General features: G+C 44.4%; 107 protein-coding genes and 4 pseudogenes (1 of these 111 running past the window's edge). 27 read left to right on the forward strand and 84 right to left on the reverse strand.

Annotated features, from left to right (window positions below):
- Positions 1 to 694, reverse strand: a 694-nt coding sequence (locus ACE1TF_RS05330; protein WP_375014931.1) for a transposase, incomplete at its 3' end; no start/stop codon positions are given.
- 388 nt (positions 695 to 1,082) lie between these two features.
- Between ACE1TF_RS05330 and ACE1TF_RS05335 the strand changes: the two are divergent.
- Positions 1,083 to 2,271: pseudogene (locus tag ACE1TF_RS05335) on the forward strand (IS256 family transposase).
- A gap of 235 nt (positions 2,272 to 2,506) precedes the next feature.
- On the opposite strand, the pseudogene ACE1TF_RS05340 reads toward ACE1TF_RS05335, so the two are convergent.
- The 6 genes and pseudogenes from ACE1TF_RS05340 to ACE1TF_RS05365 form a co-directional block, all read right to left on the reverse strand.
- A pseudogene (locus tag ACE1TF_RS05340) lies at positions 2,507 to 3,220 on the reverse strand (transposase); the annotation flags it as partial.
- Positions 3,210 to 3,491, reverse strand: a pseudogene (locus ACE1TF_RS05345) (group II intron reverse transcriptase/maturase); the annotation flags it as partial. The pseudogenes ACE1TF_RS05340 and ACE1TF_RS05345, both read right to left, overlap by 11 nt.
- A 595-nt stretch (positions 3,492 to 4,086) precedes the next feature.
- Positions 4,087 to 6,312 (reverse strand): RNA polymerase recycling motor HelD, encoded by a 2,226-nt coding sequence (gene helD, locus ACE1TF_RS05350; RefSeq protein WP_375014933.1) that lies wholly within the window; start codon positions 6,310 to 6,312, stop codon positions 4,087 to 4,089.
- 167 nt (positions 6,313 to 6,479) lie between these two features.
- Entirely contained in the window at positions 6,480 to 7,469 is a 990-nt protein-coding gene (locus tag ACE1TF_RS05355) for a class I SAM-dependent methyltransferase (protein ID WP_375014935.1), read from the reverse strand.
- 12 nt (positions 7,470 to 7,481) lie between these two features.
- Complete coding sequence (locus tag ACE1TF_RS05360; protein ID WP_375014937.1) at positions 7,482 to 8,801, reverse strand: FAD-dependent oxidoreductase; 1,320 nt, start codon at positions 8,799 to 8,801, stop codon at positions 7,482 to 7,484.
- Between the two features lie 75 nt (positions 8,802 to 8,876).
- Positions 8,877 to 9,053, reverse strand: a complete 177-nt coding sequence (locus ACE1TF_RS05365; RefSeq protein ID WP_375014939.1) for a hypothetical protein — start codon at positions 9,051 to 9,053, stop codon at positions 8,877 to 8,879.
- A gap of 154 nt (positions 9,054 to 9,207) precedes the next feature.
- Between ACE1TF_RS05365 and ACE1TF_RS05370 the strand changes: the two genes are divergently transcribed.
- Entirely contained in the window at positions 9,208 to 9,414 is a 207-nt protein-coding gene (locus tag ACE1TF_RS05370; protein ID WP_042404274.1) for a hypothetical protein, read from the forward strand.
- Positions 9,415 to 9,469: 55 nt separating this feature from the next.
- On the opposite strand, the gene ACE1TF_RS05375 is transcribed toward ACE1TF_RS05370, so the two are convergent.
- The 6 genes and pseudogenes from ACE1TF_RS05375 to sppA form a co-directional block, all read right to left on the reverse strand.
- Complete coding sequence (locus ACE1TF_RS05375) at positions 9,470 to 10,093, reverse strand: hypothetical protein (RefSeq protein WP_375014941.1); 624 nt, start codon at positions 10,091 to 10,093, stop codon at positions 9,470 to 9,472.
- 992 nt (positions 10,094 to 11,085) lie between these two features.
- Positions 11,086 to 12,399, reverse strand: a pseudogene (locus ACE1TF_RS05380) (transposase).
- Between the two features lie 925 nt (positions 12,400 to 13,324).
- A complete protein-coding gene (locus ACE1TF_RS05385; RefSeq protein ID WP_375014943.1) occupies positions 13,325 to 13,702 on the reverse strand; it encodes a hypothetical protein in 378 nt (125 codons plus the stop codon).
- Positions 13,703 to 13,861: 159 nt separating this feature from the next.
- Positions 13,862 to 15,082, reverse strand: coding sequence for an MFS transporter (locus tag ACE1TF_RS05390; RefSeq protein ID WP_375014945.1), 1,221 nt, complete (start codon positions 15,080 to 15,082; stop codon positions 13,862 to 13,864).
- 1,090 nt (positions 15,083 to 16,172) lie between these two features.
- Positions 16,173 to 16,634, reverse strand: a complete 462-nt coding sequence (locus ACE1TF_RS05395; protein ID WP_375014947.1) for an RDD family protein — start codon at positions 16,632 to 16,634, stop codon at positions 16,173 to 16,175.
- A gap of 11 nt (positions 16,635 to 16,645) precedes the next feature.
- On the reverse strand, positions 16,646 to 17,617 hold the full coding sequence (gene sppA / locus ACE1TF_RS05400) for a signal peptide peptidase SppA (RefSeq protein ID WP_375014949.1): 972 nt from the start codon (positions 17,615 to 17,617) through the stop codon (positions 16,646 to 16,648).
- A gap of 166 nt (positions 17,618 to 17,783) precedes the next feature.
- On the opposite strand from sppA, the gene ACE1TF_RS05405 reads away from it, so the two are divergent.
- Together ACE1TF_RS05405 and ACE1TF_RS05410 are read left to right on the forward strand one after the other, a co-directional pair.
- Positions 17,784 to 18,488 carry a response regulator transcription factor gene (locus ACE1TF_RS05405; protein ID WP_375014951.1) on the forward strand — a complete coding sequence of 235 codons (705 nt, stop codon included), beginning with the start codon at positions 17,784 to 17,786 and terminating at the stop codon, positions 18,486 to 18,488.
- Complete coding sequence (locus ACE1TF_RS05410; protein WP_375014953.1) at positions 18,485 to 20,188, forward strand: sensor histidine kinase; 1,704 nt, start codon at positions 18,485 to 18,487, stop codon at positions 20,186 to 20,188. Before ACE1TF_RS05405 ends, ACE1TF_RS05410 begins: the two co-directional genes overlap by 4 nt.
- Positions 20,189 to 20,267: 79 nt before the next feature.
- Here ACE1TF_RS05410 and ACE1TF_RS05415 read toward each other — a convergent pair whose 3' ends face one another.
- The 6 genes from ACE1TF_RS05415 to ACE1TF_RS05440 all read right to left on the reverse strand — a co-directional run bounded on the left by ACE1TF_RS05415 (position 20,268) and on the right by ACE1TF_RS05440 (position 24,982).
- Positions 20,268 to 20,471: a hypothetical protein gene (locus tag ACE1TF_RS05415; RefSeq protein WP_042404373.1), complete on the reverse strand. Its 204-nt coding sequence runs from the start codon at positions 20,469 to 20,471 to the stop codon at positions 20,268 to 20,270.
- Positions 20,464 to 21,696: an MFS transporter gene (locus ACE1TF_RS05420; RefSeq protein WP_375014955.1), complete on the reverse strand. Its 1,233-nt coding sequence runs from the start codon at positions 21,694 to 21,696 to the stop codon at positions 20,464 to 20,466. Before ACE1TF_RS05420 ends, ACE1TF_RS05415 begins: the two co-directional genes overlap by 8 nt.
- Before the next feature lie 320 nt (positions 21,697 to 22,016).
- Positions 22,017 to 23,102 carry a BclA C-terminal domain-containing protein gene (locus tag ACE1TF_RS05425; RefSeq protein WP_375014957.1) on the reverse strand — a complete coding sequence of 362 codons (1,086 nt, stop codon included), beginning with the start codon at positions 23,100 to 23,102 and terminating at the stop codon, positions 22,017 to 22,019.
- Between the two features lie 145 nt (positions 23,103 to 23,247).
- Positions 23,248 to 23,697, reverse strand: coding sequence for an NUDIX domain-containing protein (locus ACE1TF_RS05430; protein ID WP_375014959.1), 450 nt, complete (start codon positions 23,695 to 23,697; stop codon positions 23,248 to 23,250).
- On the reverse strand, positions 23,690 to 24,280 hold the full coding sequence (locus ACE1TF_RS05435; RefSeq protein ID WP_375014961.1) for a histidine phosphatase family protein: 591 nt from the start codon (positions 24,278 to 24,280) through the stop codon (positions 23,690 to 23,692). The genes ACE1TF_RS05430 and ACE1TF_RS05435 overlap by 8 nt, the downstream gene beginning before the upstream one ends.
- A 21-nt stretch (positions 24,281 to 24,301) precedes the next feature.
- Positions 24,302 to 24,982 (reverse strand): copper homeostasis protein CutC, encoded by a 681-nt coding sequence (locus ACE1TF_RS05440; RefSeq protein WP_375014963.1) that lies wholly within the window; start codon positions 24,980 to 24,982, stop codon positions 24,302 to 24,304.
- 131 nt (positions 24,983 to 25,113) lie between these two features.
- Between ACE1TF_RS05440 and ACE1TF_RS05445 the strand changes: the two genes are divergently transcribed.
- Complete coding sequence (locus ACE1TF_RS05445) at positions 25,114 to 26,544, forward strand: amidohydrolase family protein (RefSeq protein WP_375014965.1); 1,431 nt, start codon at positions 25,114 to 25,116, stop codon at positions 26,542 to 26,544.
- A gap of 316 nt (positions 26,545 to 26,860) precedes the next feature.
- On the opposite strand, the gene ACE1TF_RS05450 is transcribed toward ACE1TF_RS05445, so the two are convergent.
- The 5 genes from ACE1TF_RS05450 to ACE1TF_RS05470 are packed head-to-tail and all read right to left on the reverse strand — an operon-like array spanning position 26,861 to position 30,817.
- Positions 26,861 to 27,502 (reverse strand): uridine kinase family protein, encoded by a 642-nt coding sequence (locus ACE1TF_RS05450; protein ID WP_375014967.1) that lies wholly within the window; start codon positions 27,500 to 27,502, stop codon positions 26,861 to 26,863.
- A 22-nt stretch (positions 27,503 to 27,524) separates the two neighbouring features.
- Entirely contained in the window at positions 27,525 to 27,821 is a 297-nt protein-coding gene (locus tag ACE1TF_RS05455; protein ID WP_375014969.1) for a MazG nucleotide pyrophosphohydrolase domain-containing protein, read from the reverse strand.
- Positions 27,818 to 28,309 carry a VanZ family protein gene (locus ACE1TF_RS05460; protein WP_375014971.1) on the reverse strand — a complete coding sequence of 164 codons (492 nt, stop codon included), beginning with the start codon at positions 28,307 to 28,309 and terminating at the stop codon, positions 27,818 to 27,820. The genes ACE1TF_RS05455 and ACE1TF_RS05460 overlap by 4 nt, the downstream gene beginning before the upstream one ends.
- A gap of 12 nt (positions 28,310 to 28,321) precedes the next feature.
- Entirely contained in the window at positions 28,322 to 29,404 is a 1,083-nt protein-coding gene (locus tag ACE1TF_RS05465) for an SDR family oxidoreductase (RefSeq protein ID WP_375014973.1), read from the reverse strand.
- Between the two features lie 12 nt (positions 29,405 to 29,416).
- Positions 29,417 to 30,817 carry an aldehyde dehydrogenase gene (locus ACE1TF_RS05470; RefSeq protein WP_375014975.1) on the reverse strand — a complete coding sequence of 467 codons (1,401 nt, stop codon included), beginning with the start codon at positions 30,815 to 30,817 and terminating at the stop codon, positions 29,417 to 29,419.
- Between the two features lie 190 nt (positions 30,818 to 31,007).
- Between ACE1TF_RS05470 and ACE1TF_RS05475 the strand changes: the two genes are divergently transcribed.
- Positions 31,008 to 32,480: an SLC13 family permease gene (locus ACE1TF_RS05475; protein ID WP_375014977.1), complete on the forward strand. Its 1,473-nt coding sequence runs from the start codon at positions 31,008 to 31,010 to the stop codon at positions 32,478 to 32,480.
- A 241-nt stretch (positions 32,481 to 32,721) separates the two neighbouring features.
- On the opposite strand, the gene ACE1TF_RS05480 is transcribed toward ACE1TF_RS05475, so the two are convergent.
- The 9 genes from ACE1TF_RS05480 to ACE1TF_RS05520 all read right to left on the reverse strand — a co-directional run bounded on the left by ACE1TF_RS05480 (position 32,722) and on the right by ACE1TF_RS05520 (position 40,189).
- Complete coding sequence (locus ACE1TF_RS05480; protein WP_042404360.1) at positions 32,722 to 33,345, reverse strand: response regulator transcription factor; 624 nt, start codon at positions 33,343 to 33,345, stop codon at positions 32,722 to 32,724.
- Positions 33,342 to 34,397: a sensor histidine kinase gene (locus ACE1TF_RS05485; protein ID WP_052364165.1), complete on the reverse strand. Its 1,056-nt coding sequence runs from the start codon at positions 34,395 to 34,397 to the stop codon at positions 33,342 to 33,344. The genes ACE1TF_RS05480 and ACE1TF_RS05485 overlap by 4 nt, the downstream gene beginning before the upstream one ends.
- Before the next feature lie 68 nt (positions 34,398 to 34,465).
- Positions 34,466 to 35,152: an ABC transporter permease gene (locus ACE1TF_RS05490; RefSeq protein ID WP_375014980.1), complete on the reverse strand. Its 687-nt coding sequence runs from the start codon at positions 35,150 to 35,152 to the stop codon at positions 34,466 to 34,468.
- Complete coding sequence (locus ACE1TF_RS05495) at positions 35,149 to 35,877, reverse strand: ABC transporter permease (protein WP_375014982.1); 729 nt, start codon at positions 35,875 to 35,877, stop codon at positions 35,149 to 35,151. The genes ACE1TF_RS05490 and ACE1TF_RS05495 overlap by 4 nt, the downstream gene beginning before the upstream one ends.
- Positions 35,874 to 36,824 carry an ABC transporter ATP-binding protein gene (locus tag ACE1TF_RS05500; protein ID WP_375014984.1) on the reverse strand — a complete coding sequence of 317 codons (951 nt, stop codon included), beginning with the start codon at positions 36,822 to 36,824 and terminating at the stop codon, positions 35,874 to 35,876. Before ACE1TF_RS05500 ends, ACE1TF_RS05495 begins: the two co-directional genes overlap by 4 nt.
- 514 nt (positions 36,825 to 37,338) lie before the next feature.
- Positions 37,339 to 38,085 (reverse strand): ABC transporter permease, encoded by a 747-nt coding sequence (locus ACE1TF_RS05505; protein WP_375014986.1) that lies wholly within the window; start codon positions 38,083 to 38,085, stop codon positions 37,339 to 37,341.
- Positions 38,082 to 38,840: an ABC transporter ATP-binding protein gene (locus ACE1TF_RS05510; RefSeq protein WP_375014988.1), complete on the reverse strand. Its 759-nt coding sequence runs from the start codon at positions 38,838 to 38,840 to the stop codon at positions 38,082 to 38,084. Before ACE1TF_RS05510 ends, ACE1TF_RS05505 begins: the two co-directional genes overlap by 4 nt.
- A gap of 136 nt (positions 38,841 to 38,976) precedes the next feature.
- Positions 38,977 to 39,501, reverse strand: a complete 525-nt coding sequence (locus tag ACE1TF_RS05515) for a BclA C-terminal domain-containing protein (RefSeq protein WP_052364019.1) — start codon at positions 39,499 to 39,501, stop codon at positions 38,977 to 38,979.
- A 136-nt stretch (positions 39,502 to 39,637) separates the two neighbouring features.
- Entirely contained in the window at positions 39,638 to 40,189 is a 552-nt protein-coding gene (locus tag ACE1TF_RS05520; protein WP_375014990.1) for a BclA C-terminal domain-containing protein, read from the reverse strand.
- Between the two features lie 166 nt (positions 40,190 to 40,355).
- Here ACE1TF_RS05520 and ACE1TF_RS05525 point away from each other — a divergent pair, with 166 nt between their 5' ends.
- The 9 genes from ACE1TF_RS05525 (at position 40,356) to ACE1TF_RS05565 (ending at position 48,716) form a co-directional block, all read left to right on the forward strand.
- Positions 40,356 to 40,721: a VOC family protein gene (locus ACE1TF_RS05525; protein WP_042403393.1), complete on the forward strand. Its 366-nt coding sequence runs from the start codon at positions 40,356 to 40,358 to the stop codon at positions 40,719 to 40,721.
- Positions 40,718 to 41,284 carry a winged helix-turn-helix transcriptional regulator gene (locus ACE1TF_RS05530; RefSeq protein WP_042403390.1) on the forward strand — a complete coding sequence of 189 codons (567 nt, stop codon included), beginning with the start codon at positions 40,718 to 40,720 and terminating at the stop codon, positions 41,282 to 41,284. The genes ACE1TF_RS05525 and ACE1TF_RS05530 overlap by 4 nt, the downstream gene beginning before the upstream one ends.
- A gap of 75 nt (positions 41,285 to 41,359) precedes the next feature.
- On the forward strand, positions 41,360 to 42,052 hold the full coding sequence (locus ACE1TF_RS05535) for a response regulator transcription factor (RefSeq protein ID WP_042403389.1): 693 nt from the start codon (positions 41,360 to 41,362) through the stop codon (positions 42,050 to 42,052).
- Positions 42,053 to 42,064: 12 nt separating this feature from the next.
- Positions 42,065 to 43,117 carry a sensor histidine kinase gene (locus tag ACE1TF_RS05540; RefSeq protein ID WP_375014993.1) on the forward strand — a complete coding sequence of 351 codons (1,053 nt, stop codon included), beginning with the start codon at positions 42,065 to 42,067 and terminating at the stop codon, positions 43,115 to 43,117.
- Between the two features lie 95 nt (positions 43,118 to 43,212).
- The gene (locus ACE1TF_RS05545) at positions 43,213 to 43,992 is read left to right on the forward strand and encodes an ABC transporter ATP-binding protein (protein ID WP_042403388.1); all 780 of its coding nucleotides are present in this window, start codon (positions 43,213 to 43,215) and stop codon (positions 43,990 to 43,992) included.
- Positions 43,967 to 45,886, forward strand: a complete 1,920-nt coding sequence (locus tag ACE1TF_RS05550) for an FtsX-like permease family protein (RefSeq protein WP_375014997.1) — start codon at positions 43,967 to 43,969, stop codon at positions 45,884 to 45,886. The genes ACE1TF_RS05545 and ACE1TF_RS05550 overlap by 26 nt, the downstream gene beginning before the upstream one ends.
- Before the next feature lie 97 nt (positions 45,887 to 45,983).
- Positions 45,984 to 46,769 carry a DUF1206 domain-containing protein gene (locus tag ACE1TF_RS05555; RefSeq protein ID WP_375014999.1) on the forward strand — a complete coding sequence of 262 codons (786 nt, stop codon included), beginning with the start codon at positions 45,984 to 45,986 and terminating at the stop codon, positions 46,767 to 46,769.
- A gap of 649 nt (positions 46,770 to 47,418) precedes the next feature.
- Positions 47,419 to 48,063, forward strand: coding sequence for an adenine nucleotide alpha hydrolase family protein (locus ACE1TF_RS05560; protein WP_375015001.1), 645 nt, complete (start codon positions 47,419 to 47,421; stop codon positions 48,061 to 48,063).
- A 17-nt stretch (positions 48,064 to 48,080) separates the two neighbouring features.
- Entirely contained in the window at positions 48,081 to 48,716 is a 636-nt protein-coding gene (locus ACE1TF_RS05565; RefSeq protein ID WP_375015003.1) for a universal stress protein, read from the forward strand.
- On the opposite strand, the gene ACE1TF_RS05570 is transcribed toward ACE1TF_RS05565, so the two are convergent.
- The 4 genes from ACE1TF_RS05570 to ACE1TF_RS05585 are packed head-to-tail and all read right to left on the reverse strand — an operon-like array spanning position 48,709 to position 51,836.
- Positions 48,709 to 49,461, reverse strand: coding sequence for an ABC transporter permease subunit (locus ACE1TF_RS05570; protein WP_375015005.1), 753 nt, complete (start codon positions 49,459 to 49,461; stop codon positions 48,709 to 48,711). The two genes, ACE1TF_RS05565 and ACE1TF_RS05570, sit on opposite strands and share 8 nt — an antisense overlap.
- A complete protein-coding gene (locus ACE1TF_RS05575; RefSeq protein WP_375015007.1) occupies positions 49,458 to 50,372 on the reverse strand; it encodes an ABC transporter ATP-binding protein in 915 nt (304 codons plus the stop codon). Before ACE1TF_RS05575 ends, ACE1TF_RS05570 begins: the two co-directional genes overlap by 4 nt.
- A gap of 25 nt (positions 50,373 to 50,397) precedes the next feature.
- Positions 50,398 to 50,649 (reverse strand): hypothetical protein, encoded by a 252-nt coding sequence (locus tag ACE1TF_RS05580; protein ID WP_052364016.1) that lies wholly within the window; start codon positions 50,647 to 50,649, stop codon positions 50,398 to 50,400.
- A complete protein-coding gene (locus ACE1TF_RS05585; RefSeq protein ID WP_375015010.1) occupies positions 50,646 to 51,836 on the reverse strand; it encodes an MFS transporter in 1,191 nt (396 codons plus the stop codon). The genes ACE1TF_RS05580 and ACE1TF_RS05585 overlap by 4 nt, the downstream gene beginning before the upstream one ends.
- A gap of 124 nt (positions 51,837 to 51,960) precedes the next feature.
- Between ACE1TF_RS05585 and ACE1TF_RS05590 the strand changes: the two genes are divergently transcribed.
- The gene (locus ACE1TF_RS05590; RefSeq protein WP_375015658.1) at positions 51,961 to 52,356 is read left to right on the forward strand and encodes a DoxX family protein; all 396 of its coding nucleotides are present in this window, start codon (positions 51,961 to 51,963) and stop codon (positions 52,354 to 52,356) included.
- Positions 52,357 to 52,858: 502 nt separating this feature from the next.
- Here ACE1TF_RS05590 and ACE1TF_RS05595 read toward each other — a convergent pair.
- From ACE1TF_RS05595 to ACE1TF_RS05605, 3 genes are all read right to left on the reverse strand, one after another.
- Positions 52,859 to 53,641 (reverse strand): sugar ABC transporter permease, encoded by a 783-nt coding sequence (locus ACE1TF_RS05595; protein WP_193744268.1) that lies wholly within the window; start codon positions 53,639 to 53,641, stop codon positions 52,859 to 52,861.
- Between the two features lie 53 nt (positions 53,642 to 53,694).
- On the reverse strand, positions 53,695 to 54,990 hold the full coding sequence (locus ACE1TF_RS05600) for a carbohydrate ABC transporter permease (protein ID WP_375015661.1): 1,296 nt from the start codon (positions 54,988 to 54,990) through the stop codon (positions 53,695 to 53,697).
- A 65-nt stretch (positions 54,991 to 55,055) separates the two neighbouring features.
- The gene (locus tag ACE1TF_RS05605) at positions 55,056 to 56,327 is read right to left on the reverse strand and encodes a sugar ABC transporter substrate-binding protein (protein ID WP_042403375.1); all 1,272 of its coding nucleotides are present in this window, start codon (positions 56,325 to 56,327) and stop codon (positions 55,056 to 55,058) included.
- A gap of 264 nt (positions 56,328 to 56,591) precedes the next feature.
- Here ACE1TF_RS05605 and ACE1TF_RS05610 point away from each other — a divergent pair, with 264 nt between their 5' ends.
- The 4 genes from ACE1TF_RS05610 to ACE1TF_RS05625 are packed head-to-tail and all read left to right on the forward strand — an operon-like array spanning position 56,592 to position 61,323.
- A complete protein-coding gene (locus tag ACE1TF_RS05610; RefSeq protein ID WP_375015012.1) occupies positions 56,592 to 58,256 on the forward strand; it encodes a glycoside hydrolase family 13 protein in 1,665 nt (554 codons plus the stop codon).
- 12 nt (positions 58,257 to 58,268) lie between these two features.
- A complete protein-coding gene (locus ACE1TF_RS05615) occupies positions 58,269 to 59,300 on the forward strand; it encodes a Gfo/Idh/MocA family protein (RefSeq protein WP_375015014.1) in 1,032 nt (343 codons plus the stop codon).
- Between the two features lie 6 nt (positions 59,301 to 59,306).
- The gene (locus ACE1TF_RS05620) at positions 59,307 to 60,275 is read left to right on the forward strand and encodes a sugar phosphate isomerase/epimerase family protein (RefSeq protein ID WP_375015016.1); all 969 of its coding nucleotides are present in this window, start codon (positions 59,307 to 59,309) and stop codon (positions 60,273 to 60,275) included.
- A gap of 22 nt (positions 60,276 to 60,297) precedes the next feature.
- Entirely contained in the window at positions 60,298 to 61,323 is a 1,026-nt protein-coding gene (locus ACE1TF_RS05625) for a LacI family DNA-binding transcriptional regulator (RefSeq protein WP_375015018.1), read from the forward strand.
- A 29-nt stretch (positions 61,324 to 61,352) separates the two neighbouring features.
- On the opposite strand, the gene ACE1TF_RS05630 is transcribed toward ACE1TF_RS05625, so the two are convergent.
- The 9 genes from ACE1TF_RS05630 to ACE1TF_RS05670 all read right to left on the reverse strand — a co-directional run bounded on the left by ACE1TF_RS05630 (position 61,353) and on the right by ACE1TF_RS05670 (position 74,793).
- Positions 61,353 to 62,936, reverse strand: coding sequence for a long-chain-fatty-acid--CoA ligase (locus ACE1TF_RS05630; protein ID WP_375015020.1), 1,584 nt, complete (start codon positions 62,934 to 62,936; stop codon positions 61,353 to 61,355).
- A complete protein-coding gene (locus ACE1TF_RS05635; protein WP_375015022.1) occupies positions 62,937 to 64,100 on the reverse strand; it encodes an acyl-CoA dehydrogenase family protein in 1,164 nt (387 codons plus the stop codon).
- 92 nt (positions 64,101 to 64,192) lie between these two features.
- Positions 64,193 to 66,178: a TRAP transporter permease gene (locus ACE1TF_RS05640; RefSeq protein WP_375015024.1), complete on the reverse strand. Its 1,986-nt coding sequence runs from the start codon at positions 66,176 to 66,178 to the stop codon at positions 64,193 to 64,195.
- Positions 66,175 to 67,188 carry a TAXI family TRAP transporter solute-binding subunit gene (locus ACE1TF_RS05645; RefSeq protein WP_375015026.1) on the reverse strand — a complete coding sequence of 338 codons (1,014 nt, stop codon included), beginning with the start codon at positions 67,186 to 67,188 and terminating at the stop codon, positions 66,175 to 66,177. The genes ACE1TF_RS05640 and ACE1TF_RS05645 overlap by 4 nt, the downstream gene beginning before the upstream one ends.
- 472 nt (positions 67,189 to 67,660) lie before the next feature.
- The gene (locus ACE1TF_RS05650) at positions 67,661 to 68,593 is read right to left on the reverse strand and encodes an aldo/keto reductase (RefSeq protein WP_042403364.1); all 933 of its coding nucleotides are present in this window, start codon (positions 68,591 to 68,593) and stop codon (positions 67,661 to 67,663) included.
- Between the two features lie 45 nt (positions 68,594 to 68,638).
- Entirely contained in the window at positions 68,639 to 70,198 is a 1,560-nt protein-coding gene (locus ACE1TF_RS05655) for a long-chain-fatty-acid--CoA ligase (RefSeq protein WP_375015028.1), read from the reverse strand.
- Positions 70,199 to 70,414: 216 nt separating this feature from the next.
- The gene (locus ACE1TF_RS05660) at positions 70,415 to 71,719 is read right to left on the reverse strand and encodes a 6-phospho-beta-glucosidase (RefSeq protein WP_375015030.1); all 1,305 of its coding nucleotides are present in this window, start codon (positions 71,717 to 71,719) and stop codon (positions 70,415 to 70,417) included.
- A 259-nt stretch (positions 71,720 to 71,978) separates the two neighbouring features.
- Positions 71,979 to 73,589: a gamma-glutamyltransferase family protein gene (locus ACE1TF_RS05665; RefSeq protein WP_375015663.1), complete on the reverse strand. Its 1,611-nt coding sequence runs from the start codon at positions 73,587 to 73,589 to the stop codon at positions 71,979 to 71,981.
- A 319-nt stretch (positions 73,590 to 73,908) separates the two neighbouring features.
- Positions 73,909 to 74,793 carry a LysR substrate-binding domain-containing protein gene (locus tag ACE1TF_RS05670; RefSeq protein ID WP_375015032.1) on the reverse strand — a complete coding sequence of 295 codons (885 nt, stop codon included), beginning with the start codon at positions 74,791 to 74,793 and terminating at the stop codon, positions 73,909 to 73,911.
- A gap of 117 nt (positions 74,794 to 74,910) precedes the next feature.
- Here ACE1TF_RS05670 and ACE1TF_RS05675 point away from each other — a divergent pair, with 117 nt between their 5' ends.
- From ACE1TF_RS05675 to ACE1TF_RS05685, 3 genes are read left to right on the forward strand one after another with little or no spacing between them, the layout of a single operon-like run.
- Positions 74,911 to 75,612, forward strand: coding sequence for a CoA transferase subunit A (locus ACE1TF_RS05675; RefSeq protein ID WP_375015034.1), 702 nt, complete (start codon positions 74,911 to 74,913; stop codon positions 75,610 to 75,612).
- Positions 75,613 to 75,630: 18 nt separating this feature from the next.
- Entirely contained in the window at positions 75,631 to 76,290 is a 660-nt protein-coding gene (locus tag ACE1TF_RS05680; protein WP_042429012.1) for a 3-oxoacid CoA-transferase subunit B, read from the forward strand.
- A complete protein-coding gene (locus tag ACE1TF_RS05685; protein ID WP_375015037.1) occupies positions 76,291 to 77,475 on the forward strand; it encodes an acetyl-CoA C-acetyltransferase in 1,185 nt (394 codons plus the stop codon).
- Positions 77,476 to 77,747: 272 nt separating this feature from the next.
- Here the strand turns inward: ACE1TF_RS05685 and ACE1TF_RS05690 are convergent, their stop codons facing one another.
- The 4 genes from ACE1TF_RS05690 to ACE1TF_RS05705 are packed head-to-tail and all read right to left on the reverse strand — an operon-like array spanning position 77,748 to position 82,195.
- Entirely contained in the window at positions 77,748 to 78,776 is a 1,029-nt protein-coding gene (locus ACE1TF_RS05690; protein ID WP_375015039.1) for an ABC transporter ATP-binding protein, read from the reverse strand.
- Between the two features lie 11 nt (positions 78,777 to 78,787).
- A complete protein-coding gene (locus ACE1TF_RS05695; RefSeq protein WP_375015041.1) occupies positions 78,788 to 80,449 on the reverse strand; it encodes an ABC transporter permease in 1,662 nt (553 codons plus the stop codon).
- 17 nt (positions 80,450 to 80,466) lie between these two features.
- A complete protein-coding gene (locus ACE1TF_RS05700) occupies positions 80,467 to 81,438 on the reverse strand; it encodes an ABC transporter substrate-binding protein (RefSeq protein ID WP_238544791.1) in 972 nt (323 codons plus the stop codon).
- Positions 81,428 to 82,195, reverse strand: coding sequence for an HAD family hydrolase (locus tag ACE1TF_RS05705; protein ID WP_375015043.1), 768 nt, complete (start codon positions 82,193 to 82,195; stop codon positions 81,428 to 81,430). The genes ACE1TF_RS05700 and ACE1TF_RS05705 overlap by 11 nt, the downstream gene beginning before the upstream one ends.
- A gap of 1,933 nt (positions 82,196 to 84,128) precedes the next feature.
- On the opposite strand from ACE1TF_RS05705, the gene ACE1TF_RS05710 reads away from it, so the two are divergent.
- From ACE1TF_RS05710 to ACE1TF_RS05720, 3 genes are all read left to right on the forward strand, one after another.
- Positions 84,129 to 85,550 carry an amidohydrolase gene (locus ACE1TF_RS05710; RefSeq protein WP_375015045.1) on the forward strand — a complete coding sequence of 474 codons (1,422 nt, stop codon included), beginning with the start codon at positions 84,129 to 84,131 and terminating at the stop codon, positions 85,548 to 85,550.
- Between the two features lie 19 nt (positions 85,551 to 85,569).
- Positions 85,570 to 87,093 carry an AbgT family transporter gene (locus ACE1TF_RS05715; protein WP_375015047.1) on the forward strand — a complete coding sequence of 508 codons (1,524 nt, stop codon included), beginning with the start codon at positions 85,570 to 85,572 and terminating at the stop codon, positions 87,091 to 87,093.
- Between the two features lie 273 nt (positions 87,094 to 87,366).
- On the forward strand, positions 87,367 to 87,573 hold the full coding sequence (locus tag ACE1TF_RS05720) for a hypothetical protein (RefSeq protein ID WP_375015049.1): 207 nt from the start codon (positions 87,367 to 87,369) through the stop codon (positions 87,571 to 87,573).
- A gap of 40 nt (positions 87,574 to 87,613) precedes the next feature.
- Here ACE1TF_RS05720 and ACE1TF_RS05725 read toward each other — a convergent pair whose 3' ends face one another.
- From ACE1TF_RS05725 to ACE1TF_RS05740, 4 genes are all read right to left on the reverse strand, one after another.
- The gene (locus ACE1TF_RS05725; protein ID WP_375015051.1) at positions 87,614 to 87,838 is read right to left on the reverse strand and encodes a hypothetical protein; all 225 of its coding nucleotides are present in this window, start codon (positions 87,836 to 87,838) and stop codon (positions 87,614 to 87,616) included.
- Between the two features lie 97 nt (positions 87,839 to 87,935).
- Complete coding sequence (locus ACE1TF_RS05730; RefSeq protein ID WP_375015053.1) at positions 87,936 to 88,991, reverse strand: M56 family metallopeptidase; 1,056 nt, start codon at positions 88,989 to 88,991, stop codon at positions 87,936 to 87,938.
- A 9-nt stretch (positions 88,992 to 89,000) separates the two neighbouring features.
- Positions 89,001 to 89,360 carry a BlaI/MecI/CopY family transcriptional regulator gene (locus ACE1TF_RS05735; RefSeq protein ID WP_375015055.1) on the reverse strand — a complete coding sequence of 120 codons (360 nt, stop codon included), beginning with the start codon at positions 89,358 to 89,360 and terminating at the stop codon, positions 89,001 to 89,003.
- A 198-nt stretch (positions 89,361 to 89,558) separates the two neighbouring features.
- Positions 89,559 to 89,798, reverse strand: coding sequence for a hypothetical protein (locus ACE1TF_RS05740; protein WP_375015057.1), 240 nt, complete (start codon positions 89,796 to 89,798; stop codon positions 89,559 to 89,561).
- A gap of 209 nt (positions 89,799 to 90,007) precedes the next feature.
- Between ACE1TF_RS05740 and ACE1TF_RS05745 the strand changes: the two genes are divergently transcribed.
- Positions 90,008 to 90,196 carry a hypothetical protein gene (locus ACE1TF_RS05745; protein ID WP_375015059.1) on the forward strand — a complete coding sequence of 63 codons (189 nt, stop codon included), beginning with the start codon at positions 90,008 to 90,010 and terminating at the stop codon, positions 90,194 to 90,196.
- 1,717 nt (positions 90,197 to 91,913) lie between these two features.
- Here ACE1TF_RS05745 and ACE1TF_RS05750 read toward each other — a convergent pair.
- From ACE1TF_RS05750 to ACE1TF_RS05880, 27 genes are all read right to left on the reverse strand, one after another.
- Entirely contained in the window at positions 91,914 to 92,561 is a 648-nt protein-coding gene (locus ACE1TF_RS05750; protein ID WP_375015061.1) for a hypothetical protein, read from the reverse strand.
- 76 nt (positions 92,562 to 92,637) lie between these two features.
- Positions 92,638 to 93,234, reverse strand: a complete 597-nt coding sequence (locus tag ACE1TF_RS05755; protein ID WP_375015063.1) for a hypothetical protein — start codon at positions 93,232 to 93,234, stop codon at positions 92,638 to 92,640.
- A 539-nt stretch (positions 93,235 to 93,773) separates the two neighbouring features.
- Positions 93,774 to 94,064, reverse strand: a complete 291-nt coding sequence (locus ACE1TF_RS05760) for a hypothetical protein (RefSeq protein ID WP_375015065.1) — start codon at positions 94,062 to 94,064, stop codon at positions 93,774 to 93,776.
- Positions 94,065 to 95,212: 1,148 nt separating this feature from the next.
- On the reverse strand, positions 95,213 to 95,812 hold the full coding sequence (locus ACE1TF_RS05765) for a hypothetical protein (protein ID WP_375015067.1): 600 nt from the start codon (positions 95,810 to 95,812) through the stop codon (positions 95,213 to 95,215).
- A 505-nt stretch (positions 95,813 to 96,317) separates the two neighbouring features.
- Positions 96,318 to 96,947, reverse strand: a complete 630-nt coding sequence (locus ACE1TF_RS05770; protein ID WP_375015069.1) for a hypothetical protein — start codon at positions 96,945 to 96,947, stop codon at positions 96,318 to 96,320.
- Between the two features lie 26 nt (positions 96,948 to 96,973).
- Entirely contained in the window at positions 96,974 to 98,194 is a 1,221-nt protein-coding gene (locus ACE1TF_RS05775; protein WP_375015072.1) for a hypothetical protein, read from the reverse strand.
- A gap of 108 nt (positions 98,195 to 98,302) precedes the next feature.
- Positions 98,303 to 99,697: a vWA domain-containing protein gene (locus ACE1TF_RS05780; RefSeq protein ID WP_375015074.1), complete on the reverse strand. Its 1,395-nt coding sequence runs from the start codon at positions 99,695 to 99,697 to the stop codon at positions 98,303 to 98,305.
- A gap of 113 nt (positions 99,698 to 99,810) precedes the next feature.
- Positions 99,811 to 99,945, reverse strand: a complete 135-nt coding sequence (locus ACE1TF_RS05785) for a hypothetical protein (RefSeq protein WP_375015076.1) — start codon at positions 99,943 to 99,945, stop codon at positions 99,811 to 99,813.
- Positions 99,946 to 100,164: 219 nt separating this feature from the next.
- Positions 100,165 to 100,416, reverse strand: coding sequence for a hypothetical protein (locus ACE1TF_RS05790; protein WP_375015078.1), 252 nt, complete (start codon positions 100,414 to 100,416; stop codon positions 100,165 to 100,167).
- 51 nt (positions 100,417 to 100,467) lie between these two features.
- Positions 100,468 to 100,593, reverse strand: coding sequence for a hypothetical protein (locus ACE1TF_RS05795; protein ID WP_255357958.1), 126 nt, complete (start codon positions 100,591 to 100,593; stop codon positions 100,468 to 100,470).
- 371 nt (positions 100,594 to 100,964) lie between these two features.
- Positions 100,965 to 101,366, reverse strand: coding sequence for a hypothetical protein (locus ACE1TF_RS05800; RefSeq protein WP_375015080.1), 402 nt, complete (start codon positions 101,364 to 101,366; stop codon positions 100,965 to 100,967).
- A gap of 15 nt (positions 101,367 to 101,381) precedes the next feature.
- Positions 101,382 to 101,672 (reverse strand): hypothetical protein, encoded by a 291-nt coding sequence (locus ACE1TF_RS05805; RefSeq protein ID WP_375015082.1) that lies wholly within the window; start codon positions 101,670 to 101,672, stop codon positions 101,382 to 101,384.
- Positions 101,673 to 101,750: 78 nt separating this feature from the next.
- The gene (locus tag ACE1TF_RS05810; RefSeq protein ID WP_375015084.1) at positions 101,751 to 103,112 is read right to left on the reverse strand and encodes a VWA domain-containing protein; all 1,362 of its coding nucleotides are present in this window, start codon (positions 103,110 to 103,112) and stop codon (positions 101,751 to 101,753) included.
- Between the two features lie 65 nt (positions 103,113 to 103,177).
- The gene (locus ACE1TF_RS05815; RefSeq protein WP_375015086.1) at positions 103,178 to 103,465 is read right to left on the reverse strand and encodes a hypothetical protein; all 288 of its coding nucleotides are present in this window, start codon (positions 103,463 to 103,465) and stop codon (positions 103,178 to 103,180) included.
- Between the two features lie 481 nt (positions 103,466 to 103,946).
- Positions 103,947 to 104,168, reverse strand: a complete 222-nt coding sequence (locus ACE1TF_RS05820) for a hypothetical protein (RefSeq protein ID WP_375015088.1) — start codon at positions 104,166 to 104,168, stop codon at positions 103,947 to 103,949.
- A gap of 532 nt (positions 104,169 to 104,700) precedes the next feature.
- Positions 104,701 to 105,264, reverse strand: a complete 564-nt coding sequence (locus ACE1TF_RS05825) for a hypothetical protein (protein ID WP_375015090.1) — start codon at positions 105,262 to 105,264, stop codon at positions 104,701 to 104,703.
- 423 nt (positions 105,265 to 105,687) lie between these two features.
- Positions 105,688 to 106,584 (reverse strand): hypothetical protein, encoded by an 897-nt coding sequence (locus ACE1TF_RS05830; RefSeq protein WP_375015092.1) that lies wholly within the window; start codon positions 106,582 to 106,584, stop codon positions 105,688 to 105,690.
- Between the two features lie 78 nt (positions 106,585 to 106,662).
- Complete coding sequence (locus ACE1TF_RS05835; protein ID WP_375015094.1) at positions 106,663 to 108,033, reverse strand: hypothetical protein; 1,371 nt, start codon at positions 108,031 to 108,033, stop codon at positions 106,663 to 106,665.
- 272 nt (positions 108,034 to 108,305) lie between these two features.
- On the reverse strand, positions 108,306 to 108,473 hold the full coding sequence (locus ACE1TF_RS05840; protein ID WP_375015096.1) for a Flp family type IVb pilin: 168 nt from the start codon (positions 108,471 to 108,473) through the stop codon (positions 108,306 to 108,308).
- A 32-nt stretch (positions 108,474 to 108,505) separates the two neighbouring features.
- The gene (locus ACE1TF_RS05845) at positions 108,506 to 110,272 is read right to left on the reverse strand and encodes a DUF3659 domain-containing protein (RefSeq protein ID WP_375015098.1); all 1,767 of its coding nucleotides are present in this window, start codon (positions 110,270 to 110,272) and stop codon (positions 108,506 to 108,508) included.
- A 279-nt stretch (positions 110,273 to 110,551) separates the two neighbouring features.
- Entirely contained in the window at positions 110,552 to 110,989 is a 438-nt protein-coding gene (locus ACE1TF_RS05850) for a TadE/TadG family type IV pilus assembly protein (RefSeq protein WP_375015100.1), read from the reverse strand.
- Entirely contained in the window at positions 110,982 to 111,437 is a 456-nt protein-coding gene (locus ACE1TF_RS05855) for a TadE/TadG family type IV pilus assembly protein (protein WP_375015102.1), read from the reverse strand. The genes ACE1TF_RS05850 and ACE1TF_RS05855 overlap by 8 nt, the downstream gene beginning before the upstream one ends.
- The gene (locus tag ACE1TF_RS05860; protein WP_375015104.1) at positions 111,425 to 111,928 is read right to left on the reverse strand and encodes an A24 family peptidase; all 504 of its coding nucleotides are present in this window, start codon (positions 111,926 to 111,928) and stop codon (positions 111,425 to 111,427) included. The genes ACE1TF_RS05855 and ACE1TF_RS05860 overlap by 13 nt, the downstream gene beginning before the upstream one ends.
- 22 nt (positions 111,929 to 111,950) lie before the next feature.
- On the reverse strand, positions 111,951 to 112,841 hold the full coding sequence (locus tag ACE1TF_RS05865; protein ID WP_375015106.1) for a type II secretion system F family protein: 891 nt from the start codon (positions 112,839 to 112,841) through the stop codon (positions 111,951 to 111,953).
- Positions 112,842 to 112,855: 14 nt separating this feature from the next.
- Positions 112,856 to 113,764: a type II secretion system F family protein gene (locus tag ACE1TF_RS05870; RefSeq protein WP_375015109.1), complete on the reverse strand. Its 909-nt coding sequence runs from the start codon at positions 113,762 to 113,764 to the stop codon at positions 112,856 to 112,858.
- 13 nt (positions 113,765 to 113,777) lie between these two features.
- Positions 113,778 to 115,160 carry a TadA family conjugal transfer-associated ATPase gene (locus tag ACE1TF_RS05875; RefSeq protein ID WP_375015111.1) on the reverse strand — a complete coding sequence of 461 codons (1,383 nt, stop codon included), beginning with the start codon at positions 115,158 to 115,160 and terminating at the stop codon, positions 113,778 to 113,780.
- Positions 115,160 to 115,343, reverse strand: partial view of a CpaE/TadZ family protein gene (locus ACE1TF_RS05880; RefSeq protein ID WP_375015113.1) — the end only. 1,073 nt of this gene lie beyond the right edge of the window; 184 of the gene's 1,257 nt are visible here — the last part of the coding sequence; its start codon lies beyond the right edge, outside the window — the gene reads right to left on this strand; it ends in the stop codon at positions 115,160 to 115,162. The genes ACE1TF_RS05875 and ACE1TF_RS05880 overlap by 1 nt, the downstream gene beginning before the upstream one ends.

The raw sequence follows: 115,343 nt of genomic DNA on the forward strand, positions 1-115,343 counted from the left end.
ACCAAAACACATTCTTGCCTTCGCTGTTTTTCTTAATGCCCCACTTGGGATCCATCGGCACCTCCGCCCGTAAGAGATCAACAGAGATGTCCAGCTGATCTTCAATTTTCTTATCGTAGAGCGAAAGCGCCGCTTCTTTTTCTGTCTGCTCTTGACGCCAAGCTTCCTGCTCGGCTTTGGTTTTGCGGCCCCGTTTTGTAGGGGATTCCTTCATGTTCTCAGATTTCTCTTCCTTTACGGGCGCTAAGTCTCGTGCTTTTAGATGAGTGGCGTCGATGGCGACGGTGTCATCGGTAATGAACCCTTCCATAAATACTTGGACAAGCACATCGGATTGAACGGATGCCAGCACCTCAGCGTGTTGGATTTTCGTGACCAAACGTGAAAACGAGGCTTCAGAAGGGACAGCATCCGAGAAGAGAAACCCACAATCGAGTTGGAACTTCACGTCGTGGCGCAAACGGCGAACCAAGTCTTTAATCGTTGGGATTCGCTCAAGAATTCGAATGAGAAGCGCATGAATCATGGCCGGGTAGTTGAGCTGTAAAGGCGCACCCTCCCGGGATTTTTTCGACACCACCCAAAGGATCGAATCAATATTGATCGCCGAAAATACCTCATCGAATCGATGGGGAGGTTCTAAATCATATAAATCTTGCAGGTCAAACAGGCTCGCTTGTCGTATAATAGCCATAAGGGAGTCTTCCTCCAGTCTTTAGAGTTTTGTCAGCACTTAACTCATTCGACTGTTTGGGGAGGTACTCCTTTTTTCGTGACGTGAAAACCTTGGGAGGCTAAGACAGGCAGTTATGAAATTCGTTCATTTTTTAGTAATCAAGCTTTATTGATTATTGACCCTCCTTCCTTATCCTCATTAATACCCAATAGGGAAATTTATAAACATATTTATCAAAAAAATATGTTTATTTATATTGAATTAATTTTACAAATTTTTAAATCTAAATGCTTAGAGGGAGAACGTAAAATATCTTGTGTAAATGTATAAAAAGCACGAAAACAAGAAGCCCTTTTCGAGTAGAATTAAGTCACCACAACCCATTCACAGAAAAGAGGATTCCCTTATGACTGATTTTACTACAGACATTGCACAAGCTCTAGTTCGAAAAGAAGATTTAAACGAAGTGTTTCGTTCTCATTTAGAAAAAGCTGTAAACACCCTTTTAGTCACAGAGCTCACTGCTTTTTGGACTACGAAAAATACGATCGTGTTGGGTTTGGCTCTGGAAACTCGAGAAACGGGACATACACTCGTACGCTTCATACAGAGTTTGGTGACCTTCAAATCATGATTCCGAGAGATCGAAACGGCGACTTTCGCCAACAAACCGTCGCTCCTTACAAGCTATCGAATGAAACCCTTGAGTCGTTCGTCATGCATATGTATCAAGAAGGCGTCACGACCAGTGAAATCGCTGACCTGTTGCAGCGTATGTATGTCCAATATTACACTCCTCAAACCCTCTCAAACATGACCAAAACGATAGAAACGCAAGTGAACGCATTTAAAGAACGCCCGCTCTCAAAGAGGTATGTGTGCATCTATTTAGATGCCACCTTCATTGCGGTTAAACGTGACACTATTTCAAAATAATATGTATATTTAGTCATTTTCCTTCAAGAAGATGGCTCAAAAGAGGTCTTGGCGTATACGATTGAGCAAACAGAATCCGCATTTATTTGGCAAGAAGTCCTTGAAGATCTGAGTGAACGTGGCGTTGAAGACGTTCTATTGTTTATTTCTGATGGGTTAAAAGGCATCAAAGATGCCATCCAACAGATTTATCCATCCGCACGTTATCAAGCGTGCTACGTCCATCTTTCTCGTAACCTTGCCCATAAAGTAAGAGCCTCTGATCGTGCGGAAGTGTGCGAGGACTTCAAGCAAGTCTATCGTTCTTCGAGTCAGAAAGAAGGCCAAGAAGCCCTTGATGCTTTCATAGCAAAATGGAAAAGAGCTTATCCTCATGCCGTTAAATCGCTTGGACAGAACGAGCATATTCTCACATTTTATGACTTCCCTAAAGCGATTTGGCGAAGCATTTACTCGACAAACTTTATCGAATCGTTTAACAAACAGCTTAAAAATACAGTAAGCGCAAAGAGCAATTCCCTAATGAGTCCTCCATTGAACGCTTTTTAGTCAGTCAATTTGAACCTTACAATCAAAAATTCTCAACTCGATGCCATCGTGGGTTTGATAAAGCCAGAGCCGAATTAATGGAAATGTTTGACCAAATAGAAGCTTCATAAGTGATTACATACTAAGAATAGGGCTTTCCATTTACACAAACTTCTTGACGCTCCCCTTAGAGGATCACAATGTACAAAAACCATCAAAGCCTTATACTCTTTTCACAATAATTCTTTTAGTATAAAGATCAAAGGTGAGTTCAATATTATTATAGCTTATGTGAATCAATTTCATAAGTCTTCCTCTTAAAAAAGCACAGATAAACCCTATCAGAATAAGTTTGCTATCAAAAATTTAAGCGTGATGTTCGTTCATACGTTCCGTCAGACGATCACAAGCAAGTTTTGCCCCATTGTAGAGCAGGTGAACGAGGTCGAAATGCACGTTCGCTCGTTTTCCTTTGCGGTAGCGAATATTGTTCAATTAAAAAAACTCTTTGAGGTAGCCAATCACACGTTCAACCGCCGTGCGGCTATTGTAGATGGTTTTCCAAGCTTTGGACCCTCTAGCTGGAGCGTTGTATCGGCGTAAGTTTTGCTTGATGTTCACCTTGTATACCTTTTGACATAAGGAATCCCTGGCAAGTGGACATGTCGCACATTCTTTTGGACGCGCATATTTGAGTGTTTCATAGTGAGGTTCGTAGCTGTCATACCGATATGAATGTTCCCGGACGCATGTCGGTGCGAAATGCTTGTCAAACCCGAGAGCATCCGCTTCGTTTCGCTTGTTAAAAGCGATCACGGAACGAGATCCATTTTGGTAAACCTGTTGATAAATAGCTGGGGCATCGTAACCGGCATCCATTGTATAATACGTGACATCAAGGTCTGGCAGTTGCTTTTTCACACCTTTGAGTAAAGCAATCGCGGCTTTTCCATCATTCAAGTTCCCCGAAGAGAACAACGATTGCAGGGTGTACTGGCTTTGGGCTCCGACGGCAAAGTGACCTTTATAGCCAAACCAAAACACATTCTTACCTTCGCTGTTTTTCTTATAATACTTCGGCAATCGCTTGTTGGATGAAGCGATCCATCACGGTTGGAATGCCTAAGACCCGTTTGCCTCCGGACGGTTTCGGGATTTCGACATGTCGGACGGGTTGCGGTTCATAGGTTCCTTGCTCGATCTCCCGTTTGACACGTGTCCAGTGGTCCAAGAGAAAGGATCGCACGGATTCGGTGGTCATCCCATCGACACCGGCACTGCCCTTGTTTCTTTCCACACGCTTTAGCGCCTGGAGGAGATTTTCCCGGGATAGAATCGCGTTCATCATGATACAAAACTCCTTCTTCGTTTACGATCGGTCTTCTTGTGTGGTCCACACGCTCCGCCCTCCCGTCGGTCCCCCGCGGACTTCACCGCTTCCTCCCGATGGGTAGGTTCACTTTGGGTGTTTCTGCTTCTTTGCGCGGGACGTACGCCAAGCGATCGTATTCCATAACAGATTCGGTCCTTCCTCGCTCTCGAGCTCTGGCGAGTACTATGACCTCGGCTGACTTCTGGTGATTCAACGTTCATTCCTATGAACGCTTACGGGAAGGGTTCCGCGTATTCACCAGACCTCCCCGGGTAAGCGCATGTCCTTCCTCTCCATGTCCCCGCCTCATTTACGTGCTTCCCCTTCGGTCGCTAGGACTTTGACTTGTCAGGCAGTCTCATCCAAGAAAACCCGCCTTTTATGAGATTTGTGTTCCTCGGGGCGGAGATTTGCCTCCAACTTCCTTCAGATTCTGGGTCACCCCAGACACCCTTGTCTTCAGCTAACGGCTACAACGACCTTCGCCGTGCGGGACTCCAACCCTAGAGCCCATGCACATGCCGGGCACACCCGAAGCAAAAAGCGACTGCCGCAGCAGTCGCTTTTTTTCATTTTACTCGGCTATAAGTCGGAAGCGATCACTCGGAACATGCTCGATAAAGCTTGGCAGCTGGCCAATTACGAATACGTCCAATTGGTGCATTGCCCGAGTAGCGCTCGTGTAGAGCATGTGGCGGTCGCGGGCGGTATGGTAGTTTTCCTCGGTCACTTCGGCAATAATGACGCGGTCAAATTCAATGCCTTTGGCAAGGTACGCCGGGGCGATGAGCACATTCTCCCGGAAGCTGTCGGTATGCTCTTGAATGAGTTGCACACCATCTGGCAAATCATGAAGCAATTGCTGGGCTTCATCCATCGTCTTTGTGAGAATGGCAAGTTTTCCTCGTCCTTCCCAAGCGACAACCTCTTGCTTTAGTGCATCTTCATAAGTGTAGCGATCTTGAAATTGACGCACAGTTGGCAATGTCCCTTCACGCTGAAACGGAATGACGTTCGACTCATTCGGGAGCAATTCTTTTGCGAAATTCATGATGGTTGCTGTCGAGCGATAGCTTTGTAACAATGTAATTTGCTCTACATTCTCTTCTTCGTCTTGAGCGGTTGAAAGGATGGATAGTCCCTCTGCTGTATGACGATGAACGGCTTGATCGATATCACCGAGCAACGTGATACGCGCTTGCGGGAAAAGGTTTTTCAAGTATGCGATTTGCATGTTCGTGTAATCTTGCGCCTCATCAATAAAGAGGAAACGAATGTCTGCTGTGTGCGGACGACCTTTCACTTGATCGGTCAAGTAATAGTACGGAGCAGCGTCTTCATAAAGCATGTACCGGTCCGTTAAATCTCTCCCGGAAAACTGCTCGTATAATGACGTGATATCGACAAAGTCATACGCTTCGATTTGCTTAAATACGGGCTTGGCAGATTGACGAACGACAAACCTACGCACGAGACGCTCCTCTTCTAACTGGTCACTCTTTGACGGGTTTTCTCCTAATTTTTGTCTTACTTTTTTGGACGCAATGTTATACACATCTTTCGGTTGCATCTGCGCTTGTTCTTCTGCCCACGGCTGGTCCGCTTCTTTTCGTTCAAAAGCTTTCAGTTCGGTTTCAAGTTGTTCAGCCATTAATTCAAGCCGGTTCGGAGTCGAGATGTGATCTTCATATGAATAAAAAAGATCAGCAATGTCCTCGCCCGATTTCCATACGTCACCGCGAAATACGAGTGGAGTAAATTTCATCCCTTCTTCATTCAGTTGCTCAATGAAACGATCGAGTTCTTGGATGTAGTCCGGTTCGGCGTAACGAATATTAGCGTCGTCTTCAGTGAGCAAACGCTCAATTTGCCTAAACGGACTTTCCAATGTCCATCCATCTGGCAGGCGGCCGGCAATATGATGTTGGAACGTCGTTTGCTTTAAGTTCTCTTCCCCGAGTTCCGGTAACACACCAGATACATATCGGTTGAAAAGAGGGTTCGGCGATAACAGCAACATGTTCGCACTATCAAATTGTTCTCGGTATTTGTAGAGCAAATACGCGACGCGTTGCATCGCTGCAGACGTCTTCCCGCTGCCCGCTGCACCTTGGACGATTAGCATGCGTGAGCGCTCATTTCGGATAATCGCATTTTGCTCTCGCTGAATCGTACTTACAATGTTCGTCATTGCATCAGAGGAAGACTGACTGAGCAACTGTTGCAATAATTGATCGCCGATTGTCAGTCCGGTATCAAACATTCCTTTTAATTCGCCGCGCTCAATCAAGTATTGGCGTTTCTTCGTCATCTCCCCATGCACTTCTCCGTCACCACTTGAAAACTTCACAGCTCCAGGGGCGTAGTCATAGTACATGCTAGAAATCGGGGCACGCCAATCGTAGACGAGAAATTCTTGTTGTTGTTCATCTTCTAATGAAGCAATGCCGATGTATATGGCTTCTTCTTTCGACTCACCAGTCTCCTGAAAATCTAATCGCCCGAAATAGGGGGAGGTTTCCAGTCGTTCCAACGTTCGAATGTGTTTCGTGAAACGTTGATAAGAGCGTTCATGCTCACCTAATAGTTCTGCTCGTTGTCGGATGCTCGCTTCTGTCTCTATAATGTCATCAGGTTCATCTAAGTTGACGGTCACTTCGTCCCAAAACGTCTTTCGCATGTCAATGACTTCTTGCTTCGATAAGCCCGCTTCGTCAATACGCGCTTGCTTTTGACGTTGAATGACGTCAATGACTCGCGAGAGTCGCTCTTGTTCCTGTTGTTCTTCTTTCGATTCCATGCAAACACCCCTTAAAAAGTCATCATTGACACTAGACAATATAATCTGATATAATGATAATGAACAAGTATGAATGATTCACAAATTTTATGAATCACTATTTCATTTTACACGTAATCACATAAGAATACAACAAAGGACTGCCTCGTTTTCAGGCAGTCCCTTTTTTAATCTTTTTTTGTGAGATGGAAGAAATGCCAACCGCCTTCTTTTACGACAGCCGTTTCGTTTTTAATTTTGAACCGTTGTGTATCCGCAAGTTGCTTAATTTCTTTTCTCGTTGGCAGTGGATGCATGTCTTCGTGCCCGCTCATGAAACTGTTAAATGCCGCTGGAAATGCTAACCCTTTTTCGGAATCGGCAAGGGGCGTAATCATGACGAAGCTTCCTTTTGAAACGAGGCTACGATAAATATAATCAAAGATCTTTGATCGTTCTCCTTCATTAAAATAATACAAAGCGTTATTCATCATGATGAGGTCTGGGCGTTCGTCGTGTTCGATTTCACTCAAAATGTCTTCTTGTTTAAAACGAATATGCTTGTGGTCGGCTCTACGAGCCGCTTCTTGAACGACGGCTTCATTAATTTCTATACCTGTAAGCGATAAGTCGGGGTGGTCAGCTGCAATCCGGTTCAAGTAGCCACCGTACCCAGACCCTAGATCAAGAATATGTTTTGCCTTCGTATCTTTAATGACGCTGTTCAGTTTAGGATATGCGATGGTTTCAATAAGAGCACTCGTCTCCGCGACAACATGGCCATAGTCGTCTTCATCGGGGTGCGGATCTTTTGACAGTTTCTGATCAAACGCCAACAGCGTCGGAATGTGAAGCCTCATCATTTCTTCAACGAGTACACCGACAGATGATTTATCGAATTTGGACATTTGCTTGCGGATGGACTTCACACTCTTTACTCGGTCTTTGCTTTTCTTTTTCAAGTGCCCAACTGCAATACCTGTTTCTACCCAGCAGTTCAGCAATTGTTCATCTAACTGATCTTCCGCAGCCAACATTGATATGGGCATTGGCTTTTCTAGGCGATCAAAAAGCCCATATCGATAGCCAATATACGCATGCCATGTCGGCAAAAATGATTCATTGCTCTTCATCCATTTGCGGGCATTGTTCATCCGTACGATTTCATTTACTAACATCTCTTCAGCTCCTCACTGATACTTAAAAGGGTAGTCATCTTTATCGGTATAAAAGTACGGATTCTGCTTGCTTGTTGGGTATACTCCACCTCGGTCGATCGCAGGTAACACATCTAAATGATTGGACCAATCCAATAGATTGGCTTTTGCATATCCCAAACCTGAAACATTGAGCATTTGTTGAAAATGCAAAAGCGGTCGCTCTTCCATCGCTGTGATCGCACGTTTACGAAGTAAGCGAAACGCCCGATTGTGATAGGAATAGGCTAAAGCCGAACGGTGGCTCAATGCAATCATCTGATCAACACGAGGCTTTCGAACGGATTCGTACCAACCGAGCTGGCGTTCGTCTCGCCACTTTCCCTGTTCGTCCATCCAACAAAACAGTTCACTTAATACGTCAGCATCTTGAATCGCCAAGTTCATCCCTTCACCGGCCATTGGGTGAACCGAGTGTGCAGCATCTCCTAAAATGGCCATTCGTCCTCTCGTATATCTGGGAGACTGAAAGCGAAATGGGATCATCAGTTGCACGTCTCGCCACTCTTTAATCGTCGTCATCGTTTCACGAAGTTCAGGGACGTATTGCCCGTGCAAATCATAATAATCCGTAATCGGCTGGTCTTTAAATTGTCGATAACTGCCTGGGGGGATCATGTATACAGAACGAACTTGCTCGTCGGGTAAAGGAAATAATCCTAGGAACGAGTGCGCCGCCCCAAAGACAAACCCATCTGTCAATGACGCGGGCCTAGGAAAAGAAGCGGTCAGGAAATGATGATTGTATTTCTTCTCTTCGTTTGTAATGCCCATCGCCTTGCGCATCCTTGATCCACGGCCTTCGGCTCCGACATAATAGTGGGCCGAGATTTTCATTTCCTTACCACCTGTGGTAATCACTGCTTGATCATCTTGAAATCCCGTAAATTTCGCGGGACGAATCACTTCCACACTAGGAAGCTTTTTAATCTGGGCAATGAGAAGGTCACGAAGTTCTTCGTGAGGAATCATCCGCGCTTCGTTAAACGGGTGCGCCAAAATCTTGTAGCTAAGGCGACTTTCATTGCGTATAAAACCGTCATTATGATTCCAATTCCACTCTTGTGTGCGCAACGTTTCAACCGGGAACGAGGAAACGTCTAGTTGCTTTCCTAATCCAAGTCGGTGGAGAATTTCAATACTCTTTGGTTGGAGCAACTCCCCTTTGTAAAGCGGGCTTCTTCTTCGGTTCCGCTCTGCGACAATAACCGAAATACCGCAAAGCCCGAGCTTCAAAGCAAGCGTCAACCCACCAACCCCTCCACCGGAAACGAACACATGGCATGTTTTCATGTTTATCACCTGTTTGAAGATACCCCCATTCGCTTGATGTTAAACAGGGGTAGACCCGTTAACATTCGAGGGATGTCAGTTCCAAAACGCAATCGTATCCATGAAATTCGTAAGCCATTCAGTATCATAGTCAAACACTTCTCCGCCAATCAAAAAGGGGACATAGACGAAGAGCGCTACACCTAACGCTGAAAAGAACACAATTCTCGCAATTCTTTTAGAACCAAATATACGCCTTTCTCGTTTAAACACTTGGCATCACCCTTTCTTTTACTAGGGACGCGACGTTGTGATACGCTTGTCATGCTTAATTTGAACAATTGTCTTCGAGCAAATCAACGTATGTACCCCTTCCCCTATCTAAAAATTCAAAACTGATTTTCTGTGAAATAAGGAGGGAATTCTTTTGCGAACCGTGATGGTCATTGTGACATTCTTCCTGTTGTTTGGAGGATTTACTGTTGTTGGAGCTAACCTGCTAGACTTGATCTTTCAGCATCGTGCCCTTGTTCTATTTGTGAGCTTAGGCATGCTAATTGTAAACCTCATCGTGAGCATCTTTTTGTCTCAACAGTTTGTTGATTGGGTGATTCGAAAATGGAAAAACGCGTGACTGCATGTCACGCGTAAAACGAGATGTTAAAATGGATACAAGCAACCGAGACGCTCTACGTGTTAAATGTATCCTTGATTTCCCAAGAAGCCATATTGAATCCAGATTTTGCTCCGTTTGCGAAGCCGTCTTGGTACGATTCAACAGCTGTTTCTGAAATCGCTACATTCGCAAAATGATTTTGTTCAATTTGTTGAACGAGATCTGTAATGCTTTTTTCAGTGAGCGCCGTGGAATGATGAAGCATAATGGAAATATAATTCCCCACTTGTTCGTATGCGAACGCAATCCCTTCAAACATCCCTTGTTGGAAATGCTCATTCAAGTTATTCACTTCTTCAATTGCCTCTTCTGGTATATCATCCCGATAATCGCTTTCTTTAATCGTTTCCCCTAAAGGAACCTTGCTCTGCTCAATATTATCTTTAGATAGCTTTTGAAAACGATTCCTCACTCTCTCCAACTGTTCTTCCAACGACAATCTCTCCTTTTCATATTCAAAATCACGGACCATGCGATTCACAACATATCGATACGCCGCGTTCATACCTTTAGATACGAAGTACAAATTTTGTTCGTCAGTGTTCATTTGCTCCCGTGTCGTTTTTTCCATCTGAATAAAGTCTTCAATACAATCCTCGATCTTTGCCCCTCTAAACATTTTCTTCCGATAGTCCAACGTTAACCTCCTCGTCATCATTGTTTTTTTTCATCATACTCTTAATGTTTACATATGTAAACAAAAAATAACTGAAAATAAAAACACTTTGCAGGCGAAGCGCTTGCGAAGTGTTTTTATTATTATGCTACTTAGGATGAACTCTAGATTTTGTGTTAGTTGTTGCTCTCCATTACAGGCTGATATTTGCAGTCCAGACTACAAGTGCGTCACCGCCTTTCGTTACATCCAACGTTACTGAATAGGCGACGTTGAACTTTAGGCTTTAACGGTCGCTTTGCCATTGATTCGTGAAGAATTTCTTTAGTATTACTTATATGAGCCCGTACCACAATAGGCGCGGGCTTTTTTTACGCCATTTTGTACTGTCTCTTCAATGAGGTCTGTGGTCTTCTTCATATCCTCGGGGCTGATTCCCCATGTAGTATTGGGTTGTTTTTTTAAAAGGTGCGAGCAATCTTCAATTTTGCCTTTTCAGAACAGATAATATTTTCATATCTTTATACAAATATAATCCCCCACAAACCTAACAATATAAAGATTATCGCCAAACTATAATTAATCCAAATAATTTTTTTCGAATATTTATTATCTTTATTCTCTGTATAAGTTTGAATTGCTAATATAGCTCCTAAAAGAAAAGGCAAAAAATCAAAAAAATTAAGAGATGCAATTACATATGACGATGCAAGAGCAATAATTGTGATGACTATTAAGATGTTCCTAATTAAAAGCATTTTAGCCCCTCCCTATAAAAAAATCTTATTTAAAGATTACCCCAATTATGATTGAATAATTCCTATAAGTTCTAATAAATTAAAATCATAGAGTTTTGAGACATGACTTAACCCGTATATGTCGCTCTAAATTGTTAACAGTAGTTTTTATCCTTATTTCTATTTATTTGGTTGAGGTATTTGAATCAATTTCATAAGTCTTCCTCTTTAAAAAGCACAGATAAATCCTATCTGAATAAGGTTGCTTTCAAAAATTTAAGCGTGTTGTTCGTTCATACGTTCCGTCAGTCGATCACAAGCGAGCTTTGACCCATTGTAGAGCAGGTGAACGAGGTCGAAATGCACGTTCGCTCGTTTTCCCTTGCGATAGCGAATATTGTTCAATTGAAAAAACTCTTTGAGGTAGCCAATCACACGTTCAACCGCCGTTCGGCGATTGTAGATGGTTTTCCAAGCCTTGGACCCTCTAGCTGGAGCGTTGTACCGACGTAAGTTTTGCTTGATCTTCACTTTGTATACCTTTTGACATAAGGAATCCCTGGCAAGTGGACATGTCGCACATTCTTTTGGGCGCGTATATTTGAGCGTTTCATATTGAGGATCATAGCTGTCGTAGCGATACGAATGTTCCCGGACGCACGTCGGTGCGAAATGCTTGTCAAACCCGAGGGCCTCCGCTTCGTTGCGCTTGTTATAAGCGATCACGGAGCGAGATCCATTTTGATGGACCTGTTGATAAATGGCTGGGGCATCATAACCAGCATCCATTGTATAATACGTGACATCAAGGTCTGGCAGTTGCTTTTTCACACCTTTGAGTAAAGCAATCGCGGCTTTTCCATCATTCAAGTTCCCCGAAGAGAACAACGATTGCAGGATGTACTGGCTTTGGGCTCCGACAGCAAAGTGCCCTTTATAGCAAAACCAAAACACATTCTTGCCTTCGCTGTTTTTCTTAATGCCCCACTTGGGATCCATCGGCACCTCCGCCCGTAAGAGATCAACCGAGACGTCCAACTGGTCTTCAATTTTCTTATCGTAGAGCGTACATTCCGCTTCTTTTTCTGCCTGCGCTTGACGTGAAGCTTCCTGCTCAGATTTCTCTTCCTTTACGGGCGCTAAGTCCCGTGCTTTTAGATGAGTGGCGTCGATGGCGACGGTGTCATCGGTAATGAACCCTTCCGTAAAGGCTTGGACAAGCACATCGGATTGAACGGATTCCAGCACCTCCGCGTGTTGGATTTTCGTGACCAAACGTGAAAACGAGGCTTCAGAAGGGACGGCATCCGAGACGAGAAACCCACAATCGAGTTGGAACTTCACGTCGTGGCGCAAACGGCGAACCAAGTCTTTGATCGTTGGTATTCGCTCAAGAATTCGAATGAGAAGCGCATGAATCATCGCCGGATAGTTGAGCTGTAAAGGCGCACCTTACCGGGATTTTTTCGAAACCACCCAAAAGATCGGATCAATATTGATCGCCAAAAATACCTCATCAAATCGATGGGGAGGTTCAAATTCATATAAATCTTGCAGGTCAAACAGGCTCGCTTGTCGTATAATAGCCATAAGGGAGTCTTCCTCCAGTCTTTAGAGTTTTGTGGGTATTTAGCTCATTCGACTGTTTGGGGAGGTACTCCTTTTTTCGTGGCGTGAAAACCTTGGGAGACGAAGGCGGGTAGTTATGAAATTCGTTCATATATATCATTCACATTATTTTTTCAAAAACGAATGGAGGATAGATCTATGTATTATTATTCTGCACTAAAAAGACATTTTCCCGTACGACCTGCAACAGATGAATTACAGCATTGTGAGGTTTAAGTTACCCCCCAGTTGTTTAAAAGATTATCTACAATCGATCCCCATGGATCTATAAGTTAATCCTTTTCTTTAAACATGTTAGCCTTTAACATTGTATTTGCAGATATTTTTAAAATTACGATAATTAGGTGAGTTACCTTAAGTCGTATAACTTTGCCATTATGATATCGTTAAGGGAGCTTCAAAATTACACAAATAAAATAGCAGGAAAATTAATACACTTATCCAAACTCGTTGGAATTTAAACACAAATTAATACTGCGATGGTGATTATTGTGACTACTAAAAAAGCTTTTCTTTATATCATAATTGCTCCGTTTGTATATCTATTTTTTTCGTTACTTATAGGCTTATTTAGAGGTGAAATGAATCTCGGATTGAGGCATATTATTGAATTGTTAGTTCAAGGAATTTTTTTAGGAGTTATTTTCTGTATTGTTATTTGGATAATTATGTATATCAATAAAACTAAAACAAAAAATAATCAATGAGAAGAACTTTATATTATATCGGAGGTTGTATTGGAAATAACCCTCCCCTTTTCGATGATCGTCACCATCCATTAAGGACGTGGAGATAAGACAATGAATAAACCGAAGACAAGAACGGTGACCTACACTTCAAATGTCCCAAAATCGCACTCGAGAATTTACTTTACAACAATATTTAATCAATAAACTCGAGCTAATATAACGAAAGATACATACATTACTGCAATCATAATCCCCGCTAATAAGCCTAAGATTTGCAGTACGCCTACTTGAATGACTTGAAAGAGGACGATTGTAATCAGTACGATGACCACACCGAGCATAATGAAAAAACTATAAAACATGCCTCGCTCTTTAATCTTGCGAGCACGTTCATCATTTTCTTTAAATTGCGGGTGTAAATAGCTAAGGCAAAAACACATGATTGCAACGCCTAAAAAGATAAATTCAAATCCTCTCACCGCCCCCGTGCCGAGCATTAAAAGAGACACGAACAGAGCGATGAGAATTCCTGCGACAGAGAACGCGTTTATAACCGGCAGACGGGAATTAGACATCGGCATCTCTCCTCATTAGTGCTTTGAACAAACGATAGCGCACGAAGAAGCCCATTGTCAAGTTCCCTTTACTCATATAATGAATGCACCCCTGCCGATTGTGCATTTAACTACTTATACTTACATTCCAGCCCGAAAAACCATACACTTTGAATTCATTTAACTTTCCGCTTTGAATATCACTTTGTCTGACGGTTTTAAAGTCAGTAATGGTAAAGCGGTGAATGATGTGATGATGATCAAGAGTCCGGCATAAAATCCTATGGTCGTTGCTGAAAAAAATTCAAGTAGAACACCTGTACTCATCATAGAAACTGCCATCATCACATTGGACATCGTGTCACTTAATGCAAAAGCTCGTCCATGTACGTATTTTGGTACAACAAGCATTGTTAGTGACGTAAATGATGCATTACCAATTCCTGCACCAATTGTAGCGAGAAGTATAAAAAAAGCTGCTATCCATAAGTTTGGTGATTGACTGACTGCCATATGGGCTCCGCCTTCAATGACAGATGCAAAAATAACAGCATAGATTAACCACCGTTTGAACAAATGGGCGACCATTCCACTTATTAAGAAACCGATCCCTAATGATGCATACAGAATTCCAACTCCTTGATCCCCTGCTCCAAATGTTTGATAGCCGTATACAGCTATTAACACATTGATTGCGCCGCCCCCGATCGGCCACAAAAATGCTTGGATAGCAACAATCTTAATAAGTAGAGAGTCTTTAAATTCTTGCCAAAAAGTTGTGTGTACGATTTGAGATTCGTTCTCGGAATGTTGTTCTTCTTCTGATGAGAAATTGATCCTAAGTACTAAAATTGCAGAGGCAAGAAATGTTAAGGCATTCATAATAAAAGCTAACTGAGTTCCAATGAGGGCACTGACAACGCCACCTATTGAAGCACCAAGCGTCATATTAATTCCACCTAAAGATTGATCGATGGAATTCGCAATAGGGATGTTTTTTTCCTTAACAATTCTAGGGATAAGTGCTTGTCTTGCAGGCATGGATAATGCTGAAAAGAACACTAAGGCCACCGTAACAACATATGCAATCCAAACGTTATCTTCTGAACTAACGAGTAATAATGACAACGCAAGAAAAATCCGAGAAAAGTCAGAGATCACTAGAATTAATTTCTTGTTAACTCGATCCGTCAAGTATCCTGCTATTGGCCCCATAATAAGAAATGGTAACGTCCTGGCTGCTAACGTAATCCCAACCGCTAATCCGGACCCCGTAATTTGAAGTAAAAGACTTAGTATAGCTACACTACTAAACCAATCTCCAATACCACTTATAAAATTTGCAGAAACCAATCTTCGGTATGACTTTTCTTTACTAAGAACGTCTATAATATCCTTCAATATGATCACTCATAATTTAAAATTTTAATATTAATACACAATGATCAAATTACTAGAATATATAACCATCGTCAACCGTATATCTTGTAATAACACTAAAAATTTTGAATGGAATGACATTTTAATATGCACAAGATAGAGAAGAAAATATAATGATAGCGAAATTTCCTTAGTAACTTATTTGAGTCAATTTCATAAATCCTTAGATTAGCCAACAAAACAAGTGTTATTATATCTTTCTTAAAACAGTTCCAATCAAATGGATACAATTTGATTGGAACGAAAGACTGCAACGCCTGCGGAAAAAGGACCTGGAAAAGACAGTGCTGATCGTAAGATCGTCCACAGAAAAGGGAGGATTAACTCTAATTCACTTTTTTAAGTGTCTACTTTTCAGGGAGCATAATCTAAGGTCAATGGTACGAATTCAGCCTCATTAGATATTAAACCTGTATAAATCTTCCTTTAGGGCATTTCTTCGAATTTATTCCGAATGATCCTAAAGTTTCTTTCCTTTCTATATAGACCAAACTTAAGGTCTTCCTGATTTGGGCTGTTGGTTATTGGGTTGGAAGGGTAGCGCGGTGCCACACTTACTGCGCGCAAGTTTGCCTAATTTAACGATTTTGGGACTCATTCCGCTAAACTTGCGCGCAGTTTGCTCCAAGTGGAGCGCAGATTCAATGCCCATAAGCGAGCAACCTGTCGGCCTGAGAGAGGCCGATGCCAAATCGGACTCGGTTCGGCGCGGTTCGCGCCGACATCTTGTAGGTACTTCGGGGCAAGGATGTACACATGACCTTGTGATCTGTTACCGAGTTCGCTCATTCTGTTACCTAGTTTATGAGAAAACATCGCTTTTCCTGCGATTTTCCCCAACTTGAGAACAGTTCGGTCGCAACTCGAGCACAGTTTCCTCTTTGCCAAGCTTCCCATTGGTTCTTGAAGAAATTTTTTAGTTTAACTTATATAGCACCTTAGTTACCCAACAGAAAAACTGTTACAATCCACCATTTTATGGTTGCAGTATATTCCTACGTACAAATGCACCCCTACCGATTGTGCATTTAGCTATTGGTCAAACGGCGTATCAGTGTGAGTGCGTATTGTTTTCGCCAACCCGGATACTGCCGCGCTTAACGACGACTCTCGTATCTGACAACAAGTCATGCACGCCTGCTTTTTCGGGATGCACAGCAATCATGATGTAGAGAAGGTTGGTAATAACGAACACGCGGTGTATGATCCTCCCTGCCACTTCACGAACAAATACGTCTTTCCACAATAGCGAACCACCCTCCAAACTCTCGACCCGCAAGCCAAATGCCATTTTTCCAATCGTTTGCTGTTGCCATTTCGTTAAGAGAATGAAGTATACGTAATAGCTAAACGTCACCATAATTGCTTCAATTGCAAATACGCCAATCGCAAGATCATCAGGTAACCAAAGTGCGAATACGGGCCGAATGAAAATGACATTCAAAGAAGCGACGATTAGAAGATCCAAGACATATGCCCAAAACCGTAACCAAAAACCTGCATACATTTGCATCGTCTTCCCTCCTATTGATGCAAATAGAGCAAACTCGGCGCTCTATTTGCATCAAATTTGTCAGAGGCGAACGCTCCTAAGCCAAGTGGCGCCAATACATTCCACATTGACCCTTCTGTAGAACCATTCGTATAATGCGTCACAGTCGCATCTAAGTCGAGCATCAACTCCATATGCAAAACCGTGTCTTCAAGATCGCCAAGTTCATCAACAAGTCCATTTTGCAATGCCTGGTTCCCCGTGAACAACTGGCCTTGTGCTACCGTGTTGACTTCTTCTTCGCTAAACGCTCTGCCTTCAGCAACGATCGATGTGAAATCATCATACATATCATCGGCAATCGCTTGCATGAGTTCAGATTCCTCTTCGGTTAAGGATTCAAAGGGTGACCCCAGCTGTTTGAATTCACCAGAAGAGAAGGTCGTTTCGGAAATGCCCCATTCATCGGCAAGATCAGCGATATTAAACCCTGCACTCATCACTGTTCCAATTGAACCGGTCAGTGTCGCCGGGTGCGCCATAATATAATCAGCACCTGCTGCAATGTAATACCCGCCAGATGCGGCCATTTCAGCCATCGAAACGTATACTGGCGTGTCAAATTCTTCCTTGGCGCGAACGACTTGTTCATAGATTGCATGACTAGCGACGACACTCCCCCCCGGCGTGTTCATCGTAATCACAATCCCATCGACGAGAGGATCTTCCATTGCATCATTTAGCATTTCCATAAATTGACGATGGTGGTATCCCGCCGCCAAAAAGCCTGATTCACTACCTGTGTCTTCAATCATGCCGTCCAGTTCAAGGACGACAATTTCTCCGTTCGTTCCGGTCTTCATCACTTCTTCGCGGTACGTTTGATCAAACGAAAATACGTCCGAAAAGTCAGCCGTCATGACGGCTACAAACATTTGTACTGGAATGGCAATACCAACGATAAGAACAGCAATTCCACAAGCAACCCAACGTTTCATATTCATTTTCCTTACTCCCTCCAAAACCTAAGTCTATAGCTAGCATACAAATCGAAGGTTACTAGAAGAGAACGATCGCCTCACCGGTAGATTAAATATGATTCTTCTTGTTGAGCTTCTCGTAATGTTCAGATGGTACACTATTTTCATAGAGAGTAAGGAGTGAAGAACGATGACTAGCCCGCGAATCTTACTTGTGGAAGACGATAACGCTATACGGACGATGCTTCACAAAGTCCTTCAAAAAGAAGGGTTTCAAGACGTTGATGGTGCCACAACTCAAAAACAAGCACTAACCCTTTGCCACACGCATACTTATGATTTCATCCTTCTTGACGTGATGCTCCCGGATGGCGATGGATTTGAGATTTGCAGACAAATTCGCCACCAATCTGGAGCGACGATCTTCTTCGTCACAGCGAAAGATTCAGATTTTGATAAACTGTCAGGTTTCGCTATTGGGGGTGACGATTATATTACGAAACCTTTTAACCCGTTAGAGATCGTTGCAAGAATTCGGGCCCGTCTGTTGCGTCCCGCTTCTGCGCCATCAACAGACGCTTCATCACATGCATACGAGCGTTTCACGATTGATGCTCGGGCAGGAACGCTTACTGTGCTCGGTGAACGTACGAGCTGCCCTGCCCTCGTCTTTCAGTTATTGCTTTTCTTTTGCCGACACCCTGGCCAAGTCTTCCATAAAGAACAGCTTTACGAAAAGGTATGGGGGGATGAGCATTATTACGATGCACATACTGTGACCGTTCACATTCGTCGAATTCGGGAGAAAATTGAAGCGAACCCGAGTAAGCCCGAGTATATTGAAACGGTTCGTGGACTCGGTTACCGGTTCATCCCTGATGGAGACGGGTCATGAAAGGATTTCGTTTTCGGTTATGGAGACGATTCACACTGCAATATGCCATCATCTTGTTCGTTACCTCAACACTATTATTCACAATTATTCTGATTTTCGGCTTTTACTTGACTACCCAAGAACGTCGCACAGACTTTTATGATGCTGGACTAGAGAGTTTGTCCTTCTCTGTATCAACGGAGTATGAATTTTCTGGGGAACTATCGATCATTGACGAATTGCAAGAGGAAGCAGATGCTCGAAATGGATGGTTTCAAATTGTTAATCAAGACGGAAGCGTAGCGGACACCTATCCTGCCGGTGAAGGATTTGCTCAGTCGTATACATTGCAAGAACTTCAAACGCTGGTCGACAATCCAATTGTAGGTAATTACCATATGTATACGTCTTATTTTCAAGTCGCTGAAAACACCTATTTCCTTCTTTATGGGGAAGAACGCGTCACAAACGAATTGCTTGCTACTTTCATTGAAGAGGGTAACACTTCTGAAGTACTCCAACAGTTTGATCAACACGATGCTTGGGGGTATGTATTCAATGATGACGAGCTCGTCAATCAATTGCGCGCACCCGAGTGGTTACGGCAACCTTCATTTGGAGAAGTGATGCTACATCAAATACAGCCTGAAAGCGTGGATGCGTATGTCCAAATCGCAGAATCTGACGGGCTCACATATGTCGTCTATGCTCCCATTCCCGAGTTGCCTTTTCGACCATTGAATGAAATCGGGTCTACATTACTCATCATCTCACTCGTCATTCTCGGCATTGCGATTCTTGTATTTGCCGTTGCGTCCCTATGGTTTACACGGACTTTCACAAAACCGATCTATGGCGCCATCAATTGGCTTGATCAGCTCGGAGACGGTGACTTCACTCCTCCTGCTGCGTTCGGAAAAACGAAAAAGGGAAAATGGAAACGACCTTATCGTTTTTATCAAGAATTGTACCACTCACTCTCAAAACTTTCCGCACAGCTGGAACACAACAAAGCTAAACGAATTGAACTGGAAGCGAGTCGTGAAGCGTGGATTGCCGGATTGTCTCATGACATGAAAACCCCTTTATCTTCCATACAAGGGTACTCGATTATGCTTTCAAACAAGGCGTACGAATGGGACAAGGAAGAAATTATTGAGGTGGGGACGACCTTAAATGAGCGGTCTAGTTTCATGAGCACGCTCATCGAAGACTTAAACTTAACGTATCACCTTGAAAGTAACCGTTTGTTTATTCAGAAACAAACGGTTCCCCTCGAACCTCTTCTTAACAAGAGCATCGAGGCATTTGAACATACAGGTCAAACGATCGTCTTAGATCATGAATCAACAAATTTGATCGTTAATGTCGATCCTAGATGGTTCGTCCGTATGATTGGCAACGTGCTTGATAATGCCATAAAACATAACAATCCTGAAACACACGTCCGCGTGCGTACTGAACGGGTTGAAAATAACGCATTAACCGTTCACATCATTGATAACGGCAAAGGCATGAATGAAGAAACGCTAACAAAGCTGTTTGATCGGTATTATCGGGGCAAATCTTCACAGGAGCGAACCGAGGGCAGTGGACTTGGAATGACAATTACAAAAGAACTCGTCCATCACCACGGAGGATCAATTGATGTCACAAGCAAGCCTGGAAAAGGGACCACCGTGTCGATACATTTACCGATTGAAGACGGTGAATCTCCGTAAAAAAAGACTCCGGTTGGCAAAAACTCTTTTCAATGAGGAAGTTATTAAAAAAGCAGTTGATGTGGCAAGTGTAGTCACATCAACTGCTTTTGTTATTGATTACGAAATTGATAATCCATAAACAGATGAGTTGCATTGGGACGAGCACCATACTTGTAATGCTTACCCAAAGTATATCGCCGGTAAGTATCGTGACCATTAACATTGCGAGAATAAATACACTAATTGCAATAATGATGGTTAAATAAAAGCTTCTCGGCAATGAACGAACCCATTCAACCATTACTGTTCCCCCCTTCTTCTTGAAAGAACGACTTGCGTTTAGGCGCCAACACAGACATTGCAAATCCGACACTCATAACGAGCATAATGACAGCAAGTAGTACAATAATAAGTCGAAGTGATATGAGATCAGCAAAAACCCCAACACCGAGAATAAAGCCAACATGAAACACGCTTTGAATTAACTGAAAAATACTCGTCACCCTGCCCATCACCGCGGTAGGAATGTTGTTTTGATAAAAAGTTAGGATGCCCGCATTCAAAAACACATTGAAAAAGCCTAGTAGAATAAATCCAACACTAATCGACGTGAATGACCACGAAAACGCATAAATCACATATCCACACGCCGTCATGAAAATGCCGACCGCAATCATCGACCGGATCGATACTCGATTTGAAAAAATTGAGAGCGCAAACGCACCGACAACAGCACCGATCCCTGTAATACTAATGAGTAAAGTGTAATCCACTTCGGAAAGACCAATGACTTGCTGAACAAACACGACTTCTTGTGCATCCATTGCAAACGTGAACGTCGTGACGACAATAAACCCAAAATAAATGAAGGTCACATACCTGTGATTCGCCATAAATTCCTTTACGATAGAAAAATCACGCACGACTTGCCGCACTGTTAAGGATGGAATTGCCTCACGATTCGTTTCTTCGGCTTTCGGTAGGATCAGCAAAAATAGCGCTGCTAATATAAAGAAGCCAGCATTCAGCCACAACGTCACTTCTACAGTGCTCAAATAGATAAGCGCGCCGCCAATTGCAGGCCCAATAATAAATGCGCTAGAATCACAAAACGAACGGATCGCATTAAATCGCTTTCTCTTCTCTTTTTGCACCGTCATCGCAATGTATGTCATTGATGCTGGTGTATGGAACGCTTGAGCTACACTTAAAATGACAAGCACGCCATAAATAACGACCATGTTCGGGGCAAACGGAATCATAAATATGAACAACGCACGCAAAACATATGTAACGAGCATAATATTTTTCTTGCTACGATAATCAATAAAACTTCCTGTCCAAAACTTCGTAACGATATTTGTAAGCGGACCGATGATCCATAACCCAGCTACAGCTGCTGCCGAACCTGTTAACTGTAGTACCATAATATTAATCGCTACTAAATAAACGAAATTACCCACGCTTGACATGCCGATTGCAAAAAGCAACAAACTTGGGTTTTTCCACCCTCCCGCTCCAGTCATGATGAATTCCCCTTTCTGCTATATATGAAAGGTTCTTCACCGACATACCCGCCCCCTGCAAACGGCACATACGTTCATAATTTTGTAGAAAATATGACTAAAGTCACTGCCGAATGACAATGACTTCACTTAAAAAATCCCCTAATGAAAGCACCAACATAAACGACCATCTCAACGAAAACCGAGAACCCATCTTGCTTCGTCGTTTTCTGTTTGACCCGACTCATGGTATCACCTCTATTTCATTGTTACCCAAAAAAGGAAAAGAAAAAACATTCTAACTTTTTTATGTAGAAAGGGAGCTTCTCCCTTCCTTAACATTAAGCGATGCGAACGATGGACAACGCAGCTCCTTGCCCGCCTTGCAGTATTGCAGCTCCGAGCAATCCAAATAGTTGTAGTGTAATCGTATCTCCTGCAGCTAAAGTCACAATGAAATTCGCTGATGCGTTCGTAAGCGCAACGGTTGGTGAGACAACCGATTGTGGAATTGTCACTCCATTTTGCAGTACACGAGAACTGACTAACACACCCGCAGTGAACCGTAAGCTATACGAAATCTGATACGTCCCCGCCTCACTGATCGTAAACTGTTCATTCGCAGCACCTACAGCGATGTTATTAAGTGACTGGTTGCTTGGCAACGGCACATTCGTACCACCAAGAATAACCGCGATGGTAGGAGCGGTCGTATTGGCAGCAAACCCAAACGTCGTAGTCGGGGACGGTCCTGTTCCTGTCGCTCCAGTAATACCAGTCACACCAGTAGCTCCCGTCGGGCCCGTCACCCCTGTTACACCGGTTGCTCCGGTTACTCCAGTAATGCCGGTTGCTCCTGTTGCTCCCGTAATTCCAATGCCTGTCGCTCCCGTAACGCCGGTTGCTCCAGTCACACCTGTAACTCCGGTTGCTCCCGTTGCTCCTGTAATTCCAATACCTGTCGCTCCCGTAACGCCGGTTGCTCCGGTCACACCTGTAACTCCGGTTGCTCCTGTTGCTCCAGTAATTCCAATACCTGTCGCTCCCGTAACGCCGGTTGCTCCGGTTAAGCCTGTCGCGCCAGTGACCCCAGTCACACCTGTCGGGCCCGTCACACCTGTTGCTCCCGTTCCAGGGGCGCCAGTGGCACCTGTCGGGCCAGTTGCTCCGGTTGGACCTGTCGGACCGGTAGCGCCTGCACCTGGACCCGTCGGGCCCGTTGGGCCAGTGATCCCTGTTATGCCCGTGCCTGTCGGTTGCGTCGGAGACGTTGGTATCGTCGGACTTGTTGGGATTGTTGGAGTCGTCGGGGTCGTTGGAAATCCCCCATTTCCACCACCCCCGACGATGCCTGGACCGTTGATTAGGTTGTTATTCACTTCAATTCCACGCCGACGGCGGCGATTGGATGGTCTTTCAAAGTTCATAAATGTGTACACCTCCAAAAAAGTAAATCCACACATAGCATATTCAACTTCAGGAGAAAGGACACATTTTTGAGGAAGTTTCCTTGATTTATAGACATAAGGCTATTACTTTATAAACTCTATTTTCCACTCTTTACAGTGGATTTTACAACTCACTCCACAAATCAGAAACGTAAGATTTCGTCTCGTCATGGGAAAGCGTCCCGACAAGTGTATGTTTCTTCACAAAGCGCACTCGCGTAATCTCTTGATCAACAGGTTGGAGGTGAGAAATCTCTCCTAAAAACTCGACAAGAAACATCGTCGTTTCTTGTTTCTCATAGCCAATCTTTTCTTGAATTGACTTTGAGAATTCAAAACTGAGCAGCCGTTCAAATTGTTTATGAACCCGGTAGTTCTCACAACCCGTTTCCTCTTTTAGTTCCCGTAACAAGGCGCTCTCAAGGTCAACATCCCGCGTCTCGACGCCGCCTTTCACGAAATCCCACACTGATGAAATTGTTTGTTTGCCGAGCGTTGTATTGATGTTTGATTTATAAACGAGCAAATAGTTGTCCTGTTGATAAATAATTGCACCGACTGCTTTTCTAATCATTATTCACCACACCTATGTACTCCAACTGCTCGTTCAACTCAAAGTAAGTCATCGTTGAGTGATGGATAAATGGAGGATTCCAAAACTGTTCTAGCGAATTGCCTTTCGCCATTTGCAGTAATGTTTTAATAACAATCGCATGTGTAACGATAAGAATGTTTCCTGAAACGTGTTTAATTGCTTCCAAAAATAACGCCACTCTCGTTCTTACGTCTTCAAAAAGTTCACCATGAACAGTTGTAAACGTATGAGGGGTGTTCCAAAATGCAAATGATTGTTCCGGGTACTTCTCATTAATTTCTGCTTGAGTTTGCCCTTCCCACTCACCCATGTTCATTTCTTTTATACGTTCATCATACTGAACTGGGCCAAGGTGGTCGCCTCTAACAATTTGAGCGGTTGTGCGCGTTCTCAAGCTTGGGCTAGAGTAAATCGCATCCAGACTTAAACGAGCTAATCGTCCTTGCATACGCTTTGCACTTTCCACGCCGTTAGTCGTAAGTTCCGAGTCCGACCATCCTTGCATTCTGTGCTCACGGTTCCATACCGTCTCCCCGTGTCTCATGATATACAGTGTTGGCATATTGATCGATCCTTTAATCTATTATTCGCATAACGCGCTAAGCTGTTGCACCTGTTCTAGTTCAAGCGGTTGGTCGAACGAGCGATCCACCCTTGCTGCGGTACCTATTTGATAGTATTTCGCATAGAGAAATCGGTGAATGTACGCTAAGTTATTACCAGTAATGCCTGAACACGGCATAATGGCCGGCCCTTTTCGCTCCCATGACTGAGCCATCATCTCCCGTAAGACGAGCAATGCGTCTTCAGCTTTCGGTCTACCTCCAGATGTAAGCACATCGGTGACAAATTCTTTATAGTCACAAATTGCATCGTACGCTTCGTGGATGTCTACCGTATTATCGATCGCGCGATTAAACGTTAGTTTCATCCCCTTCGTTACGGGGATGACTTTCTCTAGAAATGTCCGATCTACGTGACCACTTGCGGTTAGTGCACCAACGACGATACCGTCTACACCGCCAAGTTCGGCAATTTCTTTGACCGTCTGTGCGATCTTCATTTGTTCCTCATCACAATATGTAAACGAACCTCCGCTCGGACGAATCATTACCCTTACTGGCACACCCACCGTGTTTATAACGCTTTCGATAACTCCAATATCAGGGGTTCTACCGCCTTCATTCATCGACGTCGCTAGTGCCAACCGCGATGCTCCACCTTCTTCGGCAACTTGTGCATCCGTTTCGTTCAGAACAACCATTTCCAGTGCGATACCAACCGCCTCCTCTTTTTATAAAGTCTAGCATACGTTCCATAAGCACTGTTAGAATTAACCCTCTTTTCTGACATATTTTTACGTTATAATGAATTAAAAAGGAGTGAATCACGTTGATGACTGGAGATTATTTATTTGAACACGCGCTGGTGATTACGATGGAAGGTACAGGTTTAGGCATCATTGCTGACGGGGCAGTTTGTGTAAAAGAAGATAAAATTGTCGCAGTAGGTGAAACTGCTGAAGTAAAAAAATCATATACTGCGCACCGTGTGATCTCTGCCCACAATAAAGTCATAATGCCTGGGCTGATTGACGCCCATATGCATAGTGGGCTTGGTATTCTTCGCGGTGTTGCTCAAGACACCCACCATTGGATGGAAAAAGGGCTTTGGCCGTTTATGCAATTTCTCACTGGTGAACAACGCACCGCTGGTTCACTCGTGAACCTTATTGAAGCTGTGAAAGCAGGAACAACGACGATTTGCGACTATGATGCAGGCATGAAAAACATTGTCAAAAACCATGTCCAACTCGGTACGCGCGCTCGCGTGTGTGACATGATTAATGAAATGACAGAGTCAAAAAGTGAGGATCGCGAAGTCGGCGAATTGTATGCATTTGACCCTGCCGTTGGTGAACGTAAGCGGCAGTCTAACGTAGAGTTGTTTGAACAATACCACGAAACAGAAAACGGAAGGATTACGTGCCTTTTCGGTCCACAAGGACCAGATATGATGTCGCTAGAACTGCTACTCGACATTCAATCGCTAGCAGAAAAATATAATACGGGGCTTCACATGCACGTTGCACAAGGCGATCGTGAAATCGATCAGATGCTTTTGCGTTACGGAAAACGAAGCATTCCATACTTAGAAGAACATGGGTTTTTAAACGAGCGTTTAATGGCTGTACACTTAACTGAAGCAACCGCAAAAGAAACGAAAACCGTCGCCTCCTCTGGTGCAGCAATGATCCTTTGCTCAGGTAGCATCGGCATTATTGATGGGATTGTTCCGCCAGCGAAAGAATTCTTAGAGACGAGCGACCGCTTCGCCCTTGGCTCTGATCAAGCCCCAGGAAACAATTGCAACAACATGTTTAATGAGATGAAATTCACATCAATCTTAAATAAATGCAAATACCAAGACCCAACATTATTTCCCGCTTGGCAAATGTTAAAAGCAACGACGATTAACGCAGCAAAGGCCATCGGTATGGACCATGAAATCGGGTCTTTAACACCGGGGAAAAAAGCGGACCTGATTATGCTCGACCTCCACTCTCCCGCACTCTTTCCACGCATCGATGGTCCCATTCGTAACATCGTGCCGAACCTCGTGTTCTCGGCAAGCGGTCAAGAAGTCGAATTTGTGATGATTGATGGCAACGTGGTTGTTGAAGACCGGATCGTGCAAACCGTCGATGAAAAAGAAGCGATGAGAAACGGTCAAAAACACGCCGACCAACTTGCCTCCTCCGCACAAAAGATTAGCGGAAAGCTGGATACACCGCTTGCTGGAATGATGAAGGACGGCTTGCTTTAAACTGAGCTAAAGTCGGGGAATAATGGAAATTATTTCTATAGAATGAACGTAACATTTTCCTGATTTGCGCTGTTGGGGTTGGGTTGGAGGGGTAGCGCGGTGCTAGGTGAGTCATTTTGCGCGCGAGTTTCCCCCCTGTGCGCGCAGTTTGTTCCAACTTGCGCGTAGATTCCAGGATGAAGTGCCAATGACACGTCGGCCCCAGCGGGGCCGAAGCCAAATCGGACTCGGTTCGGCGCGGCTCGCGCCGACAGCTTATTGGCTCTTTACACTAAGAGCTGCCCGGATCACATTCTCCAATCAAAGAGGAATCTCATTACCTAACGTCATGCTTCTCTACGACCCAGTCCTCATCCGAATTCCTTATTACGATATCGAAATGCTCACGGTACGGGTGCATAAACAGGTCGTACTGAATGCGCCGTTGATAATGGGATTGATCCAAAAACTCATAAGTTCTGCCTCGTTCGGAGACGTCACGAACGCCTCTTCTCGCGAGCTCTGTCGCTTCGTCTGTATAAAAATAGATGAGCATGTCGTAAAGATCCAGATTTGTAAATGCGACACTCATACCTTCAACGATGCTTACGTTCGCCTCTGATGAGATGAGCGTGCTTGGCATGTAATGAGTGTCCAACGTTTTAAAGGGAATGCCTTCTCGAATTTGGACAACGTCTCGCTCTAATGCCAACGTGTGGTGGGCATCCGGGTGACACGCCGTCATTTTGAACTGATGCAACGCGCCCTTATACTCATACGCAATGGTCGCATATTTGCGGACGGCCGAACTGATGATATACGGGTCGGTATTAAGATAGTCCACGCTCGGGCCAAGTCTCTCCACGAGTTGCTCGGCAAATGTCGTCTTGCCCGCAGCACCGTGACCGGAAATACCGATGACTGACCGACCCTCCCTCTTATTGATGGATCGCATGATGTCTCTAACAATCTTTTCCACCCGTGACCTCCACACTTGGACGTTACCATTCCCGCCCATGATTAATTTTCATTTTTTCTTCAAACGATTTCGTTAAATCAATGTCATGACGATTGGCAATCTCAACAGCATTCCAGATCACATCAAATAACTCGTGACCTAGATTGTCACGAATGTCTGTTTTTTTGTCTTCACCGGCGAACTGAAGTTTTAGAAGCGCATCACTCACTTCCCCGACTTCACTCATCAAATAGAGGTAGCGCTGTTCATCCGTCACATCTTCAAATCCCTTTTCTTTACAAAACTCTCGTACATATTGTTGGAAATGCCCCAAGTTCATCGTTTTCCCCCTCTTTTTCGATAAAACTGTATGGCAATCATGAGACCAATGACGACCCCTATTGTATCTAGAAGTACGTCTTGCCACATCCCACTTCGGTCTGGATGAAAGGCTTGTCTCATTTCATCAAACGTTGCAAAGCCAACTCCGATGAGCATCGTAATTGAAGCACTTTTCATTGTTGCAAAGCCGATCCCGTTAAAAAGTCGGTAGACGAGAAACGCGAGTACAGCAAAGACCGCAACGTGCGTCCCTTTGCGGACAAAAAATTCAATAAACCCTGCCGCGCCTAACGCTTCAATGCTAATCACACTTGCTCCATATGTAAACGACACCCACCCAAACGTTTGACTGAACAACCCTAGTCCAGGAAGGCTGGCAAGTAAAGGCCGGATATCTTGCATCTCATAAGACATCGTAGAGCTAACAAAAATCAATACAAGCACCACCACGAGTGGGAGAATCAATCGTAGCCAATTTTGCTTCATCGTCTCCCCCCGTTATCGTTGAATATGCTTGTCTTTATCGTTTTTATGCTCGTAATAATAGTGAACCAACGCACCGACCGTCTCATCGAATGGGGTGCATACAATCCCACTGCCCTGTAAATCACGCTCCGCTTGCTCGGTATCGTAATCGGCATCGACTGCCGCATAAGCCAGTGCTTCTTTTTCCACTCGAAAATACTTCTCTAACGGTTTAGATAAACGGTTGCCAGCTAGCTTTGAAGCGATTCCCGCTTTTGGTGTCTTGACTAAATAAGCTTCAGAAAGCATATGGAATACTTCGCGCATACTAAACGGATTCGGATCGGTGAGGTGATACGTTTTCCCTGCCCCAACATCCTTATGTCCTAAATACACGGCCGCTCGGACGACGTAGTCGACCGGCACAAAATTCCCCTTCGCTTCGCTACTTGCAACGAGCGGTACACGTGGCAAACGAAGCTGACGGAAGCGCTCCAAAATGTTCAAATAAAAATACACACCGTCAAACTTTGCCGTCTCTCCGGTCACAGAATCACCACGAACGATGCCAGGTCGAATGATCGTTGTAGGGGTCGTTTTACTCACTTCTTCCACAAGCACTTCAGCGTCGTATTTCGTTTTCTCGTAATGGTTTTTGAAGGATTGACCTCGAACGAGCTCCCTCTCTAAAATCGTACCTCTCCGGTCGCCAGAAACGTAGGCAGTACTAAAATACACGTAGCGTTTCAGCTGCTTAACACCTTCAGTCCATCGATTAACGTTACGAGTTCCATCCACATTCACGGCTTCAGCTTGTTTCTTTTTCACAGCCAAGTCGTAGATGGCAGCAAGGTGGAACACATGCGTAACCGAACGTTTCAAATTATGCGAAAGCTCCCGTGTCCATCCATAGTCTCGTTTCGTAATATCTCCTTCAACGATCGTCACTTGGTTTTCAAAGAGCAAAAGCGACTCGGCAGCCGCTTTTGCCCGTTCCTTCATATCAGGAAGCACGAGTAAATAGAGATGGTCCACGTGTTCCGTTTGAATGATCTCTTTTACAATTCTGCTCGCAATAAATCCTGGATAACCCGTTATCAAATACGTATTGCCCATCTGTTTGCCTCCTTATTTCAGGAACTTCTTAATCAGACCGAGCTTGTTTTTGTACGGTGGGTACATAAACGACACTTTCACTTTTGAACTTCGCTTCGAAATGCTTTTCTTATGGCTAAACGTCTCAAAACTATACACCCCGTGATAATTACCCATACCCGAATCACCGACACCACCGAACGGCAAATGCGGATTTGCGACATGCATGATCGTATCGTTCACACAACCACCCCCAAACGACGCCCGCGCCATCACATCATCTTGAAGACCGTCATCTTCGGAGAAGAAATAAAAAGCAAGCGGCTTTGGCAACTGTTGAAACTCTCGAAGTTCAACATCTAAGTCTTGATACGTGAGGATCGGCAAGATCGGACCAAAAATCTCATCTTCCATCGACTTTGCGCCTTCTCGAGATGGCACGTCAAGCAGCGTAGGCTCGATATAACGGTCCGCTCGCTCAGATGCTCCGCCATAGATAATATAGTCTGCGTCCTCATGAATGAGCGAAGCAAGTCGGTCAAAATGACCGTCATTCACAATCCGGCCATAATCGGCATTATGCTGAATATCCGTCCCATAAAAAGCTTCGATTCGCTTTTTCATAAGTGCAACAAGCTTTTCTTTCACATCCTCATGGACGAGCACATAATCAGGCGCAATACACGTTTGACCGTTGTTTAGCAGCTTCCCCCACACAATTCGCTCTGCAGCTCGCTTCAAATTCGCATCCCGGTGGACGACCGCTGGGCTTTTTCCACCGAGCTCCAACGTAACGGGGGTGAGGTTTTTCGCCGCAGCTTCCATAACAATTTTGCCGACGGCTGTACTGCCTGTGAAAAAAATATAGTCGAATGGGGCATGGATAAGAGAAGAATTCGTTTCAACGCCACCTTCAATCACGCGGATGTACTCTTTGTAGAAAATCTTTTCCACCATGCTTTTTACGAGTCGACTCGTTGCCGGCGTATGCTCAGACGTCTTTAACACCGCACAGTTCCCTGCCGCAATCGCGCCAATTAACGGCTCAATTAACAATTGAAACGGGTAATTAAAGGGGCCAATAATAAGCACCGTGCCGTACGGTTCGTGGACGACGTAGTTTTTGGAAGGCTGCATAAACGCCGGTGTTTTTACTTTTTCAGGCTTTGCCCATTTCGGCAGTTGCTGAATGGCTTCTTCAATATCTGTAAGCACGATGCCAATCTCTGTCGCATACGTTTCAAATTGGTTTTTGCCAAGGTCGAGTTGTAGCGCTTCATAGATTTCTTCTTCTTGATTTTGAATGATTTTCTTTAATTTCTTTAGCTGGTCTAATCGAAAATCTATACTTTTCGTTGCACCTGAATAGAAAAATTGTTGATGTTCTTTCAATACTTCTTCAGCTTCGACTTGGGTTTTGAGATCCGCTTGCATGACAGGCCTCCTGTATTAGTATTTATCACAAATAAAAATCCCACTAAAAAGATATTGATTTCTTTAAAGCAATACATTATGATCTTCTCATGCCTTAAGATTTACTATATGATGAAAACGTTTTCAGCAAAAATGAACTACCGCTATTATAACATGAACCGATCGTTTGAATCGAAGAAAGAGGTGCTCTATGAACGAGACAACAAACCCACCATCCTCCAGCTATTCTAAGCGAAATATGATTGGCTTATTTTTAGGCCCAGCTTTATTCTTACTCACATATTTCCTTATTCCTGATAGCATAATGGGCCATGAGCCCCGCGTTGTGCTTGCAGTCACGATGCTCGTCGCGACATTCTGGATTACAGAAGCCATTCCGATGGCAGCTGCTTCCCTCGTCCCAATTGTGCTCATCCCTGTTCTTCAAGGAGCAGAAATGGGAACGATTGCGTCTGCTTACGCTAACCCGGTTATTTTCATGTACGCCGGTGGTTTCGTTATTGCCATCGCCATTGAAAAATGGAACTTGCACCGCCGAATTGCACTAGGCATTATCGGAATGATCGGCTCACAAAGCCAACGAATCATTCTCGGTATTATTATCTCGACAGCCGCCATTTCTATGTTTGTATCGAACGCGGCCACTGCTCTCATGATGCTTCCCGTTGCGGTTGCCCTCATTAAAGAAGTGAAGGACAAGCAGATCTTAAGCGGAGATAACTTGCGATCATTTTCAAAAAGCATCTTGCTCTCTGTCGCTTATGCTGCGACGATCGGTGGTCTAGCAACGATCGTCGCCGCCGTTCCAAATGCTGTTCTTGCCGGAATCGCTTATGAACAATTAGGTCGAACTGTTACCTTTGTTGAATGGTTCATGTTCGCAGGGCCTGTTGCCCTTCTCATGCTTGTCATTCTCTACTTTTACCTTACGAGAATTGCCTTTAAAATTACGAAAAATGATGAAGAAGGCAACACAGGAAACATCGATTTTATTAAAGAAGAAAAGAAAAAACTTGGCAAATTCAATTACAACGAGTTTATGGTATCCATTGCCTTCGGTCTCACCGTTCTTCTATGGGTAACGTTACCGTTTATTGAAGACCTTGATTTCATTCATGACGGATCCGTCGCCGTGTTTGGAGCTTTGCTATTGTTCTTTATTCCAAGTAACAAAAAAGGCGAACGCATTCTTGAATGGCAAGATATGACCCGTCTCCCGTGGGGCGTACTTATCCTCTTCGGTGGGGGTATGGCGATCGCCGCCGGGTTTAGTTCATCTGGACTCAACGAACATATCGGAGACTTGCTCGGCATGCTTCAAGGGCTAGAAGTATTCTTTATCATCTTGCTCTTAGTCGTCATCGTACTTGCAATTACAGAAATCTTATCCAACACTGCCGTTGCCAACCTTGTTCTGCCGCTCACACTCGGAATGGGACTTGCGCTCGGCATCGATCCATTGCCACTTATGGCTGCCGCTGCACTTTCGGCTGGTTCTTGTTACATGCTACCCGTTGCAACACCGCCGAACACAGCCGTATTCAGTGCCGGTTATCTCGAAATTGGCGATATGGCAAAAGCCGGTGTTTGGCTTAACCTTGCATCCATCGTCATCATCACACTCGCTGTCTACTACTGGATGCCCGTTGTATTCGGATTATAAAACATAAAAACGAGACCCGAGCGGGTCTCGTTTTTGTTGTATGAGGGGATTTTTGCGGATTTACGTGTAAATCTGGCATGAAACCCCTCATAAAAGACTTTACGTGGGGATTCCCGCTTTTTATGTGGAGATTTGCATGTTAAGCGTTCATTTTTAATAACGAAATCCCCACATAGGACGCTCTACGGAGGACGGCTTAAACATGAAGGTTTCACGATGCGAGCGTGTGGCGCGGCCACCTTCACCCCTGCCCCCGGAGCTTCCAATAATGAATGGCGAGCTGCGTTCGATCTCTTAGCTCCATTTTATCTAAAATGACAGAAAGTGTATTTCTCACTGTTCCAACGCTTAAGTACAAAGATTCAGCAATCTCTTGATTGGATAATCCTTGGGCAATCGCCTGGACAATCTCGTTTTCCCGCACTGTGAGTTGAGTAAACGATTCGCCAACTGCTCGTTTAGGCCCGATAATCTCTCTAAGTACATCGTTGTCTAACACCGAACTACCAGCGGCAACCGCACGGACTTGTTGAGCCATCTGATCGACGGGTGTTGATTTTAAAATATAACCAACCGCGCCAGCGTTTAGAGCAAGGCGAATGTTCTGTTCATCTTTAAACGTAGTAAGCATCATAATTCGCACATTGGACCATAACAATTTCACGTGTTCTGTGCATGTAATTCCATCCATATTCGGCATACGAATATCCATGAGAATTACATCGGGCACGTCCACCCTACAATGAGCGATCGCTTCCTCCCCATCGGCAGCAACACTCACAACCTCAATATCAGACTCTTTACTTAGCAAGAGTTGCAAGCTTTGTCGAACGAGCGGATCATCATCAACGAGCAAGAGCTTCACAGTTTATCCTCCTCTAACGGCAAGATACAAACGATCAAGTATCCATCAGTCACATTTACGGATACGCTACCTCCAAAAGAACGTGCGCGCAACTTCAAATTACGGACCCCACTTCCTTCAGCCGCTGGCTTTGTACCACGACCATCATCTTGAATACTTAACCTTACGAAACGCTCCGTCACATCGAGCTGAACATTAACACGTGTCGCATCACTATGGCGAGACACGTTGGTGAGCGCTTCTTTTAAACACGGTTCAAGCAAACTCCAAAAATGAATCGGCACTTGTTCTGTGTTGCCAGTCTTTTGGAACGAAACCGGAATACGAGGATACTCTGCCGTAATTTGTTCTAAACGATCGGCACCTATTCTTGTCACCGGGGTCATGTCGTGAACGGTGTCTCTTAGCATTACTGTGCTTCTTTCAACCCTCTGCCTCACTTCGTTTAACATGTCTTTCGCATGTCGCCCTTCAAGTTGCTCATATGCCTGTAACGCCAGGTTGGCTCCCGTTAAGTCATGACCGACATGGTCATGTAGATCCCTGGCAATACGATTTCTCTCCGTCACTTCTGCGAGGTGTGCGGCATCACGACTCGCCTTTAACAATTCTTCTTTTACTGCCTCTAACTCATAACGAGCTTTTCGCTCCTGATCTGCTTCTTTTAACGATTCCGCACGCTGTACATCCGCTTCACCTGTCCACACTCCAAAAAGACCTGCTTGGAACAGAAACCATAATAAGAATAAAGAGTCCAATTGATAGACGACTAAAATGAACATAACGATTATCACATATCGATATTTTTTCCGCCTCATCATTTCAAATGCGGGCAGTAAAAGACCGTATGCACTGCTATCCCAAAAAGGAATAAACACCACACATAGTAAAAGGTCAATCATGATTGTCCAATCAGGCAGTTCAATTCGCCAACGGAGGCTGATCAGAACGGCAAAGATGAGTACGAACAGAAAGCCACTTAAGTCAACACCTTGCCCAATCCATAACGCAATTAAGAAGAAGATATTCATAAAGCGCCAAACATTGACCATTCGCATCACCCCTTTGCTGAATACTAAAACCCGTCTACCCCCCAGCTCAATAGCTGCGGGGGTTAAGCCTAACCAATTTTTCGAACACTGCCGATGATCAAAAAGAACGTCCCATAGAGCATCAATACGCCATAGATGAGAAGAAGATCGACTGCATTCTCTCCTGACACAATCCACTCAATGCCTTCTACAAACCAATATGTCGGGAAGATTACAGCTACTTTTTGGAAGGTGTCGGGTAACATTTCTACAGGAAATATAACGCCTCCCAATATTGCCATTATCGTAATGACGGACATAAACACAAGAAATGACGATTCTTTGCTCCGATAAAATGAGTTCCAAGCGAGACTAATGCTAACCGATGTGAACGTAAACACCGTATACAATAGGAGCAAATGCCATGGATCGTGGAGCTCGTGTCCATAAAGGCTGCCCCCATAAATAAAGATAGCGTTTTGCCCGAACATAATGATGGCAAATGCAAGTAAGTTTTGCCATAAATATTGAAAGTGAGAAACCGGTGCAGCGGCAAGCCTTTTGACGACTCCTTTCTGCCGATCGTCAAGCATAATGCTCGTAAGACGAATGCTCACAAACAACATCAACACCCCAAAGTACTGATAACCAAGTGGAAGCAATGGCCAATATTGTTGGTCGGGCAGAAAGATCGCAGCTACGGGGAACAGTGTCAAAAATAGAATGTTCGTTCGATCTCTTAACGTGCGTTTAAGCGCGAAGGTAAAAATCGTCATGGCATTCGCCTCCGACCAACTAGGAACAGGGCAATTGAAACAAGTACAATAATTCCAATGAGAAGGCCCGAATTTACGATCGCTTCCATCGTTAAACCACTCCGCATATTATCAATGGAAGAATAGGCGAGCATAATTGGATTCACGTATTCATTAAACCCATTGATCAGTGTGTTGTCAGGCATTGGGAAAAACATGCCGGCTAGTAAAATGAGCCCTACACCGTAAATCTCACTTATTCGTTCAGCAATTTTAAAGTTACGCACCGAGAAGGTGAACACGAGACAAAGAATACTTGATAACGTGGACATGAGTGTAATGACTAGCATGGACCATGCAAAATCCCCCCAGTTCACGTCCCAAATAAAGGTCGTGTACCCAATAAGAATGGCACCTAGAACGATTGAATAGAAGATGCCGGCTAACATAATCGTGAAGGCGTAAAGCGTTGTATTCATCGGTAACGAACGTAGTCGATATTTGTACTCTGAGAAGAGATCACCATGCACGTAGTTCATCGTTACTGCTCCACCAAACAACTGAAAAGCGAGTACGAGCAAAACAACCGTTTCATTTCTCAACAACATATCACTTCCAGGTGCATCTCCAAGTACGATCGAAAACACTGTGACGAGCACAATCGGTATGACGAGCAATAGTAGCATCGTAAGCCAATCACGGCTCATTCGCAGTCCAATAAATCGAATCGTAACAAGCTCTCTCATTCCCGCTCATCCTCCCCGTCTCGGAGTTGTTTCCCAGTAAGTGTGAGAAACACATCTTCAAGATTCGGCTTTTCCGTTTGAATACCGACCACTCCGGTCGTTTCTTTCACAATGGAAAGCACACGATCCAGGTTGCCAGCACCAACGCTAGATATAATTTGAATCGTAGAGCCTTGCACATGAATGCGTTTTACTCCATCAAGTTTTTCAAGGCGTGGAATCGGGACATTCGCTACGTCATTCACATCAATGAGGATTTTTTCTTCATGCTGAATGTTTTTAGTTAGCTCCTCCACTGAGCCAGCTGTTATAATTTGACCTTGGTCCATTATGACGACTCGACTAGCAATGGCCTGAACTTCTTCCATGTAATGTGTTGTATACAGAATAGTCGTACCTTGATCTCTCAACTTCTTCACAGCCTCCAGAATGTGATTTCTCGACTGAGGATCAATCCCTACCGTTGGCTCATCCATGACGAGAAATTTAGGGCGATGAGTCAGTGCACAAGCAATATTTAATCTTCGCATCATCCCGCCAGAAAATTTATTAGGTGACTGCCTCGCTTTTGAAGAAAGTCCGACAAACGCTAGCGCCTCTTGCACTCTCTTTTTCTTATCTTCTCCTTTTAGTCCATACACCCCTGCGAAAAATTCGAGATTTTCTTTCGCTGTAAGTTCATGAAACACCGTTAGATCCTGAGTAACCAGCCCCATTTTTTCCTTATTTTTATTATGAAAAACTTTCCCTCCTTCTCCGAAAAGATGAATCGTTCCTTGGTCAAAAGGAATAATGCCCATTAACCCGTGAATGAGCGTCGTTTTACCGGCGCCATTCGGTCCGAGTAGCCCGACAATCTCACCTTCATGGATATCTAGATCAATATAATCAAGTACGATTTGATTTTTGTACCGTTTTACAATCCCTTTCATTGACGCGATCGTCATCCGAATCACCATCCATTCGTTATTATCTGTATTATGATGGGATTGAGATACATTGAGTAGTTACATTTGTCATGAACAAAAGAGGCTACATCGTTTCACATAGCAATTGCACCCATCATCACAGTCGCTGTCTGCTACTGGATGCCCGTTGTATTCGGATTATAAAACAGAAAAACGAGACCCGAGCGGGTCTCGTTTTTGTTGTATGAGGGGGTTTTTGCGGATTTACGTGTAAATCTGGCATGAAACCCCTCATAAAAGACTTTACGTGGGGTTTCATGCCTTTCATGTGGGGAATTTCATGTTAATCATTCATTTTTAATATCTAAATCCCCACATAGGACTCTCTACGGGGGACAGCTTGAACATGAAGGTCTCACGATGCAAACGTAAGGTGCGCCAAAGGTTCGTTTGGTTTCTTTGCACAAACCAAATTGGAATATATGAGGGGTCGGCGATATAGATCTCACCTTCGCCAAAAATTCAGCGACCCCACGGCTCTGTACAAGACCTGCTATTCAATCATTTGTACCCGCTCATTGAAAAGTGTCGGGTAGGAGAAGTAGCCGAGCATGATGCTCGTAATGACCGCTGTTGTGAGGAGTAAGAAGAGCACAAGAAGTTGGAATAAAACGGCTTGTACAGGGTCGGCGCCGGCAATGATTTGACCGCTCATCATGCCTGGTAATTGCACGAGACCGATCGTTTTCTGTGTTTCAATTGTTGGAATGACACTCGCTTTAATTGACGTCATTAATGGCCGGTGCACCGCCTGCTTGGCTGAACCGCCTAATGAGAGAATCAATTCTGTTTCATCGCGCCTAGACGACATTTCTGCAGTAAAGCGATTTAGAAATAAAATACTAAGCACCATCGAGTTTCCGATTACCATGCCACTAATGGGAATAATGTATTGGGCGGTCGGTGGAATAATTCCGAGACCGAGTAAGATGCCTTGTGTTAACACTTCGACAAAAACAAATGTCACGACCAATTTCCACGTAATGCCCGGTATGTTCTTTCCTTTTTTTCGCGCATTTTCCGTAGCTGCCGCGATCATGAGAATAATCATGAGCACCAAATAAACAACATTTTCTGCATCAAACACGAACTGCAAAACAAAGCCAACAAGTAATAATTGAATGATTGAGCGCACCGTCGCAATAATTGTGTCTCGTTCTAACCCAAGTTTCAACGTTTTGGAAAGCACGAGAGGAATGGCAACGAAGATGAGTGCAATTGCTAATGCAGTATAACTCATTCCACTTCTCCTTTAATGAATTGCCGTACACGCTCATCGGTTGGATTTTTTAATACTTCGGTCGTTCCAGACTCAATTAACGTTCCATCCATCATGACCCAAGCGTGTGTGCCTATACGCATCGCTTGTTCTAAATGATGGGTAATCCAAATGACGGTCGTTTCGTACTTGCGATTAATATGTACAATTAATTCCTCGATCTCTTGTGTGGAGATGCGGTCTAAAGATGACGTTATTTCATCAAGCAACAAGATTTTCGGTCGATTGACGAGCGTTCGCGCGATCGATAACTTCTGTTTTTGCCCACCGGACAAGTCTTTACTGTCACGATCCAAATATTCTTTCCCCAACCCAACAACGTCAATATACTCTTCCGCCTCTTCTTGAGTTAGGTGCATATTTCGTAATGTTCGAGGTAATTCAAGGTTCTCCCGTACAGAACCTGTAATCATCGTTGCCTGCTGCAACGCAATTCCTACGATCCTTCTTAATTCAATCGGCGCGTAGTCACGGATGTGCATACCTTCAATAGTAATGTCTCCAGATGTTGCAGAACGAAGCCCGTTGCAAAGACGAAATGCCGTTGATTTCCCTGCACCTGACGGACCGACTACCGTCGTAATTCCACCTTTATGAAACGTCCCCGTCACGTCTTCAATAATATTACGTCCATCGACTTCATAGTTCACATTGCGAAAGGCAATCGCTCCATCCATTTGAATCACAATTTCACGTCCTTCTATTCTAACGAGCATTGTACGTTACCTATTTATTTTCATCCGTTATACGCTGGTTTATCCAGTGAAGATGTCCATTTTACCATGTTTTCACAGAGCCACACACACACAAGCAAAAAAAGCTGACACCCGAAAGTGCCAACTTCTCCGTTCGTTATGCTGTTTTTGATACGTTCACAGTAACATCGGTTAACGTCGCGTCGTTCGTATTGTTAAGCACAACGACTGATGGAACCGTCGTCACTGTAACGGTTGCAGAACCTGTTAATGTTGCTGGACTGGTTCCTGTTGTCGCGCTTCCAGGAATTAAGGTGGCATCTTGTAAAATTTGTAAACCAACCGCGTCACCAACAGTAAGGCCTGTTGCAACTGCAGTATACGTGATCGAGTACGTGCCAGGCTCGTTAAGCACGATCTCCGCGTCTCCAGGCGCATGGCTAATTGCTGTTCCTATTAGTGTTGTATTCGTATCGAGTGGTACATTAGCTCCTGCCGCTACCGTTGCTGTTACGGTGTTAAAAATACCAAAGCTAAGATCTCCTGGTGGTGTCGTCGGTACAGTAGGCGTCGTTGGAATCGTACCTGTGCCGACCACCCCTGGTCCATTAATGAGGTTGTTATTAATTTCGATGCCATCTTCACAATGTCTAAAATGACGAGAATTAAAATAGTTTCCCATCTCATTCACCTCCTGCGTGTTCTGTATATCTTACTCAGAACGCCAGCAGGTGACTTTACCAATGACCCGGTGTAAACGTGGAATTCTACACACATATTCTCAACTCTCACGGTCCATCATATCACCCTCATAAACATTATGATGTTTTGATTACATCAACAGTGACATCGGTCAATCTGGCGGCACTTGTCGTGTTCAGTACTATGATCGAAGGTGGTTCTGTCACGGTTACATTGGCTGTGGCTGTTAACGTTGCTGGGCTAATGCCTGACGCAACGCTACCAGGAACGGTTACTCCGTCTTGAAGAATTTGCAATTGAACAGGATTGGTTGAAAGGGTACTCGACCCTGATGCTGTATACGTCACCGAATACGTGCCTGCTTCATTAAGCGTAACCTCTTCATCCCCAGGTGTATGGCTAATCGCTGTGCCGACGAGTGTTGCATTTGTGTCCAGAGGAACATTCAGACCTGTAGCAACAAAAGCTAAAGCGGTTGTAAAAGAGCCAAAGTTCAACTCCCCTGGCGGTGTCGTCGGTACAGTTGGTGTGGTTGGAACTGTGGGCGTGGTGGGTGTTGGCGGAATGGAACCTGTTCCAACAATTCCTGGCCCATTAATCAAGTTGTTATTCATTTCGATTCCATCCTCACAATCATTCCAAAAGCGAGCATGACAATCGTCTCCCATATGATTCACCTCCTGTTTGCTCTATATGAGGTACGCAAACAATACGATTATGAATTTACCAATCACCTAGTATTAATGCGGGTTAAAATTTTTCTGAATATTATTGACTTCCGAAAATATACTAGATATACTTTCGATATTAAATCGTTCTCTTGGAGGGATATGAATGTTTACTTCTGGCTTTACAATTTGGTATAACGTCACAAATGTGGAACAAACACTCAAGTTTTATACAGAAAGTCTAGGTTTTGAATTAGATTTTCATGATGCTGACAACGGTATGGCGAGTGTTCATACGAATACACCCGACTGCTTTATTGGCTTTTCAGAAGCCACCGACGTGATTCCGTCAAAAGCTTCTGCGGTTTTTGAAGTAACGAACATTGAAGAAACAGTCCTCAAGCTCAAAGAGACCGGCATTTCTTTCACTAGTGACGTGACAACAATCCCGGGGCTAGTTAAACTTGCTACGTTTAAAGATCCTGACGGTCATGACCTTGAATTGTCACAAACATTAAACGGAGCCGAATGAAACCCGAAGTCCGCATCGTCACAATTTCCAAACAACTTTCCGGTCGTTGGACGCTCCCGGTTCTCCTGCACATTCGTACCGAAGGCGATCGCTTTTCACCTTTACAAAAACGATTGCAAATCTCGCCATCTCGGTTAAGTAGCAATTTGCAGTCACTGATTAATGAGGGCGTTTTGCATCATATCCGAGCCGAAGACCGCCATCACCCGTTGTTCCCAGAATACACGTTGACGGATAAAGGGCGATTTTTGAAAGAAGCCGCACACATCCTCTCAGCCTCAGAGCAACAGCTTAACGTTGGCTCACTGTCACAAAAAGCATGGAATTGGCCCATTCTTATGGCCATCCATCATCATCGCTCTCGCTTTAACGAAATTCGCGGACTGCTCCATCCGGCAACACCGCGAATTCTTTCCACTCGCCTCCAAGAATTGAAACAAATGAACATCGTCTCTAAAACCGTCGTTCTCCACCCCACACCCGTATCTAGCTATACATTAAGTCAAGAAGCTGCGCCAATACTTCGCACCGCGAACGAAGACTTGTTATCGATTATTGATTAACCTACTTGCCTCCCTTTGCCCGTCCTCCGTCGATTTGGTACGATACAAGAAAAACGACGACGGGGGGACGCGGTGGTGTATTCCATTTACATAATTGAAGATGATGCGAAGATTGCTGGAATTTTGCATGACCATTTGAGCCGCTATGGGTACACGGTGTACCAGGCAACAGAGCTGGACAACATCAAGCAAGAGTTCGGGCAATTGGACCCTGACCTCGTGCTTTTGGATATTAATTTGCCGTATTTTGATGGGTTTCATTGGTGTAGGCAAATTCGCACGCAATCAAACGTACCTGTAATTTTCATTTCCGCACGTACCGATGAAATGAACCAAGTGATGGCCATTGAAAACGGTGGTGATGATTATATTGCGAAACCCTTTTCTTTGGATGTAGTGACAGCGAAGATTAAAAGCGCTTTGCGGCGCGCCTACGGAGAATATGCGACCCACCCTCAAGATGGGCACAAGAAAGAACTTCAAGGTCTAACGATTTTCATGGAGAAGAATGAAGTGAGTTTCCATGGGCAATGGATTGAATTGTCAAAAAAAGAATTCTATCTTTTATCACGGTTAGTTGAACAACATGACCGGATTGTGAGCCGAGATGATTTGCTTGAAGCACTTTGGGATGAGGTTGATTTTGTGGACGACAACACACTGTCAGTCAATGTGAATCGTGTCCGTCGTCGGCTGCAAGAGATCGGTATTACTGATGCCATTCAAACGGTACGCGGCCAAGGCTACCGGTTGAATGTAAACTGGTAACGGGGGCGTGCGATGATACGAGATTATTTATATGACCGAATCCCTTTGATCCTGCTCTTTTACGGCAACAGCTTTCTTATTATTCTCGTCGCTGTTCTCACCATTTACTTTGCCGATACTGACAGTGTTGCAACGAATATGATTTACTTGCTCGTCCTCACGACATTTTTCTTGCTTATTGGATTGGTCATCGATTTTATGAGAAGAAGGGCACTGCTAAAAAGAATCGCGAAGATGAAAAACCAACCGTACATTTCAGATGAAGCGAGAAAGCTTTCTGTCACGCCAGCGCCTAATAATGAAACGGCCCACCTTCTCACGTTGATACAGCGTGCCGAGGATCACTTCGAGCAGCAGATTGAGACGTATGACGCCGAACGTCGGCAGCATGACGTCTTTATAAATCAGTGGGTACACCATATGAAAACACCGATGAGCGTCATTTCATTGCTCACACAAGAAGGAAAAAATCAGTTTAACGATGCTAGCGTGAAAGAATTATTAAATGACATCCACGATGAGAACGACCGGTTCCGGCACGGACTGGAACTGATGCTCCACCTCGCTCGCCTTGATCACTTTTCCCTCGACCTGCATGCGGAGCAAGTTGATTTGCACCTTATTGTGCGTGATGTGATCAACGAAGAGAAACGGCAATTTATTCGTAAAAAACTCTATCCTGAAGTCACGATCGTCGCTGATGAACCGACGGTGTACAGCGATTCAAAGTGGCTGCGCGTCATCTTACATCAGCTACTGCTCAACGCACTTCGGTACTCTCATGCAAACGAAGGAAACAAAATTCATTTTCACGTATCCAGAGCGGGCGAGAATACGACGCTGTTCGTTCAAGATCACGGGATTGGCATTCCCGCCCATGACACGCCTCGAATATTTGAACCTTTTTATACGGGAGACAACGGTCGAAAGAAGTCGGAGTCGACAGGTATGGGGCTCTATTTGGCACGGACGATCGCCTCCAAACTCGGGCACTCACTTACTGCCGAATCGACGGAAGGGGAAGGGACGACGATGCGTCTTGAGTTCCAAACAAAAACATTGTGACAAGTTTGTAAGATACGTTGCAAGAAGAATCGATGGGAGGCGGTGTGCTCCTCTCCTATACTACACATATGATCCCAGCTAAAGGAGAGGCTAGCATGCAGATTTTACAAGTGCAAGGACTCGGAAAGACGTATTATCCGAAAAAGGAAGGGTTATCGTATCGAGCGCTTAGCCATTTTGACCTGACGGTGAACAAGAGTGAATTCGTTGGTGTGATGGGCCCTTCAGGTAGCGGAAAAACGACGCTTTTGAACTTACTTGCCACCATCGATCAACCAACCGCCGGAACGATGTTGATTAGCGGTACAGACCCAACAAACTTAAGTGATAACAAACTGGCGATTTTTCGGAGAAAGCAACTTGGATTTGTGTTCCAAGACTTTAACCTTTTGGATACACTTACCGTTCGCGAGAACATACTGTTGCCCCTCGCACTTGATCGTGTTTCCAAACGTACGATGACCGAACGGTTGGAGAATGTCGCTTCACAACTTGGCATTACCGATATTCTCGATAAACGTGTGACTGAGATTTCAGGAGGACAACAGCAACGAACGGCTTGCGCTCGTGCGGTTATTCATGAGCCAACGCTCGTGCTTGCTGATGAACCGACGGGAAATCTCGACTCTAAAGCGGCAAGAAACGTGATGGATACACTATCCACGATGAATCAAAAACAAGAGGCGACAATCTTAATGGTGACCCACGATGCAACGGCTGCGAGCTATTGTGACCGCATCGTATTTATTAAGGATGGGCATTTCTTCACAGAAATTCGCAAAGGCGAACGTCAACAAACGTTCTATCAAAAAATCTTGGATACGCTCTCCGTACTTGGAGGTGACTTCCATGACCCTTCGCCTTCTCGCTCGTAGGAACATTACTGGTAATGCCCAACGGTACGCGGCGTATTTCCTCAGTTGTGTGTTCGCCGTATCGATCTTCTTTATATATGCACAATTCATCTTTCATCCGGATGTGATGAGTGGCGACATTCGTAGCGCTGACGCCGTTCGGACCGGGATGATAATGGCACAAGTCATTATCGTGTTGTTTTCCATCTTTTTTATCGCCTACTCGAATCGGGCGTTTTTACAAACCCGTTCTAAAGAGTTTGGCCTGTTATCATTATTTGGTACGAGCAAATCTCAGCTTAGAAAGCTCATTTATATTGAGCAAACGATCACGTCTGTGTTAGCCATCGGGGCAGGGCTTGCTCTTGGAACGTTATTTTCGTATCTATTCCTATTGCTCATGTCTTCGATGATGAACATGGATGTACCGATTGAGTTTCAACTCGTCCCATCGGCGTATGTTTTGACAGCCGTAGGCTTCTTCATTCTGTTCCAGACCCTTACACTTCTTTCTTTTCATAGAATTCGGAAGTTGTCTGTTCAAGACTTGTTACGAGATGCTCAAAAGCCGAAGGTGATGCCAAAATCTTCGATCGTTCTCTCGATTCTCGGGGTGTTGTCGCTCGTAGCAGGGTACGTGATCGCGGCGACGGCGACGATGATGACGGCTGTGTTTTTGATACCGATCATTTTGTTTTTTGTCGTTTTTGGTTCGTATTTGTTGTTCCGACAAGGAACTGTGGCAGTGTATAAACGGTTATACAAACGTCCTTCGCTATACCACGGCACAAACCTTGTGACGCGAACGAATATTTTATTTCGTCTGAAGGATTATGCGAACATGTTGTTTTTGACGTCAACGATTATCGCTGTCGTGTTAACGGCATCGGGAACGGTCTATTTAACGTATGATTTCTTTAATCGAATTGCTGTTGGCCAACTATCTACGTCCGTAGCATGGCTGGAATTCGACGATGATACTGAACCGATTCTTGACCAAGAGCGAGCAGAGCAGATTATTTCTGATTACGAAACCCCCGTCGTATATACGGTTGATATGGAACTGCTCACTGCACAATTTGCGGTAGACGATACAGAAACGTCATCAGTGATTCTCAAGGAAAGTGATTACAATTCGGTCGCAGAACATCGGGGTGAGGATGTTGTTTCACTCGCGGAAGACGAAGTGTTTATCACATCACCGTTAATTGAGAATACGCCGGGGAATCCGCTAGGAACGGTCGAGGAGATTCAGCTATTCGGAGAATCTTTTGATGTGATCGATCGGGGGGCACAGGCGATTGTTGCTACTGTAGATGCTGGTTTCGTGCAAACGGTCGTATCAGACGCGGTGTATGAGCGTTGGGACGAAGCAGATGGGGTTGAGCGTGCGCACGCCTACGGCTATGAATTCGAAGATTGGCAAGATCAAATTGACGTGAGCAACGCTCTTCGTGACGCCGGGAGCACGGATGTGAATCACTATTTCATCCAAGCGGCTGCTCCGGACTATCAAGGGACGCAACAAGCATTTTCCTTAACACTATTTATCGGCTTATTCGTCAGCTTGCTCTTCTTTATCGTGCAAGGTAGTATGCTGTATTTGAAACTATTCACCGAACTCGGCGAAACGAAGAAACAATTGCATTCTTTACATCGAATGGGCATAACTCGTAAAGAAGCCGGCAAGATACTTGGTTCCAAAATCCGTTTCTTGTTCTTTGTGCCCTACGCCGTCGGAACGCTGCACGCCTCGTTTGCGTTTCTCATGTTAAACAGCATCTTAGAAGGCATGGGTGGAACCGCATTGCTTTGGAACAGCTTGCTCGTCATCACACTAGGAGCCGCACTCCAATACGGCTATTACATCATAACGAAGCTGTATTATTTACGCGCAGCATTTCGAAGCGAATAAACCGGGACCTCAATTCCTTTGGAATTGAGGTCTTTTTCCATTAAACCCTCTTCTATTTTTTCATTTCTTTGATATATATGTACAAGAGGTGAGGCAGATGATTTCCTGGGTCGATCGTTTCGCACGGTTTGGTTACATGTGTCAAGGAACGGTGTTCATCCTTATTGGCATTCTTGCCTTCATGGCAGCAGCCGGCGTCGGCGGTGACACCGAAAACACAACGGGCGCCTTACATTCATTAGCAAAATTTCCATTTGGTCAATTTTTACTCTTCGCCATCGGCACTGGCCTAATTGGGTTCATCATGCTCATGTGTTTAAAAACGTTTAAAGATATCGACCGTAACGGCACCGCTGTAGGTGGGTTAGTACAGCGCGGGAGTCACCTATTAAGCGCAGGCATTTACACATTTGTCTCTGTGCAAGCTTTCCGCATCGCGATGAGCCAAAACACAAATAGCGAATATAGCGAGTCCACCGTGTCATCATACTTGCTCGCTCAGCCGTTTGGCGCTATCGTCGTCGTCATTATTGGCCTCATCATTATTGCCACGGGTCTATTTCAAGTCTATTCCGGGCTCAAAGAACGTCATATGGACGGCTTTAAAGTATACGAAATGACCCCAAAAGAACAACATTTCGCAGCCATCACAGGTAAAATCGGCTTCAGTGCTCGCGGCATCATTTTCGTCATTATCGGCTACTTCTTCACCATCACCGCCATCCGTTCTAACCCCGATGAAGCCCAAGGTTTCGATGACGCCCTCGCCACCTTACAAGACCAGCCCTTCGGCGGTCTCTGGCTCGGCATCGTCGCCGTCGGTGTCATCGCCTTTGGAATCTATGCGTTCGTACGCGCGCATTATGAGCATATTCGTCTGTAATAGGCGGGGGAGGGGGTATCGCTGAGGACAGGGGCGGGGCGCGTCCCAAAGTACCCGCATCCTGTCGGCGCGAGTCGCGCCGAACCGAGACCGGTTCCGTTTCTGTCCCCGGCGGCGGGCGTATCATCATTTATGTGACCATCCATGCCAAAACTCCGGCTCGTATCGACCCAGATTGTCACTGAAACGACTTTTTGTGACCAGTTGGATCCTTTATGTGACATTTGCCACTCTCAGCCGCCGGTATTTCTTCCTGAAATGTCACTTATCTCAGGATTTGTGACAATTTGCGCCCCAGGCGCTGCGCTCTCATACAACTTCACTCAGGCTGTAGCGGGCCGGGGCGCTCCTCCCGCCCCAAAGTACCCGCATCCTGTCGGCGCGGGCCGCGCCGAACCGAGACCTGTTCCGTTTCGGTCCCCGACGGGGACCGACAAGTCGCTGGATTTTAGGCTTGGATAAACCTGCGCTCAAGTTTCTCAAATTTAGCGGTAAAGTCACTTGAGCGCAGATTGGCAGACCAAAGCACCCCACCACCGCAATCCTCCCATTTGCACTTCCTCACCCACCTGTTCTCCCCACCTATCGCGCATACGTCACCGCTTCTTTGGGCATAATTTGGAGAAATCACCAAAGGGAAGTGAAACGAATGACCGAGCACACGATGATTTGTGTGAAGCACGGGCAAAATGGCCTTCGCTTTATACAGGAGGCGCTTACTCATATTGAGGATGAGCACCGACTAACAATCTATTTGTTTGACAATATGGCATGTGAAGAGGACCATGAGCATCGAATAGTCGGTATGTCGCTATTTCAAAAATTGGCGGAGAAGCATTCTGCTGACCTCCTTATTAGCGATGGGCGGGCGCTGACGACAGCGAAACGCCTCGCAGAAACGGCAAAGGAAATCGGAGCCACGCACATTATTATTGGTGAGTATAGCGAAGGGTTGTGGCGGAAGTTTCTAGGCCGGTCCACTGCCGACCATTTAACCGATCACTTGCCATCAACCCAAGTGAAGATTATCCCGCCCGATCACGCCCACGAAGATGCCGAATGGACGTTTGAAAAAGGGATGGACGCATACCTATACCCGAACAATGACGGTACGTATTTGCTCGACTTCCATCACGACACCGACGCCTCGCATGAAGGGGTATTCTTTAAACATCGGCATACCGATTTCAACAACGGGCGTTTTGCATTTTACGACGAAAACGACATCTGCGAAGCGAATGTGAAGAAAGGAATTGTTCATGAACTTACCGACCATTTTGAGCACTTTGCCTAGAAAAGGAGTCATCGCTAATGGCTGAACGAATTCTCGTTTGCGTGAACTACGGACATCATGGCACACGCCTCATCGAGCGCGGCGCCGAACTGGCTCGGACGAGCGACGCCCGCCTCTATATTTTAATCTTTGACTCGCTACCTGAAGACGACTACAAAAACGACAAGCTCGTAGACATGAGTATCTTCCAAGAGCTTGCCGAACAGTGTGAAGCACAATTAATTATAGAGAACAGTCAAGCCCATAACATCACACGTGTGATTAAGAAGACAGCGGAGGACGTTGAAGCCACACAAGTCGTCATCGGTCAGCAAGTGGAGAATCTCTGGACGACGCTACTTGGTGGGTCGATCATTGACGTTCTTTTGCACGAGTTGCCGTCGGCTGACCTGCACGTCGTGCCGAAACCTCGCGCCGATGCAGAAGCCGACTGGAACTTCGAGCGTGGGGTGAACGCCTACCTCATCAAGCAATCCGACGATTCTTACGTACTGAGCTTTAATCACGAGAAGAACACGGATTTTGAAGGCATCTTCTTCAAATACTTAGGCACTGACTTCAACAACGGCTTGTTCGCGTTTCATGAGGACAACCGTGTGTATGAAGTGCGTGTGCGTGATAGCGTCGTTCACTCGCTAGATGACGTTATATAACGTCGCGTTTTTTGAATACGATGTGCGCAACGGCTAAGAAGACGGCGATGTGCAATCCGAGAAAGCCAATCGAAGCCCACATACTCTCAAACGGTGGCTCAAAGAAGCTCGCCGGGTGGTAATTCGTAAACACATCAATATGTCGGAATACGACCCACTGTGTCCACTCGTACTGATTGGCAATCATTAAAAAGATATCAGCAAAGAAATACGGCAAAATCGTAATGACGACCGTAACGGCTGTATTTCTTGTGATTACACCAACGAGCGTTGCGAATGATACGTAAAACACGAACGTAGGAGTGGCGTACAGCACGAACAACCCTGCATCAATGAGCGTATCAACGAGGGACTGCTGATGCGGAAAGAACAGGCCAAACAAAAAGATGACGAGCATCATCAAGGCGTACAACCCAATGCTTAATAATAAGCTTGCTACCCACTTCGACAACAAGATGCGGTGTCTAGATACGGGTCGAATCAATAATTGTTTGATCGTGCCCGAGGCAAATTCACCAGAGATGGCACCGGTGATGAGCACAAAACTGTACAGTATGACGAAGAAGCTCATCGCCGAGCCGACGGTAATGAAATCTTCGGTTGTAATCATCAAGTCGAAATTCATGTTCATTAAAAGCGCGACAAAAAATGTGAACGTTACTGCCACACCCATCACGATCATAAAAATCCATACTTTTCTTCCGTACCAAGCCTTCATCCACTCGTTAATTAGAAGATTCATCATCGTGGCTCACGACCTTTCGTTTCCGTTAGCGAGAAGTATCGTTCTTCTAAACGTTGCTGATACTTCACAGCAAACACTTCTACATCAGCAGCGGTGAGCGCGCGAACGATTGCAGGAATATCCTCATACTTGCACTCGGCTAAGTCGAGTGCTGTTGCCGTTTCTTGAGCACTACCAAATTCGCTTAACACCTGGATGGCTCGGTCTTTTGGTTGCACTTCAAAAGAGACGGTATACTCCGTACCCGAATGTCGATTCTGCATATTCAATTCATGGACAACTTTCCCGTCGTTAATCACAATCGCACGATCACATAGAACCTCAACTTCGTTTAACTGATGACTCGAGACGAAAACCGTTACATTGTCTTCTTCTGCAAGCTTACGCAAATAATGGCGAAGTTGGCGGATGCCTTTCGGATCGAGTCCATTCGTCGGTTCATCCAAAATGAGGATGGTCGGGGAGTGTAGAATGGAAACGGCAATGCCAATGCGTTGTTTCATCCCGAGCGAATATTTTTTGACGCGATCATCAATGCGGGTCTCTAACTCGACGAGGCGAATGACTTCTTCGATTCTCTCGTCCGAAATTGTCTCAGGGTACATGCTTGCAAAGTGTTGCAAGTTCTGGCGACCGGTTAAGTATCCGTACAAGTCCGGGTCCTCGACGATGGCCCCAATATGCCGAAGTGCCTGTTCTCTCTCCGTTCGTATACTCTTTCCTTCAATGTGAACATCCCCTGAATCCATGGAGGTGAGGGACGCAATCATGCGAATCGTCATCGTCTTCCCAGACCCGTTCGGGCCAAGAAATCCATACACTAACCCACGATCGAGTGAAAAGCTTAAGTCTTGAATAACTTCATGCTTTTTAAATCGTTTATTCAAGCGGCTAACGACTAATGGTTGCACCGGATCATTCCTTTCGTTTCTTAGATTAGCCGATGATGAGATGAGCGCTAATCATCGAGCCAGCAACAACGACCCCGATTGCAAATGAACCAATCACGAGCCATTGTGGCGGTTGTCTTTTCTTTTTCATCGTAAAATGTTCGACAAAACCGACGGTAAGGAAAATGCCCACACTTGGCAAAAGAAGGGTATCCAAAGTAATCGGACCATCGACGAAAATCATTCCTGATACAACGAGCATTCCATATACGATGACGCTCATGAACGCATGACTCATTCTTTCACCTCCGATGTTCGGTTCGCAATATGAACGACGGGAAGCGCCAATGCTAACAACACAAGAATAAAAATAACGACGCCGATCCATGCAAAGGACGTCCAAAAGAAGCCACCAATCGCTCCTGCGATGCTTGACCCTGCATAATACGCAAACAAGTATAGCGCCGACGCTTGAGAGCGCTGTTCCCCTGATCTTTGACTCACCCATGCGCTCGCCGTTGAGTGTGCACCAAAGAAACCGAACGTAAACACGATAATGCCAATAATTTTCACAGCTACGTAAGGAATTAATGTGACAAGAGCACCAACCGCCATTAACCCGACACCGACGAGAATGATGGCCGGTTTCCCGTAACGATCCGCTTTCCTGCCCATATAAACGGAGCTAAACGTGCCCGCAAGATACACAATATAAATGGCTCCGATAACGGTTTGACTTAGATTAAAAGGGGGCTCCATTAATAGGTAAGCAAAATAATTAAATAACGCAATGAACGCACCCATGAGAATAAACCCTAGAGAGATCATAGCAACAAGCCGTCCACTGCGGAGTACCTCGCCGTATTTGGCTAACGCCTCTTTTACGGACGACTTTTTGGGCACATAATTGCTTGATGCCGGTAAAAAGAAAGCAAAACAGATGCTCAAAATGAGACTCAATACACCGAGCACACCGAGGGCGGTTTGCCAGCTCCAAATGTCGGTGAGCACCCCTGACATTAACCGACCGCTCATTCCCCCAATACTCGACCCTGCAATGTACAAACCCATAATCCGCCCAAGACCGCGGGGGTCAAACTCTTCGACGATATACGTCATCGCGATTGCAGGCACGCCTGCAACGGTAATGCCAAGTAACGTTCGCAAGATGAGCATCGCACTAAACGTCGGGCTAAACGCAGTAAGCAGGCCCATAAAAGCGGTCAAAAACATCGACCAAACCATAATATTTTTTCTGCCAAACCGATCAGCCATCGGAGCGGCGACGAGGAGAATTAAAGCGAGCATCCCAGTTGTGACCGAAACTGTTAGACTTGCCGTTTGCGCAGGGACCCCGAATTCCGATGAAAAAATGGGAAGCATCGGCTGCGTTGCATAGATCGTCGCAAATGTAACAAAACCCGCCATAAATAAGGCGATTGAAGCATAATAATACGTTCTCGTTCCACTCTCGATATGTGTCACGTCTATTCCTTCTTTCCTACTTGTAAGTCTAATACTCATCGCTCTCATCGTCTACCTGGAAATGTTTGAAGATAGTGAATGAAAGGAATAGACTAGGAATTGAAGGAGGGATTTTTTGAGAAACGTGTTCCGTATTTTATATTCGGTCTTGTTATTTGCTGCAGGCACGTTGCATTTTACGAATGAGCGTGTGTTCCGAAGCATCGTACCGAGATCATTACCTTTTCGTAAAGGGATTGTTCTAGTTTCTGGTGCGTTTGAGCTCTTTTTTTCATTCGCCATATGGGCGAAGAAGGGGCGAGCGGTCATCGGCAAACTACTCGCGGTGTTCATGGTCCTCGTATTTCCAGCGAACATATACATGGCGATGAGAAACAAAACATACATTAAAGGGAAGAAAATGCATCCTGCGCTGTTGTGGTTGCGTCTTCCACTGCAAATTCCCCTCATCTTAGGGGCATTGTACGTAACGAAAGAAGACAAGCCCGAAAATAGAAAACTAGAGGCTGAAGACGTCTAGAAAATCAGCCGCCCAGAACCGGATGCACCGTAAAGGACATCCGGTTTTTTATGATAACTTAGCGGCCGCCGGTGCCGAAGCGAAACCCCGCCGAGCACTGTCGGCGGGGGGCGCAATCTGCGCTCTAGTTGGGCCTATTTGCGCTCTAGTTTGATGGATATGGCCGGTAATGTGAGGGAAAACCGATAACTTGCGCGCACATTTCTAAAACTAGAGTGCAGATCATCAACCAGGCTGTTCTGCCGAACAACCTAGCAAACATCGGCCCCTCCGGCGCCGAAGCGAAACCCCACCGCGCACTGTCGGCGGGGGGCGCAATCTGCGCTCCAGTTGGGGCTATTTGCGCTCTAGTTTGATGGATATGGCTGGTAATGTGAGGGAAAGCCGATAACTTGCGCGCACATTTCTAAAACTAGGGCGCAGATCATCGAGCAAAGATCGAACCAGTGTCGCCCCGGCACACCCTAAAAAAAGAAAGGTGCGCACAGCGCGCCTTTCAAACTTAGCCTTTCGTCCCACCTTGGGCAAGTCCTGCGATTAAGTAACGTTGCAAGAACAAGTAGATGGCGGCGATCGGTACGGCAATGAGGATGGCACCGGCGGCAAAGGTTGTGAAGTTGTTGGCAAACTGATTGTTTACCATGTTAAACAGCCCGAGGGCTAATGTGTAGTTCTCTGCGCTCCGAAGCACAATCCGCGGGAGCAAGAAGTCCATAAATGGTGCCATGAATTCGAACAGGGCCACGACGGCGAGAATGGGTTTGGCTAGTGGCAACATGATCGTAAAGAAGACGCGCAAGTGACCTGCGCCATCGATGCGGGCAGCATCATCCAAATCTTTAGAAATTGTATCAAAATACCCTTTGACGAGCCACGCTTGGAACGGGATGCTGCCGCCAATATAAATGAGCGTCAACCCGACAAGCGAATCGAGCATGTTGATGAAGTTAAGCAGGATGAAGAGTGCCACCATCCCCATGAGCACGGGAAACATTTGCAAGATGAGCAACACGTACAATCCGTTTTTCCGGCCGACAAAGCGGTACCTTGAGAAGGCGTATGCGACAAGCGCCGCGGTAAGTACCGAGAAAAATGAGTTTGCTACGGCGACCATAAGGCTGTTTTTGTACCACGTCACGTAGTTACTTGCGGGATCAAAGAAGAGCCACTCGTAATGGGTGAAACTCCAATTGTCTGGAATCATTGTCGCCGAGTACATACTCGAGCCTGGATTTAATGACATGCCGAACGTCCAGAGTAAGGGATAGATAATGATGGTGAACATAACGAGAATGATGATGTATATGGTTGAGACTTCGATTCGATCCTTCCACCGTTTCAAAATACTTTCCCCTCCTCTTTATAAGACCTCGTTTGTCTAAACTGCCAAAACGCAACCGAACAGACAATTAAACCAATGATCAAGGAGATGACCGCAGCCATATTGTAGTTCTGGTTTTGGAACGTTAAGCTGTACACCCACGAGATGAGGATATCTGAACCACCGGCATTTTGCCCACGAATTGCAGGTCCCCCTTCATTAAATAAGTAGATGATATTAAAGTTGTTAAAGTTCATGGCGTATTGCATGATGAGCAGCGGAGCTGTCGCATATAAAATGTGCGGCAACGTAATTTTCGTAAACTTTGAAAATCGCGAAGCTCCATCGACGTCGGCAGCCTCGTACCAATCTTTTGATACGCTTTGCAACACCCCAGTAAATAACGCAAACACAAACGGAAATCCTAACCACGTCTGAATCATAATGAGCGCTGTGCGTGTCCAAAACGGATCCGACTGCCAAGGAATTTCCAACCCGAACAGCGGGATTAATAGATCGCGATTGATGGCACCAAACCCATCATTAAACATCGCAGAAAAAATAAGAATCGTCACAAACGCCGGCACGGCCCACGGCAGAATGAGTACGGTGCGAATCAGGCGCTTATACTTCACCCGTTTGTCGTTAACGAGGACCGCTAAAAATAAACCTAAACTCACTTGCAACGTCGTCGCTACAAGCGTCCACACGACCGTCCATGACAACACACTGAAAAATGTATTCTGCCAAATATCGACGGTAAATAACGCAATAAAGTTATCAAACCCAACCCAGTCTAATAGATTCGCTGGCGGCGCATTGTATAAGTGATAATCCGTAAACGCCAACAACACCATAAATATGAGCGGCAATATAACGATAAAGGACATGAGTACCATCGGAATAGATAACAACAAATACGGAAAACTTTTATCATATGTACTTCTGAAAGATTCTCTAATTGTAAATGAGCGGTGCCCATCTTGAATCCGAATGGCTTCTTTGTACGCATCGACAATGTTCACAACGTAGAAGACGAGAAAAGCAACGAGAATAAAAATGGAAATGAGCCCTTGGATAAGCAGCATGATGGAATGGTCGACACCTTCGAGTGTACCAAGCGTCGTAATGCCCCATAATCCAAGACCGATAAAATCGGCAAATACGATGATAAACGCCGTCATAAACAGAATCAGGGTCAACCCTTTGCCCCATCTGCGGTTATACAATTGACCAAGACCGGCGTATAGAATGGAAAGGACAAGTGCCAGTGCAGGCTTGTGTCGCGTATGCTTTGGCTTTGTTTCTGGCATCATAGACAAGCGTTCCACCCCCTTGAATGATAAGAAGAGGAGCATTTTGCCCCTCTCTCTTCTATTTAGTTACCCATCGTTGCAATGTTTTCATGGATCAAATCGACGGCTTCTTCTAACACTTCTTCAGGATCTTCCCCTTGTGCTGAGAATTGTAGCGCATCACCAATTGGCTCCCACACTTGATTCATTTCCGGAACGTTCGGCATCGGTGAACCGTTAAGAATTTGCTCAGCAAACCCTTGCATCAATTCATCATCCGCAATTTCTGGGTCCTCCAACAAGTGCGTTACCGCAGGCATCTCACCGGCGACACGGTAATACTCCATGTTGTTCTCATCTTCAGTCATAAAGATCATCAAATCTTGCGCCCAATATTTCTCTTCAGAAAATGGCGAAAGAATCCACGACTTGAACCCAATCAATGACGGCGCAACTTCACCGTTTGGTAATTCAGGTAACGGTGCAGACCTTAAGTTCTCTTCACCAATCGCACTTGAATACGACGGGATGTTCCACGGTCCGGTTAACGATACCCCAACATTTCCATCTGTAAAGAGACCATCTTGAATTTCTGGGTCGATCGATGGTGGAATCCAACCGTTCTCACTCCACGTTTGCATCCGCTCGACACCTTCAATCGCTCCTTCATTTGCGAGACCAATGTCAGACGTATCATAACCTCCGTCCGTTTCAGCGAAGATATAGCCGCCAAACCCAGTCAGGAATGGGTAAGCAAAATACATGTTGTTATGTTCCATCAAAAAGCCAAACTCATCTTGCGATGTATCGGTTAACTCTTCAGCAATCGCCTCAAGCTCATCAATCGTTGTTGGGGCTTCAGGAACGAGCTCCGTGTTGTACAGCAAACCGTACGTTTCAGATACGAGCGGTACACCGTAAACTTCGCCATCATACGTCATCCCTTGGATGCTTTCCTCAGTAAATCGATCTTCGTATTCCCCTAATTCTAGAGGTTCAGCCAAGTTTTGAACCGCTAAGTTCCCTGTATGATCATGTGGCGCAAAGTAGATGTCTGGTCCAGATCCTGCCGGTCCATCAAGCGCAATGTTCTCCACTTGATCGAACATATCCATAGACGTTAATTGCACTTCAATGCCTGTTTCTTCTTCATATCTTTCTACGATCGTTTGAACGGCTGCGATCTGATCGTCTTCTTCATTTACCCATACATGAAGGGAATCTGGCTTATCTGGCTCTTCCCCTTCTGATACTTCTCCACCTGCTTCGGTTTCTTCGTCTCTGTCTGGTGCACATGCTGCCAAGGTAGTCATGAGCACTGCACTCATAAATAAAAACCCGTACTTTTTAGACATTCAGTCATTCCCCCTAAAGTCATTTCTAAGCAAACGTTTGCACAAAATGAATGAGTAACCGCTTTCACAGTTATTTAATCATACATACGCCCGTTTGCCTAGTGTTTTTTTAAAGATTCTTAAATTACATAAAAATTACTATTGAACCGTAATATAAAAAGGCATACAATGACGGTATGGTAGCGACTGTCAATTACGTAAGCGGTTTCATTATTTGGTGAAATGATGATGGTATCGATTGCACAAAAAATGAGGAGGGTGTGTATGCAACTCGCTGCAGTCTTGCACGAACCGAAGTCCCATATGGCCTACGCCATTGATGAAAGTACCGTTCATTTACGTGTACGAACGGCCAACAATGCACTAACTGCCATTCACGTCATTTACGGTGATAAATATGCGTGGGATGAAACCCGGACCGAGGAGAAGCTTGTGTGTCGTTCTTCAGATGAATGGCATGACCATTACGAAATTAAAATTCAGCCTCCGAACAAAAGGCTCACATACTGCTTTCGATTATCTGATGCGAATGAAGACGTTCTTTTTCACGAGAATGGTTTCACAAAGGGTTCTAAAGAAAACCTTGATGATTGCTTTCATTATCCTTTTTTAAATCAAATCGACATCATTCGACCACCTGAATGGGTGAAAGATGCGATCTTTTATCAAATCTTTCCGGAGCGATTTGCAAATGGCGATGACTCGTTAAGCCCTACCAATAAAGAACGTTGGGGAGAGGTTGAGCCCCAGCCCGACAACTTTTTCGGCGGTGATTTGCAAGGTGTAATTGACCACCTTGATCATTTGGAAACGCTCGGCATTACTGCCATCTACTTCACACCTGTATTTAAAGCCACAACGAATCATAAATACGACACGATCGACTATATGAACGTTGACCCACATTTCGGCGATAACGCATTGCTGAAAAAGCTTGTTGATCGTTGTCACGAGCGCGGCATCCGTGTACTGCTTGATGCGGTATTCAATCATAGCGGTTACTACTTCCCACCGTTTCAAGACGTACTGGAAAGGCAGGAAAACTCAAAATATAAAGACTGGTTCCACCTCCCTCAGTTTCCTGTAACGAGTGATCCGCAGCCGAACTACCGGACATTTGCTTTTGAACCGAAAATGCCGAAGATCAATACTGAAAATCCTGAAGTGAGAGCATATTTCCTAGAAGTTGCCCGCTATTGGATTGAAGATATTGGCGTAGATGGATGGCGTCTTGATGTTGCCAATGAAGTGGACCATGCTTTCTGGCGTGAATTCAGACACGTTGTGAAAGATGTCAATCCGGACGCTTACATACTCGGCGAAGTGTGGCACGAATCAGGTCCTTGGCTTCAAGGCGATCAGTTTGATGCTGTCATGAACTATCCATTCACGAATGCGGTGTTGGATTACTTCTGCAAACAACGCATTGACCGAACCACATTCCAACAACGCATTGAGCGTTTGCTCGTCACCTACCCCGAGCAAACGACCAATGCTGCGTTTAACTTACTCGATTCACACGATACGGCCCGCCTCTTAACGCTGTGTGAGAACGATAAAGAGAAAATGAAGCAAGCTGTCTTATTTCAATTCACGTTCCCGGGCACGCCGTGCGTGTATTACGGCGATGAAGTTGGCTTAGACGGTGGTCACGACCCGGGCTGCCGGAAAACGATGGAATGGGACGAGGAAAAACAAGACCACGACCTATTCGCGTTCTACAAGGCGATGACCGGGTTGCGACGTGAACACGCTGCGCTTCGCGACGGATCGTTTCAGTTCATTGACACCACTGACGGTGTCGCCTATGAACGTAGAAATGAGAAGGAAACACTCATCATACACATCGGTTCAATAACTGAAGAACTTACAGACTATAAAACGTTGCACGAAGGCAACGGATGGACGGTAAGACAAAAAGAAAACTAGCAGGAGGCATTTATGACGACGTTTAAAGTAGGCATTGTCGGTTGCGGCAGCATTGCTGTTCATCGACATTTACCAGAGTATCACGCAAATAAGCACGCAGAAATCGCTGGGATTTTTGATCCAAATAAAGACCGGGCACAAGCAATGGCCGATCAATACGGGGCACGTGCGTACACGACCGTAGAAGAACTGCTCGAGAGTGATGTGGATATCATTAGCGTTTGTGCACCAAACGTACACCATGCGAGCATTTCCATTGCCGCATTGGATGCTGGCAAACATGTTCTTTGCGAAAAGCCGATGGCCGCTTCTGTCGAAGAAGCTGAGGCAATGATTGACGCGGAGAAACGCTCCGGCAAAACGTTGATGATTGCCCATAACCAGCGATTTGTGCCGTCTCATGTGAAAGCACGCGAACTGATTAAAAGCGGTGAGATTGGCGCAGTTTACAGCGTGCGCACAACGTTCGGTCACGGCGGACCTGAAGGCTGGAGTGCCGATGGCAAAGACAGTTGGTTTTTTGATCAATCGAAAGCCATTGTTGGCGCACTCGGTGATCTCGGCGTACACAAAGCTGACCTCGTTCGCTTCCTTCTCGGAGAAGAGATTGCTGAAGTGTCTGCGTTTACGAGCAACCTGTCGAAACCTCATGGCAACGTCGAAGACAACGCCTTGTGCATTTTACAATCAGAAACTGGCAAACTGATCTCACTTTCGGCCAGCTGGTCGTACCGTGCTGCAGAAGATAATTCGACGATCATTTACGGCGAAAAAGGCATGATCCGCTGCGAAGACGATCCCGAACACTCGCTCATTATTGATCGTGTAGAGGGTGAAACAGAAGCGCTTCAGCTCGGTGAAATTCAAACGAACGAATCTCAAGGAAACTCTGGAGTGATTGATGCGTTCATTCACAGCCTTGCCAATGGAGACGCACCACCTGTTACGGGCACCGATGGCCTCAGGTCGCTAGAAATCATCTTGGCGGCGTTGGAATCTTCCAATGAAAAACGTACAATCTCGATCACGAAAGAAAGGGTATGATCTACGATGAAACTAGGTGTATTTACTGTTTTATTCGCACAACAATCTTTTGAAACGATGCTTGATACTGTAAAAAGTGCCGGTCTTGAAACCGTTGAAATCGGCGCAGGCGGAAACCCAGGCAACGATCATTGCCCAACAGAAACATTGCTAGAAGATGCCGATGCAAGAAAAAGATACCTTCAAGAAGTGGAGAAACGCGAGCTGGAAATTAGCGCGCTCAGCTGCCACAACAACCCACTCAGCCCAGATAAAAACGAAGCGGAAACGGCACATCAGGAGCTTATGAATACGATCAAACTCGCGAGCCAACTTGACGTTCCCGTCGTCAACACATTTTCCGGTACGCCAGGTAGTGGGGAGAACAGTTCGGTCACCCATTGGCCTGTCGCTCCGTGGCCGACCCAATACTCCGACATTTATGACTGGCAATGGGAACAAAAAATCATTCCTTATTGGAAAGATGTTGCGAAAGTGGCTGAAGATCACGGGGTAAAAATCGGCATTGAGATGCACGGAGGATTTTCTGTCCACTCTCCACATACCATGCTAAAATTATCTCAAGAAACAGGGAATGTGATCGGAACGAACTTTGACCCTAGCCATATGTGGTGGCAAGGCATTGACCCGGTCGCAGCCATCCGAATCCTAGGCGAAGCTGGACTCATTCATCATTTTCATGCGAAAGATACGTACATGAACAAAGAAAATATGAACCGCCACGGCGTCCTTGACATGCAGCCTTATTCCGATGTCCCGAACCGCGCCTGGTCATTTAGATCTGTGGGATACGGACACCCGGTTTACGACTGGGCCGACATGATTAGCGCCCTACGTACGTACGGATATGACCATGCCATTAGCATTGAGCACGAAGATCCGATTATGTCCATAGAAGAAGGCTTTGCAGCAGCTGTAAGAAACTTACAGTCTGTCATCATAAAAGAACCAGCATCTGACATGTGGTGGGCGTAACGACCGAGGAGGAACCATGAACATGAGCGTAACGATCAAAGATGTTGCATCTGAAGCAAAAGTAGCCACATCAACCGTTTCTAGAGTGTTGGCAAACAGCCCGAAGATCAGTGCTGAAACGGCGAAACGTGTACGAAAAGCCATTGCCGACTTAAACTATCACCCAAACCATACCGCTCGCAGCCTTGCTAGCCAGTTAACGAAGACGATCGGACTTGTGATGCCAAGCTCCGCTCATGTTTCTTTTCAAAATCCGTTCTTCCCAGAAGTCATTCGCGGCATTAGCACCGAAGCGCACAAAAAGAACTACGGACTGTACTTGACGACAAGTCAGACGGACGAAGAAGTGTTCGAGGAAGTGCAGCGCATGGTTCAAGAGAAACGTGTCGATGCCATTATCCTGCTCTTCTCTTTGGAAAACGACCGGCTTGTACACTACTTGCTCGAACAAGACTTTCCGTTTGTTTTGCTCGGCAGACCCGCTGTCACGAACCCAAAAGACGTCTGGTATGTAAATAACGACAACGTGCGCACCGGGCGACTCGCCACCGAATATTTGACACTATTAAAACATGAACGCATCGGTCTCATCTTAAACCGCTCCGATGCCGTCGTATCTCAAGACCGGACATACGGCTACAAAGAAGCGCTCGCGCAAATGAACTTGCCCGTCCGCGACGACTATCTTGCCTATTATACAGACCAACATACTGGTAGCCAGGACGCCTTTATTAGTGTCATGAGCGTCCCTGAGCCACCGACGGCAATCATTGCCGAAGACATGGTCATTTTCGGCATTTTGCGGACTGTCCAAGAGCTAGGGCTACGTGTGCCCGACGACTTGTCACTCGTCGCGTTCAACAACTATATGATTTCCGAACTCGCCTCACCACCGGTCACAAGCATCGACATTCAAATCTTCGAGCTCGGTACACAAGCAATGAAACTGCTATTTAAGCAACTCGAAGACAGCACCTCTTCACCCGAGCAAGTGATTGTGCCCCACCAACTCATTCGCCGACAATCGTGCTCGAGATGGCAAAAATAAACGAAAGCGGTGATACACACCGCTTTCGTTTATTTTCGTTTATCGACCATTTCTTCAACGAGCTTTCTTCGCAACACTTTGCCGACAGTTGTTTTTGGCAATTCGCTACGAAATTCAATGATCTCTGGCACTTTGTACGCAGCCAAATGTTCAATGCACCATTTGATTAATTGTTCGGCTGTCGTGTCAGCCCCTTCGGTAAGGACGACCGATGCGGCAAGCGTTTCTCCGCGGTACGGGTCAGGAACGCCGTATACACTCACTTCAAGCACGTGTTCATGTGCATAGAGCAAGTCTTCCACTTCGTTAGGGTAAATGTTGTAGCCACTGCCAATGACCATTTCTTTTTTGCGACCGACGATATAAAAATAACCATCGGCATCGACAGTGGCGATGTCACCGGTCCGAAGCCAGCCGTCCTTGAGCTGTTGCTCCGTTGCTTCAGGCTCACCCCAATACCCTTTCATCACTTGCGGTCCTTTAATGAGCAACTCCCCTGCTTCACCGATGTGGGCATCCTTCCCTGTGTCAATGTCCACGATGCGGCACTCCGTACTCGGAAGCGGTACACCAATACTCCCTACTTTGCGCAAGCCGTGATACGGATTGCGATGAGTCGTTGGTGAAGCTTCAGACAAGCCGTACCCTTCCGATATCACCGCACCTGTGAGTTGTTCGACACCACGGATCACTTCAACAGGCATCGGTGCTCCCCCACCGGTCATCACTTTGAAATTGCCAAACGATACCGGATGTTTCTTCGCATAGTTTAAAAGTCCAATATACATCGTTGGGACGGCGGGAAAGTACGTCGGTTGGTGCTCGTTAATGAGCCGCACACCGTCTTGCACACGCCAACGCCTCATCGTCACGATTGTGGCTGCGGCATAAATTCCCTGATTCATGACGCTCGACATCCCAAGAACGTGAAAAAATGGAGATACCCCTAAAAATACTTCACCGGGCCGAACGAGCGTGCCTTTGGCAAATGCGAACGTTTGAATGACGTTCGCAACAAGATTGGCATGCGTCAGCATGGCGCCTTTCGGAACGCCAGTCGTTCCTCCTGTAAATTGAATGACTGCTACATCTTCAGCAGGGGTAATCTCGGTCGTTACGTCTTGATAGGTGTCAGCATTATGAATGATGGTGGACAAGTCTTCGGTTTCGTTTTCTCCATCGATGTAAATGGATGGGATGTTGTATTTTGATAGTTTTGTGCGCTGCTTGGTTTCGCCAATGAATAAGCGAGGATGCACGATGCTGATCATATGAGCGAGTTCTTGGGATTGATACATCGGATTGACTTGTACGACGATCGCCCCCATTCTGAGTATCGCATAGTACGATAGGATATACTCATGGCTGTTTGGCAACATGAGCAAAACCGGATCGCCTTTTTTTAAGCCACGTGCGTGCAGAGCGGCGGCGAATTGGTCGACTTGTTGATCTAGCTCGGCGTACGTCATCTTTCGCCCGTCATCGATGATGGCTGTATGTTCACCGAATTGGGTTGCCGATTGTTTTAACAATGCATCCACGGAAATGTCGGGAATGTCAACTCGTTCTGGGACACCGTCAGGGTAATGGGTGAGCCACGCTTTTGTAAGCATTTAGCTCATGACCTTTGCCTGCTGTTTGAGCATTTGTTTGGAGATGATGACGCGTTGAATTTCATTGGTCCCTTCATAGATTTTCGTAATGCGGGCATCCCGGTAATAGCGTTCCGCAGGGTATTCGGCCATGTAGCCCATCCCCCCGTGAATTTGTACAGTCTTGTCAGCGACACGATTGTACACGTCGGTGGCATACAGCTTTGCCATCGCGCATTCTTGAATGGCTTTCTCTCCTTGGTCGAGCATCCACGCGCCTCGGTATGTGAGCGCTCTTGCTGCTTCTGTTTCGGTTTTCATGTCAGCCAGCATAAATTGAACGGCTTGCTGGTCTCCAATCGGTTTGCCGAACTGCTTTCGCTCTAATGCATATTCGGTTGACAGTTCAATCAGTTTGTCACATGACCCGATCGAGCGAGCACCGAGGCACACACGTCCTTCTCCTAATATCGTAAGGGCGCTCACATAGCCCATCCCAACTTCGCCAATGACATTCTCGGCTGGCACTTCACAATTTTCAAACACGACTTGGGCGGTTTTCGATCCGCGCAGCCCCATTTTCTTATCCGGTTTCCCTACATGAATGCCGGGGAAGTTACGCTCAACGAGAAATGCGGTAATGCCGCCCTTTGCGCCTTTTTCACGATCGGTAAGGGCAAAAACGGTAAATACGTCAGCAAACGGGGCGTTCGTAATAAAATGCTTCGTCCCGTTTAATACCCAATGATCGCCACGTTTTTCTGCTGTTGTGGATAGGTTGGTCGCGTCAGATCCTGCACCTGGTTCTGATAAGGCAAAACAAGCGATTTTCTCACCAGACGCAATGTCAGGCAAGTATTTTTGTTTCAAATGCTCATCCGCGAGACGAACGAGTCCCATGCTGCCAATTCCCGTATGCGCACCAATCATTGATACGTATGCATTGTGGGTGCGGCCGAGTTGTTCTAATACGTTGCATTTCCCGACCGTATCCAGACCGATGCCTCCGTACTCCTCAGGAATGCTTAATCCGAACAATCCCAATTCCTTCGCTTTATCAATGAGGTGTTTTGGAATCTCTTCTGTTTCTTCGATTTCATTTGCATACAAATCGACCTCTTTATCTACGAAATTCCTTACCATCGTTTTCATTTGCTCATTTTCTTCACTTAATTTAAAATTCATGCTCGTTCCTCCTCAATGTCTTGTTTTCCCTACAAGTAATTGCAAAGTTCATGCCAGTGCGTATTGGAGGGGTTTATTGCGGTTCAGCACAGTTATTGATTCAATTCTGTATCAGACGATTCATTTTTGTATGAATTCGGTTTTCTCCATTGATAAAGGAGAATAGCAACAATCATAGCGATGCCTAAAAGATCGGTATACAGCTCTTGGTACACGAGTAAGACGGCGGCGATTAGGAGGGCTGCGCGCTCCATGACGTTTGTTTTCTTTAACATACACCCTTCAACAAAGGCGGCAAAAGCAATTAATCCAAGCGTCGCCGTAATGAGCCCGAATATGACGCTGCCAACCTCTCCTTCAAGTGAGAGAGCAGAATTGTAGACGAGCATATACGGCAGAATAAACCCAGCCATACCTATGCGTAGCGAGTAGACGGACGTACGAAGCGGATTGCTCCCAGCAATGCCCGCAGTAATAAATGAAGTGATTGCCACTGGCGGCGTAATGCCTGAGAATATACCAAAATAGAAAACAAAAAAGTGGGCGACGATGACGGGCACGTCTAATTGTACGAGCGCACCGGCTGCCACTGTCGCGAGAATAACGTACGCTGATACTGTTGGCATGCCCATCCCGAGAATGATACACGCGACCATGATCATGAGTAGCATCGGGAGAAGCTGTCCCCCTGAAAGTTCAATCGCAAATCGGGAAAAACTCATCCCTAGCCCGGTCATAATGACCGACCCAGCAATAATTCCTGCACCTGCACACGCCATCACCGTTGGGATGGCGTTTTTAATGCCTGCTTCTAATGCCGACAGCACCCCAATTACGTTCAAACGACTTTCTTTACGCAGTAGACTAAGCACGAGTACAGCTCCCAGTGCGAAAAGCCCCGCTCTCATCGGACTTGTCCCTTGCACCATCAACACGATAATGATGACAAGCGGCAAGATGAGGTACCCTTTTTTCAAAAGAATTTCTTTCAAGCTCGGCAACTGCCTTCTCGGAATTCCTTCTAAACCAAGCTTTCTTGCTTGAAAATAAATGACAGCTCCGACGACGATGAAAAACAGCAACGCAGGGATGAGCGCATACGCGGCGATTTCGATGTACGGAATGCCTGTAAACTCTGCCATAACAAATGCTGCAGCCCCCATAATAGGTGGCATAATTTGCCCACCTTGAGATGAAACAGCTTCCACTCCTCCGGCGAACGTTTTGCTATAGCCGACTCTCTTCATGAGGGGAATCGTAAACGGACCTGTCATGGACGCATTCGCCGCGCCGTTCCCGGTAATCGTAGCGAGTAAACCACTCGACAACACGGACGCCAGTGCAGGGCCTCCACGAATCCTGCCCGTTAACGCAAACGCAAATTCAATAAAGAACTGCCCGACACCGGTGCGCATCATAAAAGCGGCAAAAATGAGAAAGACGATGAGCACTGTCGATGCCACATAAATCGGGTCGCTGAAAATACCATTTGTCGTAATGAACAACGCATCCGTCATTCGTCCATAACTAAAGCCTTGGTGACCGAGAATACCTGGAAACATCGGCCCGATAAAAATATACAGCCAGAAAAACAACGCCAAGATGGCCATCGCATGACCGATCGTTCGCCTTACCCCTTCAATAATAAGAAAGATCATTACCGTCGCGACAACCTGATCAAACACACTCGAAGCGCCTTGCCGTAAAGCGATCTCTGGGTATGCGAAAAACCCATGAAGCAAAAGCCCAATAGAAAGGGCGAGTGGCAACACATCAAAAATCGGGTGTCCTTGCTGCTTCCCTTTTTTATATGGGAAACAACTAAAACACAATACGAGCCCAATTGACGTAAACATCATTCGATGTTGCCACGCCGGAAACCCTCCGAATGCCGCATAGTATAGAACATAAACGGCAAGACCAATCGCAATACAAGCAATAATAAGCATCCGTAAGCGCTTCCAAAAATGTTCTTGTTTTGGATTGTAATACGCCCGTTCAATGTCTGTATTCATCTTCTCTTCAGCAATCGTCAAATCAATTTTTCCGTCAGCTTTTACGTTTAAACCCGAGGTCATTCCTCTCCACCCCCTTCATACGCCCCAATCTCCTCATAGTAGCGAAGTGCTCCAGGGTGAATGTTCTCTTCTGGATTTTCAATCACATCAAATGTATGCTCGGGGTCAAACCATGCCCCTCTACTCGGTTGTTCTTCCTGGACACGATCGACACTCTCCCAGATTTGTTTCGTCATCTCGTACACAAGGTCGTCATTCACAGCATCGTTCATGATCATCATCGCCCAGCTTGCGAGCGCGTCAACGTCTTCTGTCTGATTGGAATATGTGCCTGCAGGAATGGTCATTCCCGTTGAATAGCCGTAACCTGCTTCATCCATTTCGTTCATGACATCTTCAGGTACTTCAAGCAATCGGAGCGACCGTGTTGAATCGACCTCAGTTAGAGCCGGTACCCCTGGCCCACCGCCTTGCACAGTAATATCAATGATCCCGTCGCGCAACTGATTGGCCGCATCGCCATATCCGCCGAAATTGAGCGAAACATCCGCTTCTTCTAACGCTTCCTCATCGTAGCCCATCGTTTCAAAAATTCTCCGAAAGGTCGCTTCACTCGCATCTCCAGGATTCCCATTGATCGCATCTGCACCATGCAAAACGACGTCCTCCAGCGTTTCATATGGACTATCCTCTAACACAGCAATGTTCCACATCGTCGGGTAAAACGCAGCAATCGCCTTCACATTTTCCTGCGGTTCGCCCGCAAATGCGCCTGCACCTTGGATGCTGTCCATGAAATCCGAAGCAAATACAAGTCCTGATTGCACATCCCTCGCCGTATTCACCTCACGAATGTTGCCGATTGCACCGCCTTCCACCACCGTCACATCAAGCTCTTCAATCTCATCTAGCCAAATGTCTGAAAGTAATGTAGACAACGGATACCACCCCGAGCCTGTCGGGCCTGAAATGTGCGCGTGCTGATTGTCCCCGCGATCCTCACCTATAGTACATGCACTCACTCCGAGTAAACACGCCACCGCACTAACGCCGATCCATCTTCTTCTCATGCGTACCCTCCTCTTGCACTTTGAACTTGCCTTACGTTATGCAAGATCCATACCATAATGTAAGCGCTTTAAAACAGAAGATGTCACCTTGATTCAATTCAAAATTGAGTTAAAAATACATAATTGTATTAAAAAGGGAGTTATGGAGGTTGTTGGGAAGGTGCCGACGGTCTCCCGGTCGTCGTCCCTTCTGCCTGGCGTGCGATCTGCGCTCTAGTTTTTCAATTCTGCGCTCCAGTTTGCGGTTTCTCCTCCCTTTTCCTGCCATATCCTCCAAACTTGAGCGCAGTTGGCTTTAACTTGAGCGCAGATTTCTCGATCACCGGCCCGCTCACCTCGCTCATTGCGGTCTCGCTTCGGCACCAGCGGTGTCGAAGGTCGCCAGCTTTCCCGCATTCCGCCATCACCCGCCCCACTCTCTACGGGATTCCCCCATCCTAAACAAAAAACGCCGCCTTTCGGCGACGTTTCTTTATGAGAAGATTTTATCGATAGCGGTGATTTCTTCTTGGGTGAGGCTGATCTCTGCGGCGCGAATGCTGCTTTTCACTTGATCTGCCCGCTTTGCACCGGGAATGATTACGTCGACAGAGGGCCGGGTCAAGTACCACGCTAACACGATGTGCGCGACCTCTTCTCCTTTTGCATCAGCGATTTCTCGCACACGCTCAACCTTGGCCAAGTTCGCTTTAAATGCTTCGCCTTGAAACGATGGCTTCTTCGCTCGCAAGTCGTTGAACGTCGTGGACTCGTCGTATTTACCGGCGAGTAGCCCCGACTCGAGCGGAAAGTACGGGATGAACGTGATGTTCTCTTTTTCCGTATACGGGAAAAACTCCGTCTCAGCACCGCGGTTTAACAAATTATATTCCGCTTGCAACACATCGACGTAGCCGTCTGCGTTCGCCTCTTTTAACTGGGCGGGTGAGAAGTTCGACACCCCAATTGAACGGATCTTGCCCGCGTCCTTGAGCTCCTTCAACGCCCCGACCGCTTCAGCCTTCGGCGTGTCCTCATCCGGAAAATGAATGTAAAACAAATCAATATAATCTGTCTGCATCCGCTTTAAACTGTCATCCACTGCTTTTTTTAAGAAGGCAGGGGAGTTATCGAACACCATGTTCTCTCCTTGAAAGCGGTGTGCCGCCTTCGACGCAATGATCACTTTCTCGCGGTCATACTCCTTCACGACCTCTCCAACGAGTTCTTCTGACCGTTCCGGCCCGTAAATGTATGCTGTGTCGAGCATCGTAATGCCATTGTCAATGGCCGTTCGCACGACATTGCGTCCTTCTTCTTCATCAAGCATATCAGGATAAATGTTATGCCCGCCAACAGCATTCGTGCCGAGCCCAACCGGATGCGCCTTTACGTTAGACTTACCAAGTTGCACGTGGTTTGCCATGCTTATCACTCCTTGTCTATTCTTTATTACACGAAATGAGAGGTATTAAACCATTTCACGCAAATAGACTTTTTGAATCTTTCCACTTGCCGTTTTCGGCAATTCATCTAAAAAAGTGACGTGACGTGGGCATTTGAAATGCGCGAGGTGCTCTCTCACAAAGCCGATCATCTCCTCCTCCGTTGCCTCATGACCTTCGCGCAACACAAGAATGGCATGTGGCGTCTCTCCCCACTTCTCATCGGGCTTCGCCACGATTGCTGCTTCTTTCACTGCCGGATGACGATAGAAAACATCCTCCACTTCGAGAGACGAGATGTTCTCTCCGCCGCTAATAATAATATCTTTCTTCCGGTCAACGATTTGAACACGATTTCTTTCGTCAATCGTCGCCATATCGCCGGTGTGTAGCCAGCCATCACGAATCGTGGTCTTCGTCTCCTCGTCGTTCTTCCAATATCCCTTCATCACGCCGTGACCCCGAACGACGAGCTCGCCAACGGTTTCTCCGTCTGCCGGAACGTCTTCTCCGTGCTCGTCGAACACGCGTACTTTCGTGCCAATCATCTCGTAGCCTTGCTTGGCTTTCGCAGCATAGTAGGCATCTCCGATTTGGTCCCCGTCTTCAGATGACATGTACGAGGCGAGTGTGAGAGGTGTCGACTCGGTCATGCCGTACACTTGGTAGAAATGCCAGCCCACATCTTCTTCAAGCGTTTTGACGAATGCTTGTGGAGGCGCTGCTCCGGCAATGACGACGCGCACGTCTTGGTTCATGTTAAGCTCTTTTTCAAGGTACGTATCCATCAAACTTCCGAGCACGGTCGGTGCCATATGCATGACGGAGACATTATATTTTTCCATTCTTTCGAGAATTTGTGCAGGGTCAATTTTCTTTTGCATCACTTGCGTTGCCCCGTTCGCCGTATAGTAAAATGGCGAGCCCCAACCATTCACATGGAACATTGGCAAAATATGAATTAATGTATCTTCGTCGTTCACACGTAGATGGTGCATGGATGAAAGTGCGTGCAAGTAGTTGTTCCGGTGAGTGAGCATGACCCCTTTAGGTTTGCCTGTTGTTCCACTCGTATAAAGAAGCGAACACACGTCATTTTCGCTCACTTCTGCCCGTTGGAATGGCTCTTTCGGTTGGTTTGCCAACCAGTCATCATAACTGTAATACGCCCCAGACGAACGATTAGCACCATGAACGACAATCGTTTGCACATGTTCCAATTTCGGAATAATCGGTTCGACGAGCGAGTATAACTCGTGGTCAACAAACAACACCCGGCTCTCGCTATGATTGAGAATGTATAAATAATCATCAGATTTCAATCTCGTATTTAAAGAAACCATGACCGCACCTAACTGAAAAATACCATAAAAACCTTCATACATTTCCAGCGTATTTGGTGCAAGGTACGCGACCCGATCTCCCTTTTGTACACCAAACGAGTGCAGACCGTGAGATAATTGATTGACGCGGTCGTTCACGTCTTTATATGTGTAAACGTTATCATTTTGATCAATAATTGCTCGCTTGTCACCGTAAATTTGTACCGCTCGATCCAAAAAATCCGTCAATACCATCTCCGTCATCGAAATCCCTCCGCTGTGTTGTCTAAATAGTTACACTTTTCACGTTACAGGAAAACCATCCAATCGACAAGCTCTAGCATTTACGGCTCCAGTTTATAGTTTCTATATATAATAAAATTCTCCCATACTCATGTATGGGAGAAGCAAAAATGGCTACCAACCAATTATATCTTAGCATAAATCATTATTTGAATAAAATAATCCATTCGTTGGAAATTAGTCTGTATATTTTGGACTAGAAGAATAGAATTGAGGTAAATATGCCCTATGCGCCTCAAGCATCTCATCAACAATTTGCTTGGCAACCGTATCAGATGGCGTGAGCGGGTTGATCGCCAAAGCGAGTACAGCTTTCTCATAATCCCCGGTCACCGCGGCCTCGACTGTTAATCGTTCAAACGATTTGATCTGCTGGACGAGCCCATTAACAGCAACTGGCAACTCCCCAATCGTGAGCGGAACCGGGCCGTCTTTCGTAATGATGCAACTCACTTCTACTGCTGATCCATACGGTATGCCGTGGATTGCGCCCCGATTCATCGTGTTCACTGCTTGGATGTCTCTTTTATCATTGTAAATCGACGTCATCAAACGAATGGCTGCATCTGAATAATACGCACCGCCCCGCTCCTCCAATTCCGGTGGCTTCACAGATAAATCTGGGTCTTTGTAGCGCTCGAACAGCTCCTCCTCCAAACGCTGCACCACTTCCGCCCGCGTCTCACTCTCCATTGCCTTCTTTACCATCTCTTTTGATTTGTAATAGTACAAATGATAGGAACACGGCAACACACCGAGCGCTCGGATGAATTCCGGTTCCCAGTCTTGACCTTTTATGTTCTTCACTGTACTGCTCTCCCCCAAACGGCGGATCGCTTCTTCTTTAATACTTACCCCATCCACAAACACATCCAGTCCATAGACGAGGTGGTTCAAGCCGGCAAACTGAATTCGAACACGCTCATGGTCCACATCAAACCGTTTCGCCACATTCATCTCCATCCCAATCGGCACGTTGCATAGACCGACGACTTTTTCAATATTCGAATATCGAAGCACCGCCTCAGTCACCATGCCGGCTGGATTCGTAAAGTTAATGAGCCACGCATTTGGACAGAGCGTTTCCATCTGTTCGCATATTTGTAAAATGACGGGGATTGTGCGCAACGCTTTAAACAACCCGCCTGGACCGTTCGTCTCCTGACCGAGCACCTCGTACTTCAACGGAATACGCTCATCCTTGGCTCTTGCCTCGAGCAAACCAACCCGAAATTGTGTCGTCACAAAATCCGCCCCACGTAGCGCCTCCTCCCGGTTCAACGTTAAAAACACTCGGATTGGCACTCCCGCCCGCTCAATCATCCGCTTCGCAAGATTGCCGACAATGTTCAACTTCTCTTGCCCCTCATCAATATCGACAAGCCACAGCTCCTCAACGGGGAATTCCTCATACCGATCAATTAACCCCTCGACCAATTCCGGCGTATAGCTTGAACCACCACCAATCGTCGCGACCTTCACACCATCAGCCCCTTTGCCTGTTTACGCTCATTATAGCAGGACGGGCAGACGAGCGTGTGTCGAATCATACTAGAAAACGGTGGATGTTAGCGGAGGAATTAGGTTATATATTACGGTGCGTGAAATTACGGGATTATCTTACCCTTTTATAGAAAGACTCAAAGGATCCATCCCTCAATAACACTTCTATCTGTATTCCTCTCAAAAAAAGTGACCGTACCCTTTTTTTACAAAGGTACGGTCACTGCTGTATCTATAGTTAATACGCCGAGACGCTTCCGTCGGTTCGCGATTCTGAACCCCCAATTAACGTTCCAGTCTTAGAATCTCTCCAAATGATTTGCCCTCGTCCAAAATCACCGATGGAGTTCGCAGAAATCTCAATATTATGTCCTCGCTTTTGCAATGCGTGAACAAGATGTGTGGGAAACGTCTTTTCCACAGAGATTGTGTTCCCGTCTCTCCATCTCCACCTCGGCGCATCCAACGCTGCTTGTGGATTTAAGTTGAAATCAACCGTGTTCATGATCATTTGCACGTGGCCTTGTGGCTGCATCATCCCCCCCATAACACCGAATGGACCTACAGCTGTGCCATCCTTCGACAAGAATCCTGGGATGATTGTATGATACGTTTTCTTGCCGGGCTGCAAAGCATTGTCATGGCTTTTATCCATTGAGAAATCATACCCACGGTTGTGAAGGCTAATCCCTGTTCCCGGCACGACAAGACCTGATCCAAATCCCATATAATTACTTTGAATAAAAGAAACCATATTGCCCTCATTGTCCGCAGTTGCAAGATACACCGTTCCGCCCATCTTAGGGTTGCCCGCTTCTCGCTCAAGCGCCGTTTCCCCAATTAGACCGCGGCGGCTTTCCAAATACTCATCAGACAATAATTGCTCAACCGATACGTCCATATACCTCTGATCCGTCACATATTTCATGGCATCAGCAAAGCTTAACTTAATCGCTTCCATTTGCTTATGGTGTGTCTCCACTGTGTCTCGCTCAGCAAATTCAAACCCATCCAGCATGCGGAGTGCTTGCAGTCCGACAATTCCATGACCGTTAGGCGGGATTTGCCACACCTTATGACCCCGATAGTCCACAGAGATCGGCTCAACCCATTCCGGACGATAAGAAGCCAAATCATCAGCAGTCAAATAGGCATCGTATCGCTGGGCAAAACGCTCAATTTCTTCTGCAAGTTCTCCGCGATAAAATGATTCTGCGTTCGTACTCGCAATCTCGCGTAGCGTTCTCGCCTGTTCCGGAAAACGAAATGTTTCTCCTGCTCGAGGTGCTCGTCCACAAGGAGCAAATGCGTCGAACCAGCTTCTGAATTCCGTCCCTTCCAATTCAGAAAAAGTGTCATAAGCCTCACCCCATAAACGTGCAACGACTGGGGAAACCGGGAAACCTTTTTCCGCATAGTCAATAGCTGGCTTGAGCACTTCTGTTAACGGAAGCTTGCCGAACTGCTTACTCAGTTCCGCCCATGCTGCCGGCGCCCCAGGCACAGTCACTGGAATCCACCCTCGTTCAGGAATTTCTTCATATCCAGCGCTTTGTAGCGCATCAATGGATAGTGACCTCGGTGCAGGACCGCTGGCATTTAAACCATGTAGTTTATCTTTCGTCCATACTAGCGCAAAAGCGTCACCACCAACCCCATTTCCTGTCGGTTCTACGACAGTCAAACATGCAGCAGTCGCGATGGCTGCATCAATGGCATTACCACCTTTTTTCAAAATATCCAAACCAGCTTGCGAAGCCAATGGTTGGGAAGTTGCTACCATTCCTTTTTCAGCATACACAGACTTTCGAGACAATGGATACGGCTCGTATAGAGGGTCCAACAAAATCTCTCCTTCCACATTCTAGTTGTATGGAACCGCCTTTGCGATCCTCTAATACGTAAAGAGAAGATGGAGCGATCATTACAACACGGATTTCAAAAAAGTTTTTGAATGGCTATACATTATCGTCATCCGAAAGGATCGAAGGAGAAATTTAAATATGGCTGATGATGTTATCGAGTCAGATACATACCGTAACCTCTGCTCATAATTTTCACCGATGAAAATATAAAGATTCCCACCCTCGCTAGTTAAACGCGCTTATCAACTATTAACTCGTCGTAGCCGTGTTATCCAATACTCTTTTACTTGCGACACTTTACCATCAATCCCCAAAGTACGCGCGCACCCAGCGAATCCATTCCTCAGCAGCAGGGGATTGGTAGCTGTTTTTTCGGCGAATAAGAGCGAGGTTCCAATGGATCGACGGGTGGTGAACGTCGATCGTTTTGATCCCGCTCGTCGCGGCATCTGCAAGAACGGTTTCCGGCAGAAAAGTGATGCCCATGTTTTCCCGCGCGAGTTTAAGCAAGAAGTCCCATTGGGTGCTTTCGTTAACAATCTTCGGTTCAAAACCGGCATCAATGCATGCTTCACGCACGCGGTCGTACAAAGAGAACCCGCGCATGAATAGCAAGAAATTTTCGTCGCGAAGCGCTGTGAGCGGAACGTGCTCACGTTCGGCGAGCGGGTGGCTTTCCGAGACGACGAGCAGCAATTTTCGCTCGACGAGTGGCACGACGTCGAAGGCCGCTTCATTAATCGGCAAAATGCCGACGCCAACGTCGATGCTGCCTTCGAGCAAGGAACGTTCCATATCTTTTGCGCCTTCTTCAACGATGCGCAAATCGGCGTCAGGATAGGCGTCTTTAAAGGTGGAGATGATGTGCGGAAAGAAGCTCGAACCGATGACAGGCGGGAGACCAAACGTGAAGCGCCCTTTTCGGTGCAGGCGGATGTCTTCGGCGGCTCGTTTCATGTCTTCAGCTTCGCGCATCACTTTTTGGGCATACGTATACATCGTTTCTCCCTCATGAGTAACACGAAGTTGGCGGGAGGAGCGATCAAACAATTGCACGTGCAACTCGTCTTCGAGCTGCGCGATGACTTTACTGAGCGCGGGTTGAGAGATGCCTAGCTCGCCACTCGCTCGTGAAAAACTCATTTGTTGGTACACTTCTATGAAGTATCGAAGTTGTTTCATTCTCATCGGCTTCCACTCATTCCTTTTTGGAATACTAAAATGTTATTTATTTATTTTACTTATGTAAGCGCTTATAGTAAAGTGTGAGTAACACACTTTTTTTCATAGAAAGGGAGAGTTGAGATGTCGAAAGTATCTTCTTCTTTTTCGGAAAGCATTAAAAAAATCAAAGACGGTGACACCGTGATCGTTGGCGGGTTCGGTCTTTGCGGAATTCCTGAAAACGCAATTGTAGAGCTGGCGAATCAAGGCACGAAAAACCTCACGATCGTAAGCAACAATTGCGGGGTGGACGATTGGGGACTCGGACTTCTTCTCCAAAACAAGCAAATTGATAAAATGGTTGCGTCTTACGTTGGAGAGAACAAAGTGTTTGAACAGCAATTTCTAAGTGGAGAACTCGAAGTGGAACTTGTGCCTCAAGGAACACTCGCTGAACGCATTCGTGCAGGCGGCGCAGGCATTGGCGGTTTCTACACACCTGCAGGCGTCGGCACACCAATTGCAGAAGGGAAAGAGCACAAAGAAATCGATGGAAAAATGTATATTCTTGAAACCGGTATTCGTGGCGATGCCGCCCTTGTGAAAGCGTGGAAAGGTGACCCATACGGGAACTTAATTTACCGGAAAACGTCTCGAAACTTCAACCCGCTCGCTGCAGCAGCCGGCACGTTTACGGTTGCCGAAGTGGAAGAACTTGTTGACGTGGGCGACTTGGACCCGGATTACATCCACACTCCGAGCATTTACGTTCAAGATCTATTGCTCGGACAAAACTATGAAAAAAGAATTGAAAAGCGGACCGTCCGTAAAGCCCACGCATAAGAAGAGGAGGAACGTACGATGAGCGATACACGTGAAATTATTATCAATCGAGCGGTAAAAGAAATCGAAGAAGGAATGATCGTCAACTTAGGCATTGGAATGCCAACGATGATCGCCGACAAAATTCCTGCCGACAAAAACATCTTCTTACATTCTGAAAATGGGATGTTAGGCATTGGCAACTACCCGATTGAAGGCGAAGAAGATCCTGATTTGATTAATGCGGGCAAGGAGACGGTGACAGCCAAGGCTGGGGCTGCGTTTTTTGATAATGCGGAGTCGTTTGCGATGATTCGTGGCGGCCATGTGGACTTGACGATTCTCGGGGGCATGGAAGTGTCGGAGTCTGGTGATCTGGCGAACTGGATGATTCCTGGCAAGATGGTGAAAGGCATGGGCGGAGCGATGGACATCGTCCAAGGTGCCCGCAAAGTGGTCATCATTATGAGTCATACGAACAAACACGGCGAAGCCAAAATTAAAAAGCAGTGCGACCTGCCACTCACTGGGCAAGGTGTCGTGAATCGCGTGATTACCGATATGGCGGTTTTCGATTTCACCGATGAGGGTATGGTCCTACGTGAAGTGTTGAACGGACATGACATCCAAGCGGTTCGAGCGAGCACCGAAGCGTCGTTCACACTCGATGAATCTCTAAAAGAGGGGAGCTCTTCATAAATGAGTGATAACGTAGTGATCGTAAGCGCCGTGCGCACGGCCATCGGCGGCTTTCAAGGCAGCTTGAAAGATGTATCCGCCCCCGACCTCGGCAAAACCGTCATTGAAGATGTGTTAAAGAGAGCAGGTGTGTCTGGCGACCAAGTCGATGAGGTGATCATGGGCAACGTCTTGCAAGCAGGCATTGGTCAAAACCCAGCAAGAATTGCAGCCATCCGTGCTGGATTACCAGAATCTGTGCCGAGCATGACGATCAACAAAGTGTGCGGTTCTGGGCTGAAATCAGTCCATTTGGCCGTGCAGTCGATTCTCGCCGGAGATTCAGAGATTGTCGTTGCGGGCGGAATGGAGAACATGAGCCAAGCACCGTACCTTACGATGAATGCCCGAAGCGGTTTCGGCATGGGCGACCAGAAATTCGTCGATAGCATGGTGGCAGACGGGCTAACGTGTGCGATGGAAAACTACCATATGGGCATTACCGCCGAGAACATTAACGATGAGTATGGCTTCTCGCGTGAAGAACAAGACGAGTTCGCCGCGTGGAGTCACCAAAAAGCCGAGCAAGCTCAAGTAGCTGGATCGTTTGAAGACGAAATTGTGCCGGTTGAAATTCCGCAAAGAAAAGGCGACCCGAAACGCTTTTTGCAAGATGAACACATCCGCGCCGGTACAACCGCCGAAAAGCTTGGCAAACTGCGCCCTGCCTTCAAGAAAGACGGCAGCGTTTCCGCAGGAAACGCCTCCGGTATAAACGATGCCGCCGCCGCTGTGCTCGTCATGAGTGAACAAAAAGCTAACGAGCTTGGCCTCCAGCCCCTCGTGCGCATTCGTGCCAATGCAAGCGCCGGCGTGAGCCCGCGTATGATGGGCATCGGTCCGGTACCGTCCACGAAAAAAGCGCTGGAGAAAGCAGGTCTATCTGTTGGCGACATCGACTTGTTCGAGATGAACGAAGCGTTCGCCGCCCAGTCCCTTGCCGTCCAACGCGACTTAGACCTCCCGCGTGAGAAAATTAACGTGAATGGTGGCGCAATCAGCCTCGGACACCCGATCGGTGCGAGCGGGACTCGCGTGCTCGTCACGCTCATTCATGAGATGAAACGAAGAGGCGCAAAAACCGGCGTCGCCTCCCTCTGCATCGGTGGCGGCCAAGGTGTTGCCACGATCGTAGAATCGGTATAAATTGTGCAACCCCAGCGGGCGTAAAATCGTCCCCTCATTTTAGATATATAAAATCCCACATAGACAGGGTCTATGTGGGATTTTAATTATTGATATGTCGTTATTTAGCAGGAATCCCCACATTGAAAGGTTATATCCTCACATAGACGGTTTTACGATGGGATCAATTAAGATCAATACACGACTTGTTGCTGGAATCCCCACATAGACCGGACCTCGTGATTCGTGCTATTTTTCTCTGTGACCACTTCTAGCGGTGGCGGCGCGTTCTACTAATCTATAAAATGCAGATGCGTGGGATGGGACAGTCGGATGTCCATATCTCTTTTTATGTTTTCTTTTCTAGCGTCTACGAGCAGCTCAAGTTGTCCGATTTGGACGGAGCATCTCGTGTAGCTACCATGATAGACGGTTTTTGTAATTCTGCCATGGATCGGTCCGTCTTCGGTCACTTCAAAGTGTTCTGGACGAATGACGAGTTTGGATTTGGCATCCAACCCATTGACGTTTAATTGAAACCCTTCTTCTTCTATTGCCTTGAATACACCGGCTTCGACCGTACCTTCAATAATGTTCGCATAGCCGACGAAGTTGGCGACGAATTCGTTGGCCGGTTGTTGATAGACCGTGCTCGGGTCATCGAGTTGTTGCACGAGACCACCGTCGAGAACGAGAACACGATCCGAAATGCTTAATGCTTCATCTTGGTCGTGGGTGACAAAGATGATGGTAAGGTTCAGTTCTTCTTTTAATCGACGAATCTCATCTCGCATGTACGCACGTAAGTTGGCGTCCAAGTTGGAAAGCGGCTCGTCCAATAGGAGCACTTTCGGCTTAAGAACGAGGCAACGGGCGATCGCTACACGTTGTTGTTGCCCACCGCTCAGTTCGCTCGGCTTGCGATCGGCGTACTCGTGCAAATGAACTTGTTGGAGCGCTTCTTCAATTCTCGTGCGGCGCTCTTCTTTCGTGACTTTTGCAATCTTTAACCCGTATTCGACGTTTTGGTAAACCGTCATGTGCGGAAAGAGGGCATAGTTTTGAAACACCATGCCGGTCTCCCGTTTTTCTGGGGGCACGCCATTCATAGACGCCCCACTTATGACAATCTCCCCTGACGATTGATCGTGAAATCCACCGACGATGCGGAGCAATGTCGTTTTCCCGCTACCACTCGGGCCAATAAACGTAATGAGTTCGCCTTGTGCGACGTCTATTGAAATGTCTTTGAGCACCGTCGTGTCGCCAAAAGACTTTTCGATATTTTCAATGCGAAGCAACGTGTTCGTTTGATCTGCCATATTCGCTCTCCTTATGCTGACGTATTCGCTCGACGTTCAATGAATTTAATTAAGCCCATGCACAAAATGACAATCACTATCAAAATGAAAGACATGGCGGACGCGCGCCCGATCGCGGCTTGATCGGCTAAGTTTAAAATATAGACAGCCGCAAGGTTTGTTCCTGGCGCAATTAAGAAGATGACGGAACTAACACTCACCATGGCGGTCATAAACGTGTACACAAACCCCGACATAAATGCTGGCGTGAGGAGCGGCAGTACGACTTTTCTAAACGTACCGACCGGGCCAGAACCGAGATCAGCCGACGCTTCTTCCATCGAAGAATCGAGCTGTTGCAGCTGACTAATCCCCGACTCTAAACCGACACCAATCTTTCTAAACGCCATGTTCATGACGAGCAGCAACACGGTACCTGTTAAGAAGAACGGCGGTCCGTTGAAAATTAGTACATAACCAATCCCCATAACAGTTCCTGGAACGGCAAGTCCAAACAGCGCAATAAATTCCATTAATTTTTTTGCTGCCATATTTTTACGAACAGTGAAGTACCCTTGCAAAATCCCGAGTCCTGCAGCGATGAGCGCCGCGAAGAACGAAACAATCACACTGTTCCAAATGTATCCCCAGCCGGTTGTGTCAGAGAAGTGGTCTAGCGTGAACGTGTTGTTCACACCGATGATTTGCACAAACGCACTTAGCACGACCATCGCAAACATAGCGACGATAAAAATAGCCATCAGCGTACTCATAAAAACAACAACCGCTTTGACGACTGGATTTAGCGGGTTATTCTCTGTAGAGTTATTGATTGAAGCCGTTTCATGATCTTTAAGTATATACGTCTGGAATAAAAACACGAGCAAGCTCGGAATAATTAGAAACACACCGAGTACCGCGGCCATCTCCAAGTTTTGTTGACCGATCACTTGAAGGTATGCGGATGACGCAAGGAACGGGGTTCCCCCACCGATGATGAGCGGATTCGAGAAATCAGCGAGTGCCATCACGAAAACGAGCAACCCAGCTTTTAAAATCGCCGTCCCGGCAATCGGTAGTGTGATGGAGAAAATCGTTCTTCCTTGGGTTGCACCCAAATCTTGCGACGCATGCTCTAAGCTCGGGTTCACGGAGCGGAGCGAACTTTCAATCATCATGTAAGCAATCGGAAAATAGCCGAGCACTTGAGCAATGACGACGCCCCAAAATCCGTAAATGCTTAGTTCTAGCCCGAACCAATCGTTCATCACATTGGACACAACACCGTTACGACCAAAAAGAATGATGAGCGAGAGAGCGAAGATGAACGGTGGTGCAACAAGTGGGAGAAGCCCAATTCCTCGATATACTCTTGAGATTGGACTTCTCGGTGTTCTCGTGACATACAGAGCAAACGGAATGCTGATCATTAAAATGACTGATGTTGAGATCAGACCTGCTGAAACACTGTTCGTTAAGGCTTCAATATGATTGCTCGTTGTAAAGAAACGTGTATAGAATTCTAGCGTCAACCCTTGTCCTGATCCGATTCCGAAACTGCGCAGAAACACTGCCAATACAGGAATCAGTATAAAAAGAAGCAAGCAAGCAGCAATGATGAATGCTGCCACTTTAAAGCCCGCTCCCATTTTTGACACAGAGTTCACGGTCGATGTCTGCTGTTTACCAGCCATTGATTCCGCTCCTCTCTTTAATACCTTTCCTGCCATTCTTCCATAATGCGGTCGCGGTTTTCTGCTGCCCAAACGGCATCATAGTCAATGAAATCAAATTCTTGGTCGTCTTCACCGATGCCAGGTTTAGTTACCATTGAGCGATGTTCGGCTGCAACTTCCATGCCTTCGTCAGAACCGATAAAATCAATGATTTTTTCAGCTGCTTCTTGGTTTTCTGTACCTTCAAACATGAAGACAACGTCCAAGTCATAGCCAACACCCTCTTCTGGGATGATGTAGTCAATCGGGTACCCTTCATCAATCCGGTCTAACACCGCTTGGTCCCATGAGATGCCGATTGCATATTCACCTTGGGCAACCATTTGCACTGGCGCTGAATGCGACTGCACATACTGTGCAACATTGTCATGAAGCTGATCGAAATACTCCCAACCTTCTTCTTCGCCAAGCAGTTGGAACATGGTCGATACGAAAAGGAACGCTGTTCCTGACGTACCTGGATCAGGCATGACAATCTCCCCTGCATATTGAGGGTCCAATAGATCTGCCCAGCTTTCTGGACGGTCCAGCCCTTCAGATTCTAAGAGATCTTCATTGACCGCGACCATGTTGAACCAATACGACCATCCGTACCATTGACCGTTAGGGTCTTTGAATTCATCTGGCACATCGTCCCACGCTGGCGAATCATACGAAACGAGCATATCTTGCTCTTCAGCAATTAACGCGAAGCTGTGCAACGTTCCCCATTGCAAATCCGCACCCACATGTGGATACTCGGCATCAACACGACTCCAGCCCTCTTCACTAGACATGCGCAACACGTCTGAAGACACACCTGTCGCTTCTTCTGCCGCTGCCACAAATGCGTTCATTTCCTCTTCATCATTGTGTGTATACACCGTTACTGACTCACTATCTCCACCACAAGCTGCTAACGTCATCGCTGCAACAGGAGCGATCAACCACCGTTTTTTATTTTTCATTGTTTTCATCTCCTCCAAATAGGGCATCCTTCATAGCTGGATACGTAGTATAAATCTCATCCGCTCGACGCAAATGATGAGTTTGCGGATAAGCATATGTAACAAGACCCAATGCTCGAGCCATATCCGCATTTTTGGCCACACCCATATCTGCGTCGGTGTCCCCAATCATCATTGCACGACTCAAATCAAAATCATGATCCTTTGCCGCTTTTACAGCAATATCCGGAAATGGCTTTGAACGTTCGACTTGATCACTGCCCATGACAAAATCGAAATGGTGCTTCAAATGAAGCTGCTCCAGGTGCAAAATGGCTTGATCTTGATCATCAGCAGTAAGTACACCGATCTTCTTCCCTGCTGCTTTACAAGCAAGAATAAAATCCTCAACACCATCGATGGCTTGCATTTGATTCGTATAACTTTTTTGAACATTGATGTGTTCAACCGCTTCCATGATGGCATAAAGCGCCTCACTCCAAGGTGTATGGTTGAGGTTGTACAAACAAAACGCAAGAATCGTATATGTATCCTGCATGCTGCCAATTGCAAGCGGACTCTCGGGATCGAGACGTTTGCCATTCTCAATGCCTACAGCATGGAACGCTTGCTTCTTCCAAGAGGTTGTATCCAAAATATCCACCGTGCGACACACCTCTTCGACAACTTCATGGAGCCAAGGCATCCATATCGATGAAAAATCAATAATCGTTCCATCTTTATCAAATAAAACGGTATCGAATGACGTTGAATTCAACTGAGGGTCACTCCTTCCACTTTATTAAATTTTAATTGTTTAATATATATTATATGTTATGTAATCGACACATTTCTGTCAAAACTGAAATTATACTGTAATAGAGTTTAAAAAAGCGTATTTCCGACTCAAGAGCTTGTTACCTCCCTATAAGTGCCTTATCATCGCAGATAAGCAATATTACTCACCTGAAAGCACTGCAAGGATGATAGATCTATATAATAAATATATTTAGATTTATTAGAATTTGTTTACCTTAAGGCATTTACACGATTGCTTTCTGAAGTATTACGCGCGAAAAATCATTAACGCGACGGGCACAGTGTGATCGAGAGACAACCCTAACTGCGATCACGGCGCGGGCGCAAACCTGTGCAATTCTTGTACACTTGCGCGCAGTTTCCTAGTAAAAGGCAACCCTTATACCGCTCTCAGCAATAGTCACGCAGAAATCAAATTGGCACGCCGGGTGCGGGCAAAAAGAAGTGAACGGTGGTCACCTCCTGGCCCAATGACCGTTGCGACCTCCCTCTTTTCTATGTGACAATCTAGCCCTTAAACCGGGCACTTCAGGCGCTCAACTGTCACATATATCCCGATTTGTGACAGTTGACTCCGTTTATGTGCGCATCCACGTTTAAAATGATGATTTTTCTTTCCCAAATGTCACATAAATGAAGATTTGGGGCATTTGGGCATTTTTCCATACACCTTGGTCAATAATCAGAAACGCGAACCGATGTCGAGGGTGGAAGTGCGCCCTCGGACTCCGTACTGTAAAGAAAACACGGGGGGCGTCTTTTGCCCACCGATGTTGCACTTATAGTCTGGACTGCAACCTTCAACCCGTGATGGAAAGCAAGAACCAACAGTGCAAATTAGGGAGATCTAAAGTTGAATCTATATCACACCCCCCTCCATTTCCAAACAAAATCAAAAAGCTCAAATGCTAACGAGAGGTCGGCATGAGTCATGCCGACGACCGTTCGGTTTATCTTCGGCACCAGAGGTGCCGATGGTTGCTAGCTCTTGAGGTTTATATGTATTAATAGGTTGAGGTTCTGTATAAACACGAGCGTTCATAGATCGCCCAGTATAAGGTAAATTGCGGTGTTCTAAAGCGATCTAGATAAGTTGAACGAGAGAATTTCTTCACGAACCAATGGTAAGAGCTTGGGAATGTGGAAACTGTGCTCGAGTTGAAGCCGAACTGTTCTCAAGTTGGAGGAAATCGAAGGAAAATCGGTCTATTCTCATAAACTAGGGAACAGAATGAGCAAACTCGGGAACAGATTACCGGGTCACTTTTGCATCCTCGCCCCAAAGTACCAACAAGCTGTCGGCGCGAGCCACGCCGAACCGAGTTCGGTTTGGTTTCGGCCCCGTTGGGGGCCGACGTGTCGTTGGCATTTAGCTTGAAATCTGCGCGCAAGTTGGAACAAACTGCGCGCAAGTTTGGCGAAATCTGCGCTAAAATCGTTCAAAAGCGAAAACTTGCGCGCAGATGGAGGAAACTCGCGCGCAGAACGTTCGTTCGTCTTGGCTGTATGTGCCGCCACCTCTTCGGTAACGGGTTCAGAGAACCATCCTTTGTATTTCCTAGCCAAAAACCTAGCAAGACGTCGGCGCGAGCCACGCCGAACCGAGTCCGGTTTCGTTTCTGCCCCGGCGGGGCCGACATATCGTTGGCACTTCAGCTTGGAATCTGCGCTCCAGTTGGAACAAACTGCGCAACGAGGAAAATGTTAAGTTCATTCTATATCGATCACTAATTCCCTAGTAATTCCCCAAAAATGAGCAATCCTCGTCACCACCGGAGCTGAAAATCGTGTAAAACGATCTAGCACTCATCGCATAATAGAAAAACTTCTTCCCACCCAATGGTCGTTATGGTAGCATGGCTTTTAACGTAAACGAAGGAGGGGGATTGCCCATGTCCCGTCAGTCATTTCTAACTGAGCAGATCCAACAGAATCGCGACGCCTATGAGCAATTGGCCAAGCATATTTGGAATACACCTGAACTACGATTTGAGGAAGAGCAATCTGCAAAGCTGCTCGCAGATTACATACAAGCAGAGGGATTTACAGTAGAGCGGGGCATCGCCGGCATCTCCACCGCCTTTCGGGCACGGTTCGGCAGTGGCTCACCGGTCATTGGCTTTCTCGGTGAATTCGACGCTTTATCAGATTTAAGCCAGATTGAAAACCAACCGTCACCTGAACCGAAAGAAGCAGGCGGCAACGGGCACGGTTGCGGTCACCATATGCTCGGGACCGGTGCGATGGCAGCAGCAATCGCAGCAAGAGATTATATGGTAGAAAACGGCCTGCCTGGAACGATTGAATTTTATGGCTGTCCAGGCGAAGAAGGGGGTTCCGGCAAGACGTTCATGGCAAGAGAAGGTACTTTTGACGGTATTGATACCGCCATCACGTGGCATCCCGGATACTACAATACGGTATGGGCGTATGAGACACTCGCAAATTACCAAGTATCTTTTCGCTTTCAAGGAAAAGCGTCCCACGCAGCAGCCAGCCCACACCTTGGCAGAAGTGCCTTGGATGCGGTAGAACTGATGAATATCGGAGCGAATTATTTGCGGGAACATATCGAAGAAACGTCCCGGCTGCATTATGCGATCACAAACACCGGGGGCGTTTCTCCAAACGTCGTGCAGGCCGATGCAGAAGTTCTCTACTTGATGCGGGGAACGACGGTCAAAAAGGCAAAAGAAGTGTACGAACGTGTGCAGAAGATTGCCGAAGGTGCTGCACTCATGACCGAAACTAAGCTCGAGATGACGTTTGAGAAAGCATGCTCCAACTTCGTGCGCAACCGCACACTTGAAGACGTCATGAACAAAGAGATGCAAGCGTTTGGGGAACCGGACTACACAGATGAAGAAAAGCAGCTCGCCAAACAGTTTTACGATACGCTAAGCGAGAGTGAGATTCAGAACGCCATTGACGAAGTACGTAAAATCTCTACAAACGACGTCGCTCACGACCTTGTCGCTACGACGATTCCATCCACGCCGGACATGAAGCGTCTGTCTGGGTCAACCGATGTCGGTGATGTGAGCACGATCGCTCCAACCGTGCAATGTTACACCACATGCTATGCGTTCGGGACACCCTTCCACACGTGGCAAATGGTTGCACAAGGAAAAACATCCTATGCAATGACCGGCATGTTGTACGCCGCGGAATTAATGAGCGGTACAGCGGCAGAGCTGCTAGAAAACCCTGCCCTGATTGACCAGGCAAAAGAAGAATTACATCAAAGGTTAGATGGAACGCATTATGAATGCCCCATTCCACCAGGAATCGAACCATCTAAACTACAGAACTAACGCACCGAGGTGATTCATAATGCAGCAAGAACCGTCATCTTTGATGAATCGTTTTCTAAATCGTGTTGAATGGTTAGGAAACAAACTGCCCCATCCATTCATCTTATTTGTTTATTTTGCCATCGCCATTATTATTATTTCTTGGATTGTGAGCCAGTTTAACGTCGCTGTCGAACATCCGACGACAGGCGAAGTCATCGAAGCAAGAAGCTTATTTTCAGGTGAAGGCTTACTCTTCATGCTCGAATCAATGATTACAAACTTTACCGGCTTCGCCCCGCTCGGCCTCATCTTGACGATGATGCTCGGCATTGGGCTCGCCCAGCAAGTCGGCCTCTTTGATACGTTCATGAAAGCCACCATCATGCGGGCGCCGACAGCACTCGTTACGTATGCGATCATCTTCGCAGCCGTGCTCGGAAACATCGCCTCTGACGCCGCGATGATTATCATTCCGCCCCTTGCCGCTATGGTGTTTTATTCCCTCGGCAGGCATCCAATTGCTGGAATGTGCGCCGGATTCGCTGGCGTCGCTGCCGGGTTTACCGCCAACATCATTATCGCTGGGACTGACGCTCTGCTTGCCGGCATCACCGAAGAAGCCGCCCAGTCAATCATCCCGGAGGCTAGCGTCACACCGCTCGACAACTGGTTCTTTATGAGCGTATCCACGTTCATGGTCATCCTCGTTGTCGGTCTCGTCACCACACGGATCATTGAACCGCGCTTAGGCAAATTCGACGATACGTATGCCGAACCTGCTGTACTTGGTGAGACCGCCACCAATCCGAGCAAACAAGAAATCAAAGGCCTCATTTATGCTGTTATTGGAACCGTCATCTATTTAGCGCTCATCGGAATCGCCTTATTGCCCGAGAACTCCGTGTTGCGGGGTGAAGACGGTGATTCACCGCTTCTCTCAAACATCGTGCCGATCATTCTCGTCTGGTTTATCATCGTGTCCGTCGCGTATGGCGTAACCGTCGGTACAATAAAGAAAACAGCTGACATTCCTAACCATATGACAGAAGCAATGAAAAGCATGGTTCCTTACATCGTACTCGTCTTTGCCATTGCCCAGTTTATTGCATACTTCAACTGGACAAACCTAAGCACGATACTCGCCGTAAATACATCGGAGTTTTTAGAAGGCATCGGCTTTACCGGTCTAGGACTCATGGTCGCCTTTATCCTGCTCGCCGCCCTCTTAAATCAAATGATTACGAGCGGCTCCGCACAATGGGCGTTAATGGCTCCCGTATTCGTACCGATGCTCATGCTCCTTGGGTATGATCCTGCGTACGCCCAGCTCGCATATCGAATTGGCGACTCCGCCTCCTCGGTACTTACACCACTCAATCCGTACCTCATCATGGTACTCGGATTCATGAAACGTTACGACAGTCGCATGGGACTAGGCTCCATCATTTCTCTCATGATTCCATACGCCTTTATTCTACTCGGCGTCTGGATCTTACTGTTTATCATCTGGACACTGCTCGGCTTGCCGATCGGCCCAGGCGTAGGGATTTATTTGGATTAATGACTTCCCATCATCAGATGATGAGTTACTGCAAAAGGTAAACCAGCGTTTCGTATGTTTTAAAGAGAAAATCCCATTTAGACGATGTCTATGATGGGATTTTCTTGAATAAGGAACCCTTTTCTGTTGAAATCCCCACATTGATCGGACTCGATGATTCGCGTTAACGACAAATTTCATTGAAGTGAAGGTAACCATTTGACTTATAAAACTACATATTGTAGTTTTATAAGTGTAGCTACACACCTCAAATCAAAAAGGAGGGCTTCACCGATGAACAAAAAGCGTATCTTATCATTGGCATTTGCAACAACGCTCATCGTCGGGGTAACCGGTACTGCGTTTGGGCTTAGCCAAGATCACAACCAAGATTCTACAGTTCCACTAGATGCTCCAGAACCACCGATTCCAAACGACGAAGGCATTCACTTATATGGCACTGAAGGCGACCTTAAAGACGATCACATTTATAGCGACTAACACACAGGAACGCTGCTAAAAGCCGCGTTCCGTTGTTCGATTACTCGTTATCTTCTCCGCCGTAAAACTGTTTACTGAATGCCTCTTCTGAAATAGACGTACAATAATAACTCGTTCCCTCAATGATTTGCGCACGCACCGAGCCTTCCGCCATTAACCGCAGCAGGCTGTTTACGACTTGTTCTTGCGACCAGCCGACTAACCTCTTTCTAATCCCAACACTCGGTAAGCACATAGACGCTTTCCAAAGAACAGCCAAAACCACGTTGTACACTCCATCACCATATGTATCTTACCTTCAAAACTATGTTTTGTAGTTTAAATCCACACGTAAAACCGACGCCAAACTAGCGCGCCGGCTGTTAGTCGTTTTCAAAATTTTCATCTTTAAGATCACTCTCAACCAATGGGTCATCCGACATCTGCGTTTCTCCATCCATCCTATCCTCTACAAGTTGAGCGTCATCTGCAACTACATGAGGGTCACTTGTGTGCGCATCCGCTGCCAAACCAACCGTCGTCCCGGCAACGGCTAAGATTAAAGTGAACATCGAACCTGAAATGAGAGCGGTTCGCTGTCGCTTCCCTCTTGTTGCTAAAACCGTCTGCATTCTTCTTTCCAAGCTTTTGCGATCCTGGCTCATCGCCGCATAATGACCGTGCTTTTGATCAATGACGTTCCAGAGTACATTCAGGAGGAGCTCACAATATCTTGTACGTTCGTCCCGATTCATTTGCTTCGTAATGCTCTCGTCACACGCATACTCACCAAAACGATCAATCTCCCGTCTCGCCAGATACACGATCGGATTAAACCAATGAACCGATTGAATGATGGACAAGAGAGGCTTTGTCCATAAATCGCCGCGCTTATAATGCGTGAGTTCATGCAGAAAGATATGCTTTAATTCTTCATCACTAAAATCAAGTGACGGAAGGACAATTTTCGGTTTAAATATTCCGTAAATAAACGGAGTCGTCATGTAAGGGGATAAATAAATGGTAACTTTCCGTTTAACTTTGAGCGTTTTTTTGGCGTACGCAAGCGCAATCAGATGGGCTTCATCAAAGGATTCCTCACATGTCGTTCGCAACACCCTTGTCATTTTCACTATCCTGAAAAGGTAGACCGAGAAGAAGAGGATGGACCCCACGAGTAACACGATCGGCACGTAATTGACGAGCGTTGCTCCAACTTCGTTGCCAGTCGGAATTGAGACGGCAGGATTAGCCGGCGTGCTCATTTGAAACCAAGCATAAACCGGTACAACGAATAAAAGAAAAAGGAATAAAGACGAATAATAATGCCAAGACGCCGACAACCATTTTTGTGTCACTCGTTTCGTAAGCATCAAAATCGCCAACATGCTACTGGCGACAAGCGACATAATCCCAATGTGCACATAAAACTCCGTCATCGGTCGCACCTACTCCCGTAATTTCTTCATGAGATCTTCAATATCTTTTTTCGTTAAGTCGCCACTATCAGTAAGGGTCTGCAGAAACCCTGACACCGAGCCTTTATGAACGTCACTGATGAATTGCTTCGTCTCCAACGCGCGGTACTCTTCCTCTGTTAGACACGCATCATAGTGATTCGCACGACCCATTCGGTTCGCTTTCACAAGATCCTTCTCAACGAGACGGGCAAGAAAAGTAATCACTGTATTTTGCTTCCAGTCTTTTCCGTCAGGCAGACGCTGCAAAATCTCTGCAGTCGTAAGCGCCCCCTCATTCCGCCAAATAATCTCCATAATCTGTTTTTCAGATTGCGACATTTTCTGCATGAACCTTCACTCACTTTTCAAACGATGTATTGTCGTTCACACTACAATACATCGTTTAATCAGTCAAGGGAAAACGAGCCGTCAACAAAAGAACGAAATGGGGGTTGCTTTGCAACCCCCATGTCTTCTGAGTCTAGATCATTTCATAGAGATATATTTTTATTCTAAAGAAACCGTTTGACGAAACCCCTAGAGCAATTAATCCTCAAATGTATGATCTCCTTGAAGATCACTTTCCTCTCCAAACAAATGTCCAGCATCTTCATTTGGATCATCTGCTGGAATGTCTTCCGGAACATCACCACTTCTCTCAGTTACTTCATTGTTCACGTCCCCTACTTCCACCATATCACTATTGCTAAAACCAAGTGCAGTTCCAGCAATCCCCAGTAATAGTATGGAAGAGACACTCAGACCAATCAGTGGCTTTCTTTTCATTATGAAACACCTCTTTCAACGTTTGTTATATTAAAACTACAATACATAGTTTCATTTGTCAAAAAGCTGTTCACTTTACTTGAAGCTCACATAAGTAAAGTTACGAAGGATAATCTCGTAATCGATTTTTAATTGACAAATCAGCAAATAACTTATAACATTTAAATAACTACAAAATGTAGTTAAATATTCCAACTGGAGTGGTTACAATGAAAAAAATCGCTGTTATAAGTGCTGGAATTGGATTATTTGTTGGTGGAGGGGTCACTGCTATTACCATAGACGGGATTAATGCAAACGATAACGGCAATATAGAAGTCGTTGATCATGGAGATGTAATGGAACCAAGAGATCCAGAAAACGAAATTTTCATGGATGTGTACCCAGATGGTGAATGATTCGGTTTGGCGATAGCGAATTTGTAGCAGAACACTTATACCCTCTATGCCTATCAACTTGATCAGCCAAAGCTAAAATATATTCCTTACCGCATGAAATAAAACGAAAAACACGACTAAAAATAACGTCGGCTGAATAATTAATTTTGTACTAACTTTTTCTTCTCCTCTTTGATCCCTCCAGACCTCTACTAGACCTAAATAACAGAAAAGGCCAAATACAATCATTACTACATATGCAAGATACGTCGTCTCTGCAATCCAATATAAAATCTCTGGTCGCACTACGCCTACAATAAGAAACAGTGAGACTAGTCCAATTGCAATTCTTTTTGAGAGCTTCAATAATTGCGTCAAAAAATCACTTCCTAATAATTATCAACTAAAGCGACCCATCTTACTCAGCTTGAGTACATCACTTTATGACCATACGGCAACAGCAATTGGACACACTCACATAAAGAACCCATTGAAGAAGCCGATGACTAACATAATCCTTACAAGCTCACTTATACTCCGGATCACATCATCTCTCGTTAATAACTTATCTTCATGTCTTTTCCTGCGTACATTGATCATTGTCATCGCAGTAAAAACAAATAATAAAGTAAGAAAGGAATATAAAATCACACTACTTTTAATAAGTATCTCTAAATAATGCGGAAATGCTATGAGTGCTAATACAAATAAACTCATTACAGTTATTGACACCACAGATGCAAAATTTAATAACTTATTTAACAAGATGATGGACACCTTACATACAATATAAAACCATGTGCCATTAATGCTCATGTCCGAAACATATAGATGACAGCAACTACAATAGTTATATATACAATAGAGCCGATAATTCTTCTAATGGTTACCGTTCCGTCGCCTAACATTTCACTTGTATATTTTAAAATGGCTAAAAACCCAAAAAAAATGAAGACACCTATTACACTATATATTATATATGTTGGTAAAGTTTCAGCTAAATAATAATGCAACTCTGGCCATAGAATTATGGTTATAAGAAAAATTTATGTAAAAGATATTGAAAATTTTTTAGAAAAATTAAAAAGGGTTTCCATTAATAGACACCTCAAATTCTAATACTAGTATTTAGCATACTACTTCATTGCTATGTGTTTGTGATGGGTGAACGAATGATGGATATACCTTCATCCTATATTTTTAGTTTTAATATCCTCGTTGTAAACTTCTTTACGCCGCCCTAGAAGTCTAATTAGTTTGTGGTTTTACAACTGCGAAAGCCGATAGACTTAAAACGGTGGTTAAAAAGCGCAGATTATTAAGATGAATCTATATTATTTACCAACAATCGGTTATTGTATTGGAGTCAGAATTGCATCGTTTATATACTAAATATTTCTTAATGAAAACACTGCCGTAATGACCACTAAAGAACCCAATATAACCCCTCATCTAACTAAATTTATTACTAAGTACATTGCAGTTAGAAATAGCAACGACCTTACAACAAGTTGTGGAGTAATTTTTTCTGCTCCCATTCTTGACCTTGTAATGTCCATTATAGTAATGAACCCAAAGAATGCCGTTGTAACAATGATCGCTATACTTAGATACGTCGTCTCAGCAATTCTGTACACAACATCTGGCCATAACATAGCTGTTCCAAGAAACAATATCGTGATAATAATAAATATCGTTTTGGATATTTTCACGAGTAAATTCACTTTAACAACACCCTTCACAATCTAAAATTTGTAGCATTTTTTAGCTGATGGTGTTCAATGAATATCCTGTTTTCGTGCCTCAACTTCCTGCGAACTGTAAACACGAACAATGGTAGTATTCGTAGATTTATAACAATTTGCACCATACTAATCGCAAAAAATGATTGAGTAATTACAGAAGTTCCCCATACGACGCCGCTGCTTATCAATACATTAAATGATAAGAATGCCATTACGAGAATGAAAATATCAACAAAGGAGGCTCGGAACCAATTGTAGAGATCTGCAAACAAAGCCGCCCCATTTTTATTGTGAATAATTGCAGCATACGGATGGATAACAGCCACAACAAGAATATATAATCCCGGAATGATCAATGCGTATAAGCCAGCTACAGCTGCAATCATAAACACCAGAGAACTTCCAATTACCGGAAGTAAATATTTGAAAAAGGCTTTAATACAAACAGAAAATTGAATATTCTCATGTACAAACGACGTCGCTCCCATCATGATGAACGGAAGCTGAGCCAAGATCAAAATCGTGGCTGCTACACTTACAAACCGTCCGATTGCAACTTCAAAATAAGATCGTGAACCAACACGGATAAAGTACTCGAGAATAAATAAAGGAAGAACGATCAAAATTAATGAGGAAAGCACATTCTTTAAATTTTGATTATAGATCCTCAGTGCATTTTTTTAAACTTTCATTGATAATCGTCCTTCCTCAAAACTCTTAGCTCTTTTGTGGTTTAATAACTGCAACAGCAGGGAAGCTTAAAACAATAAACAGGTATGCAAATGGTATAAGCATCGCAGCAAAAATGATTAACATCGTGTCTGCTTCAAAATAGGAATCTAGTGCAACAGATATACCATAACTTGCTGGTCCTAAAACCGCCGAGATGATTAACACTGCCTTATAGATCTTGCCGATTAAAGGATATTGTTTTGGGTTTCTGATTGCCTTGCTTAAATATTGTCTATGCTTAAATGATAAAACAGTTGTACCTATCACTAGTATTAGGAGAAAAGAGCCTAGCCATAGAGATTGACCAAATGTCCTCCACACAGCAACCAACATGAATGCTGATGAAACGTAAAGCATAACGACTTCATGTAATATTCTGTGAAATTCGGTTTTATATTTCTTGGTTATAACATTGTACAAGGAGTAAATAAACAACCCCGCGAGGACTAATACAAATGTGATCGCAAACCGCCCATCCCACACAGGTGTTGAACTTGCAGCTAATGCTAGCACTCCTGGAACCATAGGCCATCCAAGTGTTGCTCCCGCCAAATTCATTCCTCTTTGTTGTTCCATGCCCATGATTTCACCTCATACATACCTAATATTGAGTTCTAAAAATAGAGTTATATTTTTCTGAGTTAATTCTTACTAAAGGAACTATATATGCTTAAATATTTTCAACCTCCAAATAGGCCTTTTCCCCACTCGCAAAAAAATTTAATAATTTATTTAACAAGATGATGGACACCTTACATACAATATAAAACCATGTGCCATTAATGCTCATGTCCGAAACATATAGATGACAGCAACTACAATAGTTATATATACAATAGAGCCGATAATTCTTCTAATGGTTACCGTTCCGTCGCCTAACATTTCACTTGTTAATTTTAATACTGTTAGGAATATAAAGAACGTAGGTATTCCAAATATAAAGTACTTGGCATAAGTAGTTGCCGCTAAATACTCAAAAAACTGCGGCCATATGATAGCTATAGTTATGAAGGTCGTCAAATAGACAGCTGTTATTATATTAGAAATCCTGAATAGCAATACCATTCATAAGCACCTCAAATGCTAATATTCAGCCAAATGAACTGCTATAGTACATATACTTACCAAAGCATTCCGTTGAAAAAAGCCATAAACAACATGAGCGCAATGAGCAACCCGACGCTTCGTATCGCATCTTCTTTTGTTAATACCTTATCTTCTCTTGAATTTCGTTGTACATTCATCATAGCTAAAGAACTTAATATGAAAAAGATGGAAACAAACGAATATAGGAGCACGTTATTCTCTGCTAAATTATTCAATTCATCCGAAAAGAAAATTAATGAAGATATACCAACAATCAATATTATCGTTGTCATTACTGAAGAGAAATTTAAGATTTTGTATAGCAAAGTTTGCACCTCTTAATTTTACTGCTGACCGCTGTACAAGCAACAGGCCCATCCAATAAAAACTTTTTTAAGATTTGATAATTTTTTATATATTCCACGGTCACCTTTTATACAATAGAAGGTTTATCAATTAGCATTTCTTCATTGCTGAATTATTGTTAAGTAATTGCCTCTAGTTTATTAAGGATATAATATTTACCCGAGCATTCCAGTAAAAATAGAGATAAAAACGATAAACACAAAAAGTTCCCCTACACTTCGTATCGCATCTTCTTTCGTTAATACTTTATCTTCCCTTGATTTTCGTCGCAAATTCATTACAGCGAAAGAGCCAAATACTAATAATAATGTTGCATATGAGTATCGAAGTACATTATTCTCCGCTAAAGCATTTAACTCGTTTGGGAAAAAAATCAGCGAAAATATGCTTGCAATTATGATGATTATTGTGAACGTTGAAGAGAAATTCAAGATTTTATAGAGCGATGTTCTCACCACTTGTCATTGAAGGTAGGTACTAAATATTGATCTTTCACCAAAACAAATTTGTCGATATAGCCATTACCCCCAGCAAAAATAAAACATATCCTAAAGATTTTAGTGCTAACATCCAAGTAACTCTTTTATGCTCATTCCCAATCCGCATACAATTCAAAATCGAGCCATACAACAGAATGGATAACACAATTAATATTAAAGTGGCTAGTAAATTATCACTATTGAAAAACTTATCAAAGTTATCTACAAATACAATAAATCCTTGTAAAACGAAGAAGCTAACTATACAGAGAAACATTACAAAATTTAAAAATCCCGCCACTAAGCCACCTCTACCTGAATTATAACTGTGTTAGACGTTTAATTATCACTGCTCAAAACTTGTTTAGCCTTAACTTGGTAGCTATCTCGAAGTTTTCTATTTCCTGATCAACAGCAATTAATGCATTAGAGAATTTCTGTATTACCCACTCCTTATAGAGCTGTTCACTAGTGCTATAAATACTTGAAAAAAGGTCTTTAATGCAAATGTATGAGCTACCTCTACACTAAAATGAGGGGGAACCCTTTTAATTATTGATCAAGAACAATACATTGGAGAAAACGCAAGGGTATTCAGCACCTTCAATCGTTGCCCTTCCTAAAATCTCTTAGCTTTTTTGTGGCTTAATGATTGCAACAGCGGATAGGCTTAAAGCAATAAGCAAAAATGCAAAGGGTACCATTGCCGCTCCTAAAACAATAAAGGTTGAGTCCGCAGTAAAATAAGATTGCAATGCTACGGAAATTCCATAACTAGAAGGAACCAAAAAGGCTGAGACAATGAGCACAACCCTATAAAGCTTTCCAATGAATGGGTATTGCTTGGGATTTCTAATCGCATTATTTAAATACTGCCTATGTCTTATAGAAAGAGTTACCGTAATTCCAACCAATGTTACCATTATAAGCCCTAGCCAAATGTTCTCATTATACACGCGCCAGACTGCAATTAACATGGTCACACCAGTCACATTAAATACAACAATCAAGTACAAAAAACGCCAAGATGTGTTTTTATACCATTTTGTTAAGGTAATAATTAAAGAATATAAAAGTAGCAACAAGAGAATAACAGTAAATGATCCTGCATATCCCCAGCTCCATTCAGGTGCAGATGTTGCCGCTAAAGACAATGTAACGGGCAATATTAACACCCCTATTATTGCTCCTGGAGTACTCCTGTCTTTCTCTTTATACTTTGAACTCAAAATACCACCTCAGACATAATAACGTTTGCCCCTAATAAATTCTTAATATCTTCTATATCTTTTCCATCTGTTTCTTCAACATAACGGTTCTATTTATTGTTTCACACGCGAAATCCCTACCACCATTTCGTATCTCAATACTTAAATCATAGGTTTTCTGTATATTGTTTTTATCACACCGAACCCCATTGGTGGACATTAAGATTGCTGAACCTATACTTACCCAAACTCCAACTGCCGTTCCAAATTATCAGCAAATCATAACACAAACAGAATAGCGAATATCCTCATGCACAAACGACGTCGCTCCCATCATGATGAACGGAAGCTGAGCCAAGATCAAAATCGTGGCTGCTACACTTACAAACCGTCCGATTGCAACTTCAAAAATAAGATCGTGAACAACCACGGATAAGATACTCAAGTATAAATAGACGAAGAACGATCACAATTAATGAGAGAAACACATTCACTACGTTTTAATCATAGATCCTGAGTGCATCTTTTAAAACTTTCCTTGATAATCGTCCTTCCTAAATCTCTTACCTTTTTGTGGTTTAATGACTGCGAAAGCGGACAGGCTTAAAGTCATTACCAGGAAAGTCATGGGAACCAGTAAAGCACCAAAAACTAGCAATACTGTGTCAGCTGTGAAGTACGAACGCAACGCAACAGAAATTCCATAACTGGCAGGAGCCAAAATTGCGCAAATAAAGAGTGTGATCTTATAGACCTTTCCAATCACCGGGTACTGCTTAGGGTTTCGAATTGCAGTGTTTAGATACTGCCGATGTTTTAATGAAAGTGAGGCCACAATAACTGCTAGGATTAGCAATACAATTCCAATCCAAAAGTTCTCATTATATATACGCCATACCGCAATTAACGAAATGACTGCTGTAACATTAATCATGACAATCAAGTGTAAAAGTCTAAGAGTTGTTTTCTTATACCAGCCCATGATAATGTTTATAATTGAATACATTAACAGTAATGCTAATGTAATCGCAAATGCTGCTGCAAGCCACCAACTCCATACAGGAGCAGCTGTAGCGGTTAAAGACAATATAATTGGTAGGATTATTATGCCTATAGTACTTCCTGCATATTTACCATTTTCCTCTTGATGTCGCAACCTCGATCGCCCCTAACATATTTCTTCTAGCCCCCAAAAATATTCTTAATACCATCCCAAGCTTTTTTACCTGTTTCCTTAGCAAAATCAACGGTATTAGTTACTGTTTCATTAGCGAAGTTCCTAACATCGTTTCGTAATTCAATACCCAAATCTAAAGTCTTTTTCACACCTTTCTGGACGTTGTTTCTAACACGTTGACCCCAACCGGTGGACATTAAGATTGCTGATCCTATACCTGCAAAAGCACCAACTGCCGTTCCAATGCCAGGTACAATTGAACCTGCTGCTGCGCCTGCTGCCATACCAGCACCAACACTCGCTGCTGTAGTAACTCCACCTATTCCTACATCGGTAATTACCTCAGAAGCAAAACCTGTTCCAAATAGACTTTGATCTGATTTTTCTCCAACTGTATAGTCCCACACATGACCGCCCGTACCTAGAATAGCGCCTATAGCCCCACCACCACGTAAATTATTCGTCAAATCCCGAAAACCTGATGAGAAGGGGTTCAAACTTGAATTAAAGTGGTTACCCATACGACTCCAAAAACCCTGATCACGCATATCATAACTCAAAAAGGTATCAAGGTCTTTAAAAATTGCACTATCCATCGGGATTGGGTTACTAGTATATTCAGCTCCCATGTGTATAAGGTCTAAACCATTATCAACAAAAGGCATTACCTGCCCTATCTCACTCATAATGTCACTTGGCATTGTACGCCATATGGATAAATCATCTGGTTCCGCACCATCAAATTCATTCAACCCGGTTGCTGGTCCAAGGTGATTGAGGTTATTGTTGTCGTAAAGATTTCCATAAGGATAATAAGGATCGTATGAATTAGATCGATCCTCACCATATCCTCCAGGACCTAACGGATTCTTACCGAAAGGGTCATAACCGTATTGATAATCTCCGCCGGGACCGTTGCCTCCACCAGGGGCACCTGCTTCAGGTGGTGTTCCTGGATTAGGAGCATTTTCATTAGGTATTTCTCCCGGACTGGACGGGTTGCCGGGGGATATTGGATTACCTGGGGCAATTGGGGTTGCCGGGGTAATCGGGCTTCCTGGCGCAATCGGTTCACCAGGGTTCGGATTATCACCAGGTTGGATAGGGTCACCCGGAGTTATGGGGTCGCCTGGAGTAATCGGCTCACCAGGCATTATAGGATTACCTGGATCAATCGGATCACCTGGGGTAATCGGTGTAAATGCTAAAGTTGTAATTGAAAGCATCGGGGAAAATGCTAATACAAATGCAAAACACCCGCTATCAGAGCTCTAACTGTTCGATTCATGGAATGCACCTCCAAATAGTTGATTTGGTGTTCCATTCATGATGACTTAATCATTAACATACGTTTCGTTTAATTCTTGGATTTCGTCTACCATCTCTTCGTAATTGCTGTCATTGATCTCGTTGAGGTCATCTTGTAGATCATTTGCAATACCCGTAAACGATTGACGAGTTACATTAATCTGACTGCTCATGTATTGACGGGCTTCGGAAGTAATATGACCCTCTTCTTGTAAAAAGTGTATAACATCATTGCTTGCGAATTCTTGGGCACGGTATAAATCATTCCACGTATTTCGATAACCTGCGATGGTCGAGTGCTTTAGCGAAAACCAATCACTGCTTGCATCTAACCGAGCACCTGTTAAATAGTCTTCCCAGCGCTCCGAAAGTTCCTGCGATTGTTCCAGTTGCTGGGTTAGTTCATCCTCATTAGCAGCATTCGTATACGTTCCTTGTGTGAGTTCAGCCAATTCGCGCAGCTCTTCTTGTCCTTCGGGATCAACATCAAACCCGATGATATTTAGGAAGGGTTCTACATCCGATGAACTGAGCTGTTCTGCTGCCGCAACCGGGTCGCCATCACACGTTTCAATTCCGTCACTGACGAGATAGATAATATTGGTATTTTCTTCACCTGGATACTCCGCGAAATCTTGTTCCGCTTCCTGAATAGAATGAGAGATCGGCGTCCAACCCGTCGGCTCTATATCATTCAATGCATCAGAAAGTTCACCTTCATCGTACGGTTGAATATCATAGATGAGCTCTGAACTTTGGCAAGAGACTTCTTGCCCTTCGCTCGTGTTGTCGCCTTCGTGGCCATACACACGCAATCCTACTTGTGCGTCTTCCGGCAACGTATCGATAAATGCAAGAATGGAATCTTTCGCAATGTCCATTTTTGATGTACCATCGATTTCACCGGCCATACTTCCGCTCGCATCTAAAATGAGTTGCACATTGAACTGATCTTCAAACGAAAACGTGCCGTCTTCTTCGAAATCAGGGTGTCCAATTTGCGATTGACGGATTTGTTGAACGATACTGTTCGGACCAGGAAAGTCCGCTGCCACCCAAGAGTGGACCAATGTCCATAACTGATCATGCGTTTCTTCCGAGTCATCCCACTCTTCCGCATCGAATTCCATCAGCGGTGACATCACTTCCATAAACGCTTCTTCATCGTCATCGATCCGCTTTTGCTGCAGTGGGCCTGCCGATTGCTCCAATGCTTCAGCTAAATCTTCAGGAGGGGCGTCAAGATCTGCAATTAGCTCATCCAATACTTCATGTGGATCATCGCTCGATTGAGGCTCCTCTTTTGGGGCATCCTGCTCATCGTTCGACAAATCTTCATCTGCTCCTGATTCATCATTTGTACAACCACTTATTACTATAGATAACACGATAAAAATAGGAATTTTAATTGTTATACTCATATATACTCCTCCAGCACTAGTTTTTGTTTTTTGACTTAATTACACCACAACTGTTACTAGTTATAACCTTGTGAGAGAGAAAAAGATAATCAACATGACGACGACACCTAGCGTCAAACCGACAGTCTTCCGTCCATGACACCACGGCTTAGATGTACTTCAATCAATGGAATCATAATAAAGAACAAACTGGCGATAACAATCACAACGATGAGTAGCCACATATAGTCAGCAAAAAAGCTTTCCATAAACTCCGCTTATATATCTGCGAAATAAATGAGCACAACACCGCCTATGTAGACCCACCGCAGTTTTTTCCAAAAGGCACCACTAAAGACAAACACTTCCACTCATTATCAGTTATTTACGGTCTGAATACACTGAAAGTTTCGTTCATTGTATGTATTTCTCATCTAGCAGACTCTATCTAAACAGCATATGGTTTTTCCTAACGAATACATCTATACTCACATATTTCTGATCATCAAAATAATGATTAGTAGAGCCACTATATAAAGGGTCGCTTGAAAGATCATCTTACCGGTGAACTTTTCGATCTCAAAGTGTGATTTATAGACATCAAGAATTGCTAGAAAGGCAACGGCACAAACAATGATCATTGATAAATACCCTAAAAATGCGTTTTTTCTTAAAATATCAAACACTTCTGGCCAAATCATAACGAGTCCTAGAAACAAAACTGCAAAGACAATTATCAAAATTCTAGAAACCCTTAGTAGTTGATTCACTTCACCACATCCCTATTTCATTTACCAAAGCATTCCGTTGAAAAAAGCCATAAACAACATGAGCGCAATGAGCAACCCGACGCTTCGTATCGCATCTTCTTTTGTTAAGACCTTATCTTCCCTTGAATTTCGTCGTACATTCATCATAGCTAAAGCACCCAAGAGTAAGAACGTTATAATAAACGAATATTTACGTACATCATTATCTAAAAAAGCTCTTAACTCGTTATTCATAAAAAACAGCATATAAATAACTACAATTAATATTATTGTTGTCATTACTGATGAAAAATTTAAGATTTTATATAGCAAGATGCACACCCCACTAAGCTTGTCACGGCATACTCATTGTATTTTTTGGGAGTTTTCTAGTTTCTCATAATAAAAAGCGTCTATGGCGGCAATCATTAACCCTGCTATCACAAATGTCCTCGCACTAAAAGACCCTACCCGAACCCTGATTTAACTGAGGATTTACTTTATACTTCTTTTGGCCGTCACCTGAAGTAAGAGATTGATTAGTAGGTATTGTTATCACGAATCAATCGGTTTGCTTTTAATAGAAAGTCTTCCATTGTCTGCATTCCTTCATTGAGAAACTCTTCTTGCAGTTGTTCTTCCTCGAACTTGTACAACCATTCATTTTCTTCCAATAAATTTAAAAGCGTCTGTTCAGTGTAGTCAACTTTGTCATCTCGATACACCATATCAAATGTATACTTCTTCTCTTTTTTAATTTTAAATAAGTGCAATAATCGTCCACGATAGAGAACACAAAGGCGTGGACGGTCTTTCGCCATCGCTAACAGACGGTCAAAAACTTCTTGATCATGAAACTCTGCGCTCACCATGACTTGGTAAGGTTTCGCATCATCAGGTGCTGAGATTTTTTCTGTAAATAGCGTAAATGGTTGACCCATTATAAAAGCCTCCTGTCATAGCCTTGTGAGTGAGAAGAATATGAGTAATGCCGCCACAACACCTAAGGTTAAGCCTATCGTTCTCCAGTCTAACACTCCTCGGCTTAGTCGAATTTCAATGAGAGGGATCAGGACAAAGAGTATACACGCAATGATTAATACAACAACAAATAGCCACATTCGGTCACTGAAAAAGCTCTCCATCGCTTCTGCCTGTGTATCGGCGAAGTAGATAAAAACAACAACCCCACCTACTCCGCCAATGTATACCCACCATCGCAATTTCTTCCAAAATGAGTCTGACATCTCTGCCACTCCTCTACGATTTCTGATCCTTCTACTAAGCCATTACTTTATGAATAAAGCCTCCAATTGTGGAGGCTGCTATCGATTCTCTCGAATATCTCGTCGTTCTTCTCTTGCTTCATCGCCGATTTCATGGCGGCGTTCACTTGAGCCGTCTCGGATCTCTTCTCTGATCAGCCCCATCTGTTCATCTCGATAATCACCAATTTCATCCCGCCGGTCATTGATGAAGTCGATCATCACGTCTGGATCGAGATTGCCGAGATCAATATTTCTTAAAGCTTCGCGCTGTTGATTGCGTTCATCATTTATGAGCACACGCATTTCTGTATCAACGTCAAATGCTTCCACCTGAAAATCTCTCGTTTGCCCGTAATTATCCACATGACTTTCTCGTTCCCAAGTGAGTGAATTTAAGATCCGCTCCGCGTATTCTTCTTGCAACTGCCTTCTCATTTCCTCGCCCGTATCTGCAGCCAAGTATTCCCCTTGTCCCGCTTCAGCAATTTCCATTAAAGAATCGCGTTCGTCATCGTCAACATCAAACCCGATAATGTTTACGACGGCTTCTATGTCACTTTCATTAAGATCTTGAGCAGCTTGAACAGGATCACCGCCGCACGTCTCTTCACCATCGCTTACAATGTAGACGATGTTTTGCACGTTCTCACCGTCTGCATCAGCCAAATCATCTTGGGCAGCCTCGATGGAGGCAGCAATAGGCGTATAGCCTGTCGGCTCGAATTGATTGAGTGCGTCACTAAAAGCGTCCTCATCATATGCACTTAACGGATACACTTCTTCGGTCCCTGCACAGGATTCTTCTTTTCCGTCTCGTTGGTTACTTCCTTTATGGCCGTATACGCGCAAGGACACATTCGTGCCTTCCGGCATCTCACCCAAAAAGTCTTCAACAGCATCTTTCGCTACGTCCATCTTGACGCCGTCGGAAACAGAAGCGGCCATACTGCCACTCGCATCGAACAAGACTTGCACGTTCAGCTCCGCTTCCAGCTCTTCTTCCTCACGCTCATCAGCATCCCTTGATTCGCCTTCAAACACGATACCCGGATCGTCAATGAAAGCTTGCAAATCACGATAGTCTTCAGCGACTAGATCCAACAACGTATAGTAGAGTTCTTCTTCGTCCGCGCCCTCACTGATGGATTGCTCTAACGTTGCCGTCACTAATTCCTCGTCATAGTCATCGCCATGAAACGTCCCCGGCTCTGCACGAAGCCATTCTGCAACATCGTCGCCTTGGAAACGGGTGAGGTCTCCGATGTCCACCGTCTCCTCTTCATCCGTTGATTCGTCTCCTGAGACTTCTGTTGCTTCTTCATCTGTCGTTTCTTCCGGCTGCGGCTCCTCTTCATTATCTCCGCACGCAGTTAGAACCATCAAAGAAAGCGAGATTCCTAGAATCGTATATTTTTTCAAGGTCGGACATCCTTTCAGGTATTTAATCCATTAAGATGGCAGCTCGATTACAATTAAATGCTAGGCTATTCAAATAATATCATCGTAAAACTCATTACAAATACTAGTATCCCAATATAAATCAAAGTTTGAACAGCTAACTTCACAGTGATTTTTTTATCTTCTTGGCTTAATCTCATACAATTTAATATAGCTCCATACACCAATAAAACCGTGATAACTATCAAAATATATGAAAGCACAGGGTACTCAGGAAAAATGTTCTCAAAACCATCTATTGAAGCTGCAAGAGTAAATACAGTCACTATGAAAATTATGCAAATAGCAGTTATTGCATTTAAGAAACCATTCACTTAACCACATCCCTGATTCATTCACCAAAGCATTCCGTTGAAAAAAGCCATAAACAACATGAGCGCAATGAGCAACCCGACGCTTCGTATCGCATCTTCTTTTGTTAATACCTTATCTTCCCTTGAATTTCGTCGTACATTCATCATAGCTAAAGAGCTTAATATAAAAAAAATGGAAACAAACGAATATAGGAGCACGTTATTCTCTGTAAAATATTTCAACTCATCAGAGAAAAATATTAGTGAAAATATAAACAAAACTATTATGATTGTTGTTACTACTGAAGAGAAATTTAAGATTTTGTATAGCAAGGTTTGCACCTCTTATTTTATTACTGCAATAAATCTTTTTTCTCAATTTGATAATATTTACATATAAACGACGGTAAGCGTATATACAATAGAAGAGTGATCGATTAGCCTTTCTTTATTTCTAGATCATGGTTAAGTAATTCCCTCTAGTTTATTAAGGATGTAACTTTCACCCGAGCATTCCAGTAAATATAGAGATAAAAACGATAAACACAAACAGTTCCCCTACACTTCGCTTCGCATCTTCTTTCGTTAATACTTTATCTTCCCTTGATTTTCGTCGCAAATTCATTACAGCGAAAGAGCCTAGTATGAAAAATACGATAACAAAAGAGAAGCGAAGTACTAGATTCTCCGCTAAAGAAGTCAGCTCGTCAGAGTAAAAAATCAACGAAAATATACCCACAATCAAGATAATTGTTGTTACTACTGATGAGAAATTTAAGATCTTGTATATCAAGTTTTTCACCTCTATTTAACAAGCATCGTAATTTCTTTGCGTATTGACTTCCTTTCGTCATCTCCATGGAAATCAGTTACAATGATCAAAGAAAATGAGGTTTCGAAAATACTATATTTTTATAGATAACGAGCTTAAAATATTTAGTAATCATAGACCTTCGACCATATCAAGACAGCACTACAGTAAAGCTCGATAAAATTTTTTGCTATTCTTTTAGAGACTAAACTGAGTTGCCAATTAGGGAGATCCCTTCTTTTCGAAGCCCCATTCATTACCTGTTCTTATAAATGACCTTAACGCATAAATTGCTATCGTATTATTACGGTAGTGTTCTACTGCCATTTGATTAATTGTACTTATACCACATGCATATAATAGACATTTTTAACTGTATGGTATCTTAGAATAAAAGTGCACCTCTCTATGATTTATACAATATGAATGCAGTAGTCTAATTCCACTATTTTTGTTTCTTCAAGAAAATGCAATTGGGTGAGAGTACACAGTTTTTCTTAACCATGGTATCTGCAAAGTCAGAAATATATTCCTTCTCATTTTCTGGATTTTTTTTATAAGAAAGCCATTCTTCATTATTGTAACTCTGATATTGGGGAGTTCTTTCAATAGTACGGTTTATAGCTTCTTCAGAACCATTTATTTCCCCTACAATGAGCTTAATCTCTTTGCTTAAACTTATTACCTCTGTAAGCATTGAATCGGCAAGAATTTCTTTAATACATTTTCTGCCATCGCGATTCTCAATCAAATTCACTTGAAGTTGTTCAACTTGAAATGTACGATTAGTAAAATGACCTTCTAAATCCTGGATAAACGAGGCTCCTAGTCTCTCATTGCTTGGATCTTCCACTAGCTTACGATACTTTAATGATTGTTTCGTTATATTCATTAATTCGACATTTAGACGATAATATTCATGCAAATAACGTTCATGTTTTCTAATTCCACGCCGTTGGTCCTCTGTTAACTTGCTTCCAATTACTTCCTTCCAATTACTTCCTTCCAATTACTTCCTTCCAATTACTTCCTTCCAATTACTTCCTTCACCTTTTTTATCGCATGAATTGTCGGTTCATGACGTTCAGCCTTTCCGGCATCAATATGGAAGTCATCATTATGTTCAAGGTCTAAAAATCTCCCTAAGTAAACAAATATTTTATAGCAAACATGGTTAGTATTTCTATCCTCTACTACTCGACCTTCGTTATCACAAACAAGTAATTTTCTGCCAGAAACACTTCGCCAATACTGAATCGACATCACTATGCGGTAATAATGACTATTGACTTCTAGCTATGGACTCATCTCCGCGCGTTCATACCATGCTAAATATGGCTTTATTGCTTCCTTATATACACCTTTAGCTGGTTGAAACCCTGGTATACGTTTACGCATGACCAATCCATCCTTTTGACTAATCAGTTTGATTCTACTTCTTTAGATAGATGCAGTGAGGTGATAACACCCAATTTTCCTTAACCATAGTATCTGTAAAGTCCGCAACATATTTCTTTTCATTTCCTGATTTTTTCTTAGACGCGATCCACTCTTCTTCACTATCGAACTGCTTATACTCTGGGTTGTTTTCAATTGCTCGACTTACGGCTTCTTGTGAACCATTAATCTCTCCTATAATAAGTTTTATTTCTTTATTTAAGTCTAGACCACCCATTATCGTTTGGTCAGTGAGTACTTCTTTCGTTATTTTTCGTCCTTCACGATTTTCTATTAAATTCACTTCAAAGTGTTCTGATAAATCTATAAATGTGATTAAATGCTGTATAAATTCTTGTATAAAGCCAGATGTTAATTTTTTATTCATCGAGTTTTCTATAATCTCACGATCACTTAACTTTTGTTTAGTTATGTTCATCAACTCAACACTTAATCGATAGTGTTCATATAGGTAACTTCTATGTTTCTCAATACCCTGCAATTGGTACTCAGTACATTTTGAGTCTATAGATGCCTTTACCGTATTCATAGCATTAATTGTTGGCTCATGACGCACAGCTTCACCGCCTTTAATATAGAAATCATCGTTATGCTGGAAATCAATGAATCTGGCTAAATAAATCAAGATGTTAAGACATTCATAAGTAATATTTTCGTCATCTATAAGCTTTCCTTTTTCATCACAAACAAGCATTTTTCTTCCAGATACATTTCTCCAGTATTGGATTGTAGTAATTACTCGATAATATTGCTGATTAACCTCAAACAATGGACTCATCTCTGAGCGCTCATACCATGATCGATAAGGTTTAATAACTTCTTCAAAAACACCATCCGCTGGTTGAAATCCTGGTAATCGTTTACGTGCCATAATTGATAATTCCCCTCTCACCAATCAAGACTGTTACTCTCAGTGTTATTGTATCAAAGAGTAACAGTCTTCTTAACCTCAGTCTTCTAATTCGTTTAATTGTTCTTGATAGCTTTCTAACTCACCTTCTATTTCTTCAACTTCGTCATCTTCAGCAGCGTCTAACTGCTCTTCAAGATTATCAATAATATGCTCCAAAGCAACGATCTGAAAATTCTCTGCTTCCATTTCAACGGCAAATGCTAACGCCTCTTCTTCATCTTCTCGTAAATGGGATTGAAACGCACGTTGGACTCGACGGTCCGTCCATTCTGTTAATTCTGTTGCTATATTGATTACTTCTTCATCTTCTCTATTTATTACTGATTGTTCAAACTGAACTGTCAAATTCTCACTGCTCAACTCTAGAATATCATCTTCTAATTCATAAGTAGCCATCAGTTCAAGGGTGTCAGATCGATACTCATCTTGATTCACTAGCTCTTCAGCATGACCACTTCTAATCTTAACTTCTATCCATAATGGCTCATGGACAAGTGATGCATCCAACTGTTCGAGTTCATCATGTGCCTCTTCATAGTTACTGTCAAAATATAAGTCTATCACGTGCATATAGTCTTCAAAATCATCAATTGATTGATGAGCGTCATCCAATGCTTCATACACCGGGTCTTCTTCTGAAACTGTCTCCGCCCCAGAGTAATTATTTATTATGAACAAAAGACCGGCCCCAACAACCACGAGCACTGACGTTGTCAACAATCCAATCTTTTTCTTTTTTTTCGTTTTCAACTTTTGATGTTCATTTCCCTTTTGAAAGCTTTCAAAATACAGTTCTTCAATACGCATTAATTCATAATCTAAACATTGATATAAGTCGTGGTAGTTGGAAGTTCTCACTACCTGCTTCAAAAAAATGGCTAGTGAATCGTCACATTTAGCGAGGGTGTCCTCAAACGATGCAGATAAAACCTCTTTTTCCGGTACTGTCGTGAATAAAGATAAAATTGTCCTCTTTAACATTTCTAACGTGTTTCTTTGCTCTTCTTCCCTGCATTGAATATGAATTGACTTACAATAAAGCAATACTTTTACATTGTGAAACTCATCGATGTAAAAATTTTTAGGGTCCATCACAAAATCATATTCTTGCATAGATTCCATTTGGTCCACAAGACGCGTCAATGCTTTAGCAACTTTTATTCGATGAATTAACGGCTCCTTCTTTACCTGTGATAAAACTTGATGTGAGCGTACGTCCCAAGTGAAGACAAGAGATTGGCCTTCATGTTCCACTTGCCGAAGCGGCACTACCTTTTCGTCTTTTTCTTTCAAATAAGAAAGATCATTTAATACAGCACAATGTACTTTCTTACTTTCAATTTTCCAAATGACAGTATCTTGACCTGCGGATAGTTCTCCTCCATTAAAAGAGATTGTTTTAGGCATGTTATTTACTCCTCTTTCGATTAGAATGACTCCCCCCTACTTCTTATTTCCTTTACTAAAAGCCTGATTATAAAAATAAATAAGCAAAACAAGAAAAATAACGAGAGTAACATTAAATGTTCGACGATTGATCATGTCGTAAATCAGAATAGGCGCCAAAATAATAAAGCTTACGAGTAAAAACCAAAAGAAAATTTTCATAGTTACACCAACTTCAATATAAATTGTTAGGGGTCACCAACCAGCATCTAGTGACCCCTGTTCATCATTCATTACTGCATAATTTGTTCAGCAATATCATTAAACATCTCTGTTAAATTCGAACCCAAAAGAGTTAATGCAGTGATTACAGCTACCGCTACAAGTGCCAATATTAGCCCGTATTCACTTAACGATTGCCCTTCTTCTTCTTTCCAAAAACTCTTTATAACTTTAATCATAAATTATCGTCACTCCTTATATTATTTACTTATTAACTACCAAATAAGCTACCTATTCCTCTACCAATTGCCTTAACACCGTTCTTCACTTTATTTGCGCCTTCAGTTACTGTTTTCCCTACTTCCGTCACAGTTTCTTTTGCACTGCTGTATGCATTAGTCGCCCATTCCACGCCATCCTTGACTTTGTTTCCAGCCCAATCTTTGGTTTTATTCCACGCCTTACCAATTTCTTCACGATATCGAATTCCCATTGATATCGCAGTACAGATCACAAATCCTCCAGCCAAAAACGGCGCTGCCGGTCCAGCAAATGGCGCTGCCGCACCCATAAGATCGCCAGCTGCACCAATGAATGATCCTGCTGAATCCAAACCGTTTCCCGCATTGGCATGATGAATCCCCTCAGATATATTACTAACTGCACTAATTCCACCTAATATACCTGCACCTTTCATCCAGTTATTAGCTTGACTCCAATTGTTACTGACCGTATTAATTGCTCCACCTATAAAATCAGATGCTCTATTAGCCATAGACATATTCTGTGATGCAGAAGTAGCGGTTTGGGTTAGTTGTGTCCCATATTTCTTCCATTGATATATTGCCTCACCAGTGCCTACCCCTAAGGATGCGATATCTAATGACACTCCCATACCGCCATGTCCTTGACTATCTAAAATGGCGGCTACAGGGGTTAAAGCCATCGAAATAGCACTATTCCCAACCTTGACACCATTAAATGGAGTCAAGTTATTCCCTAAAGTTTCAGCTCCATTAACTAAGCCGGTGAAGGAAGAAGCTACACTCGTAATGTTGTTCATAATCCCATGTGGCGTTACACCGTTGTCTTCACCGCTCACACCAAAGTACGCATTACTCATCATCTGTTGGAGTGGTGAATAACTAAGCCCTAAAGCGGAAAGAATGTTTTGACCAACTGTACTACCTCCCATTGAAGGGCTTGTTAATTGATGCAACAACTCTGAAACTATTAACATTGTACCGACATTTACTGTACTTGGCTGACCATCTTTGCCAGTAATCAGGTTGCCATGAGTGTCCACTAAATTTCCATCTGAATTTAGTGTGAGATCACCAGGTCGTAAAGGATTGCCGTCTGAATCGACAATTACACTGCCTTTGTCATCCAATAGATTCCCTTCTGAATCTATTAACGGACGACCGTCAGGACCTACCATATTACCATCCCGGTCTATGGTAATGTCTTCGGGGTTGATGATATTCCCATCTGGCCCAATGATATTCCCATCTGGGTCTACCGAAATGCCTTCTAAATCTATCGGATTCCCATCGGGACCGATGATATTCCCATCTGGGTCTGTAATAATCTCTCCAAGACTAGGTGAATTTTCATCTACGTCGTTTAGAATGTCGTCAAGCCCTGGGTTAGAACCACCGCCTGGACCACCATTTCCTCCAGAACCTCCGGAACCACCGCCTGGACCACCATTTCCTCCAGAACCTCCGGAACCACCGCCTGGACCACCACTTCCTCCAGAACCTCCGGGACCGCCGCCTGGTCCACCACTTCCTCCAGAACCTCCGGGACCGCTGCCTGGTCCACCACTTCCTCCAGAACCTCCGGGACCGCTGCCTCCACTGCCAGAGCCATTGCCACCGCGAATATTGTTGTGTTCATCGGATTGATCCAAGCTCGGTGAAGGAAGGCCACGCTCTTCATCATCATCTGCAGCGAACAGTGGGGTAATCGGCATAAGGACAAATAGTGAAATGAGGAACAGTGAAAAAGCTATCCTTACGTACTTAAGAAGCATACACACTCTCCTTTCTTTCATATTTTAGAAAGTAGATTGTTCGTTGATTACAATTAGTACGTGTACTGATTAAATTAAGCACCTCCCTAAAAGGGTAATGTCTTCCCTTTCTATATTAATAATCAGGAGTGTGCCTTAGGCTGATGAATGGTCTGGATGTATTATTATTCACACTCGACTGACATCTCTTGTAATAATGCTAATTTACATCCATCAGGCGTGGTGCTCGATACTCTGTTGAATCATTTGCAATGATAGTTCCCAGCAAATTTTCTGTAATTAAGAGTCCCCACCATTCGCATCTGAATCATCTAGACTTGCTCTTGCCATTGCTTCAATTTGAAAGTCTTGTTGCCCAAATATCTTCATAAAGAACACTGGGACCGTCGCTTCGGCATTGACAGTGATATTAGTTCCGTTAACTTGTACATTTCGAATTACAGCATCATCCATGTTGTTATTTAAATACTGCGAAGCCATAGAATATGCCCTTCCTTGATCAATTTCTATGACCCCTTCTTCTTCCCAGAGAGCTCTGTCATAAGTGTCTAATGTAGAAATTGCTGCCGAATCTGTTGCGCTTGTCAATTTCGTATATTGATACATGGCAAACCCTGCATCAATAATTAATCCTGCCAACGCCAGGAAGACAAGAATCAACGCTCCTGCAAGCGGGTAAACGGCACCTTCCTCATTTTGCAAGTGTTTTCTAATCATCATCTTCCCCCCACACGTAGTACACTGAGGTGTGGTTGATCATGTGACTATCCGGAATGTTCGTTCCAGGAATTGAAAACGGAAATTGAAATTCGTAGGTTACTGTCGTTTCAAAGCGCTCATTACCAATCAGTTGTGATTGGACATTTCCATTATCAAGGTTCAGACCAGAACTTAGCATTGATTCAGCAGTCGTCTGGGCTCTCGAAATCATTTCCTGCTGGGATACATTCTCATCGACACTTAAAGCACTTCCAGCTCTCGCACCTTGATTCGCAGCGGATACGACCATAATTTGTGTGAAAACGAAATAACCAAGCAGCAAAACAGCTACGGCAATCATAATCATTAATGGAGCGATTAATGCGAACTCCGAAACGGCCTGTCCTTCATCTCTACGCCGAAACTTACGAACTCTAGACTTTACATAATTAGTCAGATAACCCATAGTGTTATCACACTCCCTAGCGATATAATGATGCTGAATGGATAGGTTAAAGGTTTATTTTCTATAATGTTTTGATGAAACTTTCCAAGTTGTCTTGTGAATATTGCTTTTAAGAAGTCCATCATGATACGTAACGACATGAACCCCTTTCGTTTTAGCAATAGCAAAAAGGATGTGATACCGCCTAGAAATATAATGAGTACACAAGCATATAAGATAAACTCCAATCCCATAATTGCACCAATCGCTCCTACCAACTTTGCATCACCAGCGCCATAAGCTCCTAACACGTAAAGAATAAAGAAAATGAGTACGCCTGCAATCATTCCAGTCGTATGATTCAATAAGCTGGAAACGTCCCCAGCTATATAGCTGTGTACTAAACCAACAAATGCCGCACTTACTGTAAGCCAATTTGGTATTCGCCAATGTTTCAAGTCAATAATTGTCGCCACGATTAATACAGGAATTAGAATGATTGCATATGACATATGACTTCCCCTTTATTGGCAATCAATGTGACAGAATGAAATCTGCAATACTTAATATTGCTGGTCCTAATATAAAGATTACCGTTGCAGGTAGCGCCAAAAGCAACAATGGGAAAAATAGTTTCATCGATGCCTTTTCTCCCAACTCTTGCGCATTCTTCTTCCTCGCTTCCCAAACTTCCTTTGCTTGTTGACGAATCACCGCAGTAATTCCTGCCGAACCTCTTTCAATATTTTGGGACAATGCGGAAACAAATCGATTCACTTCCTCCACTTGGCAGCGGTCAGCCATTTGTTCAAGAGCCCGAATTTGGGACTCCCCAATCGACACGTCATGTGTGACTTTCTTTAACTCCCTAGAAAGTACACCGTCTTGTTTGTCAGCTAATTCTTTCAATGATGGAACTAAATTCATACCCGCTTCACTCATAATTGCTATTGCATTCAACGCATATGGAAGCTCCTTACGAATCTGCTCTTTTCTTTTACGACCTTTAATCTTGAGCCACTGCTGAGGTAGCAAATACCCAATGACAGCCATTATTACTGCAAGCAATATAACAAAGATCGATCCATCCATTAATCCTAAAAAGAAGAAGTAACCGAAGACAGCAACTGCCGCTATTGCTTTCATAGCCATAAGATCCTCGACTTGCATTGTTTCATCTTTATCTGCCATTTGAATCTGACTTTCCATTTCTTCTCTACGTTCTACAGAAATCCTAATGTTAAGAAGGCTCATAATATTAATTACAAGGGGGGTGAAACGTCGAATAGACAACTTCTTTTTTCCGCTGATCACTTTAGGCGCTGTTACCATTCTCTTTTTTATAGTATTTGCTTCCAGCCACTTCGAAGGGATTAACAGTAGACTTATAAATATAAACATTAAACCTGAGATTATATACGGCATACTGCCTCCCCCCTCTATACATCAATATGGGTGATTTTACGCCCGATAAAGAAATTAACAATTAACATCAGTACAGCCAGGAACAATAATAATGTCCCAAATGTCGTCTCATACATTGGCTGCATATAATCCGGGTTCAAAACTAGCAAAACAACGAGAAGCATAACAGGCATAAAAGTTAAGATATTGGCTTCCATTTTTTTCTGTGTTGTCGCAAGCTTTATTTCTTGATGAATCATGATCTTATCGGAGATTGAGACTGCAGTGTTTTGAATAACATCTGCCAAGTTTCCCCCTTTACTCCTTGTCATGATAATGGCATCTACGAACTGATTCAGATCTTCAATGGGATACGAGTTTTTAAAGTCAATCAACACTTGTTCTATAGGGGTTCCTAATTGAACATCTCGATTGATCTTCTCAAGAGCATCTAACATAGGTTTGTCCTTTTGCAGCTGTAACTCACGTGCCATATCACGTTCGCAGCGTTTAAAAGCTATTTGCAGTGAAGATCCTGCTTTTAAGGAGCTGGCCAATGACAATATCGCTTCACGAAATTGCATCAACATGAGGTCGTTTCTCTTACGTTCATCACGTTTTGTTTTTAACCTTGGATAAAGCAAGCCAAGCAATGCAATCATAAAAGCAAATACAGTGCTACGAAGCACAATAAAGCCAATTAAAAACATAACTAAACTTACCAAAGCCGCTTGAATATATTTCACAGTATTCGTATTAAAAGGATCTTTCCTTCTCTTTTCAACACTGTATACAGATCGCTTTTTACCTTCCAACCTCTCAAACGCTCTTGTCAGCACTTGTTTTTTAGGAACTGTTCCGTAAACTATAATTTGGCTTAACTCAATCACGGCTCTAATGAGAATAAACAAGCAGACGAGTATGAAAAGATACGTAAGAAACATTCAACTTCTCTCCTTATACATACTCTTTCATATAAATCGGATCCAGCGGCTGCTCACCGAACCCAGCCGCTTGCCATTTCTCTATTTGTTGCATTATTTCATTGGTCGGCTCCAGCTTACCGACAACTTTCTCGGGTGTACTGTCTACAGATGATATATTGAATTTAAACAAATCACGGTATTGAATCTCCCCATCCTCATAATCTAGTATTTCGGAGATTTGCAAAACACGACGTGATCCGTCTCTCAAGCGTCCAAGCTGTACAATGAGTTCAATTGAGGATGAAATTTGCCGACGAATTGCGGGAATTGGCAAATCCAATCCAGACATTAACACCATTGTTTCAAGCCTAGAGAGCATATCAATTGCGGAGTTGGCATGCCCAGTAGTTAATGATCCATCATGTCCTGTATTCATCGCTTGCAGCATATCTAACGCTTCACCACTTCGAACCTCGCCGACTACAATTCGGTCTGGTCTCATACGGAGTGCGGTACGTACAAGGTCTCTCATGGCAATCTCGCCTTTACCTTCAACGTTGGCAGGGCGGGTCTCTAAACTGACCAAGTTATCAATATGTGTTACTTTTAGTTCTGCAGAATCTTCTACAGTAATAATCCGCTCACCGTCAGGGATATACATACTTAGCGCGTTGAGAAATGTTGTCTTACCAGAACCGGTACCACCAGAGATGACGATGTTATATTTGGCTCTTACTAGCTTCTCAAGCCAGACAGCCACATATGGCTCTAAAGCACCGAACTCTACAAGCTTCTCCATTGAAAATGGATTGCTAGGGAACTTTCGAATTGTCACAATAGGTCCACCTAATGAAATCGGGCGAATAACGACGTTTACACGAGAACCATCGGGCAGCCGCGCATCTACGATCGGATTGGATTCATCTACTTTGCGATTAATCGGGGCAACGATTTTCTCAATAATCGTCATCAAGTCGTTTTCAGATTTAAATCGTATTCGTTCCCCTTCTTCATCAATGGCGTACTTTAATCTTCCACCTTGCTCCACAAAAATGTCATCTGTGCCGTTAATCATAATTTCAGTTATGTCGTCCCGATGAACGAGTGGATCAATAATGCCATATCCGATAAGCTGCTGCATAATTTCCTCTGTGAGAACGCGCCGATCTTCTGAAGTAAGAAGTAAGTCTTGATAGTGCATGTTCTCTTGCTGTTCTAATGACTGCCATACTGATGCTCTTAGCTGATCATTATTGGAAAGCAGCTTTTGGTCTTTATTTCCTTGCTTTACGATATCTTCACGTACCGATTTCTTTAACTCATCGACTTGTTTGTCGAGTTCCGGAGACCATAATTCGTCATTGTATCCTTCGCTTTCCCTTTGTTTTCTTTTAATTGCCTGTTCGATTCCCATTAGGAGAGCACTCCTTTTCGTAATCCATTACGCTTGGCAACTTCTTTTTTTCCAAATAAGGGATCAATCATATTGGCAATACTGCGGTAGTAGCGGTTAATTTTGAGTACCGGCTTCTCAGCTAGTACGATTCCACGATTCGAATATCCCTGAATTTGCTCATACTTATGCGGAATAACGACT

The organism is Geomicrobium sp. JSM 1781026 (assembly GCF_041949955.1).
Classification (GTDB): domain Bacteria; phylum Bacillota; class Bacilli; order Bacillales; family Marinococcaceae; genus Geomicrobium_A.

What these genes read in the sequence shown, in the direction of transcription:
- ACE1TF_RS05355 (WP_375014935.1), bottom strand. Translation starts at nt 7,469, where the DNA reads ATGTTAGTAAATGAAATCGTACGGATGAACAATGCCCGCAAATGGATG.
- ACE1TF_RS05785 (WP_375015076.1), bottom strand. Translation starts at nt 99,945, where the DNA reads ATGGAAAGCTTTTTTGCTGACTATATGTGGCTACTCATCGTTGTGATT.
- ACE1TF_RS05435 (WP_375014961.1), bottom strand. Translation starts at nt 24,280, where the DNA reads ATGCCAACACTGTATATCATGAGACACGGGGAGACGGTATGGAACCGT.
- ACE1TF_RS05555 (WP_375014999.1), top strand. Translation starts at nt 45,984, where the DNA reads ATGATTTCCTGGGTCGATCGTTTCGCACGGTTTGGTTACATGTGTCAA.
- sppA (WP_375014949.1), bottom strand. Translation starts at nt 17,617, where the DNA reads ATGAATATGAAACGTTGGGTTGCTTGTGGAATTGCTGTTCTTATCGTT.
- ACE1TF_RS05710 (WP_375015045.1), top strand. Translation starts at nt 84,129, where the DNA reads ATGTCCCGTCAGTCATTTCTAACTGAGCAGATCCAACAGAATCGCGAC.
- ACE1TF_RS05545 (WP_042403388.1), top strand. Translation starts at nt 43,213, where the DNA reads ATGCAGATTTTACAAGTGCAAGGACTCGGAAAGACGTATTATCCGAAA.
- ACE1TF_RS05495 (WP_375014982.1), bottom strand. Translation starts at nt 35,877, where the DNA reads ATGAGAGAGCTTGTTACGATTCGATTTATTGGACTGCGAATGAGCCGT.
- ACE1TF_RS05795 (WP_255357958.1), bottom strand. Translation starts at nt 100,593, where the DNA reads ATGATGAATGTACGACGAAATTCAAGGGAAGATAAGGTCTTAACAAAA.
- ACE1TF_RS05410 (WP_375014953.1), top strand. Translation starts at nt 18,485, where the DNA reads ATGAAAGGATTTCGTTTTCGGTTATGGAGACGATTCACACTGCAATAT.
- ACE1TF_RS05475 (WP_375014977.1), top strand. Translation starts at nt 31,008, where the DNA reads ATGAACGAGACAACAAACCCACCATCCTCCAGCTATTCTAAGCGAAAT.
- ACE1TF_RS05730 (WP_375015053.1), bottom strand. Translation starts at nt 88,991, where the DNA reads ATGACGGAGTTTTATGTGCACATTGGGATTATGTCGCTTGTCGCCAGT.
- ACE1TF_RS05610 (WP_375015012.1), top strand. Translation starts at nt 56,592, where the DNA reads ATGCAACTCGCTGCAGTCTTGCACGAACCGAAGTCCCATATGGCCTAC.
- ACE1TF_RS05395 (WP_375014947.1), bottom strand. Translation starts at nt 16,634, where the DNA reads ATGCAAATGTATGCAGGTTTTTGGTTACGGTTTTGGGCATATGTCTTG.
- ACE1TF_RS05635 (WP_375015022.1), bottom strand. Translation starts at nt 64,100, where the DNA reads ATGAATTTTAAATTAAGTGAAGAAAATGAGCAAATGAAAACGATGGTA.
- ACE1TF_RS05740 (WP_375015057.1), bottom strand. Translation starts at nt 89,798, where the DNA reads ATGAAAAGAAAGCCACTGATTGGTCTGAGTGTCTCTTCCATACTATTA.
- ACE1TF_RS05600 (WP_375015661.1), bottom strand. Translation starts at nt 54,990, where the DNA reads ATGCCAGAAACAAAGCCAAAGCATACGCGACACAAGCCTGCACTGGCA.
- ACE1TF_RS05550 (WP_375014997.1), top strand. Translation starts at nt 43,967, where the DNA reads ATGACCCTTCGCCTTCTCGCTCGTAGGAACATTACTGGTAATGCCCAA.
- ACE1TF_RS05445 (WP_375014965.1), top strand. Translation starts at nt 25,114, where the DNA reads ATGACTGGAGATTATTTATTTGAACACGCGCTGGTGATTACGATGGAA.
- ACE1TF_RS05850 (WP_375015100.1), bottom strand. Translation starts at nt 110,989, where the DNA reads ATGATTAGAAAACACTTGCAAAATGAGGAAGGTGCCGTTTACCCGCTT.
- ACE1TF_RS05625 (WP_375015018.1), top strand. Translation starts at nt 60,298, where the DNA reads ATGAGCGTAACGATCAAAGATGTTGCATCTGAAGCAAAAGTAGCCACA.
- ACE1TF_RS05505 (WP_375014986.1), bottom strand. Translation starts at nt 38,085, where the DNA reads ATGAGTTATACTGCATTAGCAATTGCACTCATCTTCGTTGCCATTCCT.
- ACE1TF_RS05630 (WP_375015020.1), bottom strand. Translation starts at nt 62,936, where the DNA reads ATGCTTACAAAAGCGTGGCTCACCCATTACCCTGACGGTGTCCCAGAA.
- ACE1TF_RS05560 (WP_375015001.1), top strand. Translation starts at nt 47,419, where the DNA reads ATGACCGAGCACACGATGATTTGTGTGAAGCACGGGCAAAATGGCCTT.
- ACE1TF_RS05775 (WP_375015072.1), bottom strand. Translation starts at nt 98,194, where the DNA reads ATGCTTTCAATTACAACTTTAGCATTTACACCGATTACCCCAGGTGAT.
- ACE1TF_RS05360 (WP_375014937.1), bottom strand. Translation starts at nt 8,801, where the DNA reads ATGAAAACATGCCATGTGTTCGTTTCCGGTGGAGGGGTTGGTGGGTTG.
- ACE1TF_RS05860 (WP_375015104.1), bottom strand. Translation starts at nt 111,928, where the DNA reads ATGTCATATGCAATCATTCTAATTCCTGTATTAATCGTGGCGACAATT.
- ACE1TF_RS05805 (WP_375015082.1), bottom strand. Translation starts at nt 101,672, where the DNA reads ATGTCAGACTCATTTTGGAAGAAATTGCGATGGTGGGTATACATTGGC.
- ACE1TF_RS05540 (WP_375014993.1), top strand. Translation starts at nt 42,065, where the DNA reads ATGATACGAGATTATTTATATGACCGAATCCCTTTGATCCTGCTCTTT.
- ACE1TF_RS05690 (WP_375015039.1), bottom strand. Translation starts at nt 78,776, where the DNA reads ATGGCAGATCAAACGAACACGTTGCTTCGCATTGAAAATATCGAAAAG.
- ACE1TF_RS05840 (WP_375015096.1), bottom strand. Translation starts at nt 108,473, where the DNA reads ATGATTAAAGTTATAAAGAGTTTTTGGAAAGAAGAAGAAGGGCAATCG.
- ACE1TF_RS05675 (WP_375015034.1), top strand. Translation starts at nt 74,911, where the DNA reads ATGTCGAAAGTATCTTCTTCTTTTTCGGAAAGCATTAAAAAAATCAAA.
- ACE1TF_RS05440 (WP_375014963.1), bottom strand. Translation starts at nt 24,982, where the DNA reads ATGGTTGTTCTGAACGAAACGGATGCACAAGTTGCCGAAGAAGGTGGA.
- ACE1TF_RS05680 (WP_042429012.1), top strand. Translation starts at nt 75,631, where the DNA reads ATGAGCGATACACGTGAAATTATTATCAATCGAGCGGTAAAAGAAATC.
- ACE1TF_RS05520 (WP_375014990.1), bottom strand. Translation starts at nt 40,189, where the DNA reads ATGGGAGACGATTGTCATGCTCGCTTTTGGAATGATTGTGAGGATGGA.
- ACE1TF_RS05735 (WP_375015055.1), bottom strand. Translation starts at nt 89,360, where the DNA reads ATGCAGAAAATGTCGCAATCTGAAAAACAGATTATGGAGATTATTTGG.
- ACE1TF_RS05425 (WP_375014957.1), bottom strand. Translation starts at nt 23,102, where the DNA reads ATGAACTTTGAAAGACCATCCAATCGCCGCCGTCGGCGTGGAATTGAA.
- ACE1TF_RS05830 (WP_375015092.1), bottom strand. Translation starts at nt 106,584, where the DNA reads ATGGCACGTAAACGATTACCAGGATTTCAACCAGCGGATGGTGTTTTT.
- ACE1TF_RS05565 (WP_375015003.1), top strand. Translation starts at nt 48,081, where the DNA reads ATGGCTGAACGAATTCTCGTTTGCGTGAACTACGGACATCATGGCACA.
- ACE1TF_RS05870 (WP_375015109.1), bottom strand. Translation starts at nt 113,764, where the DNA reads ATGTTTCTTACGTATCTTTTCATACTCGTCTGCTTGTTTATTCTCATT.
- ACE1TF_RS05715 (WP_375015047.1), top strand. Translation starts at nt 85,570, where the DNA reads ATGCAGCAAGAACCGTCATCTTTGATGAATCGTTTTCTAAATCGTGTT.
- ACE1TF_RS05720 (WP_375015049.1), top strand. Translation starts at nt 87,367, where the DNA reads ATGAACAAAAAGCGTATCTTATCATTGGCATTTGCAACAACGCTCATC.
- ACE1TF_RS05650 (WP_042403364.1), bottom strand. Translation starts at nt 68,593, where the DNA reads ATGGCAAACCACGTGCAACTTGGTAAGTCTAACGTAAAGGCGCATCCG.
- ACE1TF_RS05745 (WP_375015059.1), top strand. Translation starts at nt 90,008, where the DNA reads ATGAAAAAAATCGCTGTTATAAGTGCTGGAATTGGATTATTTGTTGGT.
- ACE1TF_RS05455 (WP_375014969.1), bottom strand. Translation starts at nt 27,821, where the DNA reads ATGAACTTGGGGCATTTCCAACAATATGTACGAGAGTTTTGTAAAGAA.
- ACE1TF_RS05845 (WP_375015098.1), bottom strand. Translation starts at nt 110,272, where the DNA reads ATGCTTCTTAAGTACGTAAGGATAGCTTTTTCACTGTTCCTCATTTCA.
- ACE1TF_RS05510 (WP_375014988.1), bottom strand. Translation starts at nt 38,840, where the DNA reads ATGCTCGTTAGAATAGAAGGACGTGAAATTGTGATTCAAATGGATGGA.
- ACE1TF_RS05755 (WP_375015063.1), bottom strand. Translation starts at nt 93,234, where the DNA reads ATGGGCATGGAACAACAAAGAGGAATGAATTTGGCGGGAGCAACACTT.
- ACE1TF_RS05465 (WP_375014973.1), bottom strand. Translation starts at nt 29,404, where the DNA reads ATGGGCAATACGTATTTGATAACGGGTTATCCAGGATTTATTGCGAGC.
- ACE1TF_RS05655 (WP_375015028.1), bottom strand. Translation starts at nt 70,198, where the DNA reads ATGACGGAGATGGTATTGACGGATTTTTTGGATCGAGCGGTACAAATT.
- ACE1TF_RS05685 (WP_375015037.1), top strand. Translation starts at nt 76,291, where the DNA reads ATGAGTGATAACGTAGTGATCGTAAGCGCCGTGCGCACGGCCATCGGC.
- helD (WP_375014933.1), bottom strand. Translation starts at nt 6,312, where the DNA reads ATGGAATCGAAAGAAGAACAACAGGAACAAGAGCGACTCTCGCGAGTC.
- ACE1TF_RS05420 (WP_375014955.1), bottom strand. Translation starts at nt 21,696, where the DNA reads ATGACTGGAGCGGGAGGGTGGAAAAACCCAAGTTTGTTGCTTTTTGCA.
- ACE1TF_RS05640 (WP_375015024.1), bottom strand. Translation starts at nt 66,178, where the DNA reads ATGACCTCGGGTTTAAACGTAAAAGCTGACGGAAAAATTGATTTGACG.
- ACE1TF_RS05415 (WP_042404373.1), bottom strand. Translation starts at nt 20,471, where the DNA reads ATGGTTGAATGGGTTCGTTCATTGCCGAGAAGCTTTTATTTAACCATC.
- ACE1TF_RS05855 (WP_375015102.1), bottom strand. Translation starts at nt 111,437, where the DNA reads ATGGGTTATCTGACTAATTATGTAAAGTCTAGAGTTCGTAAGTTTCGG.
- ACE1TF_RS05580 (WP_052364016.1), bottom strand. Translation starts at nt 50,649, where the DNA reads ATGAGTCATGCGTTCATGAGCGTCATCGTATATGGAATGCTCGTTGTA.
- ACE1TF_RS05470 (WP_375014975.1), bottom strand. Translation starts at nt 30,817, where the DNA reads ATGCAAGCGGATCTCAAAACCCAAGTCGAAGCTGAAGAAGTATTGAAA.
- ACE1TF_RS05460 (WP_375014971.1), bottom strand. Translation starts at nt 28,309, where the DNA reads ATGAAGCAAAATTGGCTACGATTGATTCTCCCACTCGTGGTGGTGCTT.
- ACE1TF_RS05695 (WP_375015041.1), bottom strand. Translation starts at nt 80,449, where the DNA reads ATGGCTGGTAAACAGCAGACATCGACCGTGAACTCTGTGTCAAAAATG.
- ACE1TF_RS05620 (WP_375015016.1), top strand. Translation starts at nt 59,307, where the DNA reads ATGAAACTAGGTGTATTTACTGTTTTATTCGCACAACAATCTTTTGAA.
- ACE1TF_RS05430 (WP_375014959.1), bottom strand. Translation starts at nt 23,697, where the DNA reads ATGATTAGAAAAGCAGTCGGTGCAATTATTTATCAACAGGACAACTAT.
- ACE1TF_RS05525 (WP_042403393.1), top strand. Translation starts at nt 40,356, where the DNA reads ATGTTTACTTCTGGCTTTACAATTTGGTATAACGTCACAAATGTGGAA.
- ACE1TF_RS05780 (WP_375015074.1), bottom strand. Translation starts at nt 99,697, where the DNA reads ATGAGTATAACAATTAAAATTCCTATTTTTATCGTGTTATCTATAGTA.
- ACE1TF_RS05865 (WP_375015106.1), bottom strand. Translation starts at nt 112,841, where the DNA reads ATGCCGTATATAATCTCAGGTTTAATGTTTATATTTATAAGTCTACTG.
- ACE1TF_RS05530 (WP_042403390.1), top strand. Translation starts at nt 40,718, where the DNA reads ATGAAACCCGAAGTCCGCATCGTCACAATTTCCAAACAACTTTCCGGT.
- ACE1TF_RS05500 (WP_375014984.1), bottom strand. Translation starts at nt 36,824, where the DNA reads ATGACGATCGCGTCAATGAAAGGGATTGTAAAACGGTACAAAAATCAA.
- ACE1TF_RS05490 (WP_375014980.1), bottom strand. Translation starts at nt 35,152, where the DNA reads ATGACGATTTTTACCTTCGCGCTTAAACGCACGTTAAGAGATCGAACG.
- ACE1TF_RS05485 (WP_052364165.1), bottom strand. Translation starts at nt 34,397, where the DNA reads ATGGTCAATGTTTGGCGCTTTATGAATATCTTCTTCTTAATTGCGTTA.
- ACE1TF_RS05595 (WP_193744268.1), bottom strand. Translation starts at nt 53,641, where the DNA reads ATGTTCACCATCATTATCTATCCCTTACTCTGGACGTTCGGCATGTCA.
- ACE1TF_RS05800 (WP_375015080.1), bottom strand. Translation starts at nt 101,366, where the DNA reads ATGGGTCAACCATTTACGCTATTTACAGAAAAAATCTCAGCACCTGAT.
- ACE1TF_RS05405 (WP_375014951.1), top strand. Translation starts at nt 17,784, where the DNA reads ATGACTAGCCCGCGAATCTTACTTGTGGAAGACGATAACGCTATACGG.
- ACE1TF_RS05670 (WP_375015032.1), bottom strand. Translation starts at nt 74,793, where the DNA reads ATGAGAATGAAACAACTTCGATACTTCATAGAAGTGTACCAACAAATG.
- ACE1TF_RS05385 (WP_375014943.1), bottom strand. Translation starts at nt 13,702, where the DNA reads ATGTCTAATTCCCGTCTGCCGGTTATAAACGCGTTCTCTGTCGCAGGA.
- ACE1TF_RS05645 (WP_375015026.1), bottom strand. Translation starts at nt 67,188, where the DNA reads ATGAGAAGAAGATGGATCGGCGTTAGTGCGGTGGCGTGTTTACTCGGA.
- ACE1TF_RS05700 (WP_238544791.1), bottom strand. Translation starts at nt 81,438, where the DNA reads ATGAAAAATAAAAAACGGTGGTTGATCGCTCCTGTTGCAGCGATGACG.
- ACE1TF_RS05570 (WP_375015005.1), bottom strand. Translation starts at nt 49,461, where the DNA reads ATGATGAATCTTCTAATTAACGAGTGGATGAAGGCTTGGTACGGAAGA.
- ACE1TF_RS05875 (WP_375015111.1), bottom strand. Translation starts at nt 115,160, where the DNA reads ATGGGAATCGAACAGGCAATTAAAAGAAAACAAAGGGAAAGCGAAGGA.
- ACE1TF_RS05605 (WP_042403375.1), bottom strand. Translation starts at nt 56,327, where the DNA reads ATGTCTAAAAAGTACGGGTTTTTATTTATGAGTGCAGTGCTCATGACT.
- ACE1TF_RS05515 (WP_052364019.1), bottom strand. Translation starts at nt 39,501, where the DNA reads ATGGGAAACTATTTTAATTCTCGTCATTTTAGACATTGTGAAGATGGC.
- ACE1TF_RS05835 (WP_375015094.1), bottom strand. Translation starts at nt 108,033, where the DNA reads ATGCCTAAAACAATCTCTTTTAATGGAGGAGAACTATCCGCAGGTCAA.
- ACE1TF_RS05615 (WP_375015014.1), top strand. Translation starts at nt 58,269, where the DNA reads ATGACGACGTTTAAAGTAGGCATTGTCGGTTGCGGCAGCATTGCTGTT.